This is a genomic window from Psychrobacter sp. 4Bb (genome assembly GCF_002836735.1).
Taxonomy (GTDB): domain Bacteria; phylum Pseudomonadota; class Gammaproteobacteria; order Pseudomonadales; family Moraxellaceae; genus Psychrobacter.
The window spans coordinates 1-115343 of record NZ_PJAS01000076.1; the positions used below are offsets into that span (position 1 = coordinate 1).

Here is a 115343-nt window from a genome sequence, read left to right on the forward strand (position 1 = left end):
AGCTGCTATCTAAGTTTTTCTACTTTACGGATAAGGGCGCATTACTTGATAATAGCGCGCGTGCGGATATTTTCAATCAAATGTGGGTGATGGCCAATCCTGATAGTTTCTTAGCCAACAATGATGCGCTCATTGCTTATAACAAGGACTCGCGTGATAAGGGCAAAGAAACAGGTGCGCCAACAGAACAAAGCGCTGGGTATAATTCTGAGTATTTAACCAACCTTACCGATGGTGGGCGATTAATTGGTAATGTGAATAATACAATACGCGACTTCCCACCTACTAGCGACTGAATCAGCGCCTGAATTGTTGTACTTAAAAACTAGTAATGAAAGTGTAATTAAGCAGTAGATAGCAGCCAAACTTAAATAATTTGTATATGAAAAGACGCGTGATTGATGCCAAGTTCTATTTTTACCATATCCCTATCAACGATAGTGCTCGCGCTAGGCCTGAGCGCCTGCCAGCAGACAAATACCAATGCGGCTAGTAGCGATACCGATAGTTGGTCGTGCCAGACTGAAGACACACCTTTTACTTATAGTGTTTGCCGTGTCGATGCTACTGCGTTAGCGAGCGAGCGGTATTCATTACAACTGTTTTGGCAATCCTCTGATAACAATAAGCCTTTGCTAACCTTTGATACGTTATTGGCCACATTACCAAACAATGAGACCCTCAACTTTGCAATGAATGCAGGCATGTATAATGCACACTATGCGCCGATTGGCTATACCGTCATCGAAGGCAAAGAACTCAAATCGCTAAATACAAAAGAAGGTTGCGGTAATTTTCATCTATTACCTAATGGGGTTATGTGGTGGGACAGAGCTGGCAAACGTGCAAATCACCGAAAGTAATGCGTTAAATGAGCAGCTAAACAATGGTGATGTGCAGCCTTGGTATGCGACGCAATCGGGTCCTATGCTGGTCATCAATGACGAGATACACCCACAGTTCAACCCCAATAGCAGCTCAATAAAACTGCGTAATGGTGTTGGCGTTTGCCGTGATGGCAGCATACAGCTCGTTAATAGCGATGAGCCTGTGTCCTTTTATCAGTTTGCAGAGCTATTTAAGGATGAGTTGGGTTGTTCAAACGCGCTGTTTTTAGACGGTGGTATTGCCTCAGCGTTGTATGCGCCTAGTATCGATAAGCAGGATAAAAAAGAGATGGGCGTGATGATTGGATTGGTTGAAAATAAAGAGTAATGTACCCTGATACTCTTTATTTTCAACTAAGATTAAAAAAGCACTTAGCATGATAATTTCACGCTAAGTGCTTTTTTATAAACGTTTATTTTGAATATTGTAGTCAAAGAACTCAAAAATGGGTACAAGGCAGCCGACTGCAGATTGTACAAATAGTACATCTAAGGAGGATAACGCCGTAGCGGTTTAGTAGTTCACCGACTATATGTTAAAAACTTAACCACCCAAGCTCATCTTAGGGCCAAACGGTTCGTAGTGGACGCTATCGACACCATGATCTAATGCTACTAACCCATCAATCATGCTCTCCATAAACGGCATCGAGCCGCACACATAGATATCGGCAGGCTTAGGCAAGGTAGCAAGCCATGTCTCATCTAACATCTGCCCAGACTCAAAGTAAAATATATGCTTTTCTACGTTCTCAGCCTTTGCGAGGAGTGCCTCTACCTTATCAGAAAAAGCATGATGAGCGATATTTTGACATGCATAAACCCAGATAATAGGTCGTTTCGGATTGGCCAGTACTTGCGCCTCTAACATAGATAGCACAGGTGTCACTCCAACCCCAGCACTCATCAATACCAACGGAATCTCGTTCTGTTGTACCAAATCTTGATTGAGCGCGAAGTCACCAGCTGGTGCTGACAGTAAAACCGTGTCACCCACTTCTAGTTGATCATGCATATAGTTAGAAACCAACCCATGATGCTCATTACGATTATCACGTCGAACAGCAAACTGAATGCCTGCATCAGTACTGGCAGAGTATAAAGAATAATGACGTAAGGCTATATGGTCGCTGTCTTTTGGGTCTGTTTTCACCGTGATGTATTGACCAGCGGTTAAGGTCAATTTGCTCAGGTCAATATCTTGATTACTATCTTCATTGTCGTTCACTGGCACTACTGTAAAGGCTGCGATATCCGTAGCAGCCGCTACCTTTTCGGTCACTTTAAAAGGCGCAAACCCCTGCCACATTGCTTCTTCATACATGCCATGTTCAATCTGGATAAACACGGAGGCGATCTCATCATAAGCTTCTGTCCAAGCGGTAATGATGTCGTCAGTGGCTGCCTCTCCTAGCACTTCTTTTATCGCCCCAATTAGATGTTTGCCAACGATAGGATAATGCTCAGGCAAAATCTGTAAGGCTCTATGTTTATGGCTAATTTGGGTCACTTGTGGCAATAATGTGGCCAACTTATCCAAATGCTTGGCAGCTGCTAGCACGGTCATCGCCAGTGCAGTCTGTTGACGTCCCAATTTTTGATTGGTCTCATTAAAAATATCTAACAGCTCAGGATGCTCATTAAACATATTTTTATAAAACACAGTGGTAATCGCAACGCCATGCTCTTCGAGTACAGGAACAGTTGCGGTGACGATTTCTAACGTTTTTGGTGAGGCCATGTTGTTTCTCTTAGTCATTAACTGCATTGATAAATTGAGATGTTAAAAATAATCCGTCTAAACTGGCAATAATGAGCGGACCTTTTTACAGTGTCATCAAAATTTTTAGCAAATCAATTCAGAATATTGATAACATTCATTTAAAATGAATGTTATCACACTTTACTAGGCATACCAATATACAATCAATACAGAGTTCATTTGCATCAACAAAAAAATAGCCGCTATGTTGTCATAACGGCTGTTTTTATAAAGATCCAAGCTGTGTTAACAGGCTTTATCAATCAGGTTGAATATCAAAATTACCGTGCCATATATTGAGTCATTTCTTCAACACCATGTAGCGTCATCGGATACATCTTATTTTCGAACAGATTTTTAATTTCAACGATGGTCTGCGTATATTGCCAGTAGCTGGGGTTTTCAGGATTGAGCCAAGTGACTTTGTCAAAATGCTCAAGTACACGCTTCAGCCATACGATGCCCGCTTCATTATTCATATACTCTACGCTACCACCGACTGTCATCAGCTCATAAGGCGACATCGATGCATCACCGACGAAGATAACACGATACTCACGGCCATATTTATTGAGCAGCTCAAATGTTGGCATCGGTGCACTATGGCGACGATTGTTGTCCTTCCACACATAGTCATACAAGCAGTTATGAAAATAAAAGAACTCTAAGGTTTTAAATTCATTTTTTGCCGCAGAAAATAGTTTTTCGAGCGCTTCGACATGGATATCCATACTGCCACCCACATCAAACAACATTAGCACTTTGACGCGGTTACGGCGCTCCGCTTGCATATGTATATCGAGCACCCCCTTTTTTGCCGTACGCTTAATCGTCTCATGAATATCTAGCTCGTCAGCACTGCCGGTCCGTGCAAACTGACGCAGATTGCGTAGCGCCATTTGAATTTGGCGAGTACCGAGCTGATTATCGTCATCGAGGTTACGATATTTACGCTGCTCCCAGACTTTTGCTGCGCTACGTTTGCGAGACTCACCACCGACACGCACTCCTTCTGGATGGTCACCATAGGCACCAAATGGCGAAGTGCCGCCCGTTCCTACCCATTTACTACCACCTTGATGACGCTCTTTTTGCTCTTTTAACCGTTCCTCTAACGCCTTCATCAGCTCTTCAAGTGAACCGTACTTTTTTAGTAGGCGTCTTTGTTCTTCAGTCAGATTCTTTGGGTCGAGCTTTAGATCCAGCCATTCTTTGGGCACGTCCGTTAGCTTGGCTAATAGCTCATCCATATCGAGACTATCGACACCTTCAAAATAATCCGCCATGGCTCGATCGAACTTATCAAAATGGCGCTCGTCTTTGACCATGCACAGTCGAATCAGCCGATACATATCTTCGCGGCTAGCAAAAGTAGTCAGTGCTGGATCTTCAGGATGCGACTGCATCATCAGCCCTTTATCTAACGCGGCATTGAGATCGAGCAGCTCGCGCGTACTGACTGGCACGCCGTAAGTACGCAAGGTATAGAATAGTTTGATAAACATAAGAGTCGTATCACTTATTGGCTGATATTATTATCTGGTGATATTGCTGATATCATTAATTGGTACAGTCACAGGTTGAGCGCTTACGTTGACTTTTACATCAGACATTCGATATTGGATATAAAAGGTTAAAGCCAACGCAAGCGGCAAACATTATCGACGCATCATATTGGCAAAACGCTGTAATAAACTCACGTCTGCTTCGTTTTTGAGCAATGCGCCATATAATGGTGGGATAGACTTTTCGCCGCGCAGATTTTCTTCTAGCTCATTCTGAGCCATATCATCAGCAAGTAACAAGGTTAACCAATCGACCAATTCAGACGTTGATGGCGGCTTTTTAAGCCCCTGAATACCACGCAGCTTATAAAAGATATCCAATGCATCATTAACCAGTTTTTCTTGAATATCTGGAAAATGCACTTCGATGATTTGGCGCATGGTTTCTTCTTCTGGGAAGTCAATATAATGGAAGAAGCAACGACGTAAAAACGCATCTGGTAGCTCTTTTTCATTGTTTGAAGTAATAATAACCACTGGACGCTGCGCCGCTGTTATAGTCTCGCCCGTCTCATAAACATAAAAAGACATCTTATCAAGCTCATGTAGCAAATCATTTGGGAACTCGATATCGGCTTTATCAATCTCATCAATCAGTAGTACGCTACGCTCTGTACTGGTAAAAGCGTCCCACAGCTTACCCGGTTTAATATAGTTGGCAATGTCATAGACCTTATCATCACCTAATTGCGAATCCCGCAGGCGTGATACCGCATCATACTCATACAGTCCTTGCTCAGCCTTAGTCGTCGATTTGACGTGCCAAGTAATCAGTGGCATGCCCAAACTTTCAGCAACTTCTTCGGCAAGCAATGTCTTACCTGTGCCAGGCTCACCTTTGATCAGCAATGGCTTTTGTAAAGTCATGGCGGCATTTACGGCCAGTTGCAAATCATCGGTAGCAATATAACTACTGGTACCAGTAAAGTTTTTCTTAGTATTGTCAGCTGTGGTCATAATCAGATCTCGATTGTTGTTATAGATGAGTTGTTATAAATAGATAGGTCTAAAACATGAATGACTAATAAAGAATAAGTTAGTAAAGAATAAATTAGATTAGCACAGCCTGATGCATTGCCAAAATACTCATGCGTTCGCATTTATTAACAATTGTTATGTGCAATGTATAGTGAGCAATTATTTATATGCCTAATAAACAGTCGAGCACAAAAAAAGACACGCAGCGGTGTCTCTTTTTCGGGTATCAAATAAATTCTAAAACAATAGTACTATCTTAATGCCTAGCCTATTTTTATCACTTATCAGACGTATCGCTATCCGTTTTTTTAGCCAATGTACTGTCTTTTTTTAAGCTTACATTAGTGTCAGGCTGGTCGGTTACGGTAGCGCCTTCTGGCAAATAGCTGCCTGTGGTCATTTGCAATGTGGCCTGTGTATCTTCTGCGCTGCGACTACGGGCTTTGTCCAAACTTGATGCAAATGCGCTGCGTATCAGCTGCCATACAAAACCAACGAACAACCCTGCGACCAGTATCACCAATATCGGCAACATATTGGCAACCGCGCCTGCGTAATCTTTCATCATCACAGCATAGACGACGCTAATACTGGCTGGTGCAAGCTCGCTCGGATCACCAAGCGCTGTACCTGGTGCTAGTAATACCGCAAACAGAACCATCCAGCTCATACCGCCCAATGGTTTTGGCAGTACACGAGCAACGAGTATCCATAGCACTAGTACCAAAACAGCACCGCCCAGATAAGCATACATCGGCAAATCAGCGGGCGGGACATCCTTTACCATTTGGCCCCACCAAATGGCAATCTCACCGAGAATGTCACTGATAGACTCTAGCGGTAAGCTATGTAAGATATTTTTTAACCAGTCCATGCGTGTTTATTTACCTGCGTTTATCGCCGGTGACACAATCTGTGTCTAGCGGTATATGTGCGTTCTGTAGAACCAGAATGAGGCCAACTACATAATGAACTTATGCATTATGTAGGCTTATATATGCATTGCGTAGGGTGTCAGTTTATCACGACTCTCTACTCAAATGCATGTGAGCAAGTGTGTTGTAGGTTTTTATCGATGCTATTTTCAAGGTAGCGTCCAGATATGTCCTACCACACTTACTTGCTGACAAATCTATTAATTATAGATGCTGTCCTGCGATTCACGAGCACGCAGCTCTGCTTGACGGCGCATCACGTCTTGCGGCGGCAACTGCACAAAGTAACCTTGAGACTGCAGTTTTGCCAGTACTTCTTCTTTATCAACACGAGCGAGCTTATCTTTAGTCGCCAAATCCAGATGCATGACGAACTTACTACGGCCTAAACCTGCACGGAAATCTTTTGGTAATACGCCAAGCCAGTCTTTGATCTCATCAGTATCGTCAGGATAATCAGGACGCGCAATGTAGATATACATGTCGTCATGTTTTGGAAATTTATAAATATCGCAATGCATAAAAACCACCTATCAGAAACTATGGGCGTAGGTTAGCATATTTCAGGCAAATACCAGTAGTCGCTTTGCGTTTTGCTATGGTAATTTTTGTCAAAACACACAGACAAAACGCTGATATGAGCGATAAAAATATCATTGTAAAACATAACCTATTTGACAGACTTCCCTATCAAAACATTATTTTTGCCAAATTTATTTATTTTAATGGCTTTGATGACTTGTAAAAGCGCTTTGAACCTTTCATAATAAAAGCGTTTTTCAGGAGAGAGTTTATCAGCATCGTTTTTGTATTGAACCCTATTGGTTATACAACTATCGCAATTGCTGGATAACCACCGAAGGCGCATCCACCCTGCCAATCGCTCAGGTAAAAGGACTGAAAAACGCATGTCACTGTTGTTTGATAGTGTTTAGTAATATGACGCTCATAGCGCACTACTTTTTTATCAAACATAAGGCATAACAAATCTGGAGAGTGGTAAGCACGGACGACGTCTTACCCACCGAAGGGGAGAAAATACGCTATCATCGACGATAGGGCTCATACAACTGCCCAAAAATGATGGTTCGTGTTGAAAATCTCAGGTCACAGGACAGATAGGGCTTTTGCTTAAACCGACGTTCAGTGTTGGTTTGGCTTACTGCTTTATCTTTTTTTTCTGTGCTACCCTTGGTTGCAATACTTGCACCCTGCAATGTTGCTTCTCGCTACTATGATACTGCACATCGCTCATTACTCTATCGAGTACGACTGATGTACACATAAGGATTTGTTATGACCGACACTCAAAACGCCAACTCTTCAGCTCCTAAGCGCACGCCTCTTTACCAATCTCATATTGATAGTGAGGGCAAACTGGTCGATTTTTCTGGTTGGGAATTGCCAATTCATTACGGTTCACAAATCGAAGAGCACGAAGCGGTACGCACAGATGCAGGTATGTTTGATGTCTCACATATGGTTGTGACTGATATCAAAGGTGCTGATACCAAAGCATGGCTACAAAAGCTGCTCGCAAACGATGTCAACAAACTCACCACCACTGGTAAAGCGCTATACTCTGGCATGCTCAATGAGCAAGGCGGCGTCATCGATGATTTGATCGTCTACCTGATGAATGCAGAAGAAACTGAGTACCGTATCGTCTCTAACGCGGCCACTCGTGACAAGGACTTAGCACAGTTTAATAAAGTCGCCGAAGGCTTTGATATTACGATTACCGAGCGTCCTGAGCTTGCGATGCTTGCCGTGCAAGGTCCAAATGCTATTGCAAAACTGGCTCAAGCCAAACCAAACTGGGCAGATACCTTAGCAGCACTAAAACCTTTCGTTGGTGCTGACTTGACCGATATCGAAGGCACCGATTGGTTTGTAGCTCGTACCGGCTATACTGGTGAAGATGGCGTCGAAGTCATTATGCATGCCGATGATGCCCCTGCTTTCTTTGAGCAGCTAAAAGCAAATGGCATCAAACCTGCCGGTCTTGGCGCACGTGATACCTTGCGTATGGAAGCAGGCATGAACCTTTATGGCCATGACATGGACGAGACCATCAGCCCTTACGAGTGCAACATGGGCTGGACGCTAGCGCTCAAAGACGACCGCGCCTTTGTCGGTCGTGAAGCATTGGTCAGCAAACGTAAGCAGTCAAAAGAAGACAACACCGCTATGAAGCAAGTGGGCTTGCTATTGACCACGCGCGGCGTATTGCGTGAAGGCATGACAGTGACTATCAATCAAGGCACTGATAACGAGCAAACTGGCATTATCACCAGCGGTACATTCTCCCCTAGCCTAAAAAATTCAATCGCGATTGCTCGTGTACCTACCAGCTTATCAGAAGATGACAGCGTACAAGTCGATCTACGCGGCAAAGGTAAATTCGTCGATGTACGCGTACTAAAGCTACCTTTTGTCCGTAACGGCAAGCAACAGTTTGACTCTTAGGTCTTATAAATTCTATCATTAGAGCGCGTTGTCATTTTGCGCGCAATTATAAAAATGGCAACACGCCTAGCCTCCATTATTTTTGTTAATTAACCTCTATCACTTAGGAGAGAGACCATGAGCAACATCCCAGCAGAGCTAAAATATATTGCTAGTCACGAGTGGCTACGCCTAGAAGACGACGGTACGATCACTGTTGGTATCACTGACCATGCTCAAGATCTATTGGGTGATGTGGTATTCGTTGAGCTACCAGATGTGGGCGATATCATCGCTGTTGATGACGAAATCTCAGTTGTTGAATCAGTAAAAGCGGCTTCTGACGTTTATGCGCCTATTTCAGGTGAAGTGATCGCTATCAATGAAGCACTAGAAGATGATCCTGAAATCATCAACTCTGACCCATACGGCGAAGGTTGGTTCTTCAGAATGAAGCCTGACAATATCGCTGATTACGAAGCACTAATGACTGCTGACGAGTACGAAAGCGACTTATAAGCTAAGCACGTAAGCTAAGCATGCTCTCACAAGATATTAGCATTTGTAAGATGTTAGCTTATACAAAGCACTAGCCCCGACTAAACATCATAGATACTGGCAGCAGTTGGTATCTATACTCTCTATTTAAACGATTTAAATATCTTTCTAATGAAAAGTATTGGCTCATTGACCATGCTTATTATTTGAAAGCAGCTTTATATATAGATCTCCAACAATCATTATCGTCCGATGTTATTGCTCTCAAGCGTTATCTCATTGACTCGTATTGATCACCTATTCGAATCCCAATGAATACGTGCTATCAATAACGACGCAAACTGATAACCCAATTCTCAGCATGGATCCTAATATGAATGCCAACACCGATAATAAAGACCCCATTGCCACACCAAACCATACGCCGCAGCTACAAGCGTTTCGCGATATCGTAGAGTCACGCCGTTCCGTGCGCCGTTTTACTGACACACCTATCCCTGACGACGTATTGGCAGACTGTCTGCGTTTGGCCATGCTAGCACCAAACTCTAGCAACCTACAGCCGTGGGAATTTTATGTTATCGATGATGCTGACAATCGCAAACGCGCCGTCAAAAACTGTATGAATCAAAACGCCGCAAAAACATCAGCCCGTTTGATTGCCATCGTTGCTCGTACTGATGTTTGGCACGATCACGCTAAGCAAGTATTGCGCGAATATCCTGATCAGCCAGTGCCAAAGAAAGTGAAAGACTACTACAACAAAGTCGTCACAATGGACTTTTTGCGCGGCCCAGCCAACGTGGTTTCGGCTGCAAAATGGGGCGCAACGCAAGTGGTCAGACGCGTAAAAGGCCCAATCAAATCGCCTTATTATACCTTTGAAGACACCAAAAACTGGGCAACCAATAACACCGCGCTTGCCGCCGAAAACCTGATGCTAGCATTACGCGCTCATGGTTTTGATAGCTGTCCTATGGGCGGCTTTGATGAGCCTGCCATGAAAGCGTTGCTCAATCTTAGCGACGACCATCATATCGTTATGATGCTTGGCGCAGGCGAGCGCGCTGACAGTGGCGTTTACAACACCCAGTTCCGCTTTGATCAAAAACAGTTTGTGCATTACGTATAACGTACCGCTCACATTATTCCCTTAATTGCTATTTTGTTTATTACTCCCTTAACCAAGGATTGTCATGACTACCTCTCAAAACCCATCGTTTGATACCTTTCAAGGATTGTTCAACGAAGCTGAATTTGTCTATCGCCACTTAGGTTCGAACGAAACCAAGCAAGCTGACCTACTCAGCGCTGTTGGTTATAAAGATATGCAAAGCTTTATCAATGACACTGTGCCTGAGCCAGTACGTCTGCACAAAGAGCTGGATTTGCCAGTGGCGATGAGTGAGCATGCGGCACTTGCCAAACTACGCACGATGGCAGATGACATCACTGTTAACAAAAGCTATATCGGTCAAGGCTACTCTCCGGTTCGTATGCCTGCCGTCATTCAGCGCAACGTCCTTGAAAATCCAGGCTGGTACACCGCCTATACCCCTTATCAAGCTGAAATCGCTCAAGGTCGTCTAGAAGCATTGCTGAACTTCCAACAAGTATGTATTGATCTAACAGGTCTTGAGCTGGCTGGTGCGTCATTGCTTGATGAAGCAACAGCAGCGGCAGAAGCGATGGCGATGTCAAAGCGTGTGAGCAAAAGCAAATCAACGCAGTATTTCGTCGACGAGCGTGTCTATCCGCAAACGCTAGATGTTATCAATACTCGTGCTAAATACTTTGGTTGGGAGGTGGTCGTTGGTGATTTTGAAACGGCTAAATCAGGCGATTATTTTGGTGCGCTATTCCAGTATGTCGGTGCTGAAGGTGACGTTAAAGACTTAACAGACGTCATCGCGGCCGTAAAAGAAAACAAAACTTACGTCAGTGTTGTCAGTGACATCATGAGCTTGGTGTTATTGAAATCACCAGCCGATATGGGTGCTGACGTAGCGCTAGGTAGTACGCAGCGCTTTGGTATACCAATGGGCTTTGGTGGTCCGCATGCCGCTTATTTTGCGTTTTCTGATAAAGCCAAGCGTTCAGCACCTGGTCGTATCATTGGCGTATCAAAAGATGCACAAGGCAATACTGCATTACGTATGGCTCTACAAACGCGTGAGCAGCATATCCGCCGCGAAAAAGCCAACTCAAACATCTGCACCTCACAAGTATTACTAGCTAACCTCGCTGGTATGTACGCGGTATACCATGGTCCAGGCGGCGTGAAGCGTATTGCCACTCGTATTCATGCGTTTGCCACTGCGTTTGCTGATGCTATCACAGAATCTAATGACAGCAGCTTGAGCGTGGTACATGATCAATTCTTCGATACAGTCGTCGTTGATTGTGGTTCAGAGAAGCTTGCTACTCAAATCTTTAAAAATGCAGACAACGTTGGCTATAACTTATGGCGTCTAAGCGACACCAAATTAAGCGTTGCCTTTAGTGAAACCAGCGATCAGCAAGATTTCAACACGTTGACTCAGCTATTCGTCAACAAGTCACACGATCTACCTGAAACAGCTCGCGTCTCTCTAGATAGCGCACACTTGCGTACGGATGACATTTTGACTCATCCAGTATTCAACTCACATCATACCGAGCACGAAATGCTACGCTACCTAAAGTCGCTTGAAGACAAAGATCTAGCGATGAACCGCAGCATGATTTCACTGGGTAGCTGTACCATGAAGCTAAACGCCACCAGTGAGATGCTACCGATTACTTGGCCTGAGTTTGCCAACGTGCATCCTTTTGCACCACGTGATCAAGTTACTGGCTATATCGCGATGATCGATAGCTTGCAAGATCAATTAAAAGCCATTACTGGTTTTGATGATGTCTCTATGCAGCCAAACTCTGGTGCCTCTGGTGAATATGCTGGTCTGTTAGCGATTCGCCGTTATCATGAATCATTGGGCGAAACCAATCGCGATGTTTGCCTGATTCCTATGTCGGCGCACGGTACCAACCCTGCTACTGCCATGATGATGGGTATGCAAGTGGTCGTGGTCAAAACTGATGAAAACGGCAACGTTGATATCGATGATCTAACGGCTAAATGTGAAGAATATAGCGATCGCCTAGGTGCTTTAATGATCACCTATCCGTCGACGCATGGTGTGTTCGAAGAAGGCATCCGTCATATCTGTGATTTGACTCACAAACATGGCGGTCAGGTCTATATGGATGGCGCGAACATGAATGCTCAGGTAGGCATGATGCAGCCTGCAGATGTTGGTGCTGATGTATTGCATATGAACCTGCACAAAACCTTCTGTATCCCGCATGGCGGCGGCGGTCCAGGCATGGGTCCTATCGGTATGAAGGCGCATTTGGCAACGTTTATGGCCAACCATACCTTGAGCCCTGTACACAATGCACAAAAAGACTGCTCAGCAGTATCAGCAGCACCTTACGGTTCAGCGAGCATCTTACCTATCTCATGGATGTATATTGCTATGATGGGCCGTGATGGCTTATTAAAAGCAACGGAGTTGGCATTACTGAACGCCAACTATGTGGCAGCTGAATTAAAAGGTCACTACCCTGTCTTGTATGCAGGCAAAAACGGCCGCGTAGCTCACGAATGTATCATCGATATTCGTCCGTTAAAAGAAGACACTGGCATCACGGAAAGCGATATCGCTAAGCGCTTGATGGATTATGGTTTCCATTCGCCAACGATGAGCTTCCCAGTCGCTGGCACGCTGATGATTGAGCCAACAGAGTCTGAGTCAAAAGAAGAGTTGGATCGCTTTATCAGTGCGCTAAAATCTATCAAAGCTGAAGCCATGAAAGCCAAAGCTGGTGAAGATAACTGGACGCTAGAAGACAACCCATTAGTCAATGCACCGCATACCGCAGCTATGATTACTGGCGAAGAGTGGACGCATCCTTACAGCCGTGAGACTGCTGCATTCCCACTGCCGTACATTCGTGCAAACAAGTTCTGGCCAAGTGTCGCGCGTGTCGATGATGCGTATGGTGATAAGAACTTAATGTGCTCTTGCCCAAGTATCGAAAACTATATGTAATTATCACTTTCGATAGTTATTCTCTGTAGTAAAAAACCTCCAAGTCAGCAGCTGACTTGGAGGTTTTTATTTTGCTGACTTTTTATCTATTATATTAGCAGGTAATATTATAAATAAAATAAACGATAAGAACTCAATGCAATAAAAGCTTATATCAATAATAAGCTATTTACCTTAAATTTCTGAAGCAACCATTGGACACTGCTATGCAACACAAAGCGCCTAAACAAAAAACTCGCGTCATTTTAATACATGGGCTACACCAAACCCCATGGATCATGCGACCATTAGCCAAGCGCCTGCAAGCAGCAGGATTTGATACCCATCAGTATGGCTACCGTAGTATGCGTGATGGTATCAAAACCAATAGCGCTCGCCTAAATAGCTGGCTAGAAACAAACCATCACCCAGATCATCCTATAGATTTGGTCGGGCACAGTTTAGGTGGCTTAATCATTCGTGATTTTGTCGCTCAGTATCCAAAATGGAAAATTGGACGTTGTGTGACTTTAGGAACACCGCATATAGGCAGTGTTTGTGCAGATTATATCTGGCGACTGACTCCTGTTGTCGTAGGTCGCTCGTATGTCGACGCACTCGACGGTACAGTCGCGCCATTGCCCAAAAATGTGACGTTAGGCGTTATCGCTGGCAACCGCCCTCATGGTCTAGGTCAGCTGTTTTTGCAATATCATAATCGCAAACTGCGCAAATCTGATAAGCCACCCCTTAACGAGCAACTTGCACATGACGGGACAGTATATATAGAGGAGACGAAAATAGAGGCAGCAGCTGATCATATTGTCATGCCAGTCTCACATACTGGCATGCTAGTGAACCCAGAGGTCGCCGAGCAGACTCGATACTTTTTAGAGCATGGACTATTTAAACGCTAAGAGCTGTATGAATACTTGAGTGTCAGTTTTCAGTCTTATTAAACGCTGTTTTATTGAACACGAATACCCATGCCCTGCTGCAGTTCGGTTTTATGCTTTTTGATGACTGGAATTAAGGTTTTAACAACCCAGTCGTTACGCCAACCTTTTAGCCCTTGCGGCAGTTCGCTCACGTCTTTATCAAGAGCAACCACTTCATACAATTGCCCTAGCCATTTTTTACGCATCAATACACTGGCAGGTATACCGATTTCGCGCGCATGCTCATCAATCGCTTGCTGAACTGCTTTCGATAATACTTTATTTTTTGAGCGATATGGCGGCACTAGACAATCTGGATGCTCTGTAGGCGGTAGACTCTTGGCATCTCTGATTACTTTCAGCAGCTCTTCGCCATATAGTCGCAGCATACTACGGTGCATGGTTGTTTTGTGTGCCAGCTCGCGCATGCTGTTTGGCTTTTCAGTGACAATTTCACGTACTGCTTGTTTCTTTATCACAAAGGTACGCGGTTGATTGGTCGCACGTGCCAGCTCTTCTCTCCACGTAGCCACTCCTTTGAGTATCGCCATTTGCTGCGAGTTATAGCGGTAATCTGCCATCGTGAGATACATCGCTTCATCTTCGACGTGCTGCGTGTCATACAAATCACTGGCATAAAGCTGACAGTCAGCCCAAACATAATCGTATAAGCCTTGAGCCTTAAGCGCATACTCGATACTGAGATACAGCGCTGGCAAATAACGTACATCATCGATGGCATATTGCTCTTGCTCATCTGTCAACGGACGCTGGAGCCAATCAGACTGACTATGTTCTTTATCGATATGCATATCTAGCTGATCAGCCAGTGCTTGCTGATAGCCCATTTGCAATTGGCCCGTTAGATAAGACAACGCAATTTGCGTATCGAAGATATTGGTCAACGGTGGGCAGCCAGACAACAGATAAAAAATGCCCAAATCTTCGCCGCAAGCATGCCAGATAGCCACATCTACTTTGCGTAGCGCTTCCCACAGTTCAGCCAGTTGTAACTGGGGTGCATCCAGCAAATAAACATGATCGCCAGTATTCAGCTGCACGAGTGCCAAGCGCGGATAATAAGTGTCACGCTTGATAAACTCAGTATCTAAGGCTACGCGTCCGCAAGTCGCTAAGGCATCGATAACCTCATCTAAATCGCCTTGCTTACGTACCCAAGTAATAGCAACGTCATCGGCAATATCCAACAGTGCATCAATATCTAGCACCTCAGCATCTGGAGTATTAGACACTGACTCAGATGAAGTGGCTGCTGACATTGGCTCAATATTAGCGGGTTCTTGTAATGAGCCATCATTGATATCAGAAGCATTTGATTGAGCTGAGGCGTTTGAAACGTTATTGGACACGGGCAGATACCTGCATTAATAGGAGAAAATAAAACGCTAAACCGCGCCTTAATAAAATTAAAAGATAAACAATAATAAAGTAATTATAGCAATTCCAAGAAATGAATTGGGTAAGACTTTGAAGCAATCAAAACATTATAAAAAAGAACGATTTTGCATGGCTTGACCAAGCGTCATACTATCCAGATACTCAAGCTCGCCGCCCATCGGTACCCCTTGTGCCAAACGTGTGACTTTATTGACATGACGACTGACGGCCTCGCTAATAAAATGTGCGGTGGTCTGACCTTCAACCGTCGTACCTGTCGCCAGTATAATCTCTTCAACAGGCTCTTGTTTGACTCGCCATACCAGCTGATCAATATTTAAGTCATCTGCACTGATTCCATCAATTGGGGATAAGTGTCCGCCAAGCACAAAATAGCGACCGCGATAGCCAGCGGTTTGCTCGATTGCCATCACATCTGCTGCTGTCTCGACCACACATAATAGACTGTCATCACGTCTAGGGTCTTGGCATAGAGGACACACCGCTTCATCACTAAAGCTATGACAACGCTGACATTCCACAATATCGCGCATGGCTTCATCTAGTGCTTGGGCAAGCGCCATGCCCTGCGGACGTTTTTTACTAAGCAAATGTAGCGCCATTCGTTGGGCACTTTTTTGACCGACGCCTGGCAATATACGCAGCTGTTTGACCAGCTGATCAAATTTGGCTGTAAGCAAAGTAGCTTCCTTTAGTTGATTTTATTTAACTAAATTTATAAATCGTAGCTATAAAAATGGGGTCGTATCGTGTCGATAACAACCCCATTTTTGTGTTCAGTCTAAAGTATTTAATGCTTAGAACATACCTTGCATACCTGGTGGTAGACCCATACCTGAGGTCGCGCCAGCCATGGTTTCTTCGTATAGCTCATCCGCTTGACGCACCGCATCATTGATAGCAGCAGCGATAAGATCTTCGATCATATCTGGCTCATCTTCTAGCAGACTTGGATCGATGGTCAAACGCTTGACCACATGGCGACCAGTCATGGTGACTTTAACCAGACCACTGCCCGCTTCTGCTTGCACTTCTTTGTTCGCAAGCTCTTTCTTAGCATTTTCAACGTTTGCTTCTACTTTCTTTTGCATCGTTTGTGCTTGTTGCATCAATGCTTGAATGTTCATAGTTGCCTCTTTTGTTATTTATGGTTTGTATTTTATGCTAATGCGTATAGTAATTAATAATTAATAACGTAAAGTTAATGCAATGCGTTAGTGCAGATTATACCGTTATCTTTACAAACTGTCTAAACCACGTGCCAAGTCTTTGATAATATCTTCCACATCTTCTAGACCTACCGATAGACGAATCAGACCGTCTTTAACGCCAGCTTCGGCACGAGCCTCAGCAGTTAGACGGAAATGCGTCGTGGTTGCAGGATGAGTAATCGTGGTTTTAGCATCGCCCAAGTTATTGGTGATAGAGACCATTTGGGTTGAATCAATCACATGCCACGCCGCTTCTTTGGTATCACGGCTATCAGATGCCTTGACTTCGAAGCCCATGATAGCACCGTAGCCATCTTTCATATGATGCTGACGTGTGGCAAGTTCGTGCGCAGGATGGTCACTCAATCCTGAAAAATGTACGGTACTGACATTAGGATGATTGACTAAAAATTCTGCGACTTGATTGGCATTTTGGCAATGCGCTTGCATACGCAATTTGAGCGTCTCAAGCCCCTTGGTAAATACCCAAGCATTGAACGGACTCATGCTGATACCGCCCGAGCGCACTACGGTAAACGCTTCTTGCATCAGTTTATCACTACCGACCAACGCACCGCCTAATACGCGACCCTGACCATCCAAATATTTGGTCGCAGAGTGAATAACCACATCAGCACCCAAGTCTAACGGACGCTGCAATGCTGGCGTTGCAAAGCAGTTGTCAACGACGAGTAATATGTCATTGGCTTTACATAGCTGACTCAGATAACCGATATCGCAAATCTGCGCTAATGGATTACTTGGGCTTTCGCAATAGATGACTTTGGTATTTGGTTGAACGGCATTGGCCCATGCCTCATTGTCGAAGCAATCCACGTAGCTGACTTCAACACCAAACTTGGCCATATAGTTGTTAAACAGACCGATAGATGAGCCAAATAACTGATTGGCAGCGAGCAGATGGTCGCCCGCTTTTAGGTATGCCAAGCACATGGTTAGGATTGCACCCATACCAGAGGCCGTTGCAACCGCACGTTCACCGTTTTCTAGCGCGGCGAGACGACGCTCAAAAGTACGGACGCTTGGGTTGGTATGACGAGAGTAAACGTTTCCTGTCTTTGTACCGTCAAAATGTGCCGCGGCATCAGCGGCTGATTGGTAGACATACGAGCTGGTGGTAAAGATCGGTTCTGAATGCTCGCCCTCATCGGTACGATGCTGACCTGCGCGCACGGCGATGGTTTGCATACCATAATCAAGCCCTAAATCTAAGGCATCATTGCGCCAGTTTGGATCTAATCCATCGTTTAAATGCGTTTGTTTGTGACTCTCATCTTTTGTTTGCGACTGACTCATAGACGTTCCGTTGCTGTGTTTTGGTTGATATAAAAGGACTGCTTATTTTTTTGATTATCGAGTGGATACACCAGTACCATCATAACATGCTGACTTATTTCAAACATCTGCTTTCAGATACCTCTCCATATTATTTGTGCCTACTGCAGACTCAAACGATTCAGGATAAGGAGTATCAGACAGGTTGAACTGCCTTAAAAACAGACCACATCCATCGTCAAACCTAACAAAAATAACGTATTTATAATAGGCAGATATGCTAACAGCTGCTAAGCTTAGCGACGATTTGAATTTTGGCGTTGGTGATATTTTTATAGACCGTCCAATCAATGCTATCATCCTTAAAAATAGATGAACAATTTCAGCAAATTACTTATCCATGCATTTTATTTATCAGTATATTTAGGCTCATCAAGGTAAATTCGTTATGTCGATGTTCAGTATAGAACCAAGCAGCTTATCGTTGAGTCTGACACTTGGGCTGACTTTAGGTCTGAGCGCTTGCCAGAGCCTACCCAAACAGCCACATCTACCTGAGAGCCAAGCGCTATCAGCGCGAGTCAATGCTTTATACCAACAAGAAGACAGCCCAAAGATTGAGCAAAATACAGCGACTACAACCAACAATACTGATCTAGTGGCCGCTGTTAGTGCGCAGAATGAAATTCATCCTGATTTGTCAGGCTATCATCCGATCGTCACTGGGGCAAATGCGTTTGCCGCCCGTAATATGTTAACAGGTATGGCCACGCGCAATATCGATGCGCAGTATTATATTTGGCATAATGATCAGGCTGGCCAACTGCTATTAAAAGACTTGTGGGAAGCGGCTGAGCGCGGTGTGATCGTGCGTTTGTTGTTGGATGATTTTAATAACAGTGCAAAGTTTGATCAGCACCTATTACGTTTTGCGAGCCACCCTAATATCGCGGTGCGTATCATCAACCCATTAATGCACCGTAAGTTTCCAACATTGAACTATGTGACTGGTTTGCCGCGTATCAATCGCCGCATGCACAATAAGAGCATGACCTTTGATAAGCAAATTACTATCATCGGCGGGCGTAATATCGGCAACGAATACCTTAGTAATGATCAAAGCAGCCAGTTTGCGGATTTGGATGTTTTACTGATTGGTAAAGTCGTCGCAGACATTGATAATAGCTTTGCCAGTTACTGGTCATCGCCGCTGTCGTTTGACATCGAAACTTTAGCCAAGTTCGACGATGACGTCACGCCTGATTTTTTGAAGGCATTAGACAAGCTGGGTATAGATGAGGAAAATAACGAAGGCAGTAGCTTGACGGTTTATAAAGCCGCCATCAAAGACTCGACGATAGACACTGATCTGATCAACAAACGCGTGCCGTTTCGTTGGACAGACATGCAGTTTTTGAGTGACGATGTTGGCAAGCTGTCCAAAAGCGTCTCATCTGAGACCAACTTAGTGCATCAACTGCGTAACTTGCTTGGTAGCCCAACTAAGAAATTGACGATTATTTCTTCTTATTTTGTACCGACCAAAGATGGGGTTGATACTTTGGTGAAGCTCGCCGAATCTGGCGTTGATATCAAAATATTAACCAACTCATTTGATGCAACCGACGTGACCGCTGTTCATTCTGGTTATAGTCAATGGCGCCCTAGCCTGCTGCGGTCAGGCGTCAAAATATATGAGCTTAAATCGACCGCTGCTGAAGAAAAACGTGACAATAAACTGTGGCGAGCACGTAGTCAATCTTCGACCAGCTTGCACGCAAAAACGTTTGCAGTAGATGATTATCAAGTCTTTATCGGTTCCTACAACGTTGACCCACGCTCTGCCAATATCAATACCGAAATGGGCGTGATTATTAATGATGATGAACTAGCAAGGCAGTTGCATGGTGCTTTGAGCGACGATCTATTAAATCAAGCGTATGAGGTCAAGCTGCTAGACAATGGTAGTCTAGAGTGGCACACGATGGAAGATGGCAAAAAAGTCGTCTACGAGTCAGAGCCACGGGTCGATATTGGTGATCATATTTGGCTTACTATCATGTCTTGGCTACCCATCGACTGGCTGCTGTAATATGTAAACTCTTTTCTAAATAGTCCTTAAAAGTACAGGATGTGCAGTCTCGCTTCTGTTAAAGGCCAGATCCTGTAATCAAAGTTCCTAGTACAACACACAAAATTACTGTTTCGGCGAATCATTGTTTATATACTTTGATTTGCCGGTTTTTATCATGGCCGATTATCTAAACGATGATCGTCTTAATGGCCACTTTACCCTGTGGATGCGTGATCTATTATGCCGACTCGTTCTCAATACGCCCTGATGTCTAAAAAAGACAAAAATACAGTCATATTCGTAAGCTTTATCAGCGCTGTAATCTTTTTTGATTTTTTGATTTACTTGTATATCTCAGATATTGTTTCGGCGGCGATTTTTCCTGCTAATGCTGACCCTAGAGTTGCTAAACTGCAAGGAATGGGGCTTTTTGTTATCGGTTATTTAGCACGTCCAATCGGAGGTGTTCTCATCGGTCGTTATGGTGATATAAAAGGTAGAAAGCCAGTTTTATTGCTAAGTATAATAGTTACCGCATGTAGTCTCCTAGCAATGGCATTTTTACCCACTTATGCACAATGGGGGGCTGCTGCGCCTGCCTTATTTATATTGTTAAGAATCATACAGGGTATGGCGTTTGGTCTTTATGTACCGCTATCTTGGGTATTTGTAGCAGAGCATGTGCCCAGACAATATCTGTCAGTTGCCTGTAGCTATGCGACTGCTAGCTTCTTTGTAGGTGTGCTGTTTTCAAATGCCTTTTTTATGTGGTTATCTAGCTTTATGACGACGACTGAGCTAACTGATTATGGTTGGCGTTTACCATTTTTAGTAGCGGCGGCTCTTAGTTTCTTACCACTCTTATTTTGGCGATTCATCGGAGAAACACCCTTTTTTCTGGCACTTACAAAATTAAATACCGGCAAAAACTCAGGCAAGCCGCTTACCATACTCTTTAAACACTGCAAACACTCTGTGTTTGTCGGCATGGTGCTGACGTTAGTGATTTCTAGCATTACCTCTGTGGTTGTTCTACTATTGCCAGACTTGATAGAGATAAACTTTACGTTAGACAGCGATTTGTTTGGATTCTCCCATAGCTTGGGCATCGTATTTATGATTTTTGGCTGTATATTCTATGGGATAATTTCTAATCATGAGAATTTTGGTAAGGTTCTAGTAATTGGTTCGATACTCCTCATTGCTCAAATACTAGCCTTCTTTTATCATCTACAAGCAGGTGGCGATTACATTTTAATTATGTACGCGCTTTTGGGATTCTGTGCTGGTATTGTCGGTATGGTTCCTGCTATCTTGGTGCAATTGTTTCCAACCAACGTGCGTCTCACAGGTATCTCTTTTTGTTATAATGTGACCTACGGTATCGTTGGTGTACTGATACCTTTTGGTCTTGGTTATGCCACAACTTTAGTAAGCTTTTCACCAGCACTATACATTGCCTTTATTGGCTTTATCGGTATTATCATGGGGCTGTATTTTTATAATTTGCCTGAATTTAAAAAAATTGACCATGTTATTTTATAAGTAATTGGTCAATCACTGTTTCGCATGACGCTTGAAGCTCTGGAAACTCTTGCAAATAAGGTGCAATGGTATGTCTCATCCATTGCACCTTATCCATTTATTTAAGACACAAATATTAAGGCTTGATGACCATGGTTGATATGACCAACAAACGCCTCTCAGTTGCGCCAATGATCGACTGGACTACGACAGATTATCGTTATTTTGCACGACTATTTAATCCACATACCTATCTATATACCGAAATGATCAGTACTGGCGCATTGATACATGGCAATCGAGCACGGCATTTGCGTTTTGATACGCTCGAGCACCCTCTTGTATTGCAACTCGGCGGTGCAGACATCGATGAGATGACGCAATGCGCAGAGTTTGCTCAGCAATATGGCTATGACGAGGTCAATATCAATGTTGGCTGCCCCTCAGATCGCGTACAGCACAATAAGATAGGTGCCTGTCTGATGGCAGAACCTCAGACCGTCGCTGATTTGGTCAAGAATATGCAAGCTGCAGTCGATATACCTGTGACGGTCAAACATCGTATTGGCATCGATGACTTTGATAGCTATGAGTTTATGGTGGACTTTGTGCAGACAGTGGCAGCGGCAGGTTGTACCCGCTTTATCGTACATGCACGTACGGCATGGTTGCAGGGGCTCAGCCCTAAGCAAAACCGCGAGATACCACCACTGCGTTACGATGATGTGTACCGTCTAAAGCAGGACTTTCCTGAGCTAGATATCGAAATCAATGGCGGCATCGATACAATTGAGGACATCCGAACGCACCTACAGCATATCGATGGCGTGATGATTGGTCGGGCGTTTTATCACAACCCGTATCTATTAGCAGAGGCCAATAGCTTATGGAATGAGGAAACTCCTGAGACAATACCTAAGCGCTCAGAGATTTTAGCGCAGCTTTATCCCTATCTCGAAGAACAACTCGCAAAAGGCGAAGCGTTGCCAACGATGACACGGCATTATTTAGGCCTCTTCCAAGGTCTAATGGGCGCGCGTAAATGGCGTCAAGCCTTGAGCGGCAAACCTCAGCTGACGATTGATGATATTAAGCGAGCTGCCGATGAAGTGCTACTATTAAATCCTGATGCATAGTCCTAACACGTAGCCAAATTTTGATATCTAACTGGCTCGATATAATTTATATAGTAGCAATCATTAAGGCTAGCATTTTATCTATGCGGCTTGCGCGATATACTGCCACATCGCTGCACCATTATTGACAATGTGTAGTACGATTGGCAGTAATAGCGAGCCCGACTTAATCCGTGCGTAGCAAAATATCAATGCCAATACTACGATAGTACTAATCTCATAGATACCATATTGCACATGAATCACAGCAAATATCAAACTTGTCACAATGCTGGCGACAATCGCCCCATGATTCGCTGAATAGGATGGTGCCGTGAACTGTTCTGCGATGGCTGACCACAATATACCGCGAAAGATAACTTCTTCATAAATTGGTGCGACGACCACCATGGCAAACACCAACAGCCAAACCGAAATGACAGACTGATAGAGTGCATCAACAAACACCAACGGCGTCATATCGAGTACATACGTCAGCGCCTGACTGGCAATCATAAATATCAGTAGCAACCCAAGCATGCCTATACCCACCGACAGTGAGAACGGCTTTAGCACTAGATATTGACGCAGACTGCCACCTTTTAAACGAATGATAAGTATGCTAATTGTCACTAGCAATACACAGCCGATGAGTATAGACAGGCTCACAACCGTTCCATCATTACTACCAAAATAGAATATCCGCCCTATCGATGTCTGTTCATCGGCAGGTAATACCAGTTTGCCAGCGACATAAACACCTACCAACTGACTGATAAAAAACGCAAGCACCATTCCTACTGTTAGCACGAATGTACCCACGCGCGAAAATAGCGGCAGAGACTTAGGTGAGACAGTCGTACTAGATGGCGCAGTTAGGTTTTTTGGCATAAAGGTATCACTTAAAAATACTCTGGCAGCTCATATCCATTACAAGCATGACTGATAATATGTTGCGTTTAGTTGGACAATTGCTGATTAATCAATCCTAACACTAGTTTTGAGACAGACTCTGGATGCTCAAGTGGGAACATATGTCCCCCTTCATGAGTCTCATAAGGAATGCCCAAGCGCGATTTTATCTGCTGCGGAAAACGACGTTTCAAAAAGATACTGTCTTGACCAATGATTAAAGTCACAGGCACTTTAGGGCCACGATTCGGTGCTAGCCAATACCAGGATGGATTGGTACGGAACACAGCGACTTCACTGGCCTTAGGGATAGCCAATGTCACTTTGCCATCCGCGCGCTCATGCAAGCCGTGATCGATATATCCTTGAAAGCTACGCTCATCAAAATTCTTAAAAAACCCTTTATGTCGCATTTTCTCATATGCTTCATCCCGGCTATCCCACACATCACGGCGATGTTTGGAAACGCCAGCTGGTGACAGTTTGTCCATCAGACGATTATTCATAAGCGGTAATCTGTCAGCGGTCTTTGCTAAATGCCACAACAAGCTGACTTTGCCATAAATCCAAGGCGGATCCATAAGTACTGCTTGTGCAAACAGTTCAGGCTGACGATACGTGGCCTGCAACGTACACATGGCCCCAAGCGAATGCCCTACTCCTACTACCTGTGCAACGCCATGCTTTTCGCAGGCACTGTTTACGCTATCAATGATTTGCTGCGTCAGACTGCGCCAATGATCGTCCACTGGATAATCAGGCGTATCACCCAACATCGCAATATACTCAACCGTAAAAAATTCTGATAAACCTTCAAAAAATGGCTCATATACCGCGCTTGGCATTCCATTAGCATGAGCAAAATGCAGCACAGGTTTATTGGTTATTTTAGAGACAGGCAGTTTAGCAAAGGACTGCAAATTTATTTCATCACTCATGACAGACTCTCGTGGGATCGTTTATGTTATATATTATTGTTAATGATTGAACCTTGTACCATTATTAAAACCAACAGCATCGAAACCAACCCCTTCAAAACCAACCATGTTTATATGGCAAGTTTGACGACTGTATTTGATGGTTATAGTTGTATAGCTAATTTAATCAGGCTATCACTCAGACCAAGGTTTTTATTTGGTATTACATATAATTAAGGCTGAGCACAATTATATGCTCAGCCTTAACAATCATACACATTATATCTAAAACATAAAACGCTTAACGCATCTGCCCAGTGTTGCTTTCTTGTGGCAATACGTCGAGACTAACGCTAGAGCCAATACCTGCACCTAACTTCACTGCAAAACGGTCCATAAACATTTGGAACGGATCAGTTGGGCTATAGCTAATGATAGTATCTAGATCTAGTTGCTTACTTAGACTTGTGATACTACCTGTTTTATCTGCTAAGCCTAGCTCAATAGACTGCTCACCTGTCCAGAATAACCCTGAGAACAGTTTGTTTTGCTCAGGATTTTTCAGACGGTCGCCGCGCCCTTCTTTGACAGCATTGATAAAATGCTTGTGCGTGTTTGCTAGTACTTTTTCAACATGATTTTCTTCATAGTCAGTCAACGGACGAGATAAGCTTAAGATATCTTTATACTCACCAGCCGTAATCGTACGATCTTCGACGCCAACTTTGTCCATTAAGCCTTTAACGTTGTAGCTTGGCATAATGACACCGATAGAGCCAACTAAACTTGACGGATTGACATAAATCTCATCTGCAGCAGACGCAATATAATAAGCACCTGAAGCACCGATATCACCAATCACCGCATAAAGCTTTTTGTCTGGGTACTCTTGGCGTAAGTCCATCATGGTCTGCCAAATCTCATCAGACTGTACCGGTGAACCGCCAGGTGAGTTAATGTCCAATGCTACTGCTTTTGAGTTGCTATTTGCAAAAGCGTCTCTCAATGCTTCATTGACATCATACGCATTAGCCACATCGTCATTACTGATGACGCCTTGCAGCTCAACCACTGCTAAATGTGGATCGCTAGTATCGACTGCGTCCATACCTGTTGGCGTACTGCTGCAACCACGACCAAGGGTCAAAAATATCAATAAGATATAACCAAAGGTCAGTAGTTTAAAAAAGATACTCCAGCGACGAGCGCGGCGCTGCTCAACCACACTCGCTAATAACGTGTTTTCCAGCACCTTCCATTCTTGTCCACTTGGCGGGCTTGGTTGCTGCAGTTGCGTTGGCTGATTTGCCGAGTTATCAGGACGTTTGTTAGGGTCTGGTGGCCAGTTGGGCATATAACTTCCTAAGTTAGAAACAATCTAAAACAATAAAGTGAGGTTGTCGAGAAATACAGCTAAAGCGATGGTGTATACCTGATACTGTCTCACCATATCCGTGACCTATGCTAATAGTCAGTGACCTGTATTAATAGGCTGCTAAGTATGGTGGTATTTCGATAATGGTTCAATAGTATAACTGTGAAATATCACTATATTGTAACGCTGATAATATCAGCCTTATTTTTGAGGGTTAGTAGTTTCGGCATTGGAAAAGCTATCAATGTTATTTAGCGATAATGCCGCGTCTAACGGTTTGTTATCATAGGTTATAACTTCATCAACTCTCTGACGACTTATGATATCGCCTGTAATCTGCGAGGCACTGTGACCAAGCCAACGTGTATTTTTGAATAGCATGTTCTCATTATTCGATTCAGCTGAACATAGTAATGACCACATTTGCCAAACGCGTTGATGAGTATCAGTATCTAGAATCAAACGCGACTGAGAAGACGCTGACTGTTTGCTAGTTAACTGATTGATGGTTATTTGCGCTTGAGGATTGTCAGGTGAATTGACAGGTAACGAATTAAGTGGGTCTGCCGCATTGTATCTTAGAACGAGTATAAGCAAATTAGTATCAAGAGCAATCGTACAGTCCCAAACGCTAGTATCACCTATCTTGGTCCAACCAGTGATGACCTGCACTGACAATTCATCGTTAGTCGACTGCCATATTTTTCCTTGCTCACAACGTTGAGCACTGATAGTGGGCGTATCTTCAGATTGCCTAACTGTTTTATAGGCTTGCTGAAATGCAGACCAACGATCAGAGCGCCCTGCTTGCCAATATTGGCTAATGGCTAAACGGTCATTTAATTGAGCAACAGTCATCGGTAGTAATTCAGAATTTTCGGTATTAGCAATACTCTTATTGTCAGGAATTAACGTATCAGTCAGGCCAATACTGCTTCTCTGTACGACAATACTCTCTAACTTATTGATAGATAAGCTGCCCAGTTGCTGCTCTAAATTTTCAGATAATTTGTCTGCTGTCAGACTGCTGGGCATCGTTCGTGTAGAAGCTGGTCTATGGTCAGCTAAGAACAACCAATTGGTATTGTCTTCATTGACAGTAGGATATTGTAGCAATGCTGCCGTTATATACGAATCACCCGTTGGCAAAATATATAGGGTCGGTACAGTTACCAGTGACTGCTGATTGGCATACACCGTCATCATCAGTAACGTTAATGGTGGCAACATCAACCAACGACTGAGTAAACCTCGTGGCAACAGCCAAGGCAATGCACTTAGCAAAGCCATCGATAGTATCGCGATATTAACTGGTGTATAGAGCCACGCATCCGATAGCGCTGGCAATGACGTCAGCCAACTCATCAAATCGTGTAGATGACCAACTATCGTACTAATAATTACCCAAAGAATATCAGCGATACTTGGCATTAAAAGGTAACACAACCCTGCTAATAGATTGAGCGGTACAATCACCCAACCAAATAGTCCAATAGCAAATAAATTAATAAAAAGCCCCCATAACGATGCCTTACCAAATAAAAGCAACGTCACGGGTAATAGAGTAAGAAACAGCCAAAACTGTAGTTTAAACACACGCTTGGCCATTTGCCAAACACGGTTAGATAGCGCGTTATTGATATGAGTACGCGGCTTATCATTGTATAAATTCGTTGTAGCAGTAGTTTGGTGCTCATACGACGTATCATCATACTTAAGTAATAACGCCACTGCGATAAAAGATAGCCAGTATCCCGCCTGCCATAATACGTAAGGGTCACGCCAAGCCATCAATATAGCCAATGCCAATAGCACGCGCATCGTACTGATAGGAAGCAATATCAATCTGACGAATCCAATCGCTAATAACATCCAAGCCGTACGAGCAGCAGGCACGTCAAAACCAGTAAATAGCGCATAAATAAAAGCGGCGCCAATCATTACCCACCAGCGCACTTGCCAACGCGGAATACGACGATAAATCGCTGAATAATTACGATCAAACAGCAGTACGGCTATGCCTGCCAATACAATAGCTAAAAACAGTACGTGCGTGCCTGAAATAGCGAGCAGATGTGAGATACCCGCCAGTTGATATAAATCTTTAGTATCACGATTAATCAAGCTACGATCACCCGTAAGCAGACTTAATGTCACGGCTTTTGCTTGTTGTTCTGCTGTCGTTTGTGCTGACCAGTCTTGATAAAAATGCTGTCGTAATCGCCAACGCCCTTGATCAATATGAGTACGAAAGCGCTGAAGATATGAATCAGAGTCTAGCGACTGCTTCGAATATTTTTCATTGCTGATTTCATTGCTAATTTCGCTACTATTTACCAATGTAGGGCTAACGGCCAAAATATTTGCAACGCCATCAATATGCCGACCTCGCAACCAGCGATAACTGTCAAAACCAGTAGGGTTATTGACTGCTTGTTCAGAAGTAGCCAACGGCGCCAGTGCTAGGCTCATGAATATCTCATCACCGGGTTGCAAATCGTTTAAGAATGCAAACTGGCTATCATTTACAGACTTTCTTGGATAGGCGTTAAGTAAGATTCGGTGTTCGCTGACTTCGATACTAACTTCATTGGGATTAACATCGTAATTTCTGCTTAGGCTATTTTTATTCGCATGTAAGTAGTCGGATGTTTTGGTTGCTAACTCTTGGGGCGTCAGCTCAGCGACCAATGGAGTGATGTTCGTTATCACTGCTACTTGGCGATACCCGCTGTCTGTAGTAGCATCATAAACACTGTCGCTCAACCCTTCGATACGCACGAGTGCTTGTACTCGTATCGGTGCAGTTATTTCAGTGGTTTCTGCTTGTTGATGAGTAACCAAAGCTTGCATTGCGCTGCCTATCACTAACGCAGTCGCTAGTAGAGCTAAGACTAAGTATCTAATAATTCGGAAAGGAAGTTTAATATGACGAGATGTGTTGTTAGAGGTATTGCTATCAGCGTTGTGGCTGTCTATCGAGGGTATGTTAAATTGAGCAGACGCCAACAGAATTGTGGGAAATATAGTCAGTGCCAACGACAGATTAGAGGTACCAACTGTCTCTAGCAAAGACAAATCAGTTGGCATTATCACATTATCTGCGACTGCCAATACGCCCATCATAACTATAATTATGAGGCTACCAATCAACCAGTACACCAGCACTCCTTGCTTGATGACTTAAATATTATTCGGCCAAATATGGTTACTTACTATAGCAAATGGTACGCGATGCAATAGCATTTATATTTATATTACCCTATACTGAGGCAACGTATTAGGTGGTAACTATCTGACACCACCATTCTGTGTGTTCTAACCTTTATCCTACTCACTATATATTACTTTATACCAGCTTCTCAATACTATTGAGTAGACTGTAGTTAATGATTAAAGGCGATCCTGTGCCCCAAAAACGTCTAAAAGACCTACTTCCTACACCAGAGAAAATCTTAGAAAGTCGCACTTTAAAGCTGTTTGCACCGCATTTGGCTGATCCAAGGTTATGGCATTTCAATCGACACAGCCTAAATAAGGCCGTCTATATCGGTGTATTAAGTGCATTTTTCCCGCTGCCAGGACAGATGTTACTGGCACTTATTGGCTCGCTTATTTTTCGTGCCAATGTTCCTATGGCGCTTGGTTTAACATGGATTACCAATCCAGTCACTAGCTTACCCATCTTTTATGCTGGATACTATATCGGTGCAAAGATCATTGATGCACCTGTGATTAGTTTGCGATTCATCGGTAGAATGATTGCTGATTTTAGCTTATGGGCATTATCAAACGGTGCCAATCCATTCATTACTTATCGCGGTACAGTATCGCTTGCTGCATTTTGCATCGGGCTAACAATTTTGGCGGTAGTGACTAGCATCGTTTGCGGATTAGCATTCAAGGCTATCTGGCGCTATAAAACCGTGGCTAGTTGGCAGAAACGTCAGCAAAAACCTTCTGACGAATCTGATAAGCGATAAGTAATCTAACTTTATTACACGGCTATAACGCTTACGCCCTAGCTAAACTAAGCTAGCAAAGCTTATTCTTCTTTACTGTTCTCTATAGCATTCAAAACTTTGTCAGTGAAATTGCTATCCATCGGTACGATCTCAATGACTTCATCATTTTTACATAGCGTATAACGCTTACCTGTCGCGCTGTCTTGAACTTTTAGGTCGTAATCAACCCCAGCCAAAGTGATGGCATCAAACACAGGTGTCAGTAGCTCGGTTTGCGCCTGTCTATCAAGCGTTTCAAACAAAGTTGGATCGATGTAAGGCTTTAACGGCTCATCACCCTCTTCCGCACTACCAAAAGCCGCAATTGGATTATCATCTTCACGCATTTTACGCATCCTTATAAAATAGATAAGGCGGCTGGCTCACAACCGCTTAATCGCTAGTTTCTATGATATATTTTCTTAATAATACAACAATAAACCTTCAATATGATAGCCATAACAAACGCCAATAGATGGCGTTTCGGTCAGTTTTTCGACCTAATATAAAAAATTATTAATACTGCTCCCAATGCCCATTGCGTAGCAACAACTGACGATCAGCAAGAGCAGCCAAATTGCGATCATGCGTCACCATAAGTAGCGCCGTTTGCATGGTGCTTTGTAGTTCTGACAACAGGCCAAAGACGCTTTGCGCATTGTCGTAGTCCAAGTTACCTGTTGGCTCGTCCGCCAAAATAAGCGATGGCTTAGTCACTAGCGCGCGTGCAATCGCTACACGTTGGCGCTCGCCACCTGATAGCTCACCTGGTCTATGCATCAAACGATGCTCCAGACCGACATTTTCTAGAATCTCAACTGCTTGCTTACGAGCATCAGTTGTTGATACTTCTGGACGCATCAGCAATGGCATAGCTACGTTTTCGATTGCTGTAAACTCTGCCAAAAGGTGGTGAAACTGATAAATAAAGCCCAAATGCTTGTTGCGCATAGCTCCGCGCTCAGTTTCATTCATGCTATTTAATAACTGACCATGCAACCAAACTTCACCACTGGTTGGCGTATCTAGACCACCAAGCAAATGTAGCAACGTACTTTTACCTGAACCGCTAGTTCCAACGATAGCGATGCGCTCACCCGCATGAACAGTCAGATCAAGACCAGTCAATACTTGTGTACTGACCGCGCCTTCATCATATATCTTATTGATATTGGTCGCCTCTAAAATGGCAGACATAGCGCTTCCTTTATTTTATTTATTTCGGTATTTATTTCAACAGTTAGGCGTTTGCGATTACTCATAGCGTAGCGTTTGAGCAGGCTGAATCTTAGCCGCTCGACGTGCTGGATAAATCGTTGCCAAAAAGCTCAATACAAACGATGCACCTGTGATTAATACCACATCTAACAAACGCAACTGCGATGGCAAATAATTGACAAAATACGCATCAAATAGATTCAGACCAAAGGCTTGATTAATAAAGCCTAAAATATCGCTGACCGTAAGTGCAAATATCACACCCAGTATCGTACCAGCGATAGTACCGATAACACCGATGACCACACCTTGGACCATAAAGACTTGCGTAATCAAACGAGGAGACGCACCAAAGGTTTTTAAGATTGCGATATCTGCTTTTTTATCGGTCACTAGCATGACCAGACTTGAGACAATGTTAAAAGCAGCAACTAAGATAATCAAAAATAGTAATAGGCCGACCATGGCTTTTTCCATTTGAATTGCCCCAAACAGATTGCCATGGGTCTGTGTCCAGTCATTTGGATATAGCTTTTCAGGTGCGATAGCAGCCGCTTTTTCCGCAGCTATCGGCGCAGTAAAGATATCATTAAGCTTCATGCGTACGCCCTGCGCACCTTCTGGTAAACGCAGTAATTTTGCCGCATCTCCCATCGGGATAAACGCCATAAGGCTGTCTACTTCTGGGCTGATCGTAAAGATGCCTGTCAGAGTAAAACGCTTAAATCGCGGTATCACGCCTGCTGGTGATGGTGACGCTTCTGGCAATACTAGCGTCACTTTATCCCCTATTTGCAGACCCAAGGACTGCACCATCTCCTCGCCCAACACGATACTGAAGTCACCACTTTTCAGAGTGTCAATACTACCTTCAATCATATGTTCATTGATGATGGAGACGTTTTTTTCGTATTCAGGCTCGACGCCTGTCACCATGATCCCTGCGACCTGACCATTTGATGTCAGCATCCCTTGCAGTTGAATGAATGGTGCCACAGCTGCCACTTCTGGGTCTTCTTTGATCTGATCAGCGAGCTGTTCCCAGTCGCCAATAATTTCTGATGAGACCACAGTAGCCTGCGGCACCATTCCCAAAATACGGGTTTTCAGTTCACGGTCAAAGCCGTTCATCACTGATAGCACCGTAATCAATACGGCAACCCCAAGCGTCAGACCAATCATCGAGATGAGTGATATAAAGGAGATAAAGCCATTACTACGTTCTGCTCGGGTATATCGTAAGCCGATAAATAACGCTAAAGGACGAAACATATTCAAACTCTTTATCTTATCTACGTGCGACTTTATATAGGTTGCATAACGAGCAGTAGTAAATGCATCATACAGTTGCTACTACTCACATATAAATCAAACACAAAAACAGGGTGTCAGACGAGCCAATAACAGCTGTCAAAAGGGAGCTAGTTTGACACAAACTAGCTGATATGTGCCAGTCATTAGCAACAACTGAGAGTATTTTTTACCAAAAAACTGGGTTTTGTTATTATTTTTTATAGGGGGCTTGCTATTAGCTGTACCAATACCTATATATTATATGCTAAAGACAATTGTCATTAACCCCTCATTGAGGTTTACTCGCTATTTACTGATAATATCGCTGACCATCATAAACCAATCATTTAAAATGTTGGATGGTACACAAGCAAACACAGTATTAGATACAAACCTCACGCTGACTTAATTTTGAGTATTTTCATGACCATAAATTATCAATACAAAAACATTCAATCTCCTACCAAGATCACGTTGACCGATGAGCAGTCTGCAGGTCACGCCGATCACTGGCGTATTCTGACCGATGATATGAGTCATGATGTGCCTGAGTGGCTACAAAAAATGATCGAAGTCGCTGCTATGCCTAAAGGCCTGAACAACAACGTTAGTGCAAAAGACAGCTGCCTGCTTCTATCAGAAGATCAGCCATGCCATATTAATCAAGTGCTCGCGATGAAGGATGGTAAGCCAGAATGCTTTATCAATGCTTATCCTTGTGTCGATAGTCCTTATGGATTGAACTGTAAAATCGAGCGCGTCATCGCCAATGACAACTCTCATGATGCAGTGCTACGCTTGCGTACCGCCGATGGCAGCATTATTTATGCTTTTGATCAGCTCTATACGACCAATCGTCATTTGTATCAGCGCGATACGTCTTATTTCGTTAACTTTAGCGCATGGGCGCACGAGATTAAGCTAAGCGAGCAAAACGAAGTCATCATGGTAGAAGACCAAGAATCTATCCGCTATCACCGTGCGTTTAACGATATCGTCGCGGCTAATGACGGAAAAATTCCAGACGATCTGCAAGCGCAAATCAGTGAATGGAAACCTGAGACCGAAGAACAAATGGCACCGGTCGAAATCAACTTAGGACACATGTGCGCTTACTTGTTTGGCGATACGCTAGGACAAGAAGATGAAGCTTGGTGTCAGGGGCAAGTGCTTGGCAAGCAAGAAACCGTGTTTAACGATAAATCTGTTATATTGTTTGATGTGGTGACATTACGTGAGCAGGATGCAGATCCTTTTGTAGTGCGTGTCGGTGCGCTTAATACTGCTGAGACTAATAGCATTAAAGTACATGACTACGTCCAAGCAAACGTATGGCTACAAGCAGCGATATACAAAGAAAACCAATCAAAAGCTAGCTAACCTGTTTGAGAAGCTTTCCACAGCTTTTTATGCCTATTTGATTACGCAATAAAAAAGCCCCTAATATGAATTAGGGGCTTTTTTGTGTCTTATGAAATTTTACAGTTAAAAACATAGCGTAAAAGTCGTATAAATATGCGATTAAGCCATCGTCGTCATTGATTTGATACGAGTATATAGTTCCTTTTGCTCTGCACTTGGACGTGCAGTCTGTACTGCCATCAACTGTGACATATCGCCTTCGACACGGATTTTGCCACTCATAAACGCACCCATGATTTGATTGGTATCAAAATCAGTGATGATAGACTGTAGGATATCGCGATCTAATAGCAGTGTCGTCGTTGCATTATCGTTCAAACCGCGATGCAGCAAACCATTTGCAAAATTGGCTTCGATAGTTTTATCAGCTTCAGCCACTTTTAGATTGACGACCATATTGGCAAGTACTGGCGGCAAATTTAACTCACCTGCTTCGTTGCCCATTTTTTCTACTTGCTCAAACCATTCATCTGTCAAAAAAACTGCCATATTATATTATCCTTAATTGATATTCTGTCAGACCAATATCCCTTGAAGTATTATTAGCCTAACTATTAGAATTATTAAAATGATTGCTATCAATAGACCTATGCAATACATAGCCATTAATGACGTTCAGCCTCATTATAAAGGGCGACTTGATAAGAAGTAAAACCTATTTATCGGCTCAGCAATGTTATTGTTACAAAACTTCTTTGCAAGCCTACGCTTATGTCTAGCGAGCGCTTCCCCTATTCAATCAAAATAAGCATCTAGAATAGTGACAAAATTGTGTATAAAATAGAGGAGTAGCACAGCAATAATAAGTTGCTCGCTAACATTTATACCAAAGAGTTTGTATTTTGGCGCATAGTTCTGATGATATTTAATTAGGATTGCGTTACAATACCCTTAAACAGAGTCGGGAGTTTTAACCAAACATTACATAATCGTGTTTTTTGTCAGCCGCCGCTAGCATACATCTATGGTCAATGCGTTTTAATAGCCCTATAGATATGGGTATCTATCTTCATTAGTACAGATTTTTTCGTAATAATTAAGATACATATTTAGCCTTATGAGATGTTTGATGCTCAAAACGGCGCGTCTTCTTATTTACCTTGATGATCTATTAACAATCCTACTATCGATTGACCTTGAGTAAGGTGCATGAAGTGCCTATTTCTATTTATTAGTATTAACTGATAGACAGTAAGGGCCTAAATCGATAGTTAATGACGTCATTGCGCTAAATAAGCCAAAAAACAACATGTGTTGGCACCAGTATAAATATGAATTTGAGAGTATTTATAGTGCAGACAGCATAGATTGTTGGTTAATTCTGTTGATAATTCGGGCTGTAAAGGAATCATCCAATGAGTTTACAAAACACAGCAGTCGCCCCAGTTGACCGTGAGTATGAAATTACTATCGTAAGATTTTTTACGATCATGGCTGTCGTTTGGGGCATCGTCGGCATGAGTCTTGGTGTCTTCATTGCTTCACAGTTAGCATGGCCAGCACTCAACTTTGACATTCCATGGCTGACCTTTAGTCGTTTAAGACCGCTACATACCAATGCGGTCATTTTTGCGTTCGGTGGCTCTGCCCTGTTCGCAACGTCTTACTACATCGTTCAGCGTACCTGTAAAACGCGCTTATTTGCGCCATACTTGGCTTGGTTTACCTTTTGGGGTTGGCAAGCGGTTATCGTATCCGCCGTTATTACCCTTCCTCTAGGTTTGACCTCGACTAAAGAATACGCTGAGCTTGAGTGGCCTATTGATATCTTAATTGCCTTGGTATGGATTTCTTATGCCATCGTCTTTTTTGGTACGCTCATCAAACGTAAGACCTCACATATTTATGTGGCTAACTGGTTCTTTGCCGCCTTCATCATTACGATTGCACTACTACACATCGTAAACAGCATGGCGATTCCTGTTAGTGCGTTCAAATCTTATTCGCTATTTGGCGGTGCAACTGATGCGATGGTGCAGTGGTGGTACGGGCATAACGCGGTAGGTTTTTACTTAACGGCAGCCTTCCTTGGAATGATGTATTATTTCGTTCCTGTACAGATTGGCCGTCCTATCTATTCTTATCGTTTGTCTATCGTTCACTTTTGGGCATTGATTGCTTCATATATGTGGGCCGGTGGTCACCATTTGCATTATTCAGCGCTTCCTGATTGGACGCAGTCTCTTGCTATGGTTTTCTCAATCATCCTATTCGCACCATCTTGGGGTGGTATGATCAACGGTGTACTAACGCTATCAGGTAGTTGGGATAAGCTGCGTACCGATCCGATCATTCGCTTTATGATTGTTGCATTGTCATTCTACGCAATGTCGACGTTCGAAGGCCCAATGATGTCTATCAAAACAGTGAATGCGCTATCGCATAACACGGACTGGACAGTTGGTCACGTACACTCAGGCGCACTTGGCTGGGTTGGTATGATTACTATTGGTTCGCTATACGTACTGTTACCACGTATTTATAACAAACCGAAGATGTACTCTATCAGCTTAATCACCACGCATTTCTGGCTTGCGACTGCAGGAACGATTTTCTATATCGTGTCTATGTGGATCTCAGGTATTGGCCAAGGCATGATGTGGCTGGCTACTAACCCAGACGGTACTTTGGTATATAGCTTCGTTGATACTGTTGAATTCTCGCATTTCCCATATATTGGCCGTGCATTTGGTGGCTTCTTATATGTATCGGGTATGTTTGTAATGGCTTATAACTGCTATAAAACACTCAAAATGCCAGAAGGTAAGCCTGTAGATGTCGCTGATCCAACGGATCATGAACCTAGTGTCGAAAAACCTTCGACAGCTAACGTATAAGGAGCGATCATGGCTGGTACACCGCATGAAATTATTGAAAAAAATACAGGCTTGTTAGTCATTGGTATCGTGATTGCTATTAGTTTTGCAACGCTAGTTGAAATCGTGCCATTGATCTATGACAACAAGGGTCCTGAAGAAGGTGGGGTGAACGCTCCCCTTCCTGCTATGGAGCCTTGGACAGCGCTTGAATTTGAAGGTCGTGATATTTATATCCGTGAAGGATGTCACGTTTGTCATACTCAAATGGTTCGCCCATTACGTGCTGAGGTTGAACGTTATGGACCATATTCACGTGCCGCCGAGTCGACGTGGGATCATCCATTCTTATGGGGATCGAAACGTACTGGACCAGATTTAGCACGTGTTGGTGGCCGTTATTCTGAAGATTGGCAAAAGCAACATTTGATCAATCCACGTTCGCTAGTGCCTGAATCAGTTATGCCAGGTTTCCCTTGGTTGGCGACTAACGAAGTAGATGGCGAAAACATTCAAGCTAAAATGCGTCTATTCCGCGATCGCTTCGGTGTTCCTTATACTGAAGAAGACATTGAAGGCGCTCCAGATGCAGTGCTTGGCGCTACTGAGCTTGACGCTTTGGTCGCCTATCTACAGCAGTTAGGTACCGCAATGGAAGGACAGCGCTAATGGGTATTGGTGAATTACAAACAATTGCGACCGTTTCTGCCTTTATTGCCTTCGTAGGCGTTGCATGGTGGGCGTATTCGCCAAAAAACAAAAAACGCTTCGAAGAAGATGCACAACTTGCGCTTGATGACGAGGATATAAAATCTCTGTCTGAAGAGCAGCGCAATAAGGATAAATGATGACATTTTTTTGGAGTTCTTGGATCACGCTAATCAGTTTCGGTTGCTGGCTTTTTATTCTTGGCGTTCTGTTGTTTGTACTAAAATACAAACCAGACGTTGAGGAAGACGGTACTACTGGTCATGAATACGATGGTATCCGAGAATACGACAAGCCGCTTCCTAAATGGTGGTTGGTGATATTTTTTGGCTCGATCGTTTGGGGTGTGGCGTACTGGGTATTCTTTCCAGCTATGTTCCCGAAACACTGGGAAGGTATCGCCACCGTAGAAGTTGACGGTGAGACTGTACCGTGGACCTCTAAAAACGAGTTGTTCAGTGAGCTTGAAAGTAACAACAAAGTATTTACCGACAACTTTGAAAAAAGCATTTTGGTAAAAGCAGATGCTGCAGGTGCGACTGCGACACTTGGTACGCTAAACGAGTTACAAGCGACCATGCGTCGTAGCGAAAACCCACCAGCAGATCTACAGACTAAAATTGACGAAAAGGTTTCAGAACTTGCTCCTTATGTCGAAAAACTGTCTGAAAACCCAAATGCGTTAAAAGTTGGTAGCCGCTTGTTCCTACAGAACTGTTCTGTATGTCATGGCTCTAACGCTAAAGGTGCGACAGGCTACCCTAACCTAACAGACAATGATTGGTTATATGGCGGCGAAGCTAGCAACATTCTGACTACGCTACACAATGGTCGTATCGGCGGTATGCCTGCTTGGCGCGATCAGATTGGCGAAGACGGTGTACGTGCAGCTTCTGAGTATGTATTGTCACTATCTCCAAACAACGGTAGTAAGAGTAACGGTGAACTTGATCAAACCTTGGTTAATCAAGGCGAAGCTATCTTTAAGCAACAGTGTGCACTATGTCACTCTGAAAGCGGTAAAGGTATGATTTCAGCAGGTGCACCGAACTTGACTGACAATATCTGGTTATATGGCGGTGAGCGTGAGACTGTACGTAATACATTACGTTATGGCCGTGCTGGCGTTATGCCTCAGTGGGAAACTAAGCTAGGTAATGAGCGTATCATGCTACTTGCTGCTTATATCTACTCACTATCAGATAAAACAGGCAAATCACCTGCAGCAGCACCAGTTACTGCTGCTACTCAGCCTGTAGCAACTGAAGAAGCAGCTGCTAACTAAGACGTTGTTACTGTACTGAATATGAATGAGATTTAATGAAGGGAGAACTGTTGTTGCAGTTCTCCCTTTTGCGTATAGCGGTATTGATTTTCATTTAGAAATGACAATGATGAGCGGCTATAAACACTAGAAAACGTTCTCATATATTCGTTGCTTTTTACGATTATCACCCCATTATTAGTAGGGAGAATGTTAGAATAGCTATTCTTTAAATAGTCCATTGGTCATGGCTTGATATCGCTCTGACTCAATCACATAACACGATAGTCAACTTCACATAATTAGATACAGGCTCGTTTAGCCTACTACTTGTAGTACTTTTACTCCCCTTTGCTTGTATCAAAACTATGTTGAACCGACTATATTTACAATCGATCATTTGATAAGCAGATTAGAAAGTTTTTTATCGAATTTTTTATCCGCTATTTACTGACATTGATAACATCATACACTCATATACCTCGACGCTAGAGGTGTTTGTTCATCATGCCAGCAGACTGATTCTTTTTTTAAAGAGGCACGTTTATGTCAGCACAACAATCCAATAAAATTCCTGTACAACAAGTCGACCTTGATGCAACCAAGCATCGTGTACACCCGAGGTTTGTCACAGGTTTTTATCAAAATATTCGTGTCATCACGATGTATGCTCTTTTGGCGGCTTTTTTACTTTTGCCATGGCTGCGCTATAATGATAGACAAGCGATATGGTTTGATGTGCCATCGCAGCATTACTATATTTTTGGTTTGACGTTTTTGACGCAAGATTTTTATTTTATTGCTGCATTTGCCATTATTGCCGCGTTTACGCTGTTTATGGTGACGGTATATGCAGGACGCGTTTGGTGTGGTTACGCCTGTCCTCAAACGATATGGACCCATCTATACCAATATGTTGAAAAATGGGTGATTGGCGATCGTAATAAACGCATCAAGTTTGATAAAGCGCCATTAAGTGCGAGCAAAGTATTCAAACGCACGGTTGTGTATTCAATTTGGTTCTTGCTTTCTGTGATTACAGCAGCGACCTTTGTTAGTTATGTGGCGGGAACAGACTCTCTATATCATAGCTGGCAGTCAATAGGAATGATTCCTTTCCCTGATTGGCCAACATGGGTATGGGTTTCAATGTTTATCTTCACCTTCGCTACTTATGCCAATGCAGGCTACATGCGTGAGCAGATGTGTGTACAGATTTGTCCTTATGGCCGCTTTCAGAGTGTGATGTTTGATAAAGACACATTGATCGTATCTTATGATTATGAACGCGGTGAGCCTCGCGGTGCTCGTAAAAAAGGCACAAATCCAGAGCACCTGGGCGACTGCATCGAATGTACCATGTGTGTGCAGGTCTGCCCGACTGGTATCGATATTCGTGATGGTTTGCAAGTTGGCTGTATCCAGTGTGCGGCTTGTATTGATGCCTGTAATGAGGTGATGGACAAGGTCGGCTATCCGCGTGGCCTGATTCGTTATACGACCGAACGTCAGCTAGCAGAAAAAGAGCCAAGCCGCGTACTGCGCCCACGACTATTTGCTTATTTGACATTATTAGCCGTACTATGTGGCGGCGTTATATATGCGTTAACCGATCGCGTGCCCTTGGAAATTGATATCCGCCGTGACCGCAATCAGTTATCGTCTATCAACAATCAAGGCATGATCGAAAACAGCTATATTGTTAAGCTAACCAATAAGACACAGGATGCTCATACCTATACGATAACGCTTGCACCGCAAAAAGGGTTGAGCTTAGAGCTACGCTTTAATGATGTACCATTAGAAGCGGGCGAAAGCTTTGATATGCCAGTCAGTATTTATGGTGATCCTGACGTGATAGAGTTTGGCCAAACGCCTGTCACGCTAAATGTGAGCAGTGAAAACGGCAAGTACAAGGTAAGTAAGCAAAATATCTTTACGACCCAAGGTCAGTAAATCATTAGCAGACCTATTGTTTAATTTCATGTATATCATTCGGTAGTCTGTAGCTAGTGCAAGTAGTTAAATATCTATTCTAGCTAAAGACTATCGAATAAATGTTTTACAATTAAACTGGCAGCACTCAGCCGCCAAATTATCCGTTGATACCATTTGTAGATGTCTAATGAACAGCTATCTATTGAATGCGTATCTGATGCATAGGTATTTTATGTCTACTCCAGCACCGAACTTTAAACATCAAGATAAGCAGCCATGGTATAAAAATTATATGGTCGTTATCTTTGTGATTGGCATGCCTGCTGCGGTCGTGATCGCTTGTATTTGGTTTGTTTATTACTCTTACCAGATCCGTGATAGCGTGGTACGTGACGACTGGTATATGGATGGCAAAACGCTCTATCATGATGTGTCTCGTGATAAGCTCACGTATGACTTAGACTTGCATGGACAAATGCAGTTTGCAGAAAATGGCGATATTGTGTTTTATCTTAACTACCCTGAGCAAAGCGTCCAGTCAGGCAAGCTGCTAAACGGCACACCACTTACTTATCCTGATACGTTGGAACTTTCTATTTCTCATGCAACGGATATCAAAAAAGACCGCGATGTTGTCCTTAAGCATGTTGAGGGCAATAAATACAGTGCACAAGTCGATATTGATCCTGTAAAAGCCAAGTATTACCTACAGGTTAGCAACGACGGTAAAGATGATTGGCGTATGCAAGATGTCGCAAAACTGCCTCGTTCAAAGGTCAGCTTTGACCCACTACCAGTTTTTGCTAAGAGTTAATACTGTTAGTAGCACTTAGACGTGAAAAAACCAGCCACTCGTCAGAGATTGGCTGGTTTTTTTTGAGCTATTTAATATAGCCCTAATTCATAAACTACTAAATCACAGGGTTAATCGTTGGAATTTTCTGTGCTTTACGCTCGTTTTGTGCGGCTTTATCCGTCTCTGTTGAATAAGGCTTATCACTAGCGAACTTAGGATTGAACGTTTGCGTCCTTGGCGATACAGGTAAACCAATCTCAGCCAAACTATCTGTCTGACCAGCTTGAATATTGTCGCCTTCAAATAAACGCTCATCATTATCGCGATCAAGACTGAGTGTTTCAAAATCAAACAATTCACGATCAGCTAACTGTGATGGCGCGACGTTTTGCATTGCTTTAAAGATAGACGCCAAACGCTGCGGGTGAGCATCATCCCATTCACGCAGCATATCGTTGATGATGGCGCGTTGTAGATTGGTCTGGCTGCCACACAGGTTACAAGGAATGATTGGGAATTCCTTTAATTTGGCGTACTCAATAATATCTTTCTCTTCGACATAGGCCAATGGGCGAATCAGCATATTTTGCTTATCATCGCTCAGCAGTTTGGGCGGCATGGATTTGAGCGCACCCCCATGGAATAAATTCAAAAAGAAGGTCGCCAGCATATCGTCACGGTGATGGCCAAGGGCAATCTTAGTCGCGCCAATTTGTTTAGCAAAACCATATAGTGAACCGCGGCGCAGACGTGAGCACGCCGAGCAGTAAGTCTTGCCTTCTGGCACCACGCTTTTGACGATGCTATAGGTGTCTTTTTCTAAAATATAGTGGGCGATGCCCTGCTCGTTTAGATACGCAGGTAAGATGTCTTCCGGATAGCCTGGCTGCTTTTGATCAAGATTCACCGCGACGATATCAAAATGAATCGGTGCAATGCGTTTTAGCAGTAGTAAAATATCAAGTAAAGTATAGCTGTCTTTACCACCCGAAACACAAACCATCACCACATCGCCATCTTCAATCATGTTGAAATCACGGATTGCCCAAGAGACTTGGCGACGCAGCTTCTTTTGTAGTTTACGAAAGTACGCTGATTCGGTAGGTACTTGCGCATCGGCAAACTGCTCGTCAATCATGTCCTCATCATTGCCATCTTCAGAGACGTCATCGTACTCTCTACTATCAGTATCGGTGTCCAAAGCCTGACTATCAAAGCTCATTGCATCAGATACATCATTAGCTTGAGAAGGAATATTTGGCGTAAATAAGGTTGCTACGGTCATAGGTTACTCAATATCTTTATAAAGGTGATTTTACTATAAAGCGATTTTCGATAAGGCTTTTAAAGCATTATCACCGATGTCAGGTGACTACTACTTTAAAAGCTGCGATTATAACAAATATTGCTAACAGATTGAAAAGATGACAGTAATACCGACTTTATTTTATTGCAGTGCTATGTAAACTAGCTTTGACAGCTTAGTGACGGGTGATTGCTCGCTTCGTGGTTCTGTAGTAGACGTATTTTTGCTAAAATAGCCGTTTTCGTAAACCAATAATAGATATCACTATGACTAACGTTACTTTGCAAGACACCCCCAATCAAGTATCAGATGCTGATTTAGCTGCTCTTACCAAAAGCCAAAATGCGGTTGTCCTTTTATCAGGCGGTCTCGATTCGGTGACTTGCTTATATTGGGCAAAAGCACGCTATGCATCAGTGACAGCAGTCAGCTTTAACTATGGTCAACGTCATAATAGTGAACTTGTGGCCGCAAAGACCATCGCTGAGACAGCAGGTGTCAATCATAGAGTCATCGATATTGATATCGCACAACTGGGTGGTTCATCACTAACAGATCACAGCATGATTGTGCCAGACGGTAATTCGGACAAATTCCCTAGCAAGAAGCGCGACGAAATCGATAACGACGCTATCCCAAATACCTATGTGCCTGCGCGCAATACTATCTTTTTATCATACGCGTTGGCAGTCGCCGAAGTCGCTGATGCCAATCATATCGTCATCGGTGTCAGCTCAGTTGACTATTCTGGCTACCCTGACTGTCGCCCAGAGTATATAGCTGCCTTTGAACATATGGCTAACCTTGCGACAAAAGCAGGCGTCACTGGTCATCGCTTATCGATTCAAACGCCATTGCAGCAATTATCAAAAGCCCAAACCATTGAGCTTGGTCTATCACTAGGTGTCGATTACGGACAGACGATTTCTTGTTATCGTGCAGATGCCAACGGTCTTGCTTGCGGTGTTTGTGATAGCTGCGCATTGCGTCGTCAAGGCTTTGCCCAAGCTGGCGTAACTGACCCTACTCATTATCAGTCTTAATTAATTTTAGTCGGTCCTATATAGACTGGATACAGTATAAGGCGCGCTTATTCCACTATCCTTCCTTATGTTTAAATCATATCGAACTGACTATGCATTAATGCTAAATATTGCGTGAAATGGTGATACCCATCAACATTCGTGCAACATTCGCTTGCATTAATACAGCACGTCGTTCTTGTATTCTAATCGACATACTTGCTATCGTATGAACGATTATATTTATCGAAAGATGTACCTGACGATATCGGTCACTCATATATTGATGAATTGACTTTGCATTTAGCAAAAGATAAAAAATTGACGCTACCCGTAAGAGGAAATTTATGAAGTTGTTGCCAGTACTACCCCTAGCCTTAGCGGCCCTGTTTGCCATGCCACAAGCCAACGCTGCTGACATTAAGCAAGACAATATCAATTCATGTGTCAATGGCGCAGTCAAATACAAAGTCGCTGACAAAAGCAACGCAACCAAACTATGTAACTGTACTATTGGTGTGCGCAGCAACATGACTATCGGTCAAATGTGGGAAATCGAAAGCTACGCACAAGACAAGAAAGACCCTTCTAACCTGCCATATGTGAAAGCGATGCAAAAAGATTTGCAGCAGTGCACCGTTGGTTTGGATTTGAAGAAGCCGCAAAAACCTGCTTAACTTCTAATCGTTTGATATACAAAAGACTGGCTATTGCCAGTCTTTTTTGTTGCCAATGAATGGGCAAAGTGTAAAACTGATTATTTATTTCTACTAATCTGCCTATAATAAGAACACTATAAATAGAACCATCATTAAGCCAATACACATAACTAAAACTAATAAGGATTTTACAATGGCCAAGCCAACAACAGAAACCATTCACCTACCTGATTTTCCAGTAACTATAGTACGCAAGCTTGCTGGCAATTTTATTCATGATGAAATCAATTTAAAAGAAATGGTCGCTAATACTGATAAAGGCTTGATTCTCTATTTTTATCCCAAAGACAACACGCCAGGCTGCACCACACAGGCAACAGAGTTTACCTCGCACCTTCATGACTTCGATGAATTGGGCTACGACATTATTGGCGTCTCTCGTGATAGCGTTGAATCTCATGAAAAATTTATCGATAAGTATGACTTACAGATTCCACTTATCAGTGACGCTGATGAAAAGCTATGCCAGTATTTTGATGTTATCAAAGAAAAAAATATGTACGGCAAAATTACACTAGGCCTTGTACGTTCAGCATTTGTATTCAATAAAGACAGTGAGCTGACTCATGCACAGCGTAACCTACGTGCCAAAGACTATACCAGTCGCTTACTGACTATATTGGCGCCGTAATTATTGGTGCCATAATTATTGGTTCTGTAATTAAGTCAGTATTATTGACGTTATGGTTAAATCAGTATTGATCATAAAAACCATAAAAACCGAATAAAAAATATAAGCCAAGCATTCAGTCTATCACTGAATATAACCTTGTCCCTATTAAAGAATAATATGAATAAACAATCTGGCACGACCACTGACGATACGCCGAAAGAAGTCACGCGCAAAGTATCTGTCGCTATTATTGGCGCGGGTACCGCAGGTCAAAATGCTTTTCGCCAAGCGAGTAAAATCAAAGATGACGTAATCATTATTAATGAAGGATTTTGGACTACGACCTGTATTGCGGTCGGCTGTATGCCTAGTAAGCTGTTAATTGCAGCGGCGGATCGCGCACATGATGCCAACCATTCTGCTGAATTTGGTATTCATACAACCACGCAAATAGATGGAAAACGCGTAATGGAGCGTGTACGTGACGAACGCAGTCATTTTGCAAGCTACATTAAAAAACAAGTAGACAGCTGGCCTGACCATAAAAAAATTGACGGTCGTGCTCGTATTAATGAGCAAGGGCTAATCGAGGTCAATGATGAGCTGATTGCTGCTGAGCAAATCATTGTCGCCACAGGTAGCTCGCCGTTTATTCCTGATGGATGGGCGGATAAGCTTGGTGATACCATGCTAACGTCTGATAGTGTCTTTGAGCTTGAAGACTTACCAAAAACGATGGCTGTCGTCGGTGCTGGTGCCATTGGTCTAGAGCTTGCACAAGCATTCACACATTTAGGTGTGGAAGTTACGCTGCTAAACCGTGCCAAACAAGTGGCTGGTCTAAAAGATGATGATATTAATAATAAAGCCATGGATTGCTTAAGTCATGAATTGACCATGCATCTAGGCAGCAAAATTACCGATGTAGGTACACAAGCAGATGAAGGTAATAAAAGTGCGTTTATCAAATATGAAGACAGCGCTGGTGAGTCTCAGCAATGGCAAGGTGAGTACGTCTTAGTTGCTACTGGTCGTCGAAATAATATTAAGCAGCTAGGTGTCGAAAACTTAGGCGTTAAGCTAGACGATAAGAACCGCCCAAAAAACTTGAGTAAAAAAACAGGTCAGATTGGCGACTTAAACGTCTATATCGTTGGTGATGCCAATGCTAATATTCCGTTACTGCATGTGGCTAGCGATGAAGGCTATAGTGCAGGCAGTATGGTCTGCGAAAATACAGAAGCGGCTTATATTCGCCCACCTGCGACACCTTTTTCTATCGTATTTTGCTCACCGCAAATCGTCAATGTTGGTATGTCTTTACCAGAAATCCAAAAAGATTCAGAACTCGAATTCGTTATCGGTAGCGTGAGCTTTGATAATCAAGGACGCAGCCGTGTGATGGGCGTCAATTGCGGATTGCTACATATCTATGGTTGCAAAAAGACAGACAGAATTTTAGGCGCTAGTATGGTCGGCCCTGACGCTGAATATATCGGTCATATACTTGCTACAGCAATTACCAATGATCTAAGTATCAAAGACATGCTCGACACTCCTTTTTATCATCCAACGATACTAGAGGGACTACGTACTGCTCTACGTGATGTACAGTACAAAATGGAGATACCTTTCCAATCTCAAGACGCGCAAGAAGACAATTTTTAATTTACAGTTAGGTCTTGCTCTAAAAAATAGAGTTAGGCTTAGTCATCACTCATGCTATATTTGATTGACTAGACAACTTGAGGTGACGTGTGACCGGACACCTCATTTATCAAACCTTGTATACACACACCCTGCATGGACGAAGCAATGTCAATCGCTAGTGTTACCGACTTTTTTAAAGAAATCATTCGTGACCTACATACTAGTCTCTACCTTGCGCTTGGCGGATCTATAGATGAAGAGTCGCTCAATTGGTCTTCTCAAGCAGTAGAGCTTGCTAGCACTGGCATAAAGATCCTAATACTGCTTGCGGTATTGGGATTTTTTTATTGGTTGGCCAATTATATTCTCAAGCAAAGCAGAGCCAAAATTCGTTTAAATGATCGCCGCACCAAGATTATCCGTTCAGTTTTGCGCTATGTCTGGATTGTCGCCAGTCTGATAGCGATTATGAGTCAGATAAACTTTGAACCAGAGACCATCAAAGCCACCGCGAAGGCAAGCACTTGGGCAGGTATCTATTACGTACTTTGGGCATCATCAGGACAAATCATTCACAGAGTCCTACAGCATTATGGTCTCAATGCTTCCATAGAGCAGCTACTCAAAAATATTTTATCTGTACTACTACTGGTACTCGGGCTTGCCAGCGTCATGGCGCAATTTGGTTTTGACATCGTATCGTTAGTGGCGGGTTTAGGTATTGTTGGTTTGGCGGTTGGTTTCGCCGCTCAGTCTACCCTTGCTAATTTTATCGCTGGTATCACCATTCTGCTTGAGCAGTCTTTTCAAGTCGGTGATTGGATTCATATCAATGATAATGAAGGGCGGGTGGTACTTATCGCCTTGCGCACCACTCATATCCTCACTCGAGACAATATTACTGTCATTATCCCAAACTCCAACGTTGCCTCATCAGAAGTCATCAACCTAACTTCCAAAAACTTTATCCGTTTTGATATTCGTGTACGTATCGCATTCGAAGATGATATTGAGACAGCTCGCAAGGAAATCTTGCAAGTACTCAGCGATACCGATGCGGTGCTTAATCGTCCTGAGACCTCAGCTACTGTGGCAGAAATTGGTGAGTACGGGGTGTTCTTTATCGTACGTTTTTGGGTCAAACCAGCAGCCGTTGCCCGCATACCCAAAATTAAAGAAGTGCTGCAAGAAGAGATTAAAATCGCGTTTGATGCTGCCAACATTTCTACGCCCTATCCGCATATGCGATTGCTGATGCCAAAAGATGTTGACTACCCTATCGCGACTAAACCCTTTGCAACCACTACTCAAATCGTCCCAGAGGAATTACCACTGACGAAAGGTGAGTAGAGAATTTGTTTTCCCGTATTTGACTATCGCATCTTAAAATCTTAAACACGGCTACTTTGAACCATCCTACTGTGAATTATGGTAAAATTGCCGGTTACACCGATTATCTTATTATTTGCTTTTTTGTCAATTTAGCCCACAGGTACCCGTATGACCGAACAAACCGCGCCCGCATCTCTAACAGCAGCTTCACCAGAGTTGTCGCTTGATCTTATTATTACCTGTGCCGATGGGCTTGAGGCACCACTGCAGACTGAGCTAACCAGCTTTGGCATTGACAGCGAAATCAAAAGTACCGGCCGTCTAGCCGTAACTGGTGGCTTGCGTGAGCTATATACTATTTGCCTATGGTCACGCGTGGCCTCGCGGGTATTGATGCTGATTAAACGTAAAAACATCAATGCAGAATATGACGTTGCGGAGCAGCTATATGGCTTGGCAAAATCGGTCAATTGGACTGAGCAGTTTAGCCTAGAGCAAACCTTTGCTATCCGTCTGTCTGTCGATAAGCGTGTCGCCGTCAGTCAGCAGTTTGCCATGCTACGTATTAAAGATGCGATTGCCGATACGTTTAACGAAGTTTACGATAGCCGTCCTAACGTCGATAGCAAAAACCCAGACTTCTCTGTTTTTGCAACCATCAATGATAAGCAAGCTGAGTTGTATTTAGATTTATCAGGTACCAGTTTGCATCGCCGTGGTTACCGTGTGGCTATGACAGAAGCACCATTAAAAGAAAACTTAGCAGCTGCCCTACTTTATAGTTCTGGTTGGCACAAGAAAAATGAAGCTGGCGATGCACCTTTCTATAATGCGTTAATTGACCCAATGTGCGGCTCTGGAACTTTCCTTATCGAAGCGCTATTGATGCATTGCGACTATGCCGTGGGTATCGACAAAGCTGCCAATCAATTTGGTTTTTATCAGTGGCAGCATCATGACGAGACGTTATGGCAAGAAATGATCGATGATGCTCAAACACGTTTCCGTGAAGCATTAGAGATTGCCAATGAGCAGCCTGATACATTGCCGCTTATGCTGGGCTTTGATGCTGATAGTGGTGCGATTCTTGCTACAGAGAAAAACCTTATTGCCGCAGGTTTACAAGACCTTTTACCGCTACTCGATATCGAACATCGTGCGCTTGACCAACTTAGTAACGTGCTCAAGCCATTAGTCAATGATGGTCGATTGAGCAATCCTTTGGTCATTACCAACCCACCGTATGGTGAGCGTTTGGGTGATGAAGAAATGATTAAGCCGTTGTATCAAGCAATTGGGCTGATATTGCAAGACAGCTTTGCCGGTAGTGGCATTGACCCGATGCTTGGCATATTGGCCTCTCATGTCGAACAAGTAGATATTCTACCGATTAAAGAACCAAAAACTTTACGCTGTCATAATGGTGCTATCACCGTCTATTTCCGCTACGGAACGCTTATCGCTGGACAAACGGGCAATCTTGTTAGTCGTTTTGAGAAACGCGAGATTGAAGTAGAAGATGGTCAAGACTTTATTAATCGTCTGCAAAAAAACCTTGCTAAGCTCAAGAAACTGGCCAAAAAAGACAATGTAAGCAACGTTCGTGTTTACGATGCTGATTTACCTGATTTCAAAGTCGCGATCGACTTGTACGGTGATTATGCGCATGTGCAAGAATATGCGCCGCCAAAGACCATCCCACCTGAAACTGCAAAGAAACGCTTTAACTTGGCATTGATGGGTATCCGTGAAGTCTTTGATATTAACCGTGAACAGATCTTTATCAAAACGCGTGCTCGTCAGTCTGGTAACGATCAGTACAGCAAGCAGAACACCACAGAAAAACGTGGCAAGTTTCATGTTGCGCGCGAAGATGGTGCCTACCTGTATGTCAACTTTACAGATTACTTAGATACTGGTCTGTTTATCGATCACCGTAATATGCGTGCTCGTATCAAGGACAACAGCCACGGTAAAGCAGTACTTAACCTGTTTGCTTATACTTGTACCGCAAGTGTGCATGCAGCGCTTGCTGGTGCGAAGAAGGTCACTAGCGTTGACTTGTCACAGAACTATCTAGATTGGGGCAAACAAAACTTTGTCTTGAACGGTTTGGACGTTAGTCGCAATAAGTACCAGTTCGTTGCTGCCGATATCTTTGAGTGGATTAAAGACAATACCGAACAGTTCGATGTTATCTTTATTGACCCACCGACCTTCTCAAACTCTAAGAAGTTTCAAGGTACTTTTGATGTACAGCGTGACCATGCTGCACTGATTAATCGTGCAATGAACCGTCTCACCTCTGATGGCGTTTTGTACTTTTCGAACAACTTTACGCGTTTTGAATTGGATGAACAGCTGACTCAGCGTTATGACATCATTGATATCACCCAAAAGACCATTGGTTTTGATTTCAATATTAAAAAGCCGATTCATCAAAGCTTTGAGATTCGTCATCGTCAAAGTCTATAATTCGAAGTCTTAAATTTACAGTTTAGAATCTAAAGTCCGTAAACAGGATTTTGATAAATAAGACTATAGATTTATAAGGGCAATATAAGTACCTGAAACTTCTGTTTTTTGCCGAATGTATATGAAATATAACAATGACCCAATCAGCTTTGATTGGGTCATTTTTTGTTGCTATGATAGAGCGTTACTAGGCGATGGATTTGCGCAGTTATTGCGTAAGCATCGCCTTTTTTCGATGACTTTATAAAACCACTAACGTCTAATAAAAAGGATAACACCATGGCTTTATCACTTAATAAAGGCGGTAATTTATCGCTAACGAAAACTGACCCAAATTTAACCAAGCTACTTATCGGTCTTGGTTGGGATGAGCGTGCCACTTCTGGTGCTGAGTTCGACCTTGATGCTAGCGTATTTTTGCTAAATGGCGCGGGTAAAGTGCGCGGCGATCATGACTTCATCTTTTATAATCAGCTGAAGTCTGACAATGGCGCTGTCGAGCATACTGGTGACAACCGTACTGGCGAAGGCGACGGTGATGATGAAGTTATCAAAGTAAATCTCACTCAAGTACCTGCAGACGTAGATAAAGTAGTCGTGACAGTGACTATTCATGACGCGGCTGCGCGTAGCCAGAACTTTGGTCAGGTCGCAAACGCCTTTATCCGTGTCGTTAACGAAGAGACTGGCACTGAAGTCGTACGTTTTGATCTAGCAGAAGACTACTCTGTAGAGACAGCGATGGTGTTTGGCGAAGTATATCGTCACAACGGCGAATGGAAATTCCGTGCTGTTGGTCAAGGCTACTCGGGCGGCTTGCAAGCGATGTGTCAGCAATACGGTGTTGATATCTAAAACCATTATTTACTGGTATTTAGTCTGTTATTAGTCACTGTCATCACGTCCAAAATAGCAAACCGCCATCGTTGCAAATAGTCACAATTTTTAATGGCCAAATGACTAGTAATGCTTTACGTTTCGTTTAAAATTATGCATAAAAAGTGGTTAGTACTAACCGCTTTTTTGCGGTTCATGCCTATACTAGGTAGACCTTAGCTTTACGCAACCATACAGGATGTGTCATGAGACATTTTTATTTAGACTTTATCTTCACCGCAATTGCTTTGGCAATAGCAGCATGGTGGGGATATTCACATGGCGGTATGGGTGGCATGATAGCCACTCTTTCCATTACCGCTATTTTGGCCGTCATGGAGATTTCATTATCTTTTGATAATGCGGTGGTCAATGCTTCAGTCCTTAAGGGCTGGGACGAATTTTGGAAAAAGATATTTTTAACCGTTGGTATCCTAATCGCCGTATTCGGTATGCGATTGGTCTTCCCTATTGTCATCGTCGCGGTTACTGCTGACCTTGGTATGATGGAAGTTATCAACTTGGCTTTATATAGCCCTGAAGAGTACTCAGCAAGACTGATGGCACACCATGCAGAAATCTCAGCATTCGGTGGTATCTTCTTACTATTGGTATTCTTGAACTTTATTTTTGATGACAAAGAAGTACATTGGTTTGACTGGCTTGAGAGCCGTTTAGCCAAGCTAGGTAAAGTCGATGCTATGAGCGTATTTGTAGCGCTTATCGTCTTGATGATCGCGGTATCATGGGCCAATGCAGAGCAGTCAAGCGCTGTCCTAATCGCAGGTGTTTGGGGTATCTTGGTTTATCTGGGCGTACAGGTTGTATCGGGTATGCTTGAGGGCGATCTGGAAGAAGACCTAGAAAACGAAGAAAATGGTTCGGGCGCTGCGGCGACCAGTGCCATTATGAAAGGTGGTATCATTGGTTTCTTATACTTAGAAGTCCTAGATGCCTCATTCAGTTTCGATGGTGTGATTGGCGCATTTGCAATTACTAATGACGTGATTGTTATCATGTTAGGTCTTGCGATTGGTGCGATGTTCGTACGTTCTATGACTATCTTCTTGGTAGACAAAGGCACGCTTGACGAGTTCATCTATCTTGAGCATGGCGCACATTATGCAATCGGCGCATTGGCACTGATTATGCTATTGTCAGTGAAGTTCCATGTGCCAGAGATTATCACTGGTCTGATTGGTATTGCCTTTATTGGTTGGGCGCTGCTAGCGTCACTTCAGCATCGTAAAGCTGAAAAAGCAAGCCTAAACTAAAGCGTGTTCTCAGTGTAGTCTGTATCTAGTTATACATCTAAACAGGTCATATCATCAGGTATGGCCTGTTTTTTTTCACACTATTTTTGCCTTACTATTAGGTCATATTGAAGCCCCAAGATATCGAAATGACCCATAATTGAGACAATCAATGGTTAAAACTACGTTTGCCCTGTTACTATTACCCTATCTTCAGTTAAAATCCTCGTCCTTAAATAACTTGTCGAAATAAGACCCTATAAACGATATGCAAAAAATTCTTGATGATATTGCTGCAGAGATGGCAAGAGAAACTGACCGCGGCAAAGTAGCAGATTATATCCCGCAACTGGCTCATATTGATCCTAATCAGTTCGGTATAGCCGTAGCGACTCCTGATGGGCATATGTATACAGCAGGTGATGCAAGCACTCTGTTTTCCATCCAAAGTATCTCTAAGGTATTTACCTTAACCATTGGTCTTGGCAAGCTAGGCGATACACTTTGGACACACGTCGGGCGTGAACCATCTGGCGATCCTTTTAATTCAATTGTGATGCTCGAGCATGAGTCTGGTCGACCGCGCAACCCATTTATCAATGCTGGTGCCATTGCCGTGGTGGATGCTATTATGATGGGGCATAAACCCAAAGAAACACTGGGTGAAATTCTGCAGTTTGTCCACCTCATTGCAGATGATGAGTCAATTCGCTTTGATCATAAAGTAGCGGCTTCTGAGATGGCGCACAAGGACCGAAATGCCTCTCTGGCGCACTTTATGAAATCCTTTGGTCGTTTAAGACACGATGTGGACAATGTATTAGGTACGTATTTTCATCAGTGCTCAATTGCAATGAACTGCCAACAGTTGGCCAGCGCCGGTCTTTATTTAGTGTCTAACGGAGTTGATAAACACTCAGGAGTACGTGTAATCAATGAAAAAAGAGCACGCCGTATTAACTCATTGATGATGATGTGTGGTCATTATGATGGCTCTGGCGAATTTGCTTACCGCGTGGGCTTACCAGGCAAAAGTGGTGTTGGTGGCGGTATTTTGACGATAGCACCTGGTAAAGGTTCTATCGCTGTCTGGTCACCAGGGCTTGATCATGTAGGTAACTCTAAGCTTGGACTAAAAGCACTAGAGCGCTTCGTACAAAAAACTGGCTGGTCGGTTTTTGCAGAATAAGAGATACATGTATATTTATCTAAATAGGTTTTTTATATAATGCCATGCTCTCATACTAGCTGCGAAGCATACCTAAGCCATGAGTTAGTTTGTTCTAAGCCCATATAGTCAGTCGGTGCTTTTTAAAGCGATTGTTTTATCTAAGCTACCTTTGTGCTAAATCCCTTTTGTATGAAACATTACTTTTCATAACAATATCTTAACGACTATTGCTAAGTTGATTAGAAATTATCAAAGATACAGAAGTATTATGTCCCTTAGTAAGCATATAGTAAGCGCACAAAATACGCCTTGCTTAGTGAGCAAACGCTTAGTATAGTAAAACCTAATGATATGCAGGGCATAGGATACAGGTAAGTTTTTATTATTTGCTCTGAGATATCAGTCACTGCACAACTTTTAGTTTATTTTTTATCAATCAATCCACTTAACTATTAATCCAAAGGATATTTGTATGGCTATTAGCTTAACAAAAGGCGGCAACGTAAACTTATCAAAAGAAGCGCCAGGTTTAACTAACATTACAGTCGGTCTAGGCTGGGATCCACGTGCCACTGACGGCCAAGAGTTTGATTTAGATGCAATCGGTTTCTTGATTAACGAAGCAGGCAAAGTCCGTAATGACCAAGACTTTATCTTTTTCAATAACTTAAAATCAGACAACGGCGCTGTTGAGCATACTGGTGATAACCGTACTGGCGAAGGCGATGGCGATGACGAGAAAATCAAAATCAATCTTGCGAGCATCCCAGCTGACGTCAACAAAGTAGCTATCTGTGCCATCATCTATGAAGGCCAAGCACGTAACCAAAATTTCGGTCAAGTTGGTGATGCTTATATCCGCGTTGTAAACGACAATGGCGAATCTGAAATCGCTCGTTACGACTTATCAGAAGATGGCAGCACTGAAACAGCGATGATTTTCGGTGAATTATATCGTCACAGCGGTGATTGGAAATTCCGTGCGGTTGGTCAAGGCTTCAGCGGTGGTCTTGGACCATTAGCAGCCTCTTATGGCGTAAATGTTTAACGTTAAAACCAACGTAAACGTTTAGCAAGCCAATTATCATAATCAGATGTCTGGTTATGATCTAATGAGCCATCAAGTGTGCCCCTTTAACGCATTTGATGGCTTTAAATTTAATTGGCTTATCATTAAAAGCTATATAGCATATAAAAGCACACGCACATATTAAGAGCATTTAACAAAGATATTAGAATAAGGATTTGCAAGCCATGGCCGCAACATTCAGTTTAATCGGTACTATTGAACCTTTTTTGCATTGTAATCTTAAAAAAGGTGATTCAATTTATTGTGAAGCCAATGCAATGGTGATGATGGAGTCCAATCTTGAGCTGAAAGGTAAGCTACAAGGTGGCCTGATGCAGTCACTGATGCGCCGCTTTGCAAACGATGAATCGTTGTTTCAACAGCAGATTGAGGCGGTCAATGGTGAGGGCGACTGTTTGCTTGCGCCCACGCTTGATGGTGATATGCAAATCATAGAGGTTGGCAAGCAACAGTATACACTCAGCGATGGTGCGTTTGTCGCGGCCCAAACTGGTGTCGATATCAGAGCCAATATTCAGCGCAATTTAGGCGGCGCAGTGTTTGGTGATACGGGCGGTTTCATGGTGATGCAGACCCAAGGCCAAGGCCAAGTCGTGGTATCTGGTTTTGGCTCGTTGTTTGAGATTGATGTCACACCAGATAAAGACGTCATTATTGATAACGGTCATGTGGTCTGCTGGGATTCGAATCTTGAATACAAGTTGTCAGTTTCGACCAGTAAGAAAAAAGGCATCATGAGCAATATTATTAACTCTGTCACTAGTGGCGAAGGTATGGTTCTGAACTTCTCAGGAAGTGGCAAAGTCATTATTTGCTCGCGCAATCGTGACAGTTATCAAGGTTGGATACAAAGCGTCCTAGGTACTAGCTCAGGCGGACGTGGCGGCGGTGGTGGCTTTTTAGACAATATCTTATAGTGCCTTTCGCAATTTATAACATTCTTTAGCGTTATTTTTAAACGGTTTTACTCACAATTATTATAAGGATACTCACATGGCAGTTAGTCTTCAAAAAGGTCAAAAAATCTCCCTAAGCAAAGAAGCTGGTGGCGAGCTTACTCAAGTTAAATTGGGTCTAGGTTGGGATGTCGCTCAAGGGCCACAAGATAAAAAAGGTGGCTTCTTAGGAAAATTATTCGGCGGCGGTTCTGGCGGCGACTCTATCGATTTAGATGCTTCATGCATTATGTTCGACGCTAACAAGCAAGCAGTCGATGCCATTTGGTTCAGTCAGCTAAAATCGAAAGACGGCAGTATCGTGCATACTGGTGACAACCGTACTGGCGACGGTGATGGCGATGATGAAGTCATCAACGTCGATCTCTCAAGAGTACCTGCTAATGTGGTTTCATTGGTATTTACGGTCAATAGCTTTACTGGTCAAACGTTTGAGACCGTAGAAAATGCGTTTTGCCGTATCGTTAATGCCAATAACAATAGTGAAGTAGCACGTTATAACTTATCTGCCCAAGGTGGACACACAGCAATGGTAATGGCAAAAGTTTATCGTCACAATAATGAATGGAAAATGCATGCGATTGGCGAGACAGCTTCTGGCCGCACCTTCCACGACTTAATGCCTGCTATCACACCGCATGCGTAATTGACTTTAGACTTTAACTGGATTATTACCAATCTAGTTAAATAGTTTATTTCAAAAGAGAGCGGCCCATCCATCAATAGCTGGGCCGCTCCTTTATGTTTATTATTTAGATCTTAAAAAACACTATTTACGTCCACGCTTCCAGCTAAAGCCCCAGTTAAAGGCCTTATCCATTTCTTGATGACCTTTGAAATACTGGTTGATGCGCTCAACATTAATACTGCCCTGCTGATTGACCAAACGGGCAATGGCACACATCGGTAAGTTACCAGCACCTTCGGTCAAACGTGTCTCAATCGGTGATTGCTCTGGGACATGGATAGTCACAACCCCATCGGTTTTTTCCCAGTTAGGTGCGCCTTCGTAAATAAACGCAAAGATAAATACTTCTTCAATCTGTGACCATTGCTGACCGTTAATATCTAGCCATTCACCGCCGCTTACCTGCCCCGTTCTATCATCCGCACGTAAGCAAACATAAGGCGCTGATTGCAAGCTACCAAAGCGATTGCCCAACGCTTGAATCAGGGTTTTTTCACCATTTTTTAGATGAATCATAGCGCCGACATCTAAATCGATACCGCTTGATTGATGCTGCTTAAACAGATCTCCCAGTATGCCTTTTTTAGGCGCTGATTTATCACTTTGGGGGCCTTGGTTCCAATCTAAATTGACTGAAATTTTACCAAAGTCATCACGTTTTTTAAGATTAATGCTAGATTGGTTTTTGGTTAAGGTTATTTTACTTAAGTTAATTGAAGGGTTAGCAGGAATCGGTGGCGGATTGTTAGCTTGAGACGTGTTGCCTGCTTTTTGCGTATTGATTGGTCGCTGCGTGTTGATAGGTTGAGGTTGGCTTTGTGCAGGGTTATGATTTTGGGCAGGCGCTTCATCAGCGATTTCCACACCAAAATGCTCAGATAAAGGCTTTAGCCCTCCCTCAAATCCTTGGGCAATAAAACGAAATTTCCAGCTTCCTTGTCTGCGATAGCATTCAGCCAATATAATGGCTTTTTCATTACGGCCTGCGCTACTCAGCTGACAGGTCATCAGTACTTGACTACCCTGTAAGACTTGAATGTCCACATCGCCAACTTGTGACAGTGTTTGCGCACTAGAAAACGCTAGGGCAATTTTCTCAATAGTTGCAGGCTGTGCAGACAAATTGACATCAAAAAAACCATCACTGTCATGACCACGGAAGCTAACACTACCATCATCGCTACGTGTCTGACCATAAAATATCATGTCACCATCACCGCGCACTTTGCCGTCATTAGTCAGGCGATAAGCAGCACAATCGATGGCATTTTGGCTTAAAATACGAATGCTAATATTGTCAGTCGGTAGTGGCGCATTGGCACCTGCAATTAGTTTTTGAGGTTGGTTTTGACTCATCATACGTCCTTTAGATTATTTATTATGCTGTTGTCATTGTCATGCTGACTGTCGTCATATAGTAGCATGAATATTATGATTTTTTTGGACCAGACAATCGTGATATAAGCGATCAAGTCATCCTTACAAACTCCTATGACTATTTTATCAGAGGCGTTTATAACGCATATCATTTGTATATAATACGTCCTATCAAACCGCATACCTTTGCTAATATTACTACTAGATTTGCAGTAGCAGTATTGACTTGCTCATTTCCCTACACCTAATGATAACGCTGAGAGAATTATGAATAATCTTGCTGACAATAGTAACACTTCAATGCCAGTGGCTGCGTGGCTAGCTGAAGGCCAATCTAGCCAGCGTGATATGTTGGAGAGCTTACAAAGTCTAAAAAGCAAATCGAGCAGTCCTTCAAACAACCCTTTTCAAGTTATTGCTTCACACCGTCAAGATAGGCCTGAGATTTTCGAATTCGCCGATATGATTTATCGCGAGCCATCTGACTCGATCGTAGATACTGATGACCAAACGACTACCGAAACTGCTATACCACGCTGGCAGTTCGTATTAGAGCAAGCTCAAAAGCATAACGTAAAAGTAATACTAACTGGGCGTAATAGTATTGATTATGAAGCGCATCGTGAGAAATTTGACGCTGCGGGTATTCGTTTATTAACAGGCGCAACTAGCGTAGCGGCACTAGAATCAATCGATGACAAGTTTGCTTTTATGCAGCATTGTCACACTCATAATATCCCAGTGGCGGACGCATGGCGTTTTGATAATACGGCGGAGCTTGAGGCTTTACTCACCGAGCATGGTGACCAACCTCTATGTGTCAAACCTGTTGTCGGTATTTTTGCCCAAGGGTTTTGGCGACTAGACACGGGTAAAGCAGATAGTACTACGTACGATAGCTTTGAGCACTTATACTTCACTGAAGAGAAAAAAATCAATACAGCCCAATTTGTGAACGCCTATACTAACAGTCAAATGGTACATGAGCGCCCTATTCCCATGCTGCTTATGCCTTATTTATCAGGGCAAGAATACTCTATCGATGTGGTCTGTGAATATGGTGAAGTCCTAGCTGCTGTTACTCGTCATAAAACAGGGAAAATACAACACGTTGGTTATGAGCAGTCTGTCATGGATGTCGTAATCCCACTGATTAGGGCTTTTGGCTGTGATGGCATCGTCAGTGTACAAACCAAAGCTGATGATAGCGGTCAGCACCGTGTTCTTGAGATCAATAGTCGTCCATCAGGTGGTATTGGTTATACCTCTCATAGTGGGATTGATTTGACGCAAGTCGGATTTTCTTATTGGTTGGGGTTATCAGAGAGACCTAACTTAGAGACCAATATTCAGCATATTGAACCATGCCAAGTACGCTCTATTATGATGAGTGTGAAAATTGAAAAGGGTGATGAATAAATAGTCTGCTAAGCATGCACGTGTTTAGCAAATGATTTGAATAGGCATAAAAAAGGTTTTTAGATTAATATCTAAAAACCCTTTTTTATTTTCACTTTCAATTGGTATTAAAAATGAGCGTTTAAAATTACTCGCCAAATGCTAGTGTCGCTTGCTTAGGTGCGTTTTTAGAAGCGATGACCCATAGTAAGCTTAATACAATTGCTGAACCGATGAAGATCATAATTGATGAAGATATGGCACCTGCATGCGTATAATCCATAGACATTGAGTGATCAGTCATCGTCATTTCCATCGCGGCTATCCCAGTGTAATGCATACCACAAACTGCCAGACCCATGATGAAGGCACTACCAAAACGCTGTAATGTACCACGTAGATTGAATGCCAACCATAGCGCAGCGATAGCAGCTGCAATAGCAATCACAATCGATAAGATAAGCAGCAGTATATTGTATGACATGGTAGCGTCCATCTGCATAGAGGCCATACCGGTATAATGCATAGCTGCAACACCCAGTCCAGTAAGTACGCCGCCACCGATTAACTTAGCAACGCTTGATTCACCGCGACCTACGATGACAATACCGACTGCAACGAAACAAATCGCTAGTAGCATTGAGACAATCGTTAACCCCAAGTCATAAGTCACAGGCATCTTCATATCTACTGCCATCATACCGATATAATGCATAGACCAAATCGCACCACCGATAGCAATCGATGATAGCGCTACCCAAAAATACAAATCTGTTCCTGGCTTAGCAGAAGGTACTCGAATGGCAAGGTTTAAGCCAACATAAGAACCAAATACTGCAATGGCGTATGAGACCAACACCAAAAGTAAGTTATATTCAACTTCCATCATTTTTTTGCCTTTTATCTATCATAAGAATTGAGTCAAATAACGTTACTTTTATTGCAACACGGTGCGTCATTCGCTCGTTGATTTTTTTTGCATAGACATGAAATTATCTATGCATAATATTTTTACCCAATGGTAAATTCGCAAATATTGGTACTGCCTGCGCCGCAGTTAGTCTCTTCAACTTGAACCACATCTATAGCAGGGTTGCTTGCCAAAAAGCCTTCTATATAACCTACAATAAAATGGCATCCTGAGTGAGTATGATCTGACGACTTACAGAACGGACATTTGATTAAATAGATCACATTGTTTTTTGCTTTAACTTTAGATAGGCCTTTTAGTGCTGGCACAAGCTCACGAGTGATCGTAGTAGGCATCTTCAGTGGACTACCAAGTGAATAATCACGTTGATAAATACCGCCACCAACCTTACGACCCAATTCCTGCAATGCAGTCACACGTCGCTCAATAGGTAAACTATCTTCATACTGGCTGACAATATCTGCTATTTTAGGGTAATAAGCACCAATGGCTGATAAGACGCTTTTCTCATCCAATGTCTTTTTTGCAGGGGCAGCTGACGAGCCGCCCTCTTCATCTATTTCTAGATTAAAAAGCGTACAGCCTTCAATTGAAGATAGGTCATCGATTAGATCTGCTTGCGTTTTAGAGCCTAGACTTCTTGCGATCACATGAATGATGTTACCACCATTCTCTGAAGGTTCTTGCTTTTGGGAGACCAGCTGATAACCTGCTTTGATAAGCGGCGAAATAACATTGACCAGACGAATACGTTCAGAAGACGTTTCTAATGCACAAGAGAATTTCACAGAGCACTCCTTTTCTTAAAATACTGCTACGCTTTCTTATATCAAGCTATCTAGATAAACTAATGTGAATAACGTTTCAAAGGTCCACCAACTGACTTTCTCACAATATAAAAAATATTCAGACATCAACCACACAATAGTTTTTGTATATCTTTTATATTATAAGAAATGAAATATCTTCAGTAGATGAAATTTCGATTTTTGTAGTTATTAAGCATACAAGTGCTCTAACTACTAGAAATTCATTAATCGAGAAACAGTAACAAGCTTGAAAATAAGATTAGAATTAATAGTTTTAAATCAGATACTATTTTTAAACTTTACAGATAACATTTGGTCACAGTAGAGTTACTAAATAGCAATAGATTTTGATTGTATTATCACCGGAATCTTGTTTTGTAGCAATACACTATATGGCTTTGTCCGACAAGTGGCTACATTAACCGACAAATGGCTAGACTATAAACCCCCATCATTATTTTCTAAAAGTAATTAATTATTAAAAGGAATTCCGAAACTATTTAAACCTATATATCTTGATATATCTATTATGCAATTAATCTTAACTATATATTAAAACACCTATTAACATTTTCTCTTTGTAGAATAATAGGTTCAAAATAAAATAAAAAACCTTTGTATAGTCAGACTTTAGTCTCAAGGATAAAATCATTAAACAATAAAAATAATTATAATCGCGCAAATAAACTAAGGAAATGTGATGTCGAAGCAAGTCGAATTAGTGCTAGGAGCCAATACGGTTATCGAAAATACAAAGTGTGCGATCGCATTTTCTACTACTAAACCATTGGGATTTGGACAGCAGCTTGGACTATTGTGGTTGCCATTAGATGCCTATCGTAAAGCAGTTTGTAGTCCTGCTTATTTACATGAGTCTAAAGACTGGGCTCAGCTCGATAACAAGGATAATCCAAGTACATGGCAGTTAGATTTACCCCAGCTATTTGATACGCTTGGCGTTAGTTTCTTACAACTGATTGCTTATGTTTATCATGAGCCAAGCCTAAACTTACCAGCGGTAGAGTTAAACGACGTAAGCCTCACGCTCAACAACGGAGATATTCGCTATAACTTCACAACGAACGAGCGGCATGTCAAAGCAGCGATTATATTAGAAATATATCAGCGTAATGGACAGTTCAAGTGTCGGGCACTTGGTGAGGCATCAACACAAGGCTTAGCAAGCCTTGAGCATCATGTACAGGTTAGTCTGAATGTTCGTCCGCCTAGCACACATACGCTTATTCAAGAAGCGCAACAGCAGCAGCGTATTCAACTAAATAACGAAGCTCGCCCTCCCTGTCATGTACAAGCAGGCGAGACTTGGACAGGAACAGCATTTGCTATTGATCCCTATCATCTGTTGACCTGCTATCATGTAATTGAGTCAGCAGCGATGGTTGGCGTACGTCAGCAAGGTCAGCCTGATCGCGCGGCACAAGTTGTACTTAGCGATATCGGAAGCGACTCAGCCATTATTAGAGTTAGCGATCCTTTGCCTAGCTACCTCCCATTGGCGCAGCAATGTGTTGATATATTGGGTGAGACCATTACCACACTGGGGTTTCCGTTATCAGGACTGAGTAGCCAACTGCAAGTCACCCAAGGCTGTATATCAGGATTGACAGGTTTAAATAACGATATCCGTCATATACAATTCACCGCACCCATTCAGCCCGGTTCTAGTGGTAGTCCTTTATTATTGCCAACTGGAGAGGTCATCGGTATGGTCACATCCAGTCTGGTTCATGAACATGCACAAAATATGAACTATGCAGTGAAATTTCAGTTATTATCTGCCCTACTGGCGAGCGCTGGTATAAGTTTGGAGAACACGACTGATTTGACCAGTGCTACGCCTCTTACCACACCTCAGCTAAGCAAGCAAAGTCGCAGTGCCTTATGGCTAGTTGGCTGTCAGGGTTAAAAATCTACGACGACATATAATTAAAAGCGCCAAGGAATATGAATGTTAAATGAGCAACACAGTACGACCATCACCCTACCCCGTGGTACGCTAGATCTGACTTATCAAACCAACTCAGCTACTAATAAATCAGCCACCAATAAAAATGGTGCAGAACAACGCGACCATTATCAGTTAGAAGATTTACTTGGATTTGCACAGCGTATCAATCCAAAGCGGGCGTTTCTGTTTGTCTCAAAAGTGCTAGGTCGTCATATTCCCGTTGCGCCAAGCATCATGCGAGAGGCATTTACTGATTTGGCTAACTTAGTGCCTAGTGACTTGCCTGAGCCAGTGCTAGTCATTGGTATGGCAGAGACCGCTGTTGGTCTATCTGCTGGTGTCCATCAAGCGCTACAAACGCGCTATCCTCAAGCGCTACTATTAAACTCTACGCGTCATGCACAGCACGATGAAAGTAGTGATCCAAATGGTACCGACTCCTTGCTAACAACGTTTTGTGAAGATCACAGTCATGCCAGCCAGCATTTGATTTATCAGAGCAAAGACAGCGTTACTCAAGCGCAGCTCCTGGCCAGTAAAACACTGATTATGGTCGATGATGAAGCCTCAACGGGCAATACCTGTGTTAATGTCGTCACTGCCTTACGTGAAGCAGGACTGACCCAGTTAGAGCAAGTACATCTGACGACACTGGTCGATTGGTCATTAGATCAAGAAAAACCTAATCCACAGTCAGATGCTAAGCCTGCACGTATGGCGGATCGTCTCGCTGGTATTGAGTTTCATCGCCATCATTTACTGTCTGGTGCTTGGCAATGGACAGATGCCCCCAATCCTGAACCCATTATGATGCCATCGGTTGATACTACTGCCGCTGGTAGTCAGGCGCTCGGTGATACGGGCAACTGGGGCCGATTTCCAACGCTAGACAGTACAAAGGGATTTGCTAACTATCTTTCGAGTTTTCAGGCTGCATTCACATGCTTCAATGATCAAGAAAACTTTGATGTTACTCAGCTACCAAAAAGAATCTTAGTATTGGGTAGCAATGAGTTTGTTTGGTTGCCATTTTTATTGGCTGAATGGCTTGAAATAGAGTCTAAAAAACTGAGCGGAGATACAGCGTACATGGTTAATTTTAGTGCATTAACCCGTTCACCGATTGCGCTTGGCGGCGCCATTACTACCATGCTGAGCTTTCATGATAATTATGGGCTGGGCATGACCAACTTTGCTTATAATGTTGACCCTGACGAGTGGGACTTGATTGTGTTGTGTGTGGAGACAGCTGCTGATAGCGTGGATGCGATGTGGCGCGGTTTGAATAATGTGTTGGTGGTAAGTCCGACAATTTAAACCATTCTTTAACTTTCATACTTACTGTTTATGGACGACGTCATGACTATCCCATTTTTTAAAGCCAACCCAGACATTATTAAGCCTTATGCCTTGATGGATTTGGATGACACGTTATTCCAAACCCAGCGTAAAATTGATGCATGGGACTTACCCACTACTGAGCGTGAAACTTTGGTTTGTGCGACGGTCAATAAACAAGACGAGCCACTGAGTTTTATGAGCCAGCGCCAAGCAATCTTTTTTAACTGGCTACTTGCCAGCACTGAATTAATCGTAGTGACGGCGCGGGATCGTAGTGAAATAAAACGCGTTAAACTGCCATTTGATAGTTGGCAAGTATTGACCCATGGAGCGATTATTTTAACGTCTGACGGAGCGCTGCTGAGCAGTTGGCAGCAGCATATGTATAGTAAGCTTGCGCCATTGCAAGATAAGCTTAATCAGTTAAGTCAATTGTTTGCCAGTCATAGTCAAAGCGAGCAAAGTCATTTAGTATTTACACCGCATATCGATAGCTTTAACAATGGTTCTATTGATGAAGAGCTAACCATTTATCTGGCTATCAAACATGCGCAGAAAGATCATCAAGCGCTCGTAGATTTAGCTGAGAAACTGCCCACTCTGATACGTGATTTTGATCAAGATTTCTATGTACATGTGAATGCCAATAATCTAGCGATATTACCCCATGTTGTTCATAAGCGTCATGCGGTACAGTTTTTATTAGAGCATCATTTAGACCATCAGCGTCCCAGTTTTGGCTTTGGTGATAGCTTAGCTGATCTGCCTTTCTTACAGTTATTGGACTGGTACGGTATGCCCAATCATGGCCAATTGCATGAGCAATACCAGTCTAAATTGTCAGGCTAAACCACGAGTTTAAACTGCAGCCACGCAAATCCACTGTTATCATCAAGAGTGCTACTATTCATACTATGACTTTACCTAATATACAGATAAAAAGAGCCGATTTAAAAAACTATGGCTCAGGCAGCTATCTTGCAAGCGATGTCACTGTCCTACTCGATATGGTAGATAAGGACGCGGTTGCCGATGTGCCCGTCAGTCAAAAAGAAGCGCTTATCCAAAGCGGACAACGCCATTACTCTGACATGTTGACTTTAGAGCAAGCGCCTACTGCAATGCATGAGCAGCTATACATACAAGCATTAGAGCAAGGGTCAACAAAGACCGCGACCGATATCGCTCATTTGTCTCATACGCTACATCATGTTTTTCAGCAGAATGTGAGTGATGAGCACCCACTGGTTTTGGTCAGTTTGGTGCGAGCTGGTCTGCCAATTGGGGTGTTGTTGCAGCGTGCGCTGTCGGATACAGACAGTAGCTATTACTTGCCAACTGTACATTATGGCATCAGTATCATTCGGGATCGTGGTCTTGATCCAGTGGCCCTGCAAATGCTACTAGAGGCTTATCCAAACAGTCCAGTCATATTCGTCGATGGCTGGACAGGTAAAGGTGCCATATATCAAGAGTTGGCTCGCAGTTTAGAGACGTTTAGCGATTCTACTCATGTTAATTTTGCTAATATTTTTCATCAAGGCGCTGACGTCATTCCGCTACTGACTCTTGCCGATCCGGCTGGCGTTGCTTGGCTGGCGGCAAGTGAAGAAGATTGGTTAATCCCGTCGGGTTTGTTAAATAGCACTGTATCAGGGCTTATTTCACGTAGCTTGTATACAGAGCCGTCATCAGGCCTGCATCGCAGTGTCTTTTATGATGATTTAATTGAGGTAGATCACAGTTTGGCATTCGTCGAGCATATCGATGCCGCGAGACGATCATTGGCTACTACTCCAGTGCATCTACCGACTTACAAGCAGCCACGCTACCAGACTGCGGCGTTGATAGAGACGTTGGCCGCAGACTATAAGATTATCAATCGCAACCGTATTAAGCCGACTATTGCCGAGGCAACACGTGCCATATTACGCCGTGATCCAGAGCGTATATTGCTCGCCACTGCTGAGCACCCTGATACCATATTGCTACGCCATTTATGTGTGCAACGAAACATCACTATCAGTGTATTAGGTGATAAAATACTGCCTTATCAAGCCATCACGCTTATCAAGCAGCGCTCCCAAGACACTTAATACATTTAACGGTATTAAATACTTTCTTTTTCGTTCTCTTATACTCTCTACTTATGATGCCAATTATGTCAGATATGCTAAAAACCGAGTCAGACCTTTACAATGATACCCAATCTTATGCGCATCTGATCACTGAGCGTCATGCGATGGTCAAACCGCACACGCACCATCCATATCAGCTCGGTGCTAGCTTGTACATGCCTGCGACTCGCCAAGATATTTGGCAAGTCATCAAGCGAGATAAACTACCGACGATTAATAGTATTATTATCTGTCTAGAGGATGCGGTCAGTCAGCAGGATGTAGAGTTGGCGCTTGAGCGTTTGCGAACCCTCCTGAATACTTGGGCTGAGCATGTGAATAGCATTAATGCGCCATCTAAATCAGCAAAGATTCATGCCCAGTATCCGACGCGTCCGCTGGTCTTTATACGTCCACGTAGCCCAATGATGCTACAGCAACTGGCTGACTATACTCATATTGACCTTATCGATGGTTTCGTTATGCCAAAAGTTGATATGTATAGCCTATCTAACTGGCGCATGGCGTGTCAGAACCTAAAAGTAGATCAACTACTTATGCCAACGCTCGAAACCGCAGCGCTATTTAATCCGCATCACAATCAGGAGCTTGCCATCGCTTTTAAAGAAGCATTTAGCCAGCCAGTTTTTGCATTGCGTATCGGCGGTAATGACTTATTTGCAGCATTGCGCTTACGCCGCCCAAAAAACAGTATTGTCTATGACTCGCCTATCGGTACGTTGGCTTATCAAATGCTGGGCTGTTTTGTGCCGCATGGTTTTTATCTTACCGCGCCAGTATTTGAGTATTTAGACCAGCCGACATTGTTTATGCAAGAGCTAAACCGAGATGTCAGCTTAGGGATGGTGGGCAAAACTGTCATTCATCCAAGCCAAATCGCCCTAGTACAGCAAGCTTATTGCGTGCCATTGAGTACACTGGATGAAGCACAAGCGATCCTTCACTCTGAGGCCAAAGCGGTATTTAAGTACAATAATACGATGTTAGAGCCTGCGACGCACCGTGCTTGGGCGACTGAAATTGTTAATCGTGCAGAAGCCTTTGGCACCATTGATGATGGACATAGCCAATACAGCTCACGAATGTAGCTTTCATCTCTGATGATGGCTGTCTGCCATTTAACAACTTGCACCATACAAAAAGCCGCTATCAAATACAGGTAGCGGCTTTTTTATATAGAGATTTGCTTAGGATTTTCTATAGATATAAGGCTTTAAAGCTCTCGAACAGTATCTATATTAAGCATAACTTTCCAAAAACTGACGAAGTACTTTGTTCACTTGATCAGGCTCTTCTACTGTCGATGTATGACCCGCACCTTTGATAATAGCAAGCTTGGACCCAGCGATAGCAAAATGCATGCGTTCAGATTTGGCATAAGGCGTGGCGGCATCTTCATCCCCTACTACAATCAGTGTCGGCGTTGTAATCTCACCCAACTGCTCATAAGTACCTGTACGCTCAATCACACCCATTGTTGCTTTGACCACGCCGCCCTTGCGATTGCTTTGTAGCATCGTTAGCCACTGCTTACGGTCAGATTTGCGCAGTTTGTCTGCCAGAAACGTACTGCCAAACATGATTGGCATCACCTTATTACTCACACGCTTCATACCTAACCAGCGAATCGCTTTCACTAGCTTGCGATACTGAGGGATATTTTTTGGATCTTCAGGGTCAGCAGAGGTTTCTAACAGCGTTAATGACAACAACAACTCAGGGCGTTTGAGCGCGATACGTTGAGCCACGAACCCGCCCATAGATAGCCCAACAAAGTGACATTTATCAATACTAAGCGCTGCAAGCAAGCCAAGCGTATCGTCAGTCAGTGTCTCCATATCATAGCCAGATTTAGTAACCTGCGACTGACCTTGCCCGCGAAAATCAAAAGCAATACAACGATAGTCTGTTTGAAAATGCTCTACTTGCTTATCATACATCTGTGAGCTCCACAGTAGACCGTGAGCAAATACGATAACGGGCTTTTGTATGTCATTCGGTGCGCTGTCTTCGTAATAAATATCAGCGTTATTTACAGTGATAGTTGGCATAACCACATCCTTGTTTGATCAATGAAAAGTTCGAGCGTACCCTTGTGTCTTTTACGACTCTTTTACGCTCAACCTGGCATATTAGCATAATCCATTAGCCCCTTAGGTCATAGCCTTTTTACGAGCCAGTCGTTTTGTCTCATTAGCTAGCATCAGCTTTTACGATAAAATAGTAAAGTTTACCAGTATTTAGATGTGTCTTAAGCGCCTACAAAACACGCTTTTATAATCATAGCAAGCTGCTATAGTAATCAGCATTGAACCATTTTTACCTTTATCTCAAAGTATTGTCATTGATACAGAATATTAAAACCGTCATTTAAAATAAGGAAATCTCGAATGTCACAGTCTCTCGTCGATTATCAAGTTGCAGAGCACATTGCTACCATTACCTTTAACGATCCAAAAAGCTTAAACGCTTTTGGCACGCCCTTAAAAAACCAAGTCTTGATAGCGCTAGATAAAGCGGCTGCAGATGATCAAGTACGGGTAATTATTTTGCAAGGGGCTGGTGGTAACTTCTCAAGCGGTGGCGATATTAAAGAGATGTTGTCTGAAGGATTAGACAAGGATATTGTTTCAAACAAATTAAGAGGTATGGTTGAAGGTGCAGGCGAAGTCAGCTTAAAATTACGTCATATTCACAAGCCAATTATTGCCAAATTAGAAGGTGCCGTGGCAGGTGCTGGCATGAACTTGGCGCTTACTTGTGATTTCCGAATTGCCGCAGACAATGCGAAGTTTGTACAAGCGTTCGTTAATATCGGCCTAGTTCCAGATGCAGGTGGTATTTACTTATTAAACCAATTGGTAGGTGCAGCAAAAGCCACTGAGCTTGTAATGCTAGGTGATAAGCTAAAAGCAAAAGATATGGCACGCTTAAATCTGGTAAACAACGTGGTTAGTGCTGACGAGCTAGACGCCACCGTCCAAGCATTGGCGCTACGATTGAGCCAACTGCCAGGCAAAGCGTTGGCTGCTATGAAAGAGAGCTTCAATGTTCACGCCTTCGCTGGTTTGAGCGCAGCTTTAGATACGGAAGTAGAGCAGCAGACCGTAATGGCAAAAACCGATGACTTTATCGAAGGGGTTAGCGCCTTTATAGCGAAGCGTAAGCCTGTATATCAAGGTAAATAACAAGATAAACAATGATGCTATCAAAAAAGGGCTGCCAATATGGTAGCCCTTTTCTTGTCAATGCCTTTAATTAAGAAGTGGTCGCTAGTTTAGAATGATGAGGTAAAGTAAATATCTTGTCAAAAATCAGAGTAAACGTAAACGTATAAACTAAGAAAAATAGCAGTAGCGCTACTTCCATCATAAAGGCTTTTACTAGACCAACATCATACCAAAACATATACAGTGGCAAGCAGATCAACACTAGCCCACCTTCAAAACCAAAAGCATGAACACTGCGTATCCATAGTGTACGACGTACAATGCACCTGCGACGTTCCCACGCTTCAAAAGCGGTATTATATATAAAGTTCCAAACAACGGCTGCTACCGATATCATTACGGCGATTGGTAGGGATTCTGATGCATCACTGTGACTGAGTTTCATCAATATAAGGGTAGATAAGATAATCGCGATAATTTCGAAAGCGGTCACATAAATTAAGCGACGTTTAAGCGGTGATAAGGTCATCAACCAAGACTCCAAAGCACCTGTATTTAAACAGCAAGGTGCATGTCAAAGTATCGGTCCGTCCCGAGTTAGAAAAGATAAATAAAGTGCAAAGCCACGGTTTCCGCCTGCCCCTATATTATACAGAAACCAAACTCAAAAATCAGTGAGGACATTTGTAAACAGGCATAAGCCGTTTTATTAACGATTATCGCCTGTTTTAACCGGACTATTTTGCCGGTAGACCCCATTTATTGGTTTCAGGCTTGGTATCACTCGCTAGAAATACTAGCAATATAATAGAGCCTATCAGTGGCACTATCCCTATCAAAAACCACCATCCTGAGCGGCTAGTATCATGTAAGCGACGGATAGTCACGGCAAGACCAGGCAGAAATAAACCAAGTACCGCTACTATGTAAAATAAACCTGTCTCTGAGCTAAATATGATGGCATCTAGTAGCATAGCAACGATGACCACACCCATCTGTACTAGAAAAGAGTACCAATACTCTTTGCGCCTAGCACGACCCGAAAAATTCACATAATTGCGTAAGCATTTTTTAAACCAGTCAATGATGCCATAATTTGCTTCAGCACTATGATTATTAGCCACCGTAGATCTAGGCAATGGCGGCGGGGTCGCTTTATCAAGCTTGATATTATTTTCCATAGGGCTTTTTATCTCAGTCGTGAAAAGTAGAAATCGTCAGTGAAAATTATTAACCATTGGTTTTGATTATAGATACTCAATAAAAGTTTGTAAATGAATACTAGTTTTCTTAGAGTCATCAATAAAAAACCCCGCATCATGACGATACGGGGTTTCTTTATTTTACGTATAAATTTTTTAGTATAAAGCTTCTAATTTTAAAAGCTTATATACTCAAGATTAGGTCAACTGAGCAACGTTAATCTTGTCTGCTTCTTCAGTATAGTCTTCCATACGGTCGAAGTTCATGTATTGATAGACTTCATCACCCATGCTATTTAGCATGCCAGCATATTGCTGATACTCATCGTTAGTCGGTAGTTTACCAAGTACCGCTGCGACTGCTGCAAGCTCTGCAGAAGCTAGGTATACGTTAGCGCCTTGACCTAGACGGTTCGGGAAGTTACGAGTTGAGGTCGATACCGCTGTAGATTTCGGTGCGATACGTGCTTGGTTACCCATACATAGTGAACAACCTGGCATTTCAGTACGAGCGCCGGCTTGTGCATAGATGTTGTAGTAACCTTCTTCCATCAACTGGCGTGCATCCATCTTAGTAGGTGGTGCAATCCATAGACGAGTCTTCAAGCTACCTGCTGGTACGTCTTGTAGCAATTTACCAGCGGCACGGAAGTGACCGATATTGGTCATACATGAACCAATGAATACTTCATCAATCGTATCACCAGCCACGTCTGCTAGCGTTTTTGCATCATCTGGATCGTTCGGGCAGCAAAGGATAGGCTCTTTGATTTTGCTCATATCGATAGTGATGTCGATCGCGTATTCAGCATCATCATCAGCACGCATGAGGCTTGGGTTAGCCAACCACTCTTGCATTTGCTCAACACGGCGGCTGATGGTACGTGCATCGCCATAGCCTTCTGAAATCATCCACTTAAGCAGCGTGATGTTTGAGTTTAGGTACTCAGTCACTGACGCTTCAGATAAAGTGATGGTACAACCAGCAGCACTACGCTCAGCTGAGGCATCAGACAATTCAAACGCTTGCTCAGCGGTTAAATCTTCTAGACCTTCGATTTCAAGAATACGGCCGTTGAACTCGTTGATTTTACCTTTCTTATCAACCGTCAAGTAACCTTCTTTGATCGCTTGATAAGGGATAGCATGTACTAGGTCACGTAGAGTGATACCAGCTTGACGCTCACCAACAAAACGAACACGAACAGATTCAGGCATATCAAGTGGCATTACACCAGTTGCAGCTGCGAAAGCAACTAGGCCAGAACCCGCTGGGAACGAGATACCCATTGGGAAACGAGTGTGCGAGTCACCACCAGTACCAACGGTATCTGGAAGTAGCATACGGTTCAACCATGAGTGAATGATACCGTCACCTGGACGTAAGCTTACGCCGCCACGGTTCATGATAAAGTCAGGTAGTGTGTGCTGAGTCTCAACGTCAACTGGCTTTGGATAAGCAGCAGTATGACAGAATGACTGCATCACTAGGTCTGCTTGGAAACCCAAACATGCCAAGTCTTTTAGCTCATCACGCGTCATCGGACCAGTCGTATCCTGAGAACCGACAGTCGTCATCTTAGGCTCACAGTACATACCTGGACGTACGCCTGTCAAGCCACAAGCTTTACCAACCATTTTCTGGGCAAGCGTAAAGCCTTTACCAGTATCAGCTGGCTCTTCTGGCTTAGCAAAGATGTCTGAATGACCAAGACCCATGTATTCACGGGCACGGTTAGTCAAACCACGACCAACGATCAATGGAATACGGCCACCAGCACGAACTTCATCAAGCAATGTTGGTGAGTTTAGTGAGAACGTTGATAGTACTTCATCAGAGTCATGCTTAGTGATTTTGCCTTCGTACGGATAGATGTCAAACACATCACCCATGTTTAGGTTATCGACTGCCACTTTTTCGATTGGCAATGCGCCAGAATCTTCCATCGTGTTGAAGAAGATAGGAGCGATATTGTTACCAAGTACTAAACCGCCGCCACGTTTGTTTGGCACGTTAGGGATATCTTCACCCATCAACCACAATACTGAGTTGGTTGCAGACTTACGGCTAGAACCCGTACCAACCACGTCACCAACATAAGCGAGTGGATGGCCTTTTTCTTTTAGCGCTTCGATTTGCTTCATTGGACCGACAACGCCCTCTTCGTCAGCATTGATGCCGTCGCGAGAGTTTTTGTGCATGGCTAATGAATGCAATGGGATATCAGGACGGCTCCACGCATCTTGCGCAGGAGACAAGTCATCAGTGTTGGTTTCGCCAGTCACTTTAAACGTCGTGTAAGTGGTCTTTTCTGGTACGGCAGCACGGTTCAAGAACCATTCAGCGTCAGCCCAAGACTGCACAACTTCTTTTGCGATGTCATTACCAGCTTCGGCTTTTTCAGTCACGTCATTGAATGCGTCAAATACTAGCAAAGTTTTCTTTAGTGCTTCAGCAGCGTCTTGTGCAACTTCGCTATCATCTAGTGCAGCAACTAATGGCTGAACGTTGTAGCCACCTTGCATAGTGCCTAGAATTTCAACAGCTTTTTGCTTGCTGATAAGTGGTGATGATGTTTCACCCTTTAAGATAGCAGCCAAAAATGCCGCTTTAACGTATGCTGCTTGGTCAACACCAGCAGGGATACGGTTTTCTAATAGGTTCATCAAGAACGCATCTTCGCCTGCAGGCGGGTTCTTTAATAATTCAACCAACTCTACTACTTGTTTTTCATTTAGTGGTAGGGGTACAGTTCCTAGCTCAGCACGTTCTTCGACATGTTTACGATAAGCTTCTAACACAATAGTCGTCCTCGTCAGTTGGGGTGTAGCATATTACGTGGGTAGTCAGCATGACTGCCTGCGTCTATATACTATATGAAATAATTATCCGTGCAATCATAGCTTAAAACGCTTTAAATGTTAATGGCTCAGCCCTGAAAAGGCGCATAGTAAGGCCATATTGAACATTTATTATAAAAATAGTGCCATCAATAATATGATTGTAGCGCTCATTATAACTGGCATTTGCCTGATTACGCTTATCAATAAGCGCTTGCTTTATGACTGAGCAGACACCATATGACTGATATACGATTTCATAAGAAATAACTTCGATAAAATTTTGCTTAAAAAAATGTAGCAACTTCGATTTATTGACAGTCGACTGAATAGCAGTCGATTTGGTAAAAACATTTTGGTATAAACATTAAGGACGACGATATGACTGATAGCAATGCGGACAACAATACTAACTATGACAATGGTCTCAAGGTACGCACTGAGGTTATGGGTGAGCAGCATGTCAAACGCTCACTTGATGCTGCCACAGGATTTACCCAGCCACTGCAAGACTGGATTATTGAACACGCTTGGGGCAGCACTTGGCAAGATGACTCAGTATTACCACGCAAGTATCGCTCATTAATTACCATTGCCTTTTTAATTGCCCAAAAAAGCCCAAACGAGTTGAAAGGACATATACGCGGTGCCATTAACAACGGGGCTAGTGTCGCTGAGATTAGAGAAGTGCTCATGCACAGCTTGCCGTACTGCGGTGCACCTGCTACTCAAGAAGCGTTTCGCGCTGCCATAGATATACTGAATGAGTTGGAAATCGATATAGATATTTAAAACTATGGTCGTCCGAGCAATCATAGTAATCTTAACAATATTGTTTAAAAATTGACGACCAAATTTCTGCTATAATATCTGCACTCATAAAACATTCTGATAATTCCATAAACCCTTACAATATAAAGGGTTAAGAGATAACTCCATTATGACAACTGCCGTACAAACACATGTACCTGCTGCTAAGGCCAAACCAAAAAAAGCCATCCAAGGCGAAAAGCTACGTGGCTATGACAAAGTTGCCCGTATCCCAATTAAGGTGATCCCGACTGTCGAGGCAAAGAAAAAGCCTGATTGGATTCGGGTAAAAATGTCCTCGCCTGCTGAAGTCGCTCGTATCAAAGCAACCTTACGTGAGCAAAAGCTTTATACCGTCTGTGAAGAAGCAGCCTGCCCTAACCTGCCACAGTGCTTCGCTGATGGTACAGCCACCTTTATGATCATGGGTGATATCTGTACGCGTCGCTGCCCGTTCTGTGATGTAGGTCATGGTCGTCCTAATGAGCTAGACAAGGATGAGCCGCGTCATACCGCTGAGACCATTCAAGGTCTACAACTTAAGTATGCCGTAATCACCTCTGTCGATCGCGATGATCTAAAAGACGGCGGTGCGGGACATTTTGTGGAAGTGCTAAACGAGTCAAGAGCACTTAGCCCAAACTGCTTGATTGAAATCCTAGTACCAGATTTCCGTGGCCGTATGGATATTGCATTGGATTTATTGACAGAGACTGCACCAGATGTGTTTAACCACAATATCGAAACGGTGCCACGTCTATACAAAGCTTTCCGTCCGGGTTCTGATTATCAGCATTCGCTAGATTTGCTTAAGATTTATAAAGAGCGTCGTCCTGATATCGCCACCAAGTGCGGCTTTATGGTTGGTCTTGGTGAGACAGAAGAAGAGATCTATGCGCTACTCGATGATCTAAAGGCTCATGACGTGGATATGATCACGATTGGTCAGTATCTACAGCCTAGTAAAAACCACGCCCCTGTTGATCGTTATGTCCATCCAGATGAGTTCCAACGCTATATGGACTACGGCAAAAAAATCGGCTTCTTTAGCATTTGGGCAGGCCCAATGGTACGCTCAAGCTACTTTGCAGATCGTCAGTACTACGGCGAAGACTGCCCAGCACCTATCCGCAGCAAAAAAGCATTAGAAGCTGAAGGCAAACTTGGCTGCTAATTTAGCAATGAGGTGAGAATAATAGTGGCGAAGAACAGCTGCGAAGAATAGTGGCTAAGACAGTTATTACGACATCTCGAGAATATTAAAAAGGGTGAATAACAGATTTGTTATTCACCCTTTTTTTGAGCTTTGTTAGATTTAAGAATGATTAAACCTAACGCTTTACACGGTTAAAGTTGGCGTCGGCTTTCCAGCTGTTTTTATATTGAATGCAGCAATACCAAGGACGATCACACCACCTGCGATACCAGTCGTAATCTCAGGATAAATCAATAATAAAGCGCCAATAGCTAAGATGAAACGAGTCACCGTATTCATACCACCTCTGAAATACCCTTCAAGTGCCGAGCTCAGCGCAATAACACCCGTCACCGAAGTCACTACCACTGTAATGATATCTACAATAGGTGGCAGCGGAAAATCTTTTGCCGTAACTGCTAGGCCAGTTGGATCTATCATCAACATCGTTGGATTATAAATAAACATAAACGGCACGATGAATCCTGCGAGGGCAAGTTTGAGGGACAAGAACCCTGTCTTCATCGGATCACCACCGGATATACCTGCACCCGCAAAGGCTGCGAGACACACAGGCGGTGTAATATTGGCAAAGATACCAAAATAGAAAACAAACATGTGCGCTGACAAGATTGGAATATCAAAACCGGCCAATGCTGGTGCAGCCATGGTCGCCGTAATGATATAGGCAGGAATAGATGGTAATCCCATGCCCAAGACCATTGATGCCAACATCGTTAAGATAAGCGTAAAGAATAATGATCCTGCACCTAACGTGACGATAGATGACGTCATCACCGTACCAAAACTGGTCAGACTCACCACCCCAATGATAATACCAACGACCGCACAAGCAGCCATAACCGCTAGCGACTGGCGCGCACCATCTTCCAATGCACCCAGAATATCAGAAAAGCTCATGCGCGTTTCGGCACGTAGCATACTGATCACAACGGTAAAACCAATGGTATAAGCTGCTGCATATCCTACAGGTACGTTTCTGATTAATAAGAAAATCAAGAAGACAATCGGCAATAGCATGTGACCGCGGGCTTTTAGTACTTCTTTGACCGCTGGTAAATTTTCTTTAGCAATACCTTTTAGATCACGACGTCCAGCGCGGAAATGCACCTGCGCAATGACGCCTAAATAGTATAGTATTGCTGGCAATAATGCTGCTAAGGCAATCGTACTATATGGCAAGCCTGTTGTCTCAGCCATAATAAAGGCACTAGCACCCATAATCGGAGGCAAGATCTGTCCACCAACCGAAGCACTGGCCTCAACCGCACCTGCGAAATCTTTGTGATAGCCAACCTTTTTCATCAACGGAATGGTAAAGGCACCCGTACTAACCACATTTGATAAAGCTGAGCCATTGATACTGCCCATAAAACCACTAGAGATGACTGCTACTTTTGCAGGTCCGCCCTTTTTATGACCAGCGATGGCCAATGCCAAATCATTAAATAACTGTCCCATTCCCGAACGTGCTAAGAACGCACCAAACAGGATAAATAAGAAGATAAAAGTAACCGAGGCACCAATCGCAACAGAGTATAGGCCTTCAGTTTTTAGGAATAATTGACCAAAGATATCACCCATGTCATAAGGGCGAGTCAGCAGCCTATCGGGCATAAAATCCAAATGACTGACAAATGGATAAGCCAAGAATATCCCTGCCAATATTGGTAAAATCCAACCAGTGATACGGCGACTGCCTTCTAGTACACAGACCACCGTAATCAGGGAAAATATCACATCGACCTGATTGGCCATACCGCCACGCGAGGTCACGATATCTTGATATTCATAGATGAGATAGCCCATACCGGATAGAGACAAGGCAAACCAAATCCAGTCATACCATGCCACTCGCTTGCGGCTACTTTTTTTGCTGGCTGGAAAAATTAGGAATATCAATGCAAAACCAACACCTACGTGTACAGAGCGCTGTAACAGTGCTGGCATTGGATTAAAAGTGATATATAAATGAAACAGTGAATAGAGTATACAAATGCCAGCAATAAAATATTTTACTGGTCCTTGAGTGATATGACGCGTGATTGACTCTCGGTCATATTTTTCCAATACTGCTCGGTTGACCGCATCCGCCTCAGCATCGTTATCAACTTGAGCATCTGGCATGGTAGTCACACTACCTTGATCCGTCACTTGGGAGTTCATGACAAAAGTCCTTTTTAAATCTATCAATTAAATCATACGTCTTAGGCATGATCACCACTTCAGAATAGTCTGGCACCCACTGGTGAATCAAGAAACGATGACCACCATAATCCATTTCACCTTTGGTCAGTCTAGATACGACCCAATTAAGGCGAGGCAGTTTTTCGTTGATTTGATAACCCAGATAGCCAGGCTTTTGTATAGGAGCGAGCATTTCGGTGGAGGGCGTCCCTGCACCGAACGCTTCAAAATAGGTCGTGGTCAGTAACAGCTCCGCACCTGCTGTACTGCTGCCGTCTATGCGTTGATACTGTTCTTCCCACCACTGTTTTTCTACAGAATGTATCCAACGTAGCTGAAAATCAGGCTCAGTGAAATAACAAACCTTATCATCAGCACCGTCTACGCCTGCGACTCGCACTTCAACGACAGACTGAAGCGTAGAGCCTAACCATAGCGTAAAAAAAACCAGCGCTGCAATAAATGCCGCGCCAGTTGATAACCATAATGAATTACTTGGCTGCTTGTTCGTCATAGTATTTTTTAGCTCCAGGATGGATTGGGGCTACCATGCCATCACGAGCGGTTTCTAGACTGATATCATTGGCCGCTTGGTGAGCTGTTTTTAGACCATCTAAATTATCAAATAATGCTTTTGTTAGTTTATAACCATCCGCTTCAGAGAGGTCAGAGCTAACTAGTAATGCATTCATGATCGCTGCAGTTGGTACAGCTGTTTCGTTGCCATAAGTGCCAGCAGGAATCTCAAAGGTTTTGAAGTAAGGCTTGGTCGCGATGATTTCTTTTAGCTTGTCTTGGTTGATAGTGACAATCTGTAAATCTAAACCTTGCTCTAACTCCATCAAAGATGAGTTTGGTAGGCCACTACTAAAGAATGCCGCTTCAATCTTACCTGCTTTCATACCATCAGCAGCTTCAGCAAAGCCTAGATAATCAACGGTGACATCATCATATGTGATACCAAACCCTTCAAGTAAAGTACGAGCATTCACTTCTGTACCAGAACCTTGATCGCCTACAGCAATACGCTTGCCTCGTAAATCTTCAATGTTTTTGATACCAGATTTTTTCGAGGTCACGATTTGCACCACATTAGGGTACAAAACAGCAATCTGCTGAATGTTAGTGATTGGCTGCTCAAAGTTGTTTTTACCTTCGACAGCATCCGTCACCACGTCACTTAGTGCCAAGACCATGTCGACCTTGCCTTGGGTCAATAGATTGACGTTTTCGACTGATGCACCAGTGGTTTGCGTTTTTGAGTTTACGCCAAAGGTTTTGACATAGACTTCAGACAATGAAGTACCAATGATGTTATAAGGGCCAGACGCACCGCCAGTAGCGATGGTCAAAAACTTAGTATCAAGCTTATCTGCTGCAGTATCTGTTGCCGCGCTATCTGCAGATGCAGTATCACTGCCCTCTGAGCTTGGAGATGAGCATGCAGTTAGACCTAACGCAGCACTCAACATAGCTGACAAAAGTAATGGGGATTTTAAAGAATTAAGCATTGAATTCATCCTTGAAGTAATCGGTTTTATACGTTTAACAATATCCGTATTTATACATAAATACGTTACAGACGAGTAATAATATAGTAATTCTGTCAATAAATAAACCTTAGCTTACTTTCTCTTTTTCTTTCAATACCTTATATTTAAAGCTATTAGAGAAAATATAGGCTATTCATTAATTGTACTAATATATATTTATGTTTTGCTATGCGAAACAAAGTTCCATTTAATAAATATTAAAACAAAAATTGTCGCTATTGTAAACCTTTATCGATATCTGGAAAATATTGTCATATCGCATTATTTCTTAGGAATTTTTAGATATAGCAAATTAATGAGAATTCTCTATTTATAACTATCTCGATTTATAACTATAAGGGCAAAAGTTCTGCTATATTTTATCTGAGCTATTTTTTGGTTCAGGATATTACATGGCACTAGTCTGTGTCTCTCTTTTATTAACCCATTCGGATAGTCCTTATGACAATACCCCACACGGAAGTACTGGCAACGTTATCTGCTGATATTGCTATCATCGGTGGTAGCGGTCTCTACCAAATGTCATCACTGACCAACAAACGCAGTGTGACAATACAGACGCCTTATGGCAGTCCATCTGATGATATTGTCTTAGGTGAGCTTGAGGGAGTGACAGTCGCATTTCTGACACGGCATGGTCAGGGCCACAGACTGACCCCGTCTGAAGTGCCTTATCGAGCCAATATCTATGCGCTAAAAACGCTTGGGGTACGCTATATCGTATCCGTATCAGCAGTTGGCTCATTGCAAGCGCATCTTAAGCCATTAGACATGGTCATTCCAGATCAAATGATTGATATGACTAAGCAGCGAGCGAGTACTTTCTTTGGCGAAGGTGCCGTCGCTCATGTGTCGATGGCAGACCCACTATGCCCTGTCCTAGCAGACATCTTGACGCGCGCTTGTGACCAAGCAAATATTGTAGAAGGTACCAACCATTCTAAAGCAACTTATGTCTGCATCGAAGGGCCTCAATTCTCAACTCGGGCAGAGTCAGAATGGTATCGTCAGATGCAGGCAGATATCATTGGCATGACCAATATGCCAGAAGCCAAGTTGGCTCGTGAAGCCAGTATTGCTTATGCCACCTTAGCTCTGGTGACGGATTTTGATTGTTGGCATCCGACGGAAGAAGCCGTCAGTGCCGACTATGCGATAAAAAACCTAATGAAAAATGCGGATAATGCTCAAAAAGTGATACGGGAAGCTGTTGCTTTGATTGCCGCTGAGCTGCCTGAGTCAATCGCTCACAATGCTCTTGCACAAGCATTAGTCACACCTATAGATGCGATGGACGAACATACCAAGATCAGACTGGCCGCCTTGCTAGCGTAATCTTGATACTTACTCTCCATCTTAAACTGACTGCTGCTAATCGGTTTAGTCTTAATCTGACTTCAATCAAGTCAAAAAAGGCCATTAACTAAAATAATGGCCTTTTCTATAATTTAGCATGTATATTCGAAATTTATACTAAATACATCACTTTGATATCAGCAACAACCGCCCAAGCCAGTTGCCAGCACCATAGGTTGAGTAAATGGCATTAACTCACCGCAGCCCGCAAAAATACCGTAGTGACGACTGTAATCACCGATAAACTCAAAATGCGGCGCAAAGCGTGATTCTTGCAGCATGCGAAACGTATTGCCACATACTGGGAATACCCGACCAGCTTCGATAGCATGATGTTTATCTAAATCAAACCGATGCGGGGACTGCTCGATAGTTCCTTTATATATCACCGCTTGTCCGTGATCTTCGCAAGCATCCTCAAGCGAGTCGATTTTAAATAAGCGGTAAGTTGCAGAGAAAAACTGGATATCACCAATTTTGGCCGCCAAAGTAGGATCTGTAATCTCAAGTGGACGATCTTCAACCAAACGTACGTCTAAGAAACCTGCATCTCGTGACAAACGGTTAAAATCCTTCCAATACAATGCACCGCTCAAACACTCTCCATATAAGACTGGGTCATCGATTAAGTGTTGCGGGATACGGCGATCGGCATAGACATCAGAAAAATAAAACTCCCCACCAGGTTTCAGCAAACGCTGTACACTGGCCATAACCGCGGCTTTATCTGGTGATAAATTGATAACGCAATTGGAGACGATAATATCAAAGCTATTAGCCTCAAGGTCTAGTTCATCTAGTTTCTCGATATAGCCGTGCAAAAATGTCACATTATCATAGCCAAACTTATCGACATGATAGGCTTGATGCTGTTTGGCAACGGCTAGCTGCTCATCGGTCATATCAACACCGACTACGTGCCCACTCTCACCAACCAGTTGTGCTAGTGCATAGACATCTCGGCCTGAGCCACTACCCAAGTCTAAAATTCGGCAGCCTTCAAGCAGTGCTGGACATACCAGACCACAGCCATAATAGCGATTCAATACTTCATCGTGAATATTTGCGAGTAATGGCTTGAGCCACTCAGGCATATTGCTGATATCACAACACGCTGAAGTCTTTAAATCATCGGTACTCTGTAACTCTTTGCCATAGTAATTTTGCACAACGTCATGCATAACAATATCCTTATTGAATGTGCCATCCAGTTAAAAGTCTTAGTAAATCATCTTAGAATATGCAACTACGTTAGTGAATTTACTGACCTAGTTATCAATTATCCGTTATCAGCTATTATCGACCTAAATATTGACGTGAGAATCTAGCCAGCTTGATGGCAAATGCTTTAGATCTGTAGGCTCATCAATATCATGTAAAGGGTCAAATAGTGCCAGTGTCCAACCTAATGCCGCCATGCGCTGCTTGGTGACAGCGGCTACACTAACCGTACTCCAAACAATGTCCGAAAACAGGCTGTCATCAACTTGTCTAAACCCTAACAGCACATAACCACCATCAGTCGCTGGAATCATAACCGCATCGTGCTGGTTTAGCTGCTGTACCGCTGTCTGAATACGTTCTGTCGTAAGACTAGGGCAATCCGTACCAATTAACACAACCTTATCAAAACGCTCCAATGCGCACTGACTGGCTATCAACATACGAAAACCCAAATCTCCGTCGGCCTGCGTAGACCAACGCAGTGGGTTGGGCAAATTAAGCGCCTGCCAGCATGGATCTGTTGGTGTTGGACTCACACATAGCTCAACGGAAAAGCCCGTATCAATGGTCTGCTCAATACTATGCAGTAATAGTTGCCTTGCCATACGTGCAGCGCCATCTATACCCAGTGCTGGCTGTAAGCGGGTTTTTGCCTTATTGGGTGCTGGATATTTTGCAAACAGAATGATGCAGGTATCTTGCTGTTTTGCAGATGAATCAGCTGTCACTTAATGGTCTCTCAATTAGTCAAATGTACAAGGACGAACCCTTTCTTATTTTGTCTATCATATTTATAAACCAAACAATCTCACTAGTTATAGTAGCGTTGCTTTAAGACGCTATGCGATACGCCGCGCCAATAATCAAAGCGTAAGTGCCACATCAAGAAAATCGTCCGCCATGTACCATGCTGCTGCCAACGCCGCGCAGATGTTATGACTTTACTTTTTAGACAAGCTGGACGAGAAATTTTCTTTAGCCGTTTACAGAGCTCAACATCTTCCATCAATGGCTGATCAGGATAGCCACCAATCTGCTCGAACACGGACTTTTTGATAAATATTGCTTGATCACCAGTGGCTATACTGACTAGACGTGAGCGCTGGTTTATCATTAACCCGACCATGCTTAACAATGGATTATGGCTGTCTAAACGGACATCAAAACGTCCCCAATCGTACTGAGCTACTGCCTGCTGAACGTTATCTATCGCGTCAGCTGGCAGCTCGGTATCAGCATGTAAAAATAGCAACACATCACCTGTTGCCAACATAGCGCCCGCATTCATCTGCTGTGCACGCCCTACCGTAGATTCGATAACATGCCAATCAATAACTGATTGAGCAATCTCTGTACTTGTGAGCATCTCTTTGGCGACAGTAACCGAACCATCCACTGAGCCACCATCGACCAATATCACTTGCTGCGGTGCCGGATCGAGATGGACAATATGAGCAATAAGCTCAGGCAAGTTGTTCGCTTCATTTAATAATGGAACAATAATTGATAGGTTCAATGGATATACCGTCACGTCAATCAACTAGTAAGATTAAAAACTGGCTTATTTCTTATTCAAATTCCAGTTGTAATCGGTATAGCTTATTTTTATCTTGCCTTGTTTGAGATCCGCTGTCTGAGCTTTACTCAATCCTAATGACGAGCTATAACGACCTAGAAACCCTGCTAAATCTTTTGTGCCACGCCAATTGGTTGCAAAGTCTTCTTTATACCATTTAAAAATTGGTGACACTCTTAGCGTATCGCCTTTGAGACTGTTGCGGCTACTGTCTGCTAAAAACTTAGACGTTGCTTGCTCTAATTGATTGTCTAATCGCTTGCCGGTAAAGGCATCATCTTGCAATGCAGGGCAACCGATACTGGCACAATTGACTGCAAAGTGAATGCGCGGATCGTTGTAGCGTTTAGAACCACGAATCAGGTTATGCTCGATATCATCAAGTGAGCGCGTCTTACCAAGTAGCGAAACAAACTCTTGCTTCCATGGTGACCCAAACAGTCCGCCAATATCTTTGATAGATTTAACGTTTGGATATTTCGTCAATACCAAATCTACCGTACCAGCGTTATAAACGTTGATTAAAAATGCCAACTGCTCATTTTTACTCCAACGATTAAACTCTGATTGAGATACCTTGCTCGTCGCTTCTAGATAGCTTGTCAGCTTACTTTGATCTGCTTTCATACCAGCATAATTGACTACTGAAGCTTTGCCACCGTTGGTCATGGTCACATGCTTATTTAATAAGCTATCCCAGCTCTGATGGTTGAAGTCAGCATGAGCAGCCACGCTTGCTAATAAAATAGTCGTAGCAATCACTGGTTGGGCGAAAAATGTCTTCGCTGAAAAGTTAGATACTGACATAAGGCTTACTCCGTTTATACTGATTGTTTTTTATCTATACCAAAAGTACTTATATTGAACGTACTTATATTAAAAGCACTTACATTAGAACGGCTAAGGCGTGTCTGCTAGCACTGGCTCTACTGCCTCTTCTTCTAACGCGCCGCCACAACTACTGCCCTGTCCTGCTGTACAGCCATAGCAGTGGTCAGCAATGGCGATGTCATCACCAGAAGGGTTTTGCGTTAACAAATCACTTAGGTGTCGCCGTGACTTGTTTGGGACAGGAATCTCTAACTGCTGATTGAAATCACAATCAAATAACTCACCCAACCAATTGACACTAATGGTCGAACGGCACATGACCTCGGCTAAATTGGCAGCCATATAATTAGCTTTGAGCAAATCCATATACGGGTGGAACTGTTTTTTTGCCAATAGCACCGCACCAAACCGCTGAATCGGCATGTTTGTTAGGGCAAATAAATGATTAAACTCGATATCAAAGTGTACTTTTAGCTCACGCTTGTAATCTGCTTCAAGCTGCTGTTGATTGGGCGGCAGCGTCGCACCTTGTGGGTTGTAGACCAAGTTTAATGTTAAATTTGAATCAGGCTTGCCGTACCCCAACTGATTGAGCTTCTGCAATCCCAATATACTGTCGTCAAACGCGCCTTTACCGCGCTGCTTATCTACATTTTCTAGGGAATAGCAAGGCAAAGAAGCCACCACTTCCACTTGGTTGTCTGCTAAAAACTGCGCCATATCCTCATAACCCTCTTCCATAAGAATGGTCAGGTTACAGCGGTCTATCACTTTGACGCCTAATGCCCGAGCGGCCTTGACCAAATACTTAAAATCCTCATGCATCTCAGGCGCACCGCCCGTCAAATCAAGCGTATCGATATTTTGTGCTTGCAATACTTCTGGTATCAGCTCAACCAATTCACGCGACATCATCTCGGTACGATAAGGGCTGGCAGCCACATGACAATGTACGCAGGACATATTGCATAAGTAGCCCATATTAACTTGCAATATGGTCAGTTGACGACGTTTTATCGCTGGAAAATCCGTATGCTCAAGTAGCTCGATAGTTGATTTCATGGTGGTCTAAAATCCTGTTAGCAGTACAACTAAAAAAGGATAGCAACGTAAAATTAAAGATTAGAAAACACAGATAGCGCATTGCTTTTACTGTTTATTTTTAATATTTACAACGTAAAACCTGATTGCTTACTTTACGGTTTATCTAATCAATCATACCTGATTATGAATACGCATTGATGACTAATCATATGGATTTTATGGTTTATTCTAAATGAGCATTAACCTTCGTTAGTTCTTATCAGCTTCGTCAATTCTTATTAACTTCGATAAAACGCTTATCGATATACTTCTTGAGATGCCATACCCAGCGGCCTTGTAGGTTTACATTACCCCAACTACCAATGGCGTATTTGTCACCGCAAGACAGCAGATATAGCGTGCGTGATTTTGGCTGATAACTCCTCATTACGTTGTCACCCAGATAGGCCAATAGATTATCGGCTTCGACAGCACCACCATGCACCGAGTGAACCCCCGAGTGCGCCACGTATTTATCGATTCGTGTCGCTACATCACCAACCGCAAACACATTAGAATGAGAGACGCTCTGTTGCTTATCGTTTACCGCGACAAACCCATCACCTTCTATATCCAAATCCGTAGAAGCTGTCCATGCCGACCCTATGACGCCAGTCGCAGCGATGACAGCATTGATGGGCAATGATTTATGGGTGGTCGATAATTTGCCATCACGATAATCGGTCGCTCGTTCTCGAATTATCGTAATGCCATGGCGATGTAACTGCTGAACAACTCGGTGACGAAAGCCTGAGTTAAACCCTGACAATAGATTCTCACCGCATACTAATGTCACCTGATGATTACGATTGATGTTCCGTAGCGCGACTTGGGCTGCCATCACCAATTCTATGGCCGCAGCACCTGCTCCGATAATAGCCAATTGATACTTTTCAGACTGCTGAGCGGCCTTTAGAATCCGCTGCCATTGAGTGATAAATGTTGATAATGGTCGTATGGCAATCACGTTAGTATTAGCAGCGCCAGTATTGTTATCGTCATTATCGCTTCTGTACTCGTTGTAGCTATTGTGGTCAGGTTGCCAACGCATGTCTGTATCTGCGCCCGTATTTAGAGACAACACATCGTAGTCAAAATCCGTTTGTTCATCGCCAGTCGTAACCACCTTGTTTGACGCTGCGTTTACTTTTACAAGCGACTGCTGAATGAATCTCACACCTGCTCGCACACAAAGCGATTTGATATCGATACTGATATCATGTAACTGATAATGCCCTGCCATCCAACCTGGTAACATGCCAGAATAGATGGTTTGCGGTTGTTCACTAATTAAATGAATGTCTGCCTCTATCGTATCGGCGTCCTTTAAACGCGCGGCGCTAAGTCGACGCAACATACCAATATGAGCATGACCTGCGCCTGCCAATAGTAGTGTCTTTTTCGATGAAAATTTCGTCATAGATGATTTTATCAAGGCGGTTAGTTGCTGTTAATATTTGATGGAATATTGATTGATATAAATGACTTTAAAAACTCATTTAAAAGTATCATATAAATAAGACCAGTCTGTTGCGGGCAAACAGTAAGAGCGTAAATGGCTTATGTGGTTTATACAGACTCAGCGATAGTCACTGCTTTAACCGTTATTGTTAGAGCGATACCTTGTATAACTGAATTAAAATCATAAAATAAGGTGAAATTATTTATCATCGCCCAGTACAATAGGACAGTATAAGAGCCGCAGGATAAATTGCGCTACTTGACTCATTATTTGAGAAATATCGTCAAAACCGTTAATGAAAATTATAAGTAATCAAGGAACATTACATGAGTACCAATATCGATACCAGTAACGATCACATTTTGTCTTCTGACAATATTCACTACTTGCACCATGACTTTTTTGAACCAAGTAGCAAAGACGTCGAGATTAGCGCAACTTTACTGATTGTGCATGGCATGGCAGAGCACAGCGGTCGCTATAGCGATTTTGCACAGTTTTTGGCAGACAATGGTATCGCTGTGGCGACTTACGATCATTTGGGTCATGGACAGACTATCAAGACTGAGGCCGATCTTGGGTTTTTTGGTGAAGAGCATCCGGTACAGTCGCTACTAAAAGACGTGATAGTCATGGCCGATAGCTTAAAAGACCGTCATCCAGACGTTCCGCATTTTGTGATGGGTCACTCGATGGGCTCGTTTATCGTGCGCAATGTACTCAAGCATCATGCGCATAATTTCACAGGTGCTATCCTAATGGGTTCAGCAGACGCCAACCCACTGGCCAAGGTTTTATTACCTATTAACAAGCTACTGGCCAGAGTCGCCCCAAGACAACCGAATACTGTTTTTGCCAAGGTGATGAATAAAGTCCTTAACAGCCAACTATCTGATCGCAATTCGTCCTCACAGTTTGCATGGCTCAGTGAAAATACCGCAAACATTGAAGCCTATGAAGCCGATCCTAAGACTGGTTTTGACTTTACCAATAATGGCTTTATGACATTGTTTACGCTCATGGATACTGGACTAAACAAAAATTGGGCTACCACTATTGCCAAAAACTTCCCGATGCTGTTTATCAGCGGTGAAGATGATCCGATTGGTGAAATGGGTCGCGGTATACGTAGGGTTGTCACGCGTCTGGACAAGCGTCATTTCAGTCATGTCGATATTCAGCTGTATCCTAATATGCGCCATGAAGTGCTGCACGAAAAGGATAAGCAGACCGTTTATCAAGATATTTTAGAGTGGATAGAGACCAACACGACAGACGATTAAATCATGATAAATGAGTTGTTTTGAGAGGATACCTGAAAACAACTCATTCAATATTGTCACAATAAGACCCTCAACGTGTTTGCTAAAAGTGGTCAAATTAGCGACAATACGGCAAGCAAGTTTTTGGACCAAGCCATACTTTGAATTTTCTTTAGGCTGGGTCATATAAGTCTTTAACCATAACATTAAGATCACCCTCCCTTTCATTCATTTTAGGAACCTTTATGTCATTACAACAAACCATCGAACAAGCATTTGAAAATCGCAACGAATACAGCCCAGCCAATATGCCACAAGACGTGCGCGATGCTATCAACCAAGTACTTGAGCAACTAGATAACGGTAGCCTGCGCGTAGCAGAAAAGAAAGATGGCGAATGGGTTGTCAATCAGTGGGCCAAAAAAGCCGTACTATTGTCTTTCCGTCTAAACGACAACTACGTCCAAGCTGCTGGCGAACACGTACAGTTCTATGACAAAGTACCGACTAAATTTGCTAACTGGACTGAAGCACAGTTTAAAGAAGCAGGCGTACGCGTTGTACCACCAGCTGTTGCTCGTAGAGGTTCATTCATCGCAGCAGGCGCAGTATTGATGCCGTCATACGTCAACATCGGTGCCTATGTCGATCAAGGCGCGATGGTTGATACCTGGGCGACTGTTGGTTCATGTGCTCAAATCGGTAAAAACGTGCATCTATCAGGCGGCGTTGGCATCGGCGGTGTATTAGAGCCATTGCAAGCAAACCCTACTATCATCGAAGACAACTGCTTCATCGGTGCACGCTCTGAAATCGTTGAAGGCGTTATCGTTGAAGAAGGCGCTGTCATCTCTATGGGTGTCTATATCGGTCAATCGACGCGCATCTATGATCGCGAAACTGGCGAGATTCATCGTGGCCGTGTACCAGCAGGTTCTGTTGTCGTACCAGGTAGCTTACCGTCAGAAGATGGCACGCACAGCTTGTACGCTGCCATCATCGTGAAAAAAGTTGACGCGCAAACTCGTGCAAAAACATCAGTAAACGAGCTATTACGCCTAGCCTAAATATTTGGCAAGTACCGTTGTTTATTGAATAATATTGTTTTATATGAAGATGCTGGGGGATGACTCCAGCATCTTTTTTGCAGCTTAATATAACGCGTTACGTTATAATCCTCTTTTAGTTTGTCTTTATACAAACACAAAATCATTCGTATCATCCTCTGCCTTTTTATTACGATTGATAAGCGCTTCATCGCCTTATCGACCTTCAACTGTATTTGAAATATTATGAGTGAATCATCATTACGCACCGCCACTATCCCTGTCACTGACCCTGAAGCAGGGTTGCGTCTGACTGAGATTTTTTATTCCTTACAAGGTGAGGCAATCACCTCAGGCTTGCCGACGATATTTGTACGTCTAACAGGCTGTCCGCTGCGCTGCGTCTATTGTGATACCGAATATGCTTTTACTGGCGGCGAACGTCAATCATTAGAAACCATCATAGAAACCATCAAAGGTTATCCGTGCAAGCGCATCTGTCTGACTGGTGGTGAACCATTAGCACAGCCAAATGCCATTGAGTTGATGAAACGTTTGCTGAGCGATGGGTATGAGATATCCCTTGAGACCGCAGGCGCACTCACGGTAGAAAACGTGCCAGCAGCAGTCAGTAAGGTAATGGATCTCAAAACGCCAAGCTCAGGCGAAGTCGATAAAAATCTATGGTCAAACCTCGACTATCTCACTCAGCATGACCAAATCAAGTTTGTCATTATGAATCGTACAGATTACGACTGGGCAAAAGCTAAATTGACCGAGTATAAGCTAAACGAACTGGTCGGCACGGTGTGGTTCTCTCCAATGTTTAACGTCGCAGATGATGTCGATGAACAGCTCAGCCCTGAAGTACCTGTATTGGCGCGCGAGCTAGCAGAATGGATGTTGGCTGATGCCTTGCCAGTTCGCTTTCAGCTGCAATTGCACAAAATCATTTGGGCAGATGCCAAAGGCAAGTAACTATCAGCAAGTAACAAACAGAAAGTGTGAACACGTTGAGTGCCATGGATAAGGTAGCGGTATGATCAAACTCATTTTATTGGGCTTGTTAGCAGGTGCATTTTTTAGCTCGACATTTATCTTAAATGAGCTTATGAGTAGCGCAGGTGGACATTGGTTTTGGTCAGCGAGTCTACGCTATGTCTTTATGCTGTTGATTATTACTGCCATTATTGCGATGCAACATGGCTTTAGTCGTGTTAAAGCGCTAATGAGAATTTTTCTTCAGCATTGGGGCTTTTGGTGCATTACTGGCAGTATTGGGTTTGGACTGTTTTATACTGGTATTTGCTATGCCGCAGATCATGTTGCGGGATGGGTAGTAGCAGCTACCTTTATGTTTACCGTCGTCACCAGTTTGCTTGTGCTATTGGCATTTGGTCAACGTTTTGACAAAAAATTCATCGTATATGCTGTCATTGTCTTTATCGGTGTGGCGCTCGTCAATATCAGTGAAGGTCTGCATGCTGCTTCTATAACCGACACCGTCCCCATGTCTGACATGCTGCTGTACGGTGCGCTACCCGCTCTTATCGCCGCTTTTAGCTACCCAATTGGTAACCAGCTGGTTTGGCAGGCTTCTCATAATGCCCGCCAGCGCAATACTGAATTGCAGAAGGCAGCAGAGTTTAACGATCAACGAGCTAGCATCAGTATTGGTATTGATATCAGTGAGCAGAATGAACCACTCATATCCGAAGCTTATGATTTGCCAGCTACGACATATGATGCTACCGATATTGATAGCGTACTTCAAAGTAACAACACTGCGGCAACCTCATCCCTACAAAATCTAATTGCTCGTATTCCTTCTATCGAAACCACGCTACTGCAAAATGCCTTTAACAAAGTGTGGCTAATGACTCTTGGGTGTTTGCCATTTTGGCTGTTTTTGGGCATTATAGTGCGCCCTGACCAGCCCCACGCCTCACAAATAATCAATACGTTGCTCGTTGCTCTATTAGCAGGCGTGGCAGCGACCACTATATTTTTGTATGCGCGCGAGCAAGCTGTTACTTCAAGCGAGGTTGCAGGCGTTGACTCAACCCAAGCCAGTGAAGTTATCTTTGCTTTGATTGGGGGTATATTATTATTAGATAACGCCATACCTTCGGCGATGGGACTGGTCGGTATAGGGCTGATTATTGTAGGACTGATATTATTTGCAAAAGATGGCTAAATGGCACTGTAACACTACACCTCTTTCGTCAAATTTATGCATTGAATAGCCACCTAAAAAACACCTATCACTTTGATGATCTCGATTTGGCAATATAACCATGGGTAATGCTTTGATTTTTCCTGATATTCTATTATATTTATTGGACATGGTTGGCATTATTGCCTGCGCGATTGCAGGGACTTTGCTTGCGCAGCATAAAGGCTTTGATATTGCTGGTTGTATCTTGGTAGCGATGGTCAATGCCATCGGCGGTGGTACTTTACGTGATATGGCTCTCGACCGTCATCCTCTATTTTGGATGACTGATCTTAATTACGTGATCGTTATCACGGTGACATCTCTTATCTTACAAATATTCTTTCACCTTTATAATAAGATTGATAATGCGTTGAAACTCTTTGATGCCATTGGGCTGGCCGCTTTTAGTGTCATTGGTTTTAAGGTGGCCTTAACCCTAGACATGTCTCCCCTTATTGCTATTATGATGGGTGTTTGGACCGCCATTATCGGTGGTTTGCTACGTGATATCATTTGTAATGAGATTCCGCTAGTGTTACAGCGTGAGATTTATATTACTGCCAGTATCGCAGGGTCGGTGACCTATTTATGCTTACAGTATTTTGGAGTCGGTGCCAGTCTCAACGAATTTATTATGCTGTTTGTCATCTTTGCAGTACGTATGCTCGCGCTCAGATTCGACTGGCATCTGCCTTCTATTCGACTCGTAAACTGATTAATTGAGCAAGACTCTGCTGAGATAGCCTTTGTTTGACTGACAATAATTGAAAATAGTGAGAACTGCCCATGTTGGCTATCGTATTGGACCCTACCGTACTGATCACTACTTTTGACCCGCGCTCTTTGATATATTTCTTCGATATGATTGGCATTATCGCCTGTAGCGTTTCGGGCACGATACTTGCCAAGCACAAAAACTTCGACGTCTTCGGCTGTCTTCTCGTGTCTATTGTCACTGCTATCGGCGGCGGCACGGTACGTGATGTCATTCTCGATCGCCATCCGTTATTTTGGATGGTAGATATGAGCTATCTGACCCTTATTACGATTTCATCGCTAGCGATGCAGATATTTTTTCATCCAAACTCTAGACGAGTGGATAAGTTCCTCAAGCTTTCTGACACCATTGGTCTGTCAGCATTTACACTGATCGGTATCAAAGTCGCTGACAGTATGGGCGCCAATGTGCCTGTAGCGCTATTATTAGGTGTAATTACTATCGTGGTTGGTGGCATCATTCGCGATATGATTTGCAATGAGATTCCATTGGTACTACAGCAAGAGATTTATATCACCGCAGCGTTGACAGGTGGGGTGCTGTACTTTGCTCTAAAGAATTTAGGCGTGACAGATTGGGTAGCTGACATCTCTACGATGAGTACGATTTTTACTTTGCGTATGCTGGCTATTCGTTACGATTGGCAGTTCCCCACATTAGAGTGGAAATACTAATACTAGGGCGTGTCTTCATTTCAAAAATACCAACGCGCCCATATTTGAGCGCGTTTAGTATTATCGGTTTGACATTGCTACTTTAGCCGTGCTCTACCACAGCCAAATCTTTAACCATCAGCTGTAAGCTTTGCTTGCCATTCCATTCATTGATGTCTAGCTGAAACAACAAATGGACTTGCTTAGCACGGTAATCCCACGCCTCATTATCGAAGTTAAAGCAAATGGCCTCTATCGGATATTGAACGTCTGGATAGCGCAGCGATAATTTAAGATGTTTGTCTTTTAAAATCTTGAAGCTTAATACCTCAAACACACCGTCAAATATCGGTGGCGCAAACCCATGACCCCAGATACTGGCATCGGCTAAATGCTCAGCAAACCATAAGCTAAAGTCACTCGCTTGCAAAGGTCCATCGGTGAATTTTTGCTCTGCAAATACCTCATCATCCATCTGAGCCATCACTTCATTAAAAGCTGTGACAAATGCCTCAAAGTTGCGGCGCTTGAGGGTCAGGCCTGCTGCCATCGCGTGCCCGCCGAAATGACTTATTAAGTCTGGATAACGCTCAGCAACTTGTTCAATCGCATCACGAATATGTACGCCAGCGATAGAACGTGCAGAGCCTTTAATGGCACTATCTTCATCCGTTTGTTCAGTATCTGCTGGCGCAAATACGATACTGGGTAAATAATAGCTTTCTTTTAGACGACCAGCGACAATGCCGATGACTCCTTGATGCCAGTCGTCTTGGTATAAAATAATACTACGCGCGCCTGCATTGCTGGCTTTAGCAGTAGAGACAGCCTGAGTAATTATGTCATCGTTACTGGCATTATCATTGCCATCACCACTCACACTCTCATCGCTATTATCTTTATTAGCCAATGCTTGTACGATACTATCAGCTTGCGCACGCATCTCGCCCTCTACATGACGACGCGTACGGTTCAGCTGTTCAAGCTCTTGTGCCAAACGTTGTGCGGTGCTCCAGTCTTCGGTTAATAAGCATTCGATACCGATGCGCATATTGTCCATGCGCCCAGCTGCATTGATACGTGGGCCTAATACAAAACCAAAATCCTGAGCATGAAGCTGCTTGGGATTACGGCCCGCTTGCTCAAGCAATGCTAATATTCCCATACAGCAGCGGCCTTGATGAATAGCCGATAATCCATGATGTACCAAGATACGGTTGTTTTTATCGAGTACCCCAACGTCTGCAATCGTCCCAAGTGCGACCAAATCCAAATATTGGCTAACCTGTACGGTAGACTTGCCAGCTTCGCGGCGCAGCTTTGCTAAGCGTCCGAGCACATAAAACGCGACTCCAACTCCGACCAGTGCTTTACTGGCAAAGTCACAACCTAGCTGATTGGGATTGACTACCGCTTCCGCAGGTGGCGTCTCTTTGGTCGTGAGATGATGGTCAGTGATAATCACCGTGATACCATCAGCTTGGGCTCGCGCTACCCCTTCATGACTTGAGATGCCATTATCAACCGTCACTATCATATCTGGCTGAAAAGTCTCAATGCCTAACTCGACAATCTCTGGCGTCAGGCCATAACCGTACTTAAAACGATCTGGCACTAGGAAATCAACGACCGCACCCATCTTTGTGAGCGCTCGCATCATTAAGGCCGTACTGGTGGCACCATCACAGTCAAAGTCACCAACGATCAGGATGCGCTGATGCTCATCAATGGCCACATCTAATAAGCGCACGGCTTCTGTGACACCGTGCAGGGCCTCAGCAGGCAATAGACCTGATAGGCTAGTCTCCAGCTCATCAGGCGCAGTGATACCTCGCCCTGCATACAGACGGGCAAGCGTGAATGATTGAGCGGCAAATGGTTGCAGCGCGGCGGGCAACTCGTCGATGCGAGTGCTGGTATAACGGGGGGTTAAATTTAGCATGAGCGTATTCTACTGGCTTTAGTAGAGGGTCACAATGACAATTTATACTACCTCTGTATATCATTAGGCATTGTACAACTTGATGAATAATGCCCATATATTAGTGATAATTGAGACTGCCATTTTTATAGCTTATACAAACCACCTTCATTTAATCACTTACAAAAAAGGTGCACAGTGTGAGCAATTTCATTCATTTTGCTACAAAGCAATGATTGTAAGCCACGCATAAATCCATAAAATAGTAAGCAACTGAAGGATTTGTTATCTATTGAACTTTTTATCATTTATATTTTAATTATTTATAAGGACACTTTATGAAAACCACGCCACTTGCTGAAAAACTTCCAAATACTATCGACCCTAACCTAGACCTTGATAAGGTTAAGAAAGAATGTCAGGGAATGGTAAAAAGACGCGCTAGAGTTTCTGCTGGTGTAGCGGTTGTGCCAGTACCATTTTTTGATGTGGCAGTTGATGCGGGGATGTTGACACAATTGATTCCAGAGATTAGTGAGCGTTTTGGTCTCATTGAAGACCGTCAGTCAGCCATTAATTTGGAATCTCGCGAAGTGCATTGGAGCGCAGTAAAAGACCGTACCGTAGATTTCGCTGGTCTAATGGCAACACGCGGTATCGTCAAAAAAACCATCCAAGGTTTTGGTGGTCGTATCGCTGCCAAACAAGTGACTAAGTTTATTCCACTTGGTGGCCAATTGGTTGCTGCAACTATGGGTTACACGATTTTTAAGAAAATCGCTAATGACCATATCAACGAATGCTATAAATTGGCAAAAGATATCCAGCAAAAAGAACACGGCAAAAACGTATAAATAAGCCAAATAGCTTAGCCTATATCAAGCCAGTTAAGTGATTACTTAGCTGGCTTTTTTGTGGTTTATACAAATAGGTCATAGAGTTCTAAAATAACATGCGCTTGTGGTTAATGATGTCATTGCTAGGTTTTACTGATAATATACAGCTTTATTTATGACAGACACCTTAAAGGACTAACTTATGAAAAAAATCTTGGCTTCAACGATGATGCTAGCGACTTTTGCCTTGGCGGGATGTACCTCAACAGGTACTACAAACAACGGTACAGGTACAGCAATCGGTACCGCAAACGAGATCGGCATGAATGTTTTTAGAGCTGCGATCGACAACCAATGCCGTAGCCAAATTGAAAAACAAAACGCATGGCGTGTTGCAAGCGTCGCTATGACAGAAGCACAGCAAGAATCTGTTAAAACCAATGTTTGTGGCTGTGTGAGTGAGCAAGCGCCACAGCAAGTGACGATTGTTGAGCTGGGCAATGCCGCGATTGACTCTCAGTACCGTACTCAGTTAGTCGCACAAGTCGTCGCCAAATCTCTACAGAGCTGCTATACAAGCTTTGTTCAATAGAACAATTAAGTTATTTATTAGAATAAAAAATAATAAAGAGGGTGCGTTATACATAATGCACCCTTTTTATTGCTAGGGCGTGTCTTCAATTCACTCGATAGTTATCTAAATGGGCTAAAAATAGCTAAATTTTGCCAAACATCGTCAAATCGTTGGTTAATATCCCGATATTATCTGCACCATTTTCCTCGTTTGACGGCAACTTATCTCATTTTTATCACCATTTTTGAAATGAAGACACGCCCTAATAGATTAGTTCAACTAATTAGCCTAAAATTTATTTGTGTCAGATGCTTGAGAAGTTATAGAGGCCGTAAAAGGTAATGATTGGCTACGACGGAAATACTTCGAGGTGCTATCAATAATTTTATCTACTTCCTTAATTAAATCATTAATCACGTCATCGTAAATACCATGATATAGCTCTTTTTCAAATGCTGTAAATGGGTGTTTGCGCGACGCTGAACCCACCTCAGTGACACCGTCTTTACTATAAAAAATATCTACGCGACCATCACTATTCAACACACAATTTAATAGTCCACCTTCAATTTCCATCTCTACGCGTTCTGGCATAAAAATATAGTCATCTACATTGATAAGCTTCTTTTCTACTTCTCGTTTAAAAAATGATTTGATATCAAACATAGGTACATCCCTAACTTTATAATTATAAGATACGTGAGCATGCCGAGCACTGTGACTGTTACCCAGTATTTATCTGCGTGATTAACGGGTCATGCTTTACTCAGTTATCCTATAAGATAGCGTTAGATTATTTAAGGTGCGATATGTAAAACTGCGTTTGATGTTGGTAAAAATGTGCGCTTAACTCTGGCTTCAATACAGTTCCAACAACCGAAATAAACACAACAAAAAAAAGCTGCCAATAAGCAACTTCCCTTATTTATTATCGAACTGCATTGACTAACTGAGTTAGACCCAGCCTTTCTCACGAAATGATTTGAGTACCTTTACAAATACTGCCATTTCATCAGGTCTGCCAAGTGTTAATCGATTAAAGCCAGTGATAGGTGCAAACTCACGCCCAACAGCAATACCATGCTCACGCATTCTATCGATATAGGTTTGTACATCGCCTTTTATCTCATGGAATATAAAGCTTGCCTGTGATGGCAAGTAGCGTAAGCCAAGCTCATCTAATGTTTGCTCAACCAACTGACGCGATTGATTGGCCGTACATAAGCTCAATGCCAAAAAATCTTCATCATCAAGAGTCGTTAACGCAGCTACAGCACCTGCTAAGTTGGTATTATCAATCGAGATAAAAGCCTCTAGTTTGGCTATCATTTGCGGGCTAGCAACTGCATAGCCGACACGCATGCCAGCGAGTGCACATAGTTTTGAAAAGGTACGCACCACAACGATATTTTCAGAGTACTCCTCTCGTATCCATGTAACACCACTCTCAAAACTTGGATCAGTCACATACTCTGAATAAGCTTCATCTAATAAAAAGTAATGGTTACTTGGTGCATGCCCTACCCATTCTTTGAGCTTTACTGTGTCAGTAATAGTCGACGTTGGGTTGTTTGGATTGCACAGATAAAACAAGCTAATACCGTCAAAGTCATCAGCCACTTTTTGCATACTTTGCAAGTCAAAAGCGTAATTTTCAGTGGTCAGCGGCACTTTTACCACAGGCACATCAATGGATGTCGCATATAATTCAGCATAGGCAAAGGTTGGATGCGGCACGATAACTTGGAGTTTTTTGCCTGCTACTAATGCTTGATTTTGTAGCATTTGGACGACAGTACGAATATTTTCACTAGATCCACTGCCTAGAGAAATTTGGCGCTCTGCTACACCGTTTATCTCAGCGACTTTGGTAATCAGCGCCGCACGTTGGTCATCGGGATAACGAAAGCCGATGTCTAGAGAGTCGATAACGGCTTGTTTGGCAGCATCTGACATGCCGAGTGAATTTTCGTTAGAGTTTAATTCTATTAAGTTGTTGGTAAGCACAGTGAATAATACGCCTAGATTATGTCCATTCCAAAAATTCAGTCTATGTTGACAATGTGACCTATAAGAACAATAAGCCTAGCCCAAATAGAGCATTACACGTACTCGGCTTGTTAGCATGTGACTTAAATTTTTGAAATATTATATGGATGGTGAGATTTATGCGGATATGGTAAGTGGCAATGCGCAGTATTACAAGCCTTCTACACATTCCGATATTGAATAAACCATAAAAAAGTGGGGTACTCAAAAAGCACCCCACCTTCGATATTACTTAGCCTCTTTTTAGCTTCAATATTCGACCTACGCTATCAGATTAAATGTGCTTTTAACTCTAACACTTTATCACGCGTTTTTGCTGCTTCTTCAAACTTCAAATCACGCGACATTTGCTGCATTTGCTTCTCTAGACGTTTGATTTCTTTGGCAAGCAGATCAGGGCTACGCAAGATATTGATATCCACATCTGGCAAATTACTCTTAACTGGGATAGCTTGATTGTCATTGGCATCCAAGCTTTCACCCGTATCAATCCTGTCCGTGATACTACGGCGAGCACCTTTTGGCGTGATATTATGCTCAAGGTTAAAGGCAATCTGCTTATCACGGCGACGATCCGTCTCATCTATCGCCTTTTGCATACTTGGCGTAATGCGATCGGCATAGAGAATGGCTTTACCGTTTAAGTGACGCGCTGCACGACCAATGGTCTGAATAAGCGAACGCTCTGAACGCAAAAATCCTTCTTTATCGGCATCAAATATCGCTACCAATGATACCTCTGGCATATCCAAGCCTTCACGTAATAAGTTGATACCGACCAGCACATCATGCACGCCAGTACGGAGCTCATGAATAATCTGCATACGCTCAACAGTATCAATGTCCGAATGTAGATAGGCGACTTTTACATCATACTCTTTGAGGTAACTGGTCAAATCTTCTGACATACGCTTGGTCAATGTAGTAATCAGTACACGCTCGTCCTTTTCACGGCGTTTGGTAATCTCTGATAGCACATCATCAACTTGCGTCAAGACAGGACGTATCTCAATCTCAGGGTCAATCAGACCTGTAGGACGGACAACCTGCTCAACAACTTGCTCGCTATGCTCGAGCTCATACAATGCTGGCGTGGCACTCACATAAATGGTTTTGGGTTTGATACGTTCCCATTCTTCAAACTTCATCGGACGGTTATTCATCGCACTGGGTAATCTAAAACCATAATTGACCAAGTTTTCTTTACGTGATCTATCGCCTTTATACATCGCGCCAATCTGTGAAACCGTCACATGTGACTCATCAAGGAACAATAAGGCATCTTCTGGAATATAATCAAATAACGTTGGCGGCGCTTCCCCTGATGGACGGCCAGAGAGATGCTGTGAGTAGTTTTCGATACCGTTACAGTAACCAAGCTGCTGAATCATCTCCAAGTCATACTGAGTACGCTCTTTGAGACGTTGTGCTTCAATCAACTTATTGTTGTCACGGAAGTATTCTAAACGCGGCTCTAACTCAGCACGAATCGTATGGCTGGCAGCTTCTAACTTATTACGCGGCGTCACATAGTGCGACTTTGGATAAATGGTAATACGTGGCACGCTGCGCACCGTCTTACCCGTTAAAGGATCAAACCACGTAATCTTCTCAACCTCGTTATCGAATAAATGCACACGTACGGCTAGCTGCTCAGACTCAGCAGGATAGATATCTAACAGCTCTCCACGCAAGCGATACGTACCACGGCCAAAATCTAGCTCGTTACGCGTGTATTGCATCTCAACCAAACGCTTGATGGTTGCCGTACGATCGATGTTATCGCCCACAACGACATGCAATAGCATTTTTAGATAGCTCTCTGGATCACCCAAACCATAGATACAAGATACCGAAGCGACGATAATCGCATCGCGACGCTCTAACAAGGCACGCGTGGCGGAAAGGCGCATCTGATCAATATGATCGTTAATAGCGCTGTCTTTTTCGATAAAGGTATCACTAGCAGCAACATACGCTTCTGGCTGATAATAGTCATAGTAACTGACAAAATATTCGACCGCATTATTAGGGAAAAACGATTTGAACTCACCATATAGCTGAGCCGCTAGCGTTTTGTTGTGCGCCATAATAATGGTTGGGCGCTGAGTTTCAGCGATGACCTTTGCCATGGTATAGGTCTTACCAGAACCAGTCACACCCAATAGCAACTGCTCGTCCATGTCCGAATTGATACCGTTAACTAGCTTTTTGATGGCTTGCGGCTGGTCGCCTGCTGGCTCAAAGTCAGTAACCATCTCAAAGGCACGACTTGATATTTGCGTCCCTGACGCATTAACACCACTAATTTCAGCTTCGCCTTGGAGCTGAGTGGCCAATTGATTTAACTGACGCGATGAGCGCGGTTCAGGCATTCGCATAATGGCTTTCTTCTTCTTAAGGTTTATAACAATATGGGGTCTGAGCAGCGGTTTTTAAAGGAGAATAAGGAGTCTCATCCTATAGTTAAAACACTGTCTCGCTGCCCAAAAATATGAGTGTATAAATGTACGGTTTATCAGAAATTAAAGCTTAATATTAGCGGATAAAACTTACATCGTTATAAAAAACGCACACAGTATTCGATAAATTTACAAAGCTTTTCACGGTTAACAAACTCGTTACACGACCACTCAACAAAGCCTAACACTCAAGGGTTCCAACACTGAGTTAAGCTGCTATTATCATTCTTGAATTAACAAGTTGATGACTTTTCAGTACTAGTGAGCAGTATTGATGAATTGAAAGATTTATAGCAATTCATATTGTTAGCTTTAACTTAATTGTCATCGAATAGAAGACCAATAAAAATACATTGAACTTTCATTCAATATAATAATTTTAAATAAATGACGGAGTAAAATATGAGAGAACGTTACGCAAGTGGTATTTCAGACGAAACTGCGAAAAAAATGATTGATTTATTAAACGCTAACCTAGCAAACGTTATCGATTTAACATTAGATGGCAAACAGTGCCATTGGAATCTACAAGGCACTGGCTTTATCGGTGTACATCAATTATTAGATGAGACATCAGATCGTATCCTTGAAGTATCAGATACTATCGCAGAGCGTATTGTAATCCTAGGTGGTCAACCAAATGGTTTGGCAAGTCGCGTAGTAAAAGAGTCTATCCTAGATGACTACCCAACCGACATCACTGAAGTAGATCAGCATGTACGTGAGTTAACTAGCCGCTACAAGAAAGTCGCAGAGACATTGCGTGAAGCGATTGCTACCGCTGGTGATGCAGGTGATGAAGACACCGCTGACTTGTTTACAGAAGCTAGCCGTATTGTTGATAAAGATGCATGGTTCATCGGTGCAAACGCACCAAAGAAATAGTACCGTTTAAGTTAAAAAATTACTAAGTACTAGAGTTATAAGAAAAGCCGTCACTCATGACGGCTTTTTTGTGTTTTGATTTTTGAATTTAGAAAGTGTACTTAAAAGTATTCAATAGGATTTCTCTACCACATACTTAATCTACTAAGCTTTTAAATTAAATATTCTCTAAACTTAGCAGCTCAGCGTTAGGTTCGGACAGTGTCAAGATAGCCTCTTGAAAGACTGGATTACCTCTGAATAGATTTTCAATCTCTTCAAACTTCTGTGCGATATGCTCTTCTTTTTGATTGCCTGCGATATCTACTGCCGCCACCATAAATATCTTCTTTGGACCGACCCACTCTAGGTGCAGATAGGACACACTATCGATATCTGGATGATTTAGCAGCTCGCTTAAAACATATTCATGCATACGGTCAGTGACTCTATGCCCGACTAAGAAATCTCGGTTGCGACTGATCAAGAATATGGCGACGACGCCCAGTAGTAGACCGACGATGATAGACCCTAACGCATCCCAATACGGTTCGCCCGTATAAGCATGCATACCCATAGCAGCAGCGGCAATCACCAAACCGGTGACCGCTGCTAAATCTTCAAAGAATACACCGCGCAACGTTGGGTTAGACGTATCTACAACATAGCCAAGTGCACTGATATCGAGCGCTTCACCATGCTTTTTGCTTTGTCTGTAAGCCTGAATCAATGAGATTCCTTCGAGCACAAACGCCACTGCCAATACGATAAAGCCAATCGTATAGTTAGCTTCAGACTCAGTAGCGTTCCATTCTTTGATACCGGTATAGATAGAGACAATCGAACCTGCCGTAAATACACCAAAAGCCGCAATCATCGACCAAACATAAGACTCTTTGCCGTAGCCTAACGGATGGCTTTTATCAGCAGGTTTGATGGATTTTTTTTCTGCAACGATGAGCAATGTACCATTACCAGCATCTGCCCATGAGTGAGCTGCTTCTGCAATCATGGAGGCTGAGCCTGTCATAAAAGCGGCAACTGTTTTTGCGATTGCAATAACCAGATTGGCCCCAACTGCAATTAACACAGTGATAAGTGAGCCTGAATGCTCGTCGTTGGTTTCAGGGCTTTGGTTAAGGGTATGTTTTAGTTCAGGGTCATTTAAAATTTTAGGATTACCTGCCCCACGTGCACGAGGTGTTTGCGCTTTAGGAGCGGCTGGTAAATGGCGCTGGGGATTAGCAATAGATGGCTTTAGACTCATGCTAGACTCACTGAAATAAGGTATTGATAGTAGAATTTTTCGCCGTAGATAAATGGCTTGAAACATACATCAGCTTAAAATAAGCGCTCTACAATCTCAGTGTCTTTTTAGTGAGTCGTTGTATGAATTATTAACTCAATAAACCTAGATAACTTTATACAATTTTAGATAGCTTTAAATAACTTAGGCTATTTTTTGTCATCTACTTCGTGTTCGCTAAACTGCTTGTTAATCTATTCGAAATCACAACTTGGACGATGTGAGCTTTCCATACGCAGCTTTTTTCGTTCTTTTGCTGCATCAGCTCGACACTGCTGCATCTTGTTTTTGATATCGAGTGGCGGTGCAGATGTCGGTTTACCGTTGTCATCGATAGCCACCATCGTAAAGTAACAGCTGTTGGTATGACGGACGGTACGACCACGCACATCTTCTGCTTCGACGCGGATACCTACTTCCATTGAGGTATTACCAACATAATTGACACTGGCTGCAAAAGTAACCAACTCGCCCACATATATCGGCTCACGGAACATCACTTGATCGACAGACAGTGTCACCACATAATTACCACTATAGCGACTGGCACAAGCATAAGCGACCTGATCAAGCATCTTGAGCAAATCCCCACCATGCACATTGCCAATGAAATTCGCCATATCAGGCGTCATCAGTACTGACATGTATAGCTCATGGTTTAATGGGGCTTTTTTGGCAGTGGAGCTGGTATTGTATTGCGGCATAATATTCCTTAATGGTTTGACACTTATTTATTATGTCTACCATTTATACAGCAGGTCGCTGTATAGCACAAACAGACCTCTGTCATTAGACAGTCTAAATTGTGTAAATCAGGGCTATTTAAACAGTATTAGGGCGTGTCTTCAATTCAATCGATAGTCATCTAAATGGGTTAAAAATGGCTAAATCTTGCCAAATGGCGTCAAATAGCTGACTAATATCTCGATATTATCTGCGCTATTTTCCTTGTTTGACTGCGATTTATCTCATTTTTATCACCATTTTTAAAATGAGGACACGCCCTAGATAAGCCAAGATATAAGCGCTAGCTCAACCAATGAAAGCGATACGCAAGCCACGCTACTATGGCGCTAACCGAACCGGTCAAAATACCACCCCAAACAAAATCTACCAACGCTGTATCTAGCGTAAAGCCCTTATACAGTGCTAAATTGGTAAAGTCGTATGTTCCATAAGCCATCAAGCCAATCAGCCCGCCGAGTAAGAAGATATGACCCACGGATGCGCCAGCTTTGATTTGCGGATATAGAACCAAAATACAAAGCGCTAATATATAAAACATATAAAACACGCCAGCCGCCATCATGTTCGGCTCATCAGCCAATAGATGCCCGATACGCGACTCATAAAAGGCGCCTTTCATGGTCGTTAGCCAGACAGCATCGACACCCAAAAATATAACCACAGCAGCGAGATAAATAAAAACGTAACCCATGATATTACCTCTTATAAAATGAATAAAAACGGATAAAATTTATAGTGTCAGTCTTGGTTGAATAAAGTCTAAAAATGCCAGAATACGCGAAGATACGGCACTGTTTTTGTAATATACCGCCTGTATGGCTTCGCGGTTATTTGGTCTGACTATCGCCTCGGGCAATACCTCAACCAATCGTCCAGATTTCAAATCTTCACCAATCATAAAATGTGACAATAAAGCGATACCTTGGTGGCTTAAACATAGCTGACGCAGGGTCTCGCCGCTACTGGCTGTCATGTGGAAATTCAGTTTAACTGGTGTTTTTAGTGGCCAGCTATTTAGTTTTGACGCATCGTTAAAGCCAATTAATTTATGAGTGCTTAAATCATCAACATTCAAATTATCAATATGAGTCACTTCATTATGCTGGTGTAAGTATTCAGGACTGGCTACTAGCCGCAGCTTACTTTTACCTAATAGACGTGCATGCAAATTTGAGTCTTTTAAGTCGCCAATTCTGATAGCTAGATCCGTCTTATGCTCAAGCAAATCAATAATATTGTCATGCGAGGTAAGGTCGAGAGTAATGTGTGGATACTGCGCCACAAAATCACCAACCAAAGGCGTCAGTTGATGAAAGACAAACGGGCTCGCGGCGTCAATCCGTAAATGCCCACTCGGCGCTTGTTTTAACAGCTTAATCGCTTCTTCACCGGTATATAACGTATTTAAACTCTCACGCGCATATCTTATAAAGACATGCCCTTCCTCCGTCAGCTCCAAGCGCCGTGTCGTTCTATTTAGCAGCGTGCATTGCAGCGTGTCTTCGAGTCTGGACACCGCACGAGGATACTTTGGCAACCTGCTGATTCAGTAAGTTGGCAGCGCCAGTAAAGCTGCCCGTGTCTACTACCGTCAAAAATATCTCTATATCTTCTGTTTTAGCATGTCCCATCATCATGATGACCTTTACAAAATTGACAAAGGTATTTTGTCATTTGTGCTGTTTTTTGCAAACTATAAATCGGTCAAACTACGCGCATCATTTAATTATTAGGATGTCGTTATGCCACTCGCTTTATGGGCGCTTACTCTAAGCGCATTTGCAATTGGGACAACCGAATTTGTCATTGTTGGATTGGTACCAACTATTGCCGCAGATCTAGGCGTGAGCTTACCTTCAGCAGGGTTGCTCGTCAGCCTATATGCTGTCGGCGTTGCCATCGGTGCCCCTATACTTACCGCACTCACTGGCCGCTGGAATCGCAAAATAGTACTGATGAGCCTAATGTGTCTGTTTGTCATCGGCAACTTGCTGGCTTGGCAAGCACCCAGTTATGAAACCTTAATACTTGCCCGTATCTTGACCGGTCTGGCGCATGGTGTGTTTTTCTCTATTGGTTCCATGATTGCTACCAGTCTCGTCAGTAAAGAAAAAGAAGCCAGCGCAATTGCCATTATGTTTACCGGACTTACCGTGGCGCTCGTAACTGGCGTACCTCTTGGCACATGGATTGGACAGCATTTCGGTTGGCGCGCTACGTTTTTGGTCGTCTCAGTACTGGGCTTAATCGCTTTAATTGGTAGCGCGATATTAGTACCAAAAAACCTAAAAAAATCTATCCCTGCAACCTTCAAAGAGCAATTACAAGTCATTGTAAAACCGCAATTACTGCTGGTCTATCTAATGACTATTCTCGGCTATGGCGGTACGTTTACGGCATTTACCTACCTAGCACCTATCTTAGAACAGCAAACCAAATTTGCGCCATCAGCCATTGGTCTCATTATGCTCGTATATGGCGTGTCCGTTGCGATCGGTAATATCTGGGGCGGCAAACTTGCAGATAAACGTGGCCCTATTAGTGCGCTTAGCATTATATTTAGCGCCTTAAGTGTCATTCTTTTATTATTCACCTTTACTATGCAATCCAAGATCGCTGCTGTACTCACTATTTTGGTATGGGGTGCTTTTGCCTTTGGTAATGTACCGGGCCTACAAATCTACGTGGTCAAACAAGCTGAAAAATATACACCGAACGCTGTCGATGTCGCTTCTGGATTGAACATTGATGCATTTAATATCGGTATTGCACTGGGCTCAGTCATCGGTGGTAGCGTGGTTGAAAATATGTCACTGCAAGATACAGCTTGGATCGGTGCTGTTATCTCTTTAATGGCATTAGCGGTAACACGCTATTCAGGTCTACTTGATAAGCGTGCCCTGCAAACATCATAGAACCTTTCAATGTAAAACTTTTCAATATACAACCTCTCAACATAAGGGTCTCAAACTGTCTATACAGTATGAGACCCTATGAATGTTATGAACAAACCATATCTATATCATCAGACTTATACTGATGCGGTTTCTGTTCTATCTTCTTCACTAAATGTCTCATCGTTCAAAACCGTTTTATGATTTAAGATAGCAGATGGCAAATCAGAAAAATGTAGCGTATCGATATTGTTAGGCTTCACCGCAGTGACTTGTACCACACCGATCGTGCGCTCCAAGAATCCCCCTTCGCAATAACAGAAATAAAACTCCCATAGTCGGATAAAGGCATCGTCATAGCCAAGCGCTTGAATCTCTGCACGCTGCGCCATAAACGCAGCACGCCAATCACGCAGCGTGTACGCATAATCGAAGCCATAATCATGCAATTGTTTGACGACCATATCGGTTTGTTCAGTAAATTGTGTCGTCAGTTCTTGGTTTGAGAGCAGACAACCACCTGGGAAAATATGCGTTTGGATAAAATCAACTGAATCGATATAGTCTTGATAGTTTTGATCATTAAAGGTAATCGCTTGCAGCACCATGAGACCCGTCGGTTTTAGCAAGCTATTACATTTAGCAAAGAATGTCGGTAAATATTCATGTCCCACCGCCTCAATCATCTCAATGCTGACCAGCTTATCGTACTCTCCCGTCAGCTCACGATAGTCTTGCTTAAGAAGCGTGATCTTATCAGACAATCCTGCCGCTTCGACTCGTCTCTGCGCCTCGTCATATTGCGCATCAGATATCGTAGTAGTAGTCACATGACAGCCGTAATGCTTGGCCGCAAAGATAGCAAAACCACCCCAGCCTGTACCAATCTCAATGACACTATCATCAGCACTCAGCTGTAATCGCTGACATATGAGCGATAGCTTGTGCTGCTGAGCATCGCTAAGCGTCACATCAGGCGTCGGATATACTGCTGATGAGTACATCATGGTATCGTCCAAAAAACGCTGATACATATCATTGCCCAAATCATAATGCGCTAGGATATTAGATTTAGAGCCAGATTTATCATTGCCACGCAGCTGATGCTTTGCTTTCTCAAATGCTTTACTAATACCAGCAAAACGATTCTCTAGTTTATTGAGCACTGCTAAATTGCGAGCCGCCAAACGAATCAAACCTGTCAGATCATCCGTATCCCACTCACCATCGATATAACTGTCTGCTAGCGCGATAGAGCCACCAAGTAATAGCTGACGATAGACAGCAGGATCATGAATCTGTAGCGTCACATGTAGCGAATGGCGACCAACTGCCGAGCTACTAGCGTCATTAGTAGCTACTTTGCCAAAGCTACTTGTCTTAGGTTCCTGCTCGTCAAATGTTTCAATCAGGGTGAGGCTACCAAACTGAACGTGCTGTAACGCACGAAAGATAAGCTTTCTCGCTAAGTTATTCACACTATTGCTGACTGGCTGTAGTACAGCGCTTTCATTAACCACTTTGCTCACACGAGCAGTTAACTTTTCTAGTTTTGTGACTGGTGCTCGATCGGTCGGTCGTGCTGGCATCGTGTATTTATCCTTGTTTAAATGCTTTATTTTTAGTGGTTCATTTTCAGTAGTACATTGACAAAATTTTTGGATTGTTGATATTTAAAAATTGCTGTAAATATAAGATATTTTTTGCGCTCGATACTGCTGGCTGCTTTTCTACTGTCTACTTTTCTGTTGACTTTCGGCCAATTTTTCATCGTAGTTGATATACGGCACCTTTTTAATCGCATAGAGCTTAAACGCATGCCAATAAATACGGGTTAATGACGTCATATTCATCAGAGGGTTTTTTCGCAAGCTATGACGAACGGCATCTTCTGTCATTGGCACCCCTGATATCTTTATACCAGTTTTTAGCACTTCACCGCGCTCATCACTGATATTGATAGCGATACGCACTTGTAATCCAGTATTAGATTGCTCATCCGTTTTAGTAGGTTTTACCGTAACTTGCCAGCGGTACAGCTGATCGATAGGGTTAAAAGGTGATACGTGAAAGTCCTTGTCATGACAAAAATCAGTATCCTCTCCTTCTAACAAAAACCCGTAGTAATGGCGCTTGTCCCATGGCGTATTAGACACTTCAGCCAATAGATGAGTTGGCGTTTGCTGCGCATCAAACCCTAAGTAAAAATTAACTGGGCTAAAGTACATGCCCGCATTACGGCAGATAAGCAGTCCCAACATATCGCCTTCAGGTGCGCTCCCCGCATATTTCTCGAATGCTCGGCTTAGGCGTTTTTCTAGTGCTTGAACAGACTGTCCATTACTATCAGGTTTTCTATCATCGCTTAGGCTATTATTACTCTGTAGATCAATATGCTGTAGATAGTCATCAGCACAGAAACGTTGTAGCGCCTTTTTCTTTGCTGAAAATAGAGGTAGACCTTTTGCTAGTAGCTTTTTTGGTAACACTGTGCGTAATGGTAATTTTTCTAAAAACTTACTCTCATCAAATGCTGCCGTGTTAATTTCAGGAAGTTCCTTTCCTCTCGCAAGCGCACTAATATTGACGCCCCAATAGCGATAAGGGTAAACGAATTTATTCACACTAGGTAGCAGCCGACTGTGCCATGTCGTGCCCTCAAGCAATTGATGCGGTAAAGCAGTGGTATCATAAGAAGACTCATGACTTGGCATAGCATTGGTATCTTGAGCGGACATGGTCATAAATAGTCTCTTGTGTAACGGCGTACTTTTTATATGGCAAATCTTTCAAAACACTTAGAATACATAACAGAATTAATCGTCATATTATTTGGTTTTACGGCGACCGAATAAGCCACGTTTCTTATATTGGCTCGTATCAGTAGTTTCATTCTGCAAACGATCAGCATACTCAACCAGCTCCTGGTTGGTTGTCGCTATGGTGATTTCGCGCTTATTCAACCTACGTAACTTGGTATCCGCTTTTATAGGTAAGTCTTTATAACGAAACGGCGTATGCGCGCTATCAGCGTCAGGTAAATGGGCTGGGTCAACCTCGTCTTTTATATCAATATCAAGACCGAGCGCCTGACAGACACGTAGGCCACTGCGTACGCCATCTTCATGAAAGCCATTAAACCAATAAGCCCCGCAGAAATGTGTGTGCGAACCGTTACCAGAGATACTCGACCATTTAGTCTGCGCCTCAATCATCGCAAGATCGAACACTGGATGACTGTAATCGATGCTCTTAATTATCTGCTTATCATCGACGCTTTTGTTGTCTACAGCTGGATTTAATGTGACCAAATAATTGTGTTTTTTGGTCAAGCGTTGCAGGATATTCATGTGATAAGTCAGCACTGGCTTTGCAGGTATCTGTGCGTTTCCAGCCGCTTGCTCATCCTTAGCATTACCTGAAGTTGTTTCATCTATTAAGTAATTCCAGCTTGCCCATGCCAGTGGTTTCTTAGGTAAAACACTGGTATCGGTGTGCAGTACAGCCGTGTTTTTGGTAAAGCGGAAATGACCTAATACTTCAGATTCATCGGTGCTGGCATCCTTTAAAATCTTTAGCGCAGTATCTGCATGACAAGCAAAAACAACTTCATCGAATACAAGATTTTCACTACGATTGTCAGTGCTATCTTTGTCCTGCACTGTCAAAGTCACTTGCTCACCATCACGAACTACAGACTGTACTGGGCTATTGACTCGTATCTTGCCACCCGCTTTAATAAAGCGCGGAATCAGTTTATTGACGTACTGCTTTGAGCCGCCTTTTATCGTAAACCACTGCGGACGATTGACCACATCGAGCAAACCGTGGTTGTCAAAGAATTGTGCAAAAAACACCAGTGGAAATTCTTGTACTTCGTCTAGACTGGTTGACCAAATGGCCGAGACCATTGGCAGTAGATAATTATCAGTAAATAGCTGACCATATTTCTTTTGTGCTAAATAACCGCCGAGCGTTTGTTCTGCAAAGCTACTGACATCTTGTCCTTGAGAGCGTGCGCTGTCGTAATCTTGGCGTAGCTGCTTAATATGCTTATTAAACTGTAAGATATCTTTGATAAATTGCCAGAATTTTGGATTAAGTACATTTTTACGTTGTGACAATAAAGTATTGAGCGTATGACCATTGTATTCAAAATGACGTGCAGTATTTTTGACAGAAAAGCTCATATCCGTTGCCTGAAACGGCACCTGCAACTCATGAAGCAAACGAAAGAAGTTCGGGTATGTACGCTCGTTAAAAACAATAAACCCTGTATCTATCGCACTACTCTCTACATTGCTGCTCTTTGCTTTTTTACCGTCTTGTAGTGCCACATCAATCGTATTTACATGCCCGCCGATATAATCATTGGCTTCAAATACCGTCACATCATGTTGCGTACCTAGATAATGAGCGCATGTCAGTCCTGACACACCTGAGCCGATGATAGCAATACGTTTTGGGGTAGTCTGATGGTCAGAATCTGTTGTAGCATCGGTAGCAATCTTTTGGTTACTTGCACGCTTGAAACGAGTAAACGGCATAAAAGCATTCCCTTCTGTATTTTTCTGTCGATATGATGGCTGAGAGTTCTACTGATAGTAGATTATTTTTTATTAAGTTTTTCACTAACTTGCTGCCAGACCAAATCAGGCAACGTGCCCAATGCTTTTAAAGGCATGGTTAGTTTTTTTGGAAATTCAATCACCTCATGCCCACTTTCGATACCGTCGCGTATGGCTTGACTGGCCTGCGCTGGCGTCTGAATAAACGGCATCGGAAAGTCATTCTGTTTGGTCATCGGTGTTTCGACAAAACCAGGTACGACTAAGCTAACTGACACATCATGCGGAGCAAGGCTAATCTGTAAGGTCTTCATCAGATAATGGATAGCAGCTTTTGAGCTACCATAAGCTTCAGCGCGCGCAAAAGGCACATAAGCAGACGCTGAACCGATACCGACCAAGCGACCTTTTGAAGCGATTAGCTTTGGCAATACCCCTTCGATCGCATGGGACAAGGTACCCATGTTGACCGACATTACTTTCATAAACACACTGCTATCAAAGTTCGGCATATCTAAGTACTCGCACATGCCAGCACCGCAAATTGCTAGATCGATATTGTCGATTTTTTCAAAAGCTTTGATGACCTTTTCTCGATCCATGAGGTCTAAATCAATCGTTTCTGCGCCTAACGCCTTAAGCTCAGCCAACGCTTCGTCGTCACGGCCAACTGCATATACATGATGATCCGCTAGCAGATAGTCTTTTGCCAACTGCTTACCAATGCCTGACGTCGCCCCAGTAATGAGAATATGTAATTTTTCAGTAGAATCTGTCATCGTAAACATCCTTTTTGAGTATTCTTATCTTTTTAAGTATTTTCATAATATGGAATTAATGCTCTTAAACTGATTACCTAATAAAACCTTAGATTTTTGATAACAGCTAGCTATTATTGTTATTCTTCGCAGATATCATTGGTCGCATTTCATTAAGCTATAAGCCATTTTATTTAACAAATCTAAATAATTATAGTGGTCGGCTACAGGTTTATTGTTGTGTCTTCGCAATCATATGGGCTTAAGCTTAAGCTCAGCGTGTTATTTGTCATTTTTACAAGTACCCTGCTATCACAAGCAACAACACAAGATTCTGTTACTAGCATCATAAGACAGCTCAATATCAGCATGCTATAATGCAAAAACTAGCAATCGCGTCGTTTGCCGATGCATCATCACCATCATCTATAATCGAATGACCGCCGTATCAAGGTAAGATAACACTATCTTTTTTCAAACTGCATGACATCTTGTCCTGATAGCAATGAAAACGTTATATAATTAATATCAGATTTTCACCAACCCCACCCTCATATAAAAAAGGATCTCTCATGAGCGAGTTGCAACTGTCTGACCGCGTCAACAACATCCAACCATCACCTACGCTAGCGATTACCAATAAAGCCAAAGAGCTAAAAGCAGCTGGTAAAGATATTATCGGTTTGGGCGCTGGTGAACCTGATTTTGATACCCCTGAACACATCAAAAAAGCAGCAATCGACGCAATCAATGATGGCTTTACTAAATATACAGCTGTCGATGGTACGCCAGAGCTAAAAACAGCCATTATCGAAAAATTCAAGCGTGACAACGACATCAGCTATGAGCCAAACGAAATCCTAGTATCGGTCGGTGGTAAGCAGTCATTCTTTAACCTTGCTCAAGCATTTATCAATCCTGGCGACGAAGTCATCATCCCAGCACCATATTGGGTCAGCTATCCTGACATGGTTATCATCGCAGAAGGCGTGCCAGTCATCGTCAAATGCCCAGCTGAACAAGATTTCAAAATTACTCCTGAGCAGTTGGAAGAAGCCATCACTGATAAAACTAAATTGTTGGTATTAAATAGCCCATCTAACCCAACGGGTATGATTTATACGTTAGATGAGCTAAAGGCCATCGCTGAAGTATTGAAAAAGCATCCACAAGTCTATGTAGCTTCAGACGATATGTACGAGCACATCCGCTGGACAGGCGATAAGTTCTACAATATCTTAAACGCGGCACCTGAGCTAAAAGATCGCGCCATTATCTTGAACGGTGTGTCTAAAGCGTATGCGATGACGGGCTGGCGCATCGGCTATGCGGGTGGCCCTGCTAAGCTAATTGGCGCGATGAAAAAGGTACAGTCACAGTCTACTTCATGCCCGACATCAATCAGCCAAGTGGCTGCCGAAGTTGCTATCAGTGGTGATCAGAGCGTACTAGAGCCGATGGTAGCCGCTTTTGAGAAACGCTGTGACCTAGTCGTAGATGGTCTAAATGCCATTAAAGGCATTACCTGCCTACGCCCTGATGGCGCATTCTATGTATACCCAAATATCGTACCGCTCATCAAAGCGGCTGGCCTGTCATCATGTACTGAATTCTCAGCATGGTTATTGGACAAAGTAGGCGTAGCAGTCGTACCTGGTGATGCGTTCGGTCTTGGCGGCTATATGCGTATCTCGTACGCTACTGATGAGGCAACATTGAAAGATGCCCTATCGCGTATCGAAAAAGCAGTGGCTGACTTAGACGTTGCTGAATAAATCGTAAAAAGCAACGAGTCTTACCGCTGTTCATAAAAAAGACGCCATATACATTCTATAGGGCGTCTTTTTTTACGCGAGTCTTGGGCATAACTAGGAAAAACACGCTATCTCATCATTAAACTGACAATTTTTACTAATTATGCAAAAAAAGGCTTGACGTATTTTTTAACTTTGCTAGAATACGCCCCACTTAGCAAGAACTCGTTAGAGACTTCTAAGGCTCGTTGTAAGCGATTAAACACTTACAGCCTATTCTCCAATAGCTCAGTTGGTAGAGCAACGGACTGTTAATCCGTGTGTCCCTGGTTCGAGCCCAGGTTGGAGAGCCACATTTTAGTAGTAAATTTCTTGAGTCAACTTTGATTCAATTATGGCATTTGCCAAAACCCTCATCAATTTGATGAGGGTTTTTTTATGCGTATCATTTAGGGTCTGTTGAACATTCAAATGTGGTACTGGCAGTGACTATTTTTTAGACAATACGCAGTGAAATTTTTGACGCCTAGTCGTTCTAGGTTAGACAATTTCGCCATATATTGGCAAAAAACAGCCCTGTCCTCCACTCGAGCACAGCTCTCGTCTTGCAAACGGGCAAAGCAGTGCTTTACTCGATCCGTTCTCAAGGCTGATGCTAAAATCACCTCAAACGTTGTTGTAAGCCTAGTTAAGGTCTCGACATTATCGTCGGTTTACGCCTAATTTGATGCGATTTTCGCGATCAGCAGTCCTAATATTTGAATGTTCAACAGACCCTAATATTGTTTATCTATTTTGCCGCTTTGATAAGCGCTAATCACTACTTTGTCTCATACTTGATTATGACCATAATATTTAAAAATGAATATCATTGTCACGATAGGATATTACTGTAGCAAGTTATCTATTGGTTAGCTTAGCTTGGCAACATTGTTAGCATTGGCAACCAGAATACCAATGCCAACAGTGTCACTAACAACACAGGTGGCGTGACCAATAGACCAATCTTTATATACTGTCCCCAGCTGATCTTGTAGTCCTTCTCTGCCAATACATGTAGCCATAGTAAAGTAGCCAGACTACCAATCGGCGTAAATTTAGGGCCCAAATCATTACCGATGACGTTGGCATAAATCATTAGCTCTCGCGTTGCAGCAGGTACTTGTGCTTGATCAATCGCAAGCGCGCCGACTAGGGTTGCTGGCATATTATTCATAATAGAAGCAACTATAGCAGACAAGAACCCAGTTCCAACCGTAGCAATGACTGCGCCTTGTTGTCCCAACCAGTTGAGTACTTGCGCCCCATAAGCAGTAAGTCCTGCATTACCCAAACCATATACCACCAAATACATACCAATTGAAAATAGTACGATTTGCCAAGGTGCTTTACGTACTACATCGCTTACAGAGACTACCGCACCATGCCCCCCTTGCCATATACGACCAGCGATTGCCATTAACGCGACAGCAGCGATACCCGTGACCAGTGAAATAGGTAGTCCTAACGGCTCCGTTGCAAAATAGGCGACCAGTAGTGAGCCCAATAGTGGAAAAGCAGCTCGAAAGACCAATGGATCGGTAATAGCAGACTCTGGAGCGCTTAACTCGCTAGTCGAGTAGGTTTTTGGAATATGACGTGC

The 115343-nt window shown here is 43.1% G+C and carries 99 protein-coding genes, 1 tRNA gene, 1 pseudogene and 2 riboswitches (1 of these 103 running past the window's edge); of the genes and pseudogenes, 53 read left to right on the top strand and 48 right to left on the bottom strand.

Going from position 1 to position 115343, the window contains the following annotated elements:
• The 3 genes and pseudogenes from CXF60_RS13290 to CXF60_RS14630 form a co-directional block, all read left to right on the top strand.
• Window positions 1–296: pseudogene (locus CXF60_RS13290) on the top strand (FMN-binding glutamate synthase family protein); the annotation flags it as partial.
• A gap of 105 nt (window positions 297–401) precedes the next feature.
• A complete protein-coding gene (locus CXF60_RS14625) occupies window positions 402–863 on the top strand; it encodes a hypothetical protein (protein WP_228707143.1) in 462 nt (153 codons plus the stop codon).
• The gene (locus tag CXF60_RS14630; protein ID WP_267284423.1) at window positions 844–1215 is read left to right on the top strand and encodes a phosphodiester glycosidase family protein; all 372 of its coding nucleotides are present in this window, start codon (window positions 844–846) and stop codon (window positions 1213–1215) included. Before CXF60_RS14625 ends, CXF60_RS14630 begins: the two co-directional genes overlap by 20 nt.
• A 216-nt stretch (window positions 1216–1431) precedes the next feature.
• On the opposite strand, the gene CXF60_RS13300 is transcribed toward CXF60_RS14630, so the two are convergent.
• The 5 genes from CXF60_RS13300 to CXF60_RS13320 all read right to left on the bottom strand — a co-directional run bounded on the left by CXF60_RS13300 (window position 1432) and on the right by CXF60_RS13320 (window position 6648).
• A complete protein-coding gene (locus CXF60_RS13300) occupies window positions 1432–2628 on the bottom strand; it encodes a globin domain-containing protein (RefSeq protein ID WP_102092313.1) in 1197 nt (398 codons plus the stop codon).
• Window positions 2629–2930: 302 nt separating this feature from the next.
• On the bottom strand, window positions 2931–4154 hold the full coding sequence (locus CXF60_RS13305) for a vWA domain-containing protein (protein ID WP_102092314.1): 1224 nt from the start codon (window positions 4152–4154) through the stop codon (window positions 2931–2933).
• A gap of 153 nt (window positions 4155–4307) precedes the next feature.
• Entirely contained in the window at window positions 4308–5171 is an 864-nt protein-coding gene (locus CXF60_RS13310) for an AAA family ATPase (RefSeq protein ID WP_102092315.1), read from the bottom strand.
• Window positions 5172–5469: 298 nt separating this feature from the next.
• Window positions 5470–6066, bottom strand: coding sequence for a hypothetical protein (locus CXF60_RS13315; protein ID WP_102092316.1), 597 nt, complete (start codon window positions 6064–6066; stop codon window positions 5470–5472).
• A 261-nt stretch (window positions 6067–6327) separates the two neighbouring features.
• Entirely contained in the window at window positions 6328–6648 is a 321-nt protein-coding gene (locus CXF60_RS13320; protein WP_102092317.1) for a YcgL domain-containing protein, read from the bottom strand.
• A 249-nt stretch (window positions 6649–6897) separates the two neighbouring features.
• A riboswitch (glycine riboswitch) is annotated at window positions 6898–7037 on the top strand.
• 69 nt (window positions 7038–7106) lie between these two features.
• A riboswitch (glycine riboswitch) is annotated at window positions 7107–7255 on the top strand.
• A gap of 168 nt (window positions 7256–7423) precedes the next feature.
• On the opposite strand from CXF60_RS13320, the gene gcvT reads away from it, so the two are divergent.
• The 5 genes from gcvT (at window position 7424) to CXF60_RS13345 (ending at window position 14063) form a co-directional block, all read left to right on the top strand.
• The gene (gene gcvT / locus CXF60_RS13325; RefSeq protein ID WP_102092318.1) at window positions 7424–8596 is read left to right on the top strand and encodes a glycine cleavage system aminomethyltransferase GcvT; all 1173 of its coding nucleotides are present in this window, start codon (window positions 7424–7426) and stop codon (window positions 8594–8596) included.
• A gap of 117 nt (window positions 8597–8713) precedes the next feature.
• Window positions 8714–9094 (top strand): glycine cleavage system protein GcvH, encoded by a 381-nt coding sequence (gcvH, locus tag CXF60_RS13330; RefSeq protein ID WP_057760766.1) that lies wholly within the window; start codon window positions 8714–8716, stop codon window positions 9092–9094.
• A gap of 352 nt (window positions 9095–9446) precedes the next feature.
• Window positions 9447–10205, top strand: coding sequence for a nitroreductase family protein (locus tag CXF60_RS13335; protein ID WP_102092319.1), 759 nt, complete (start codon window positions 9447–9449; stop codon window positions 10203–10205).
• A 64-nt stretch (window positions 10206–10269) separates the two neighbouring features.
• The gene (gene gcvP, locus CXF60_RS13340) at window positions 10270–13167 is read left to right on the top strand and encodes an aminomethyl-transferring glycine dehydrogenase (protein ID WP_102092320.1); all 2898 of its coding nucleotides are present in this window, start codon (window positions 10270–10272) and stop codon (window positions 13165–13167) included.
• Between the two features lie 206 nt (window positions 13168–13373).
• Complete coding sequence (locus tag CXF60_RS13345) at window positions 13374–14063, top strand: esterase/lipase family protein (RefSeq protein WP_102092321.1); 690 nt, start codon at window positions 13374–13376, stop codon at window positions 14061–14063.
• A 50-nt stretch (window positions 14064–14113) separates the two neighbouring features.
• On the opposite strand, the gene CXF60_RS13350 is transcribed toward CXF60_RS13345, so the two are convergent.
• The 4 genes from CXF60_RS13350 to CXF60_RS13365 all read right to left on the bottom strand — a co-directional run bounded on the left by CXF60_RS13350 (window position 14114) and on the right by CXF60_RS13365 (window position 18031).
• A complete protein-coding gene (locus CXF60_RS13350; protein WP_228707145.1) occupies window positions 14114–15454 on the bottom strand; it encodes a ribonuclease D in 1341 nt (446 codons plus the stop codon).
• A gap of 135 nt (window positions 15455–15589) precedes the next feature.
• Complete coding sequence (recR, locus tag CXF60_RS13355; RefSeq protein ID WP_102092322.1) at window positions 15590–16183, bottom strand: recombination mediator RecR; 594 nt, start codon at window positions 16181–16183, stop codon at window positions 15590–15592.
• Between the two features lie 117 nt (window positions 16184–16300).
• The gene (locus CXF60_RS13360; protein ID WP_025651278.1) at window positions 16301–16630 is read right to left on the bottom strand and encodes a YbaB/EbfC family nucleoid-associated protein; all 330 of its coding nucleotides are present in this window, start codon (window positions 16628–16630) and stop codon (window positions 16301–16303) included.
• A 111-nt stretch (window positions 16631–16741) separates the two neighbouring features.
• Window positions 16742–18031 (bottom strand): O-succinylhomoserine sulfhydrylase, encoded by a 1290-nt coding sequence (locus tag CXF60_RS13365; protein ID WP_102092323.1) that lies wholly within the window; start codon window positions 18029–18031, stop codon window positions 16742–16744.
• Window positions 18032–18458: 427 nt separating this feature from the next.
• Between CXF60_RS13365 and CXF60_RS13370 the strand changes: the two genes are divergently transcribed.
• The 3 genes from CXF60_RS13370 to dusA all read left to right on the top strand — a co-directional run bounded on the left by CXF60_RS13370 (window position 18459) and on the right by dusA (window position 22744).
• A complete protein-coding gene (locus CXF60_RS13370; protein ID WP_102092324.1) occupies window positions 18459–20102 on the top strand; it encodes a phospholipase D family protein in 1644 nt (547 codons plus the stop codon).
• A 222-nt stretch (window positions 20103–20324) separates the two neighbouring features.
• Complete coding sequence (locus CXF60_RS13375; protein WP_102092325.1) at window positions 20325–21629, top strand: MFS transporter; 1305 nt, start codon at window positions 20325–20327, stop codon at window positions 21627–21629.
• 131 nt (window positions 21630–21760) lie between these two features.
• Window positions 21761–22744, top strand: coding sequence for a tRNA dihydrouridine(20/20a) synthase DusA (gene dusA, locus CXF60_RS13380; protein ID WP_102092326.1), 984 nt, complete (start codon window positions 21761–21763; stop codon window positions 22742–22744).
• Window positions 22745–22825: 81 nt separating this feature from the next.
• Here the strand turns inward: dusA and CXF60_RS13385 are convergent, their stop codons facing one another.
• From CXF60_RS13385 to CXF60_RS13400, 4 genes are all read right to left on the bottom strand, one after another.
• Window positions 22826–23614, bottom strand: coding sequence for a CPBP family intramembrane glutamic endopeptidase (locus CXF60_RS13385; protein WP_228707146.1), 789 nt, complete (start codon window positions 23612–23614; stop codon window positions 22826–22828).
• A gap of 68 nt (window positions 23615–23682) precedes the next feature.
• The gene (locus tag CXF60_RS13390; protein ID WP_102092327.1) at window positions 23683–24573 is read right to left on the bottom strand and encodes an alpha/beta fold hydrolase; all 891 of its coding nucleotides are present in this window, start codon (window positions 24571–24573) and stop codon (window positions 23683–23685) included.
• A 280-nt stretch (window positions 24574–24853) separates the two neighbouring features.
• A complete protein-coding gene (sppA, locus tag CXF60_RS13395; protein ID WP_102092328.1) occupies window positions 24854–25906 on the bottom strand; it encodes a signal peptide peptidase SppA in 1053 nt (350 codons plus the stop codon).
• 222 nt (window positions 25907–26128) lie between these two features.
• Window positions 26129–29089: a ComEC/Rec2 family competence protein gene (locus tag CXF60_RS13400; protein WP_228707147.1), complete on the bottom strand. Its 2961-nt coding sequence runs from the start codon at window positions 29087–29089 to the stop codon at window positions 26129–26131.
• Window positions 29090–29334: 245 nt separating this feature from the next.
• Here CXF60_RS13400 and CXF60_RS13405 point away from each other — a divergent pair, with 245 nt between their 5' ends.
• The gene (locus CXF60_RS13405) at window positions 29335–29910 is read left to right on the top strand and encodes a DUF2062 domain-containing protein (RefSeq protein ID WP_228707148.1); all 576 of its coding nucleotides are present in this window, start codon (window positions 29335–29337) and stop codon (window positions 29908–29910) included.
• 62 nt (window positions 29911–29972) lie between these two features.
• Here CXF60_RS13405 and CXF60_RS13410 read toward each other — a convergent pair whose 3' ends face one another.
• The 3 genes from CXF60_RS13410 to CXF60_RS13420 all read right to left on the bottom strand — a co-directional run bounded on the left by CXF60_RS13410 (window position 29973) and on the right by CXF60_RS13420 (window position 32421).
• Entirely contained in the window at window positions 29973–30278 is a 306-nt protein-coding gene (locus tag CXF60_RS13410; RefSeq protein ID WP_057760791.1) for a hypothetical protein, read from the bottom strand.
• A gap of 169 nt (window positions 30279–30447) precedes the next feature.
• A complete protein-coding gene (gene lolD / locus CXF60_RS13415; protein WP_057760792.1) occupies window positions 30448–31128 on the bottom strand; it encodes a lipoprotein-releasing ABC transporter ATP-binding protein LolD in 681 nt (226 codons plus the stop codon).
• A gap of 57 nt (window positions 31129–31185) precedes the next feature.
• Window positions 31186–32421: a lipoprotein-releasing ABC transporter permease subunit gene (locus CXF60_RS13420; protein WP_102092330.1), complete on the bottom strand. Its 1236-nt coding sequence runs from the start codon at window positions 32419–32421 to the stop codon at window positions 31186–31188.
• 444 nt (window positions 32422–32865) lie between these two features.
• Between CXF60_RS13420 and CXF60_RS13425 the strand changes: the two genes are divergently transcribed.
• Window positions 32866–33822, top strand: a complete 957-nt coding sequence (locus CXF60_RS13425) for a hypothetical protein (RefSeq protein ID WP_102092331.1) — start codon at window positions 32866–32868, stop codon at window positions 33820–33822.
• A gap of 141 nt (window positions 33823–33963) precedes the next feature.
• Here CXF60_RS13425 and CXF60_RS13430 read toward each other — a convergent pair whose 3' ends face one another.
• On the bottom strand, window positions 33964–34353 hold the full coding sequence (locus tag CXF60_RS13430) for an SCP2 sterol-binding domain-containing protein (protein WP_057760797.1): 390 nt from the start codon (window positions 34351–34353) through the stop codon (window positions 33964–33966).
• An 866-nt stretch (window positions 34354–35219) separates the two neighbouring features.
• Between CXF60_RS13430 and ccoN the strand changes: the two genes are divergently transcribed.
• The 6 genes from ccoN (at window position 35220) to CXF60_RS13460 (ending at window position 41404) form a co-directional block, all read left to right on the top strand.
• Complete coding sequence (gene ccoN / locus CXF60_RS13435; protein ID WP_057760799.1) at window positions 35220–36701, top strand: cytochrome-c oxidase, cbb3-type subunit I; 1482 nt, start codon at window positions 35220–35222, stop codon at window positions 36699–36701.
• Between the two features lie 9 nt (window positions 36702–36710).
• Window positions 36711–37349: a cytochrome-c oxidase, cbb3-type subunit II gene (gene ccoO / locus CXF60_RS13440; RefSeq protein ID WP_057760802.1), complete on the top strand. Its 639-nt coding sequence runs from the start codon at window positions 36711–36713 to the stop codon at window positions 37347–37349.
• Window positions 37349–37528 carry a CcoQ/FixQ family Cbb3-type cytochrome c oxidase assembly chaperone gene (locus CXF60_RS13445; RefSeq protein ID WP_057760804.1) on the top strand — a complete coding sequence of 60 codons (180 nt, stop codon included), beginning with the start codon at window positions 37349–37351 and terminating at the stop codon, window positions 37526–37528. Before ccoO ends, CXF60_RS13445 begins: the two co-directional genes overlap by 1 nt.
• Window positions 37528–38673 (top strand): c-type cytochrome, encoded by a 1146-nt coding sequence (locus tag CXF60_RS13450; RefSeq protein ID WP_102092332.1) that lies wholly within the window; start codon window positions 37528–37530, stop codon window positions 38671–38673. Before CXF60_RS13445 ends, CXF60_RS13450 begins: the two co-directional genes overlap by 1 nt.
• A gap of 525 nt (window positions 38674–39198) precedes the next feature.
• Window positions 39199–40608: a cytochrome c oxidase accessory protein CcoG gene (gene ccoG, locus CXF60_RS13455; RefSeq protein ID WP_102092333.1), complete on the top strand. Its 1410-nt coding sequence runs from the start codon at window positions 39199–39201 to the stop codon at window positions 40606–40608.
• A gap of 214 nt (window positions 40609–40822) precedes the next feature.
• Window positions 40823–41404, top strand: coding sequence for a FixH family protein (locus tag CXF60_RS13460; RefSeq protein ID WP_057760810.1), 582 nt, complete (start codon window positions 40823–40825; stop codon window positions 41402–41404).
• 97 nt (window positions 41405–41501) lie between these two features.
• Here the strand turns inward: CXF60_RS13460 and ttcA are convergent, their stop codons facing one another.
• Window positions 41502–42608, bottom strand: a complete 1107-nt coding sequence (ttcA, locus tag CXF60_RS13465) for a tRNA 2-thiocytidine(32) synthetase TtcA (protein ID WP_102092386.1) — start codon at window positions 42606–42608, stop codon at window positions 41502–41504.
• Window positions 42609–42958: 350 nt separating this feature from the next.
• Here ttcA and queC point away from each other — a divergent pair, with 350 nt between their 5' ends.
• From queC to CXF60_RS13525, 12 genes are all read left to right on the top strand, one after another.
• Complete coding sequence (gene queC, locus CXF60_RS13470) at window positions 42959–43735, top strand: 7-cyano-7-deazaguanine synthase QueC (RefSeq protein ID WP_102092334.1); 777 nt, start codon at window positions 42959–42961, stop codon at window positions 43733–43735.
• 326 nt (window positions 43736–44061) lie between these two features.
• Window positions 44062–44391 (top strand): hypothetical protein, encoded by a 330-nt coding sequence (locus CXF60_RS13475; protein ID WP_057760815.1) that lies wholly within the window; start codon window positions 44062–44064, stop codon window positions 44389–44391.
• 175 nt (window positions 44392–44566) lie between these two features.
• On the top strand, window positions 44567–45064 hold the full coding sequence (locus CXF60_RS13480) for a peroxiredoxin (protein ID WP_102092335.1): 498 nt from the start codon (window positions 44567–44569) through the stop codon (window positions 45062–45064).
• 159 nt (window positions 45065–45223) lie between these two features.
• The gene (locus CXF60_RS13485; protein WP_102092336.1) at window positions 45224–46714 is read left to right on the top strand and encodes a dihydrolipoyl dehydrogenase; all 1491 of its coding nucleotides are present in this window, start codon (window positions 45224–45226) and stop codon (window positions 46712–46714) included.
• A gap of 147 nt (window positions 46715–46861) precedes the next feature.
• Window positions 46862–48046 (top strand): mechanosensitive ion channel family protein, encoded by a 1185-nt coding sequence (locus CXF60_RS13490; protein WP_180958158.1) that lies wholly within the window; start codon window positions 46862–46864, stop codon window positions 48044–48046.
• A gap of 150 nt (window positions 48047–48196) precedes the next feature.
• Window positions 48197–50503 (top strand): bifunctional 23S rRNA (guanine(2069)-N(7))-methyltransferase RlmK/23S rRNA (guanine(2445)-N(2))-methyltransferase RlmL, encoded by a 2307-nt coding sequence (rlmKL, locus tag CXF60_RS13495; protein WP_102092338.1) that lies wholly within the window; start codon window positions 48197–48199, stop codon window positions 50501–50503.
• A gap of 279 nt (window positions 50504–50782) precedes the next feature.
• The gene (locus CXF60_RS13500) at window positions 50783–51358 is read left to right on the top strand and encodes a TerD family protein (protein WP_057760825.1); all 576 of its coding nucleotides are present in this window, start codon (window positions 50783–50785) and stop codon (window positions 51356–51358) included.
• Window positions 51359–51585: 227 nt separating this feature from the next.
• Window positions 51586–52653 (top strand): DUF475 domain-containing protein, encoded by a 1068-nt coding sequence (locus CXF60_RS13505; RefSeq protein ID WP_057760827.1) that lies wholly within the window; start codon window positions 51586–51588, stop codon window positions 52651–52653.
• Between the two features lie 247 nt (window positions 52654–52900).
• The gene (locus CXF60_RS13510; RefSeq protein ID WP_102092339.1) at window positions 52901–53821 is read left to right on the top strand and encodes a glutaminase; all 921 of its coding nucleotides are present in this window, start codon (window positions 52901–52903) and stop codon (window positions 53819–53821) included.
• A 454-nt stretch (window positions 53822–54275) separates the two neighbouring features.
• Complete coding sequence (locus CXF60_RS13515) at window positions 54276–54851, top strand: TerD family protein (protein WP_057760832.1); 576 nt, start codon at window positions 54276–54278, stop codon at window positions 54849–54851.
• Window positions 54852–55057: 206 nt separating this feature from the next.
• A complete protein-coding gene (locus CXF60_RS13520) occupies window positions 55058–55810 on the top strand; it encodes a TIGR00266 family protein (protein WP_102092340.1) in 753 nt (250 codons plus the stop codon).
• A 76-nt stretch (window positions 55811–55886) separates the two neighbouring features.
• On the top strand, window positions 55887–56495 hold the full coding sequence (locus CXF60_RS13525; protein WP_057760836.1) for a TerD family protein: 609 nt from the start codon (window positions 55887–55889) through the stop codon (window positions 56493–56495).
• 123 nt (window positions 56496–56618) lie between these two features.
• Here CXF60_RS13525 and CXF60_RS13530 read toward each other — a convergent pair whose 3' ends face one another.
• Window positions 56619–57893, bottom strand: a complete 1275-nt coding sequence (locus tag CXF60_RS13530; RefSeq protein ID WP_102092341.1) for a TerD family protein — start codon at window positions 57891–57893, stop codon at window positions 56619–56621.
• A 288-nt stretch (window positions 57894–58181) separates the two neighbouring features.
• On the opposite strand from CXF60_RS13530, the gene CXF60_RS13535 reads away from it, so the two are divergent.
• Complete coding sequence (locus CXF60_RS13535) at window positions 58182–59333, top strand: ATP-grasp domain-containing protein (RefSeq protein ID WP_102092342.1); 1152 nt, start codon at window positions 58182–58184, stop codon at window positions 59331–59333.
• Between the two features lie 127 nt (window positions 59334–59460).
• On the opposite strand, the gene CXF60_RS13540 is transcribed toward CXF60_RS13535, so the two are convergent.
• Together CXF60_RS13540 and CXF60_RS13545 are read right to left on the bottom strand one after the other, a co-directional pair.
• Complete coding sequence (locus CXF60_RS13540) at window positions 59461–60201, bottom strand: MHYT domain-containing protein (RefSeq protein ID WP_102092343.1); 741 nt, start codon at window positions 60199–60201, stop codon at window positions 59461–59463.
• 122 nt (window positions 60202–60323) lie between these two features.
• Entirely contained in the window at window positions 60324–61031 is a 708-nt protein-coding gene (locus CXF60_RS13545) for a hypothetical protein (RefSeq protein WP_102092344.1), read from the bottom strand.
• A 721-nt stretch (window positions 61032–61752) separates the two neighbouring features.
• Here CXF60_RS13545 and CXF60_RS13550 point away from each other — a divergent pair.
• From CXF60_RS13550 to CXF60_RS13570, 5 genes are all read left to right on the top strand, one after another.
• Entirely contained in the window at window positions 61753–62979 is a 1227-nt protein-coding gene (locus CXF60_RS13550; protein WP_102092345.1) for a trypsin-like peptidase domain-containing protein, read from the top strand.
• Between the two features lie 42 nt (window positions 62980–63021).
• Complete coding sequence (locus CXF60_RS13555; protein WP_102092346.1) at window positions 63022–64338, top strand: phosphoribosyltransferase domain-containing protein; 1317 nt, start codon at window positions 63022–63024, stop codon at window positions 64336–64338.
• Between the two features lie 42 nt (window positions 64339–64380).
• Window positions 64381–65211, top strand: a complete 831-nt coding sequence (locus CXF60_RS13560) for an HAD hydrolase family protein (protein WP_102092347.1) — start codon at window positions 64381–64383, stop codon at window positions 65209–65211.
• Between the two features lie 65 nt (window positions 65212–65276).
• Window positions 65277–66458: a cysteine protease StiP domain-containing protein gene (locus CXF60_RS13565; protein ID WP_102092348.1), complete on the top strand. Its 1182-nt coding sequence runs from the start codon at window positions 65277–65279 to the stop codon at window positions 66456–66458.
• Between the two features lie 65 nt (window positions 66459–66523).
• On the top strand, window positions 66524–67588 hold the full coding sequence (locus tag CXF60_RS13570; protein ID WP_228707149.1) for an HpcH/HpaI aldolase/citrate lyase family protein: 1065 nt from the start codon (window positions 66524–66526) through the stop codon (window positions 67586–67588).
• A gap of 150 nt (window positions 67589–67738) precedes the next feature.
• Here the strand turns inward: CXF60_RS13570 and CXF60_RS13575 are convergent, their stop codons facing one another.
• Entirely contained in the window at window positions 67739–68551 is an 813-nt protein-coding gene (locus tag CXF60_RS13575) for an alpha/beta fold hydrolase (protein WP_102092349.1), read from the bottom strand.
• 339 nt (window positions 68552–68890) lie between these two features.
• Here CXF60_RS13575 and CXF60_RS13580 point away from each other — a divergent pair, with 339 nt between their 5' ends.
• On the top strand, window positions 68891–69688 hold the full coding sequence (locus CXF60_RS13580; protein WP_102092350.1) for an enoyl-CoA hydratase/isomerase family protein: 798 nt from the start codon (window positions 68891–68893) through the stop codon (window positions 69686–69688).
• A gap of 70 nt (window positions 69689–69758) precedes the next feature.
• On the opposite strand, the gene CXF60_RS13585 is transcribed toward CXF60_RS13580, so the two are convergent.
• The 3 genes from CXF60_RS13585 to acnB form a co-directional block, all read right to left on the bottom strand.
• The gene (locus CXF60_RS13585) at window positions 69759–70199 is read right to left on the bottom strand and encodes a PACE efflux transporter (RefSeq protein WP_102092351.1); all 441 of its coding nucleotides are present in this window, start codon (window positions 70197–70199) and stop codon (window positions 69759–69761) included.
• Window positions 70200–70407: 208 nt separating this feature from the next.
• A complete protein-coding gene (locus CXF60_RS13590) occupies window positions 70408–70851 on the bottom strand; it encodes a DUF805 domain-containing protein (protein ID WP_102092352.1) in 444 nt (147 codons plus the stop codon).
• Between the two features lie 219 nt (window positions 70852–71070).
• The gene (gene acnB / locus CXF60_RS13595; RefSeq protein ID WP_102092353.1) at window positions 71071–73674 is read right to left on the bottom strand and encodes a bifunctional aconitate hydratase 2/2-methylisocitrate dehydratase; all 2604 of its coding nucleotides are present in this window, start codon (window positions 73672–73674) and stop codon (window positions 71071–71073) included.
• A 420-nt stretch (window positions 73675–74094) separates the two neighbouring features.
• Here acnB and CXF60_RS13605 point away from each other — a divergent pair, with 420 nt between their 5' ends.
• On the top strand, window positions 74095–74505 hold the full coding sequence (locus CXF60_RS13605; RefSeq protein ID WP_102092355.1) for a carboxymuconolactone decarboxylase family protein: 411 nt from the start codon (window positions 74095–74097) through the stop codon (window positions 74503–74505).
• 148 nt (window positions 74506–74653) lie between these two features.
• On the top strand, window positions 74654–75697 hold the full coding sequence (gene lipA / locus CXF60_RS13610) for a lipoyl synthase (protein ID WP_057760861.1): 1044 nt from the start codon (window positions 74654–74656) through the stop codon (window positions 75695–75697).
• Between the two features lie 165 nt (window positions 75698–75862).
• On the opposite strand, the gene CXF60_RS13615 is transcribed toward lipA, so the two are convergent.
• From CXF60_RS13615 to CXF60_RS13625, 3 genes are read right to left on the bottom strand one after another with little or no spacing between them, the layout of a single operon-like run.
• Window positions 75863–77866, bottom strand: a complete 2004-nt coding sequence (locus tag CXF60_RS13615; protein ID WP_102092388.1) for a TRAP transporter permease — start codon at window positions 77864–77866, stop codon at window positions 75863–75865.
• A 10-nt stretch (window positions 77867–77876) separates the two neighbouring features.
• On the bottom strand, window positions 77877–78440 hold the full coding sequence (locus CXF60_RS13620; protein ID WP_102092356.1) for a DUF1850 domain-containing protein: 564 nt from the start codon (window positions 78438–78440) through the stop codon (window positions 77877–77879).
• On the bottom strand, window positions 78418–79437 hold the full coding sequence (locus CXF60_RS13625) for a TAXI family TRAP transporter solute-binding subunit (protein ID WP_057760864.1): 1020 nt from the start codon (window positions 79435–79437) through the stop codon (window positions 78418–78420). The genes CXF60_RS13620 and CXF60_RS13625 overlap by 23 nt, the downstream gene beginning before the upstream one ends.
• Window positions 79438–79920: 483 nt before the next feature.
• Between CXF60_RS13625 and mtnP the strand changes: the two genes are divergently transcribed.
• Window positions 79921–80814: an S-methyl-5'-thioadenosine phosphorylase gene (mtnP, locus tag CXF60_RS13630; RefSeq protein WP_102092357.1), complete on the top strand. Its 894-nt coding sequence runs from the start codon at window positions 79921–79923 to the stop codon at window positions 80812–80814.
• 158 nt (window positions 80815–80972) lie between these two features.
• Here mtnP and CXF60_RS13635 read toward each other — a convergent pair whose 3' ends face one another.
• The 6 genes from CXF60_RS13635 to CXF60_RS13660 form a co-directional block, all read right to left on the bottom strand.
• Window positions 80973–82016, bottom strand: coding sequence for a methyltransferase domain-containing protein (locus tag CXF60_RS13635; protein ID WP_102092358.1), 1044 nt, complete (start codon window positions 82014–82016; stop codon window positions 80973–80975).
• Window positions 82017–82139: 123 nt separating this feature from the next.
• Window positions 82140–82787 carry a TIGR04282 family arsenosugar biosynthesis glycosyltransferase gene (locus CXF60_RS13640; protein WP_102092359.1) on the bottom strand — a complete coding sequence of 216 codons (648 nt, stop codon included), beginning with the start codon at window positions 82785–82787 and terminating at the stop codon, window positions 82140–82142.
• Window positions 82788–82870: 83 nt separating this feature from the next.
• Entirely contained in the window at window positions 82871–83575 is a 705-nt protein-coding gene (locus tag CXF60_RS13645; protein WP_228707150.1) for a TIGR04283 family arsenosugar biosynthesis glycosyltransferase, read from the bottom strand.
• A gap of 45 nt (window positions 83576–83620) precedes the next feature.
• The gene (locus tag CXF60_RS13650; RefSeq protein WP_102092360.1) at window positions 83621–84442 is read right to left on the bottom strand and encodes a DUF547 domain-containing protein; all 822 of its coding nucleotides are present in this window, start codon (window positions 84440–84442) and stop codon (window positions 83621–83623) included.
• Window positions 84443–84535: 93 nt separating this feature from the next.
• Window positions 84536–85528 carry an arsenosugar biosynthesis radical SAM (seleno)protein ArsS gene (gene arsS, locus CXF60_RS13655; RefSeq protein WP_102092361.1) on the bottom strand — a complete coding sequence of 331 codons (993 nt, stop codon included), beginning with the start codon at window positions 85526–85528 and terminating at the stop codon, window positions 84536–84538.
• A gap of 250 nt (window positions 85529–85778) precedes the next feature.
• Window positions 85779–86969 carry an FAD-dependent oxidoreductase gene (locus CXF60_RS13660; RefSeq protein ID WP_102092362.1) on the bottom strand — a complete coding sequence of 397 codons (1191 nt, stop codon included), beginning with the start codon at window positions 86967–86969 and terminating at the stop codon, window positions 85779–85781.
• A gap of 368 nt (window positions 86970–87337) precedes the next feature.
• Here CXF60_RS13660 and CXF60_RS13665 point away from each other — a divergent pair, with 368 nt between their 5' ends.
• The 6 genes from CXF60_RS13665 (at window position 87338) to CXF60_RS13695 (ending at window position 92989) form a co-directional block, all read left to right on the top strand.
• Complete coding sequence (locus tag CXF60_RS13665) at window positions 87338–88294, top strand: alpha/beta fold hydrolase (RefSeq protein WP_102092363.1); 957 nt, start codon at window positions 87338–87340, stop codon at window positions 88292–88294.
• A 224-nt stretch (window positions 88295–88518) separates the two neighbouring features.
• On the top strand, window positions 88519–89340 hold the full coding sequence (gene dapD / locus CXF60_RS13670; protein ID WP_057760881.1) for a 2,3,4,5-tetrahydropyridine-2,6-dicarboxylate N-succinyltransferase: 822 nt from the start codon (window positions 88519–88521) through the stop codon (window positions 89338–89340).
• 225 nt (window positions 89341–89565) lie between these two features.
• Window positions 89566–90297, top strand: a complete 732-nt coding sequence (gene queE / locus CXF60_RS13680) for a 7-carboxy-7-deazaguanine synthase QueE (protein WP_102092365.1) — start codon at window positions 89566–89568, stop codon at window positions 90295–90297.
• Between the two features lie 61 nt (window positions 90298–90358).
• Window positions 90359–91516: a multidrug resistance efflux transporter family protein gene (locus CXF60_RS13685; protein ID WP_102092366.1), complete on the top strand. Its 1158-nt coding sequence runs from the start codon at window positions 90359–90361 to the stop codon at window positions 91514–91516.
• A 100-nt stretch (window positions 91517–91616) separates the two neighbouring features.
• Window positions 91617–92252 (top strand): trimeric intracellular cation channel family protein, encoded by a 636-nt coding sequence (locus tag CXF60_RS13690; RefSeq protein WP_102092367.1) that lies wholly within the window; start codon window positions 91617–91619, stop codon window positions 92250–92252.
• Between the two features lie 71 nt (window positions 92253–92323).
• On the top strand, window positions 92324–92989 hold the full coding sequence (locus CXF60_RS13695) for a trimeric intracellular cation channel family protein (RefSeq protein WP_057760888.1): 666 nt from the start codon (window positions 92324–92326) through the stop codon (window positions 92987–92989).
• Window positions 92990–93071: 82 nt separating this feature from the next.
• Here CXF60_RS13695 and recJ read toward each other — a convergent pair whose 3' ends face one another.
• Entirely contained in the window at window positions 93072–94910 is a 1839-nt protein-coding gene (gene recJ, locus CXF60_RS13700; protein ID WP_102092368.1) for a single-stranded-DNA-specific exonuclease RecJ, read from the bottom strand.
• A gap of 317 nt (window positions 94911–95227) precedes the next feature.
• Between recJ and CXF60_RS13705 the strand changes: the two genes are divergently transcribed.
• Together CXF60_RS13705 and CXF60_RS13710 are read left to right on the top strand one after the other, a co-directional pair.
• Window positions 95228–95743, top strand: coding sequence for a hypothetical protein (locus tag CXF60_RS13705; RefSeq protein ID WP_057760892.1), 516 nt, complete (start codon window positions 95228–95230; stop codon window positions 95741–95743).
• Window positions 95744–95927: 184 nt separating this feature from the next.
• On the top strand, window positions 95928–96317 hold the full coding sequence (locus CXF60_RS13710; protein WP_101206414.1) for a hypothetical protein: 390 nt from the start codon (window positions 95928–95930) through the stop codon (window positions 96315–96317).
• A gap of 270 nt (window positions 96318–96587) precedes the next feature.
• Here CXF60_RS13710 and CXF60_RS13715 read toward each other — a convergent pair whose 3' ends face one another.
• From CXF60_RS13715 to uvrB, 3 genes are all read right to left on the bottom strand, one after another.
• Entirely contained in the window at window positions 96588–96965 is a 378-nt protein-coding gene (locus CXF60_RS13715) for a hypothetical protein (RefSeq protein ID WP_101206413.1), read from the bottom strand.
• Window positions 96966–97253: 288 nt separating this feature from the next.
• Window positions 97254–98306, bottom strand: coding sequence for a pyridoxal phosphate-dependent aminotransferase (locus CXF60_RS13720; RefSeq protein ID WP_228707151.1), 1053 nt, complete (start codon window positions 98304–98306; stop codon window positions 97254–97256).
• A 311-nt stretch (window positions 98307–98617) separates the two neighbouring features.
• Complete coding sequence (gene uvrB, locus CXF60_RS13725) at window positions 98618–100729, bottom strand: excinuclease ABC subunit UvrB (RefSeq protein WP_102092370.1); 2112 nt, start codon at window positions 100727–100729, stop codon at window positions 98618–98620.
• Window positions 100730–101212: 483 nt separating this feature from the next.
• Between uvrB and dps the strand changes: the two genes are divergently transcribed.
• On the top strand, window positions 101213–101695 hold the full coding sequence (gene dps, locus CXF60_RS13730; protein WP_057760902.1) for a DNA starvation/stationary phase protection protein Dps: 483 nt from the start codon (window positions 101213–101215) through the stop codon (window positions 101693–101695).
• A gap of 157 nt (window positions 101696–101852) precedes the next feature.
• Here the strand turns inward: dps and CXF60_RS13735 are convergent, their stop codons facing one another.
• The 5 genes from CXF60_RS13735 to CXF60_RS14635 form a co-directional block, all read right to left on the bottom strand.
• Window positions 101853–102941 (bottom strand): cation diffusion facilitator family transporter, encoded by a 1089-nt coding sequence (locus CXF60_RS13735; RefSeq protein ID WP_102092371.1) that lies wholly within the window; start codon window positions 102939–102941, stop codon window positions 101853–101855.
• A gap of 233 nt (window positions 102942–103174) precedes the next feature.
• Window positions 103175–103684, bottom strand: coding sequence for an acyl-CoA thioesterase (locus CXF60_RS13740; protein WP_102092372.1), 510 nt, complete (start codon window positions 103682–103684; stop codon window positions 103175–103177).
• Between the two features lie 323 nt (window positions 103685–104007).
• Entirely contained in the window at window positions 104008–104418 is a 411-nt protein-coding gene (locus tag CXF60_RS13745) for a DUF2177 family protein (protein ID WP_057760908.1), read from the bottom strand.
• Window positions 104419–104457: 39 nt separating this feature from the next.
• On the bottom strand, window positions 104458–105243 hold the full coding sequence (locus CXF60_RS13750; RefSeq protein ID WP_416376891.1) for a LysR substrate-binding domain-containing protein: 786 nt from the start codon (window positions 105241–105243) through the stop codon (window positions 104458–104460).
• Window positions 105200–105364, bottom strand: coding sequence for a LysR family transcriptional regulator (locus tag CXF60_RS14635; RefSeq protein WP_228707153.1), 165 nt, complete (start codon window positions 105362–105364; stop codon window positions 105200–105202). The genes CXF60_RS13750 and CXF60_RS14635 overlap by 44 nt, the downstream gene beginning before the upstream one ends.
• Window positions 105365–105469: 105 nt before the next feature.
• On the opposite strand from CXF60_RS14635, the gene CXF60_RS13755 reads away from it, so the two are divergent.
• A complete protein-coding gene (locus CXF60_RS13755; RefSeq protein ID WP_102092373.1) occupies window positions 105470–106642 on the top strand; it encodes an MFS transporter in 1173 nt (390 codons plus the stop codon).
• Window positions 106643–106758: 116 nt separating this feature from the next.
• On the opposite strand, the gene CXF60_RS13760 is transcribed toward CXF60_RS13755, so the two are convergent.
• From CXF60_RS13760 to CXF60_RS13775, 4 genes are all read right to left on the bottom strand, one after another.
• Complete coding sequence (locus tag CXF60_RS13760) at window positions 106759–108210, bottom strand: SAM-dependent methyltransferase (protein ID WP_102092374.1); 1452 nt, start codon at window positions 108208–108210, stop codon at window positions 106759–106761.
• 141 nt (window positions 108211–108351) lie between these two features.
• On the bottom strand, window positions 108352–109365 hold the full coding sequence (locus tag CXF60_RS13765; RefSeq protein ID WP_102092375.1) for a DUF1365 domain-containing protein: 1014 nt from the start codon (window positions 109363–109365) through the stop codon (window positions 108352–108354).
• Window positions 109366–109449: 84 nt separating this feature from the next.
• Window positions 109450–111168: an NAD(P)/FAD-dependent oxidoreductase gene (locus CXF60_RS13770; protein WP_102092376.1), complete on the bottom strand. Its 1719-nt coding sequence runs from the start codon at window positions 111166–111168 to the stop codon at window positions 109450–109452.
• Between the two features lie 62 nt (window positions 111169–111230).
• Window positions 111231–111968: an SDR family NAD(P)-dependent oxidoreductase gene (locus CXF60_RS13775; protein WP_102092377.1), complete on the bottom strand. Its 738-nt coding sequence runs from the start codon at window positions 111966–111968 to the stop codon at window positions 111231–111233.
• Between the two features lie 551 nt (window positions 111969–112519).
• Between CXF60_RS13775 and CXF60_RS13780 the strand changes: the two genes are divergently transcribed.
• Window positions 112520–113722 carry a pyridoxal phosphate-dependent aminotransferase gene (locus CXF60_RS13780; RefSeq protein WP_057760918.1) on the top strand — a complete coding sequence of 401 codons (1203 nt, stop codon included), beginning with the start codon at window positions 112520–112522 and terminating at the stop codon, window positions 113720–113722.
• 256 nt (window positions 113723–113978) lie between these two features.
• Window positions 113979–114054, top strand: a tRNA-Asn gene (locus CXF60_RS13785).
• Window positions 114055–114617: 563 nt separating this feature from the next.
• Here the strand turns inward: CXF60_RS13785 and CXF60_RS13790 are convergent.
• On the bottom strand, window positions 114618–115343 hold the 3' portion of the coding sequence (locus tag CXF60_RS13790) for an arsenic transporter (RefSeq protein WP_102092378.1). The gene runs 591 nt beyond the window's last position; the window shows 726 of its 1317 coding nt (coding positions 592–1317); its start codon lies off the right edge, out of view — the gene reads right to left on this strand; it ends in the stop codon at window positions 114618–114620.

Coding starts and splice junctions, on each gene's coding strand:
- ttcA (WP_102092386.1), bottom strand. CDS start 42,608: ATGAGCTTTGATAGTCAGGCTTTGGACACCGATACTGATAGTAGAGAG.
- CXF60_RS13490 (WP_180958158.1), top strand. CDS start 46,862: ATGTCAATCGCTAGTGTTACCGACTTTTTTAAAGAAATCATTCGTGAC.
- CXF60_RS13385 (WP_228707146.1), bottom strand. CDS start 23,614: ATGCCAAAAAACCTAACTGCGCCATCTAGTACGACTGTCTCACCTAAG.
- queE (WP_102092365.1), top strand. CDS start 89,566: ATGAGTGAATCATCATTACGCACCGCCACTATCCCTGTCACTGACCCT.
- lipA (WP_057760861.1), top strand. CDS start 74,654: ATGACAACTGCCGTACAAACACATGTACCTGCTGCTAAGGCCAAACCA.
- CXF60_RS13740 (WP_102092372.1), bottom strand. CDS start 103,684: ATGCCGCAATACAATACCAGCTCCACTGCCAAAAAAGCCCCATTAAAC.
- CXF60_RS13685 (WP_102092366.1), top strand. CDS start 90,359: ATGATCAAACTCATTTTATTGGGCTTGTTAGCAGGTGCATTTTTTAGC.
- CXF60_RS14635 (WP_228707153.1), bottom strand. CDS start 105,364: ATGATGATGGGACATGCTAAAACAGAAGATATAGAGATATTTTTGACG.
- CXF60_RS13310 (WP_102092315.1), bottom strand. CDS start 5,171: ATGACCACAGCTGACAATACTAAGAAAAACTTTACTGGTACCAGTAGT.
- CXF60_RS13635 (WP_102092358.1), bottom strand. CDS start 82,016: ATGCATGACGTTGTGCAAAATTACTATGGCAAAGAGTTACAGAGTACC.
- CXF60_RS13660 (WP_102092362.1), bottom strand. CDS start 86,969: ATGACGAAATTTTCATCGAAAAAGACACTACTATTGGCAGGCGCAGGT.
- CXF60_RS13420 (WP_102092330.1), bottom strand. CDS start 32,421: ATGTTTCGTCCTTTAGCGTTATTTATCGGCTTACGATATACCCGAGCA.
- CXF60_RS13530 (WP_102092341.1), bottom strand. CDS start 57,893: ATGAGTCAAAACCAACCTCAAAAACTAATTGCAGGTGCCAATGCGCCA.
- CXF60_RS13505 (WP_057760827.1), top strand. CDS start 51,586: ATGAGACATTTTTATTTAGACTTTATCTTCACCGCAATTGCTTTGGCA.
- dps (WP_057760902.1), top strand. CDS start 101,213: ATGAGAGAACGTTACGCAAGTGGTATTTCAGACGAAACTGCGAAAAAA.
- CXF60_RS13375 (WP_102092325.1), top strand. CDS start 20,325: ATGCCGACTCGTTCTCAATACGCCCTGATGTCTAAAAAAGACAAAAAT.
- CXF60_RS13320 (WP_102092317.1), bottom strand. CDS start 6,648: ATGCATTGCGATATTTATAAATTTCCAAAACATGACGACATGTATATC.
- CXF60_RS13390 (WP_102092327.1), bottom strand. CDS start 24,573: ATGAGTGATGAAATAAATTTGCAGTCCTTTGCTAAACTGCCTGTCTCT.
- queC (WP_102092334.1), top strand. CDS start 42,959: ATGACTAACGTTACTTTGCAAGACACCCCCAATCAAGTATCAGATGCT.
- CXF60_RS13665 (WP_102092363.1), top strand. CDS start 87,338: ATGAGTACCAATATCGATACCAGTAACGATCACATTTTGTCTTCTGAC.
- CXF60_RS13445 (WP_057760804.1), top strand. CDS start 37,349: ATGGGTATTGGTGAATTACAAACAATTGCGACCGTTTCTGCCTTTATT.
- gcvT (WP_102092318.1), top strand. CDS start 7,424: ATGACCGACACTCAAAACGCCAACTCTTCAGCTCCTAAGCGCACGCCT.
- sppA (WP_102092328.1), bottom strand. CDS start 25,906: ATGCCCAACTGGCCACCAGACCCTAACAAACGTCCTGATAACTCGGCA.
- rlmKL (WP_102092338.1), top strand. CDS start 48,197: ATGACCGAACAAACCGCGCCCGCATCTCTAACAGCAGCTTCACCAGAG.
- lolD (WP_057760792.1), bottom strand. CDS start 31,128: ATGTCTGCCATTTTAGAGGCGACCAATATCAATAAGATATATGATGAA.
- CXF60_RS13305 (WP_102092314.1), bottom strand. CDS start 4,154: ATGTTTATCAAACTATTCTATACCTTGCGTACTTACGGCGTGCCAGTC.
- CXF60_RS13570 (WP_228707149.1), top strand. CDS start 66,524: ATGTCAGATATGCTAAAAACCGAGTCAGACCTTTACAATGATACCCAA.
- CXF60_RS13705 (WP_057760892.1), top strand. CDS start 95,228: ATGAAAACCACGCCACTTGCTGAAAAACTTCCAAATACTATCGACCCT.
- CXF60_RS13500 (WP_057760825.1), top strand. CDS start 50,783: ATGGCTTTATCACTTAATAAAGGCGGTAATTTATCGCTAACGAAAACT.
- ccoN (WP_057760799.1), top strand. CDS start 35,220: ATGAGTTTACAAAACACAGCAGTCGCCCCAGTTGACCGTGAGTATGAA.
- CXF60_RS13510 (WP_102092339.1), top strand. CDS start 52,901: ATGCAAAAAATTCTTGATGATATTGCTGCAGAGATGGCAAGAGAAACT.
- CXF60_RS13540 (WP_102092343.1), bottom strand. CDS start 60,201: ATGATGGAAGTTGAATATAACTTACTTTTGGTGTTGGTCTCATACGCC.
- ccoO (WP_057760802.1), top strand. CDS start 36,711: ATGGCTGGTACACCGCATGAAATTATTGAAAAAAATACAGGCTTGTTA.
- mtnP (WP_102092357.1), top strand. CDS start 79,921: ATGACAATACCCCACACGGAAGTACTGGCAACGTTATCTGCTGATATT.
- CXF60_RS13585 (WP_102092351.1), bottom strand. CDS start 70,199: ATGACCTTATCACCGCTTAAACGTCGCTTAATTTATGTGACCGCTTTC.
- CXF60_RS13515 (WP_057760832.1), top strand. CDS start 54,276: ATGGCTATTAGCTTAACAAAAGGCGGCAACGTAAACTTATCAAAAGAA.
- CXF60_RS13335 (WP_102092319.1), top strand. CDS start 9,447: ATGAATGCCAACACCGATAATAAAGACCCCATTGCCACACCAAACCAT.
- CXF60_RS13460 (WP_057760810.1), top strand. CDS start 40,823: ATGTCTACTCCAGCACCGAACTTTAAACATCAAGATAAGCAGCCATGG.
- CXF60_RS13555 (WP_102092346.1), top strand. CDS start 63,022: ATGTTAAATGAGCAACACAGTACGACCATCACCCTACCCCGTGGTACG.
- CXF60_RS13300 (WP_102092313.1), bottom strand. CDS start 2,628: ATGGCCTCACCAAAAACGTTAGAAATCGTCACCGCAACTGTTCCTGTA.
- dusA (WP_102092326.1), top strand. CDS start 21,761: ATGGTTGATATGACCAACAAACGCCTCTCAGTTGCGCCAATGATCGAC.
- CXF60_RS13485 (WP_102092336.1), top strand. CDS start 45,224: ATGAATAAACAATCTGGCACGACCACTGACGATACGCCGAAAGAAGTC.
- CXF60_RS13775 (WP_102092377.1), bottom strand. CDS start 111,968: ATGACAGATTCTACTGAAAAATTACATATTCTCATTACTGGGGCGACG.
- arsS (WP_102092361.1), bottom strand. CDS start 85,528: ATGAAATCAACTATCGAGCTACTTGAGCATACGGATTTTCCAGCGATA.
- uvrB (WP_102092370.1), bottom strand. CDS start 100,729: ATGCGAATGCCTGAACCGCGCTCATCGCGTCAGTTAAATCAATTGGCC.
- CXF60_RS13620 (WP_102092356.1), bottom strand. CDS start 78,440: ATGACGAACAAGCAGCCAAGTAATTCATTATGGTTATCAACTGGCGCG.
- CXF60_RS13430 (WP_057760797.1), bottom strand. CDS start 34,353: ATGGCAGTTTTTTTGACAGATGAATGGTTTGAGCAAGTAGAAAAAATG.
- CXF60_RS13715 (WP_101206413.1), bottom strand. CDS start 96,965: ATGTTTGATATCAAATCATTTTTTAAACGAGAAGTAGAAAAGAAGCTT.
- CXF60_RS13590 (WP_102092352.1), bottom strand. CDS start 70,851: ATGGAAAATAATATCAAGCTTGATAAAGCGACCCCGCCGCCATTGCCT.
- CXF60_RS13690 (WP_102092367.1), top strand. CDS start 91,617: ATGGGTAATGCTTTGATTTTTCCTGATATTCTATTATATTTATTGGAC.
- CXF60_RS13360 (WP_025651278.1), bottom strand. CDS start 16,630: ATGAACATTCAAGCATTGATGCAACAAGCACAAACGATGCAAAAGAAA.
- CXF60_RS13695 (WP_057760888.1), top strand. CDS start 92,324: ATGTTGGCTATCGTATTGGACCCTACCGTACTGATCACTACTTTTGAC.
- CXF60_RS13770 (WP_102092376.1), bottom strand. CDS start 111,168: ATGCCGTTTACTCGTTTCAAGCGTGCAAGTAACCAAAAGATTGCTACC.
- CXF60_RS13615 (WP_102092388.1), bottom strand. CDS start 77,866: ATGCCAGATGCTCAAGTTGATAACGATGCTGAGGCGGATGCGGTCAAC.
- CXF60_RS13765 (WP_102092375.1), bottom strand. CDS start 109,365: ATGACCATGTCCGCTCAAGATACCAATGCTATGCCAAGTCATGAGTCT.
- CXF60_RS13650 (WP_102092360.1), bottom strand. CDS start 84,442: ATGTCAGTATCTAACTTTTCAGCGAAGACATTTTTCGCCCAACCAGTG.
- CXF60_RS13760 (WP_102092374.1), bottom strand. CDS start 108,210: ATGCCAGCACGACCGACCGATCGAGCACCAGTCACAAAACTAGAAAAG.
- CXF60_RS13550 (WP_102092345.1), top strand. CDS start 61,753: ATGTCGAAGCAAGTCGAATTAGTGCTAGGAGCCAATACGGTTATCGAA.
- CXF60_RS13480 (WP_102092335.1), top strand. CDS start 44,567: ATGGCCAAGCCAACAACAGAAACCATTCACCTACCTGATTTTCCAGTA.
- gcvP (WP_102092320.1), top strand. CDS start 10,270: ATGACTACCTCTCAAAACCCATCGTTTGATACCTTTCAAGGATTGTTC.
- CXF60_RS13625 (WP_057760864.1), bottom strand. CDS start 79,437: ATGCTTAATTCTTTAAAATCCCCATTACTTTTGTCAGCTATGTTGAGT.
- CXF60_RS13535 (WP_102092342.1), top strand. CDS start 58,182: ATGAATAATCTTGCTGACAATAGTAACACTTCAATGCCAGTGGCTGCG.
- CXF60_RS13580 (WP_102092350.1), top strand. CDS start 68,891: ATGTCACAGTCTCTCGTCGATTATCAAGTTGCAGAGCACATTGCTACC.
- ccoG (WP_102092333.1), top strand. CDS start 39,199: ATGTCAGCACAACAATCCAATAAAATTCCTGTACAACAAGTCGACCTT.
- CXF60_RS13565 (WP_102092348.1), top strand. CDS start 65,277: ATGACTTTACCTAATATACAGATAAAAAGAGCCGATTTAAAAAACTAT.
- recJ (WP_102092368.1), bottom strand. CDS start 94,910: ATGCTAAATTTAACCCCCCGTTATACCAGCACTCGCATCGACGAGTTG.
- CXF60_RS13525 (WP_057760836.1), top strand. CDS start 55,887: ATGGCAGTTAGTCTTCAAAAAGGTCAAAAAATCTCCCTAAGCAAAGAA.
- dapD (WP_057760881.1), top strand. CDS start 88,519: ATGTCATTACAACAAACCATCGAACAAGCATTTGAAAATCGCAACGAA.
- CXF60_RS13475 (WP_057760815.1), top strand. CDS start 44,062: ATGAAGTTGTTGCCAGTACTACCCCTAGCCTTAGCGGCCCTGTTTGCC.
- CXF60_RS13735 (WP_102092371.1), bottom strand. CDS start 102,941: ATGAGTCTAAAGCCATCTATTGCTAATCCCCAGCGCCATTTACCAGCC.
- CXF60_RS13520 (WP_102092340.1), top strand. CDS start 55,058: ATGGCCGCAACATTCAGTTTAATCGGTACTATTGAACCTTTTTTGCAT.
- CXF60_RS13745 (WP_057760908.1), bottom strand. CDS start 104,418: ATGGGTTACGTTTTTATTTATCTCGCTGCTGTGGTTATATTTTTGGGT.
- CXF60_RS13425 (WP_102092331.1), top strand. CDS start 32,866: ATGACCATAAATTATCAATACAAAAACATTCAATCTCCTACCAAGATC.
- CXF60_RS13450 (WP_102092332.1), top strand. CDS start 37,528: ATGACATTTTTTTGGAGTTCTTGGATCACGCTAATCAGTTTCGGTTGC.
- CXF60_RS13410 (WP_057760791.1), bottom strand. CDS start 30,278: ATGCGTGAAGATGATAATCCAATTGCGGCTTTTGGTAGTGCGGAAGAG.
- CXF60_RS14625 (WP_228707143.1), top strand. CDS start 402: ATGCCAAGTTCTATTTTTACCATATCCCTATCAACGATAGTGCTCGCG.
- gcvH (WP_057760766.1), top strand. CDS start 8,714: ATGAGCAACATCCCAGCAGAGCTAAAATATATTGCTAGTCACGAGTGG.
- CXF60_RS13755 (WP_102092373.1), top strand. CDS start 105,470: ATGCCACTCGCTTTATGGGCGCTTACTCTAAGCGCATTTGCAATTGGG.
- CXF60_RS13365 (WP_102092323.1), bottom strand. CDS start 18,031: ATGAGTCAGTCGCAAACAAAAGATGAGAGTCACAAACAAACGCATTTA.
- CXF60_RS13710 (WP_101206414.1), top strand. CDS start 95,928: ATGAAAAAAATCTTGGCTTCAACGATGATGCTAGCGACTTTTGCCTTG.
- CXF60_RS13780 (WP_057760918.1), top strand. CDS start 112,520: ATGAGCGAGTTGCAACTGTCTGACCGCGTCAACAACATCCAACCATCA.
- CXF60_RS13575 (WP_102092349.1), bottom strand. CDS start 68,551: ATGCCAACTATCACTGTAAATAACGCTGATATTTATTACGAAGACAGC.
- CXF60_RS13605 (WP_102092355.1), top strand. CDS start 74,095: ATGACTGATAGCAATGCGGACAACAATACTAACTATGACAATGGTCTC.
- CXF60_RS13370 (WP_102092324.1), top strand. CDS start 18,459: ATGTCGATGTTCAGTATAGAACCAAGCAGCTTATCGTTGAGTCTGACA.
- CXF60_RS13315 (WP_102092316.1), bottom strand. CDS start 6,066: ATGGACTGGTTAAAAAATATCTTACATAGCTTACCGCTAGAGTCTATC.
- CXF60_RS13560 (WP_102092347.1), top strand. CDS start 64,381: ATGACTATCCCATTTTTTAAAGCCAACCCAGACATTATTAAGCCTTAT.
- CXF60_RS13345 (WP_102092321.1), top strand. CDS start 13,374: ATGCAACACAAAGCGCCTAAACAAAAAACTCGCGTCATTTTAATACAT.